The sequence below is a fragment of the Herbaspirillum sp. SJZ107 genome (assembly GCF_006715485.1).
GTDB lineage: Bacteria > Pseudomonadota > Gammaproteobacteria > Burkholderiales > Burkholderiaceae_D > Telluria.
The window spans coordinates 283,866-399,208 of sequence record NZ_VFNH01000003.1 but is presented as its reverse complement, the minus strand read 5'-3'; the positions used below and the strand labels follow the sequence as shown (position 1 = coordinate 399,208).

The 115,343-nt window shown below is 62.5% G+C and carries 97 protein-coding genes, 1 tRNA gene, 1 pseudogene and 1 riboswitch (2 of these 100 cut by a window edge); of the genes and pseudogenes, 63 read left to right on the top strand and 36 right to left on the bottom strand.

Annotated features, from left to right (window positions below; all coding sequences use genetic code 11):
* From FBX97_RS19860 to FBX97_RS19845, 4 genes are all read right to left on the bottom strand, one after another.
* Nucleotides 1–729: the 5' portion of a CsgG/HfaB family protein gene (locus tag FBX97_RS19860; RefSeq protein WP_255517561.1), read on the bottom strand. The gene continues 99 nt to the left of window position 1, outside the view; the window shows 729 of its 828 coding nt (coding positions 1–729); the start codon lies at nucleotides 727–729; its stop codon lies off the left edge, out of view.
* Complete coding sequence (locus FBX97_RS19855; RefSeq protein WP_141835637.1) at nucleotides 729–1,169, bottom strand: curli assembly protein CsgF; 441 nt, start codon at nucleotides 1,167–1,169, stop codon at nucleotides 729–731. Before FBX97_RS19855 ends, FBX97_RS19860 begins: the two co-directional genes overlap by 1 nt.
* 10 nt (nucleotides 1,170–1,179) lie before the next feature.
* On the bottom strand, nucleotides 1,180–1,575 hold the full coding sequence (locus FBX97_RS19850) for a CsgE family curli-type amyloid fiber assembly protein (RefSeq protein ID WP_141835634.1): 396 nt from the start codon (nucleotides 1,573–1,575) through the stop codon (nucleotides 1,180–1,182).
* Between the two features lie 169 nt (nucleotides 1,576–1,744).
* Nucleotides 1,745–2,284 carry a Spy/CpxP family protein refolding chaperone gene (locus FBX97_RS19845; RefSeq protein ID WP_141835631.1) on the bottom strand — a complete coding sequence of 180 codons (540 nt, stop codon included), beginning with the start codon at nucleotides 2,282–2,284 and terminating at the stop codon, nucleotides 1,745–1,747.
* Between the two features lie 211 nt (nucleotides 2,285–2,495).
* Here FBX97_RS19845 and FBX97_RS19840 point away from each other — a divergent pair, with 211 nt between their 5' ends.
* The 5 genes from FBX97_RS19840 (at nucleotide 2,496) to FBX97_RS19820 (ending at nucleotide 10,209) form a co-directional block, all read left to right on the top strand.
* On the top strand, nucleotides 2,496–3,224 hold the full coding sequence (locus FBX97_RS19840; RefSeq protein ID WP_141835628.1) for a response regulator: 729 nt from the start codon (nucleotides 2,496–2,498) through the stop codon (nucleotides 3,222–3,224).
* On the top strand, nucleotides 3,221–4,594 hold the full coding sequence (locus tag FBX97_RS19835) for an ATP-binding protein (RefSeq protein WP_141835626.1): 1,374 nt from the start codon (nucleotides 3,221–3,223) through the stop codon (nucleotides 4,592–4,594). Before FBX97_RS19840 ends, FBX97_RS19835 begins: the two co-directional genes overlap by 4 nt.
* Before the next feature lie 99 nt (nucleotides 4,595–4,693).
* A complete protein-coding gene (locus tag FBX97_RS19830) occupies nucleotides 4,694–5,908 on the top strand; it encodes an efflux RND transporter periplasmic adaptor subunit (RefSeq protein ID WP_141835623.1) in 1,215 nt (404 codons plus the stop codon).
* Nucleotides 5,909–5,913: 5 nt separating this feature from the next.
* On the top strand, nucleotides 5,914–9,036 hold the full coding sequence (locus FBX97_RS19825) for an efflux RND transporter permease subunit (protein WP_141835620.1): 3,123 nt from the start codon (nucleotides 5,914–5,916) through the stop codon (nucleotides 9,034–9,036).
* A gap of 336 nt (nucleotides 9,037–9,372) precedes the next feature.
* Nucleotides 9,373–10,209 carry a hypothetical protein gene (locus FBX97_RS19820; RefSeq protein ID WP_255517560.1) on the top strand — a complete coding sequence of 279 codons (837 nt, stop codon included), beginning with the start codon at nucleotides 9,373–9,375 and terminating at the stop codon, nucleotides 10,207–10,209.
* A 203-nt stretch (nucleotides 10,210–10,412) separates the two neighbouring features.
* Here FBX97_RS19820 and hemB read toward each other — a convergent pair whose 3' ends face one another.
* Both hemB and yihA read right to left on the bottom strand, forming a co-directional pair.
* Nucleotides 10,413–11,426 (bottom strand): porphobilinogen synthase, encoded by a 1,014-nt coding sequence (gene hemB / locus FBX97_RS19815; RefSeq protein ID WP_141835614.1) that lies wholly within the window; start codon nucleotides 11,424–11,426, stop codon nucleotides 10,413–10,415.
* Nucleotides 11,427–11,445: 19 nt separating this feature from the next.
* Nucleotides 11,446–12,201, bottom strand: a complete 756-nt coding sequence (yihA, locus tag FBX97_RS19810) for a ribosome biogenesis GTP-binding protein YihA/YsxC (RefSeq protein ID WP_141835611.1) — start codon at nucleotides 12,199–12,201, stop codon at nucleotides 11,446–11,448.
* Between yihA and FBX97_RS29655 the strand changes: the two genes are divergently transcribed.
* From FBX97_RS29655 to FBX97_RS19780, 7 genes are all read left to right on the top strand, one after another.
* Entirely contained in the window at nucleotides 12,200–12,343 is a 144-nt protein-coding gene (locus FBX97_RS29655) for a hypothetical protein (protein ID WP_185748667.1), read from the top strand. The genes yihA and FBX97_RS29655 overlap by 2 nt on opposite strands.
* 41 nt (nucleotides 12,344–12,384) lie before the next feature.
* Nucleotides 12,385–13,062 (top strand): cytochrome c, encoded by a 678-nt coding sequence (locus FBX97_RS19805; RefSeq protein WP_141835608.1) that lies wholly within the window; start codon nucleotides 12,385–12,387, stop codon nucleotides 13,060–13,062.
* A gap of 108 nt (nucleotides 13,063–13,170) precedes the next feature.
* Nucleotides 13,171–15,258, top strand: coding sequence for a cytochrome c biogenesis protein ResB (locus FBX97_RS19800; RefSeq protein ID WP_141835605.1), 2,088 nt, complete (start codon nucleotides 13,171–13,173; stop codon nucleotides 15,256–15,258).
* Nucleotides 15,259–15,270: 12 nt separating this feature from the next.
* Entirely contained in the window at nucleotides 15,271–16,452 is a 1,182-nt protein-coding gene (ccsB, locus tag FBX97_RS19795) for a c-type cytochrome biogenesis protein CcsB (protein ID WP_141835602.1), read from the top strand.
* Nucleotides 16,453–16,544: 92 nt separating this feature from the next.
* Nucleotides 16,545–17,525, top strand: a complete 981-nt coding sequence (msrP, locus tag FBX97_RS19790) for a protein-methionine-sulfoxide reductase catalytic subunit MsrP (RefSeq protein WP_141835598.1) — start codon at nucleotides 16,545–16,547, stop codon at nucleotides 17,523–17,525.
* Between the two features lie 12 nt (nucleotides 17,526–17,537).
* On the top strand, nucleotides 17,538–18,173 hold the full coding sequence (locus FBX97_RS19785; RefSeq protein ID WP_141835594.1) for a sulfite oxidase heme-binding subunit YedZ: 636 nt from the start codon (nucleotides 17,538–17,540) through the stop codon (nucleotides 18,171–18,173).
* Nucleotides 18,174–18,177: 4 nt separating this feature from the next.
* A complete protein-coding gene (locus FBX97_RS19780) occupies nucleotides 18,178–18,363 on the top strand; it encodes a hypothetical protein (protein ID WP_141835591.1) in 186 nt (61 codons plus the stop codon).
* Here the strand turns inward: FBX97_RS19780 and FBX97_RS19775 are convergent.
* The 3 genes from FBX97_RS19775 to FBX97_RS19765 all read right to left on the bottom strand — a co-directional run bounded on the left by FBX97_RS19775 (nucleotide 18,360) and on the right by FBX97_RS19765 (nucleotide 21,850).
* Nucleotides 18,360–20,228, bottom strand: coding sequence for a DUF4153 domain-containing protein (locus FBX97_RS19775; protein ID WP_141835588.1), 1,869 nt, complete (start codon nucleotides 20,226–20,228; stop codon nucleotides 18,360–18,362). The genes FBX97_RS19780 and FBX97_RS19775 overlap by 4 nt on opposite strands.
* A 71-nt stretch (nucleotides 20,229–20,299) precedes the next feature.
* The gene (lysA, locus tag FBX97_RS19770) at nucleotides 20,300–21,574 is read right to left on the bottom strand and encodes a diaminopimelate decarboxylase (RefSeq protein WP_141835586.1); all 1,275 of its coding nucleotides are present in this window, start codon (nucleotides 21,572–21,574) and stop codon (nucleotides 20,300–20,302) included.
* Nucleotides 21,575–21,586: 12 nt separating this feature from the next.
* Nucleotides 21,587–21,850: a lipoprotein gene (locus FBX97_RS19765; protein ID WP_221631847.1), complete on the bottom strand. Its 264-nt coding sequence runs from the start codon at nucleotides 21,848–21,850 to the stop codon at nucleotides 21,587–21,589.
* Between the two features lie 41 nt (nucleotides 21,851–21,891).
* On the opposite strand from FBX97_RS19765, the gene cyaY reads away from it, so the two are divergent.
* Nucleotides 21,892–22,221 (top strand): iron donor protein CyaY, encoded by a 330-nt coding sequence (gene cyaY, locus FBX97_RS19760; protein WP_141835580.1) that lies wholly within the window; start codon nucleotides 21,892–21,894, stop codon nucleotides 22,219–22,221.
* A gap of 18 nt (nucleotides 22,222–22,239) precedes the next feature.
* Here cyaY and FBX97_RS19755 read toward each other — a convergent pair whose 3' ends face one another.
* The 4 genes from FBX97_RS19755 to FBX97_RS19740 all read right to left on the bottom strand — a co-directional run bounded on the left by FBX97_RS19755 (nucleotide 22,240) and on the right by FBX97_RS19740 (nucleotide 28,318).
* Nucleotides 22,240–23,424 (bottom strand): hypothetical protein, encoded by a 1,185-nt coding sequence (locus FBX97_RS19755; protein WP_141835577.1) that lies wholly within the window; start codon nucleotides 23,422–23,424, stop codon nucleotides 22,240–22,242.
* 1 nt (nucleotide 23,425) lies between these two features.
* On the bottom strand, nucleotides 23,426–24,136 hold the full coding sequence (locus tag FBX97_RS19750; RefSeq protein ID WP_141835574.1) for a hypothetical protein: 711 nt from the start codon (nucleotides 24,134–24,136) through the stop codon (nucleotides 23,426–23,428).
* Between the two features lie 3 nt (nucleotides 24,137–24,139).
* Nucleotides 24,140–25,612, bottom strand: coding sequence for a hypothetical protein (locus FBX97_RS19745; RefSeq protein WP_141835571.1), 1,473 nt, complete (start codon nucleotides 25,610–25,612; stop codon nucleotides 24,140–24,142).
* 345 nt (nucleotides 25,613–25,957) lie between these two features.
* Nucleotides 25,958–28,318: a penicillin-binding protein 1A gene (locus tag FBX97_RS19740; protein WP_141835568.1), complete on the bottom strand. Its 2,361-nt coding sequence runs from the start codon at nucleotides 28,316–28,318 to the stop codon at nucleotides 25,958–25,960.
* A gap of 354 nt (nucleotides 28,319–28,672) precedes the next feature.
* Between FBX97_RS19740 and FBX97_RS19735 the strand changes: the two genes are divergently transcribed.
* The 8 genes from FBX97_RS19735 (at nucleotide 28,673) to FBX97_RS19700 (ending at nucleotide 38,610) form a co-directional block, all read left to right on the top strand.
* Nucleotides 28,673–29,749, top strand: coding sequence for a pilus assembly protein PilM (locus FBX97_RS19735; protein WP_141835565.1), 1,077 nt, complete (start codon nucleotides 28,673–28,675; stop codon nucleotides 29,747–29,749).
* Entirely contained in the window at nucleotides 29,749–30,375 is a 627-nt protein-coding gene (locus FBX97_RS19730; protein ID WP_141835562.1) for a PilN domain-containing protein, read from the top strand. The genes FBX97_RS19735 and FBX97_RS19730 overlap by 1 nt, the downstream gene beginning before the upstream one ends.
* Nucleotides 30,372–31,049, top strand: coding sequence for a type 4a pilus biogenesis protein PilO (locus tag FBX97_RS19725; protein ID WP_141835559.1), 678 nt, complete (start codon nucleotides 30,372–30,374; stop codon nucleotides 31,047–31,049). Before FBX97_RS19730 ends, FBX97_RS19725 begins: the two co-directional genes overlap by 4 nt.
* The gene (locus FBX97_RS19720; RefSeq protein WP_141835555.1) at nucleotides 31,046–31,588 is read left to right on the top strand and encodes a pilus assembly protein PilP; all 543 of its coding nucleotides are present in this window, start codon (nucleotides 31,046–31,048) and stop codon (nucleotides 31,586–31,588) included. Before FBX97_RS19725 ends, FBX97_RS19720 begins: the two co-directional genes overlap by 4 nt.
* Nucleotides 31,585–33,729: a type IV pilus secretin PilQ gene (gene pilQ, locus FBX97_RS19715; RefSeq protein WP_370457296.1), complete on the top strand. Its 2,145-nt coding sequence runs from the start codon at nucleotides 31,585–31,587 to the stop codon at nucleotides 33,727–33,729. The genes FBX97_RS19720 and pilQ overlap by 4 nt, the downstream gene beginning before the upstream one ends.
* 45 nt (nucleotides 33,730–33,774) lie before the next feature.
* Nucleotides 33,775–35,739, top strand: coding sequence for an Ig-like domain-containing protein (locus FBX97_RS19710; protein WP_141835552.1), 1,965 nt, complete (start codon nucleotides 33,775–33,777; stop codon nucleotides 35,737–35,739).
* A gap of 112 nt (nucleotides 35,740–35,851) precedes the next feature.
* Complete coding sequence (aroKB, locus tag FBX97_RS19705; RefSeq protein ID WP_370457323.1) at nucleotides 35,852–37,474, top strand: bifunctional shikimate kinase/3-dehydroquinate synthase AroKB; 1,623 nt, start codon at nucleotides 35,852–35,854, stop codon at nucleotides 37,472–37,474.
* On the top strand, nucleotides 37,471–38,610 hold the full coding sequence (locus FBX97_RS19700) for a deoxyguanosinetriphosphate triphosphohydrolase (RefSeq protein WP_141835547.1): 1,140 nt from the start codon (nucleotides 37,471–37,473) through the stop codon (nucleotides 38,608–38,610). Before aroKB ends, FBX97_RS19700 begins: the two co-directional genes overlap by 4 nt.
* Before the next feature lie 4 nt (nucleotides 38,611–38,614).
* Here the strand turns inward: FBX97_RS19700 and FBX97_RS19695 are convergent, their stop codons facing one another.
* The 5 genes from FBX97_RS19695 to mutM all read right to left on the bottom strand — a co-directional run bounded on the left by FBX97_RS19695 (nucleotide 38,615) and on the right by mutM (nucleotide 43,677).
* On the bottom strand, nucleotides 38,615–38,983 hold the full coding sequence (locus tag FBX97_RS19695; protein WP_141835543.1) for a VOC family protein: 369 nt from the start codon (nucleotides 38,981–38,983) through the stop codon (nucleotides 38,615–38,617).
* 83 nt (nucleotides 38,984–39,066) lie between these two features.
* On the bottom strand, nucleotides 39,067–39,756 hold the full coding sequence (locus FBX97_RS19690; protein ID WP_141835540.1) for a YafY family protein: 690 nt from the start codon (nucleotides 39,754–39,756) through the stop codon (nucleotides 39,067–39,069).
* A gap of 6 nt (nucleotides 39,757–39,762) precedes the next feature.
* Nucleotides 39,763–40,878, bottom strand: a complete 1,116-nt coding sequence (gene mutY / locus FBX97_RS19685) for an A/G-specific adenine glycosylase (RefSeq protein WP_141835537.1) — start codon at nucleotides 40,876–40,878, stop codon at nucleotides 39,763–39,765.
* The gene (locus FBX97_RS19680; protein WP_185748666.1) at nucleotides 40,875–42,809 is read right to left on the bottom strand and encodes a dynamin family protein; all 1,935 of its coding nucleotides are present in this window, start codon (nucleotides 42,807–42,809) and stop codon (nucleotides 40,875–40,877) included. The genes mutY and FBX97_RS19680 overlap by 4 nt, the downstream gene beginning before the upstream one ends.
* 31 nt (nucleotides 42,810–42,840) lie before the next feature.
* Nucleotides 42,841–43,677 (bottom strand): bifunctional DNA-formamidopyrimidine glycosylase/DNA-(apurinic or apyrimidinic site) lyase, encoded by an 837-nt coding sequence (gene mutM / locus FBX97_RS19675; RefSeq protein ID WP_141835534.1) that lies wholly within the window; start codon nucleotides 43,675–43,677, stop codon nucleotides 42,841–42,843.
* Between the two features lie 108 nt (nucleotides 43,678–43,785).
* Here mutM and FBX97_RS19670 point away from each other — a divergent pair, with 108 nt between their 5' ends.
* From FBX97_RS19670 to pth, 7 genes are all read left to right on the top strand, one after another.
* Complete coding sequence (locus tag FBX97_RS19670) at nucleotides 43,786–45,582, top strand: tetratricopeptide repeat protein (protein WP_141835531.1); 1,797 nt, start codon at nucleotides 43,786–43,788, stop codon at nucleotides 45,580–45,582.
* A gap of 76 nt (nucleotides 45,583–45,658) precedes the next feature.
* Nucleotides 45,659–46,282, top strand: coding sequence for an outer membrane lipoprotein LolB (locus tag FBX97_RS19665; protein WP_141835527.1), 624 nt, complete (start codon nucleotides 45,659–45,661; stop codon nucleotides 46,280–46,282).
* Nucleotides 46,283–47,194 carry a 4-(cytidine 5'-diphospho)-2-C-methyl-D-erythritol kinase gene (ispE, locus tag FBX97_RS19660; RefSeq protein ID WP_141835524.1) on the top strand — a complete coding sequence of 304 codons (912 nt, stop codon included), beginning with the start codon at nucleotides 46,283–46,285 and terminating at the stop codon, nucleotides 47,192–47,194.
* A 72-nt stretch (nucleotides 47,195–47,266) separates the two neighbouring features.
* Nucleotides 47,267–47,343 (top strand) — tRNA-Gln (locus FBX97_RS19655).
* 153 nt (nucleotides 47,344–47,496) lie between these two features.
* Complete coding sequence (locus FBX97_RS19650; RefSeq protein ID WP_141835521.1) at nucleotides 47,497–48,447, top strand: ribose-phosphate pyrophosphokinase; 951 nt, start codon at nucleotides 47,497–47,499, stop codon at nucleotides 48,445–48,447.
* A gap of 170 nt (nucleotides 48,448–48,617) precedes the next feature.
* Nucleotides 48,618–49,205, top strand: a complete 588-nt coding sequence (locus FBX97_RS19645; RefSeq protein WP_141835518.1) for a 50S ribosomal protein L25/general stress protein Ctc — start codon at nucleotides 48,618–48,620, stop codon at nucleotides 49,203–49,205.
* 177 nt (nucleotides 49,206–49,382) lie between these two features.
* Nucleotides 49,383–49,967 (top strand): aminoacyl-tRNA hydrolase, encoded by a 585-nt coding sequence (pth, locus tag FBX97_RS19640; RefSeq protein ID WP_141835515.1) that lies wholly within the window; start codon nucleotides 49,383–49,385, stop codon nucleotides 49,965–49,967.
* A 4-nt stretch (nucleotides 49,968–49,971) separates the two neighbouring features.
* On the opposite strand, the gene FBX97_RS19635 is transcribed toward pth, so the two are convergent.
* Both FBX97_RS19635 and FBX97_RS19630 read right to left on the bottom strand, forming a co-directional pair.
* Nucleotides 49,972–51,414, bottom strand: coding sequence for an HD domain-containing phosphohydrolase (locus FBX97_RS19635; RefSeq protein ID WP_141835512.1), 1,443 nt, complete (start codon nucleotides 51,412–51,414; stop codon nucleotides 49,972–49,974).
* 289 nt (nucleotides 51,415–51,703) lie between these two features.
* Nucleotides 51,704–51,913, bottom strand: a complete 210-nt coding sequence (locus FBX97_RS19630) for a cold-shock protein (RefSeq protein ID WP_141835509.1) — start codon at nucleotides 51,911–51,913, stop codon at nucleotides 51,704–51,706.
* Between the two features lie 225 nt (nucleotides 51,914–52,138).
* On the opposite strand from FBX97_RS19630, the gene FBX97_RS19625 reads away from it, so the two are divergent.
* Nucleotides 52,139–52,648: a GNAT family N-acetyltransferase gene (locus tag FBX97_RS19625; protein ID WP_141835506.1), complete on the top strand. Its 510-nt coding sequence runs from the start codon at nucleotides 52,139–52,141 to the stop codon at nucleotides 52,646–52,648.
* On the opposite strand, the gene FBX97_RS19620 is transcribed toward FBX97_RS19625, so the two are convergent.
* From FBX97_RS19620 to FBX97_RS19600, 5 genes are all read right to left on the bottom strand, one after another.
* On the bottom strand, nucleotides 52,635–54,515 hold the full coding sequence (locus FBX97_RS19620; protein ID WP_255517559.1) for a DUF3857 and transglutaminase domain-containing protein: 1,881 nt from the start codon (nucleotides 54,513–54,515) through the stop codon (nucleotides 52,635–52,637). The two genes, FBX97_RS19625 and FBX97_RS19620, sit on opposite strands and share 14 nt — an antisense overlap.
* A gap of 123 nt (nucleotides 54,516–54,638) precedes the next feature.
* Entirely contained in the window at nucleotides 54,639–55,859 is a 1,221-nt protein-coding gene (locus tag FBX97_RS19615; RefSeq protein ID WP_141835498.1) for an ABC transporter permease, read from the bottom strand.
* Entirely contained in the window at nucleotides 55,856–56,584 is a 729-nt protein-coding gene (locus FBX97_RS19610; protein WP_185748665.1) for an ABC transporter ATP-binding protein, read from the bottom strand. Before FBX97_RS19610 ends, FBX97_RS19615 begins: the two co-directional genes overlap by 4 nt.
* A complete protein-coding gene (locus FBX97_RS19605; RefSeq protein ID WP_141835493.1) occupies nucleotides 56,581–57,816 on the bottom strand; it encodes an efflux RND transporter periplasmic adaptor subunit in 1,236 nt (411 codons plus the stop codon). Before FBX97_RS19605 ends, FBX97_RS19610 begins: the two co-directional genes overlap by 4 nt.
* A gap of 3 nt (nucleotides 57,817–57,819) precedes the next feature.
* Nucleotides 57,820–58,506 (bottom strand): YIP1 family protein, encoded by a 687-nt coding sequence (locus FBX97_RS19600; protein WP_141835489.1) that lies wholly within the window; start codon nucleotides 58,504–58,506, stop codon nucleotides 57,820–57,822.
* Between the two features lie 147 nt (nucleotides 58,507–58,653).
* Between FBX97_RS19600 and FBX97_RS19595 the strand changes: the two genes are divergently transcribed.
* The 10 genes from FBX97_RS19595 to FBX97_RS30240 all read left to right on the top strand — a co-directional run bounded on the left by FBX97_RS19595 (nucleotide 58,654) and on the right by FBX97_RS30240 (nucleotide 65,612).
* Nucleotides 58,654–59,751, top strand: a complete 1,098-nt coding sequence (locus tag FBX97_RS19595; RefSeq protein ID WP_141835486.1) for a patatin-like phospholipase family protein — start codon at nucleotides 58,654–58,656, stop codon at nucleotides 59,749–59,751.
* Nucleotides 59,752–59,838: 87 nt separating this feature from the next.
* Complete coding sequence (gene ychF / locus FBX97_RS19590; RefSeq protein WP_141835482.1) at nucleotides 59,839–60,930, top strand: redox-regulated ATPase YchF; 1,092 nt, start codon at nucleotides 59,839–59,841, stop codon at nucleotides 60,928–60,930.
* A gap of 192 nt (nucleotides 60,931–61,122) precedes the next feature.
* The gene (locus tag FBX97_RS19585) at nucleotides 61,123–62,394 is read left to right on the top strand and encodes a tyrosine-type recombinase/integrase (RefSeq protein WP_141835479.1); all 1,272 of its coding nucleotides are present in this window, start codon (nucleotides 61,123–61,125) and stop codon (nucleotides 62,392–62,394) included.
* 10 nt (nucleotides 62,395–62,404) lie between these two features.
* On the top strand, nucleotides 62,405–63,058 hold the full coding sequence (locus FBX97_RS19580; RefSeq protein ID WP_141835475.1) for a hypothetical protein: 654 nt from the start codon (nucleotides 62,405–62,407) through the stop codon (nucleotides 63,056–63,058).
* A gap of 100 nt (nucleotides 63,059–63,158) precedes the next feature.
* On the top strand, nucleotides 63,159–63,368 hold the full coding sequence (locus tag FBX97_RS19575; protein ID WP_141835471.1) for an AlpA family transcriptional regulator: 210 nt from the start codon (nucleotides 63,159–63,161) through the stop codon (nucleotides 63,366–63,368).
* An 11-nt stretch (nucleotides 63,369–63,379) separates the two neighbouring features.
* Entirely contained in the window at nucleotides 63,380–63,535 is a 156-nt protein-coding gene (locus FBX97_RS29650; protein WP_185748664.1) for a hypothetical protein, read from the top strand.
* 2 nt (nucleotides 63,536–63,537) lie between these two features.
* Complete coding sequence (locus FBX97_RS19570; RefSeq protein ID WP_141835465.1) at nucleotides 63,538–64,290, top strand: conserved phage C-terminal domain-containing protein; 753 nt, start codon at nucleotides 63,538–63,540, stop codon at nucleotides 64,288–64,290.
* Nucleotides 64,287–64,736, top strand: a complete 450-nt coding sequence (locus tag FBX97_RS19565) for a hypothetical protein (protein ID WP_141835461.1) — start codon at nucleotides 64,287–64,289, stop codon at nucleotides 64,734–64,736. Before FBX97_RS19570 ends, FBX97_RS19565 begins: the two co-directional genes overlap by 4 nt.
* Nucleotides 64,720–65,046: a hypothetical protein gene (locus FBX97_RS30245; protein ID WP_255517558.1), complete on the top strand. Its 327-nt coding sequence runs from the start codon at nucleotides 64,720–64,722 to the stop codon at nucleotides 65,044–65,046. Before FBX97_RS19565 ends, FBX97_RS30245 begins: the two co-directional genes overlap by 17 nt.
* Nucleotides 65,043–65,612 carry an AAA family ATPase gene (locus FBX97_RS30240; protein ID WP_255517557.1) on the top strand — a complete coding sequence of 190 codons (570 nt, stop codon included), beginning with the start codon at nucleotides 65,043–65,045 and terminating at the stop codon, nucleotides 65,610–65,612. The genes FBX97_RS30245 and FBX97_RS30240 overlap by 4 nt, the downstream gene beginning before the upstream one ends.
* A gap of 235 nt (nucleotides 65,613–65,847) precedes the next feature.
* On the opposite strand, the gene FBX97_RS19555 is transcribed toward FBX97_RS30240, so the two are convergent.
* On the bottom strand, nucleotides 65,848–68,313 hold the full coding sequence (locus tag FBX97_RS19555; protein WP_141835458.1) for a hypothetical protein: 2,466 nt from the start codon (nucleotides 68,311–68,313) through the stop codon (nucleotides 65,848–65,850).
* A gap of 625 nt (nucleotides 68,314–68,938) precedes the next feature.
* Here FBX97_RS19555 and FBX97_RS19550 point away from each other — a divergent pair.
* The 3 genes from FBX97_RS19550 to FBX97_RS19540 are packed head-to-tail and all read left to right on the top strand — an operon-like array spanning nucleotide 68,939 to nucleotide 75,164.
* Complete coding sequence (locus FBX97_RS19550) at nucleotides 68,939–70,180, top strand: DUF6361 family protein (RefSeq protein WP_221631845.1); 1,242 nt, start codon at nucleotides 68,939–68,941, stop codon at nucleotides 70,178–70,180.
* 47 nt (nucleotides 70,181–70,227) lie between these two features.
* Complete coding sequence (locus FBX97_RS19545; protein WP_141835453.1) at nucleotides 70,228–72,018, top strand: hypothetical protein; 1,791 nt, start codon at nucleotides 70,228–70,230, stop codon at nucleotides 72,016–72,018.
* Nucleotides 72,015–75,164: a hypothetical protein gene (locus tag FBX97_RS19540; protein WP_141835450.1), complete on the top strand. Its 3,150-nt coding sequence runs from the start codon at nucleotides 72,015–72,017 to the stop codon at nucleotides 75,162–75,164. The genes FBX97_RS19545 and FBX97_RS19540 overlap by 4 nt, the downstream gene beginning before the upstream one ends.
* An 81-nt stretch (nucleotides 75,165–75,245) precedes the next feature.
* Here FBX97_RS19540 and yaaA read toward each other — a convergent pair whose 3' ends face one another.
* A complete protein-coding gene (yaaA, locus tag FBX97_RS19535) occupies nucleotides 75,246–77,006 on the bottom strand; it encodes a peroxide stress protein YaaA (protein WP_141835447.1) in 1,761 nt (586 codons plus the stop codon).
* Between the two features lie 388 nt (nucleotides 77,007–77,394).
* Here yaaA and FBX97_RS19530 point away from each other — a divergent pair, with 388 nt between their 5' ends.
* From FBX97_RS19530 to FBX97_RS19460, 15 genes are all read left to right on the top strand, one after another.
* A complete protein-coding gene (locus FBX97_RS19530) occupies nucleotides 77,395–77,886 on the top strand; it encodes a hypothetical protein (protein ID WP_141835444.1) in 492 nt (163 codons plus the stop codon).
* A 12-nt stretch (nucleotides 77,887–77,898) separates the two neighbouring features.
* Entirely contained in the window at nucleotides 77,899–78,096 is a 198-nt protein-coding gene (locus FBX97_RS19525) for a helix-turn-helix domain-containing protein (protein ID WP_141835441.1), read from the top strand.
* Nucleotides 78,097–78,142: 46 nt separating this feature from the next.
* On the top strand, nucleotides 78,143–78,640 hold the full coding sequence (locus tag FBX97_RS19520; RefSeq protein ID WP_141835438.1) for a BrxE family protein: 498 nt from the start codon (nucleotides 78,143–78,145) through the stop codon (nucleotides 78,638–78,640).
* 2 nt (nucleotides 78,641–78,642) lie between these two features.
* Complete coding sequence (locus FBX97_RS19515; RefSeq protein WP_141835435.1) at nucleotides 78,643–79,431, top strand: BrxA family protein; 789 nt, start codon at nucleotides 78,643–78,645, stop codon at nucleotides 79,429–79,431.
* On the top strand, nucleotides 79,412–79,987 hold the full coding sequence (locus tag FBX97_RS19510; protein ID WP_141835432.1) for a BREX protein BrxB domain-containing protein: 576 nt from the start codon (nucleotides 79,412–79,414) through the stop codon (nucleotides 79,985–79,987). The genes FBX97_RS19515 and FBX97_RS19510 overlap by 20 nt, the downstream gene beginning before the upstream one ends.
* Before the next feature lie 27 nt (nucleotides 79,988–80,014).
* Nucleotides 80,015–83,644 (top strand): BREX system P-loop protein BrxC, encoded by a 3,630-nt coding sequence (gene brxC, locus FBX97_RS19505; protein ID WP_141835430.1) that lies wholly within the window; start codon nucleotides 80,015–80,017, stop codon nucleotides 83,642–83,644.
* Between the two features lie 17 nt (nucleotides 83,645–83,661).
* On the top strand, nucleotides 83,662–85,752 hold the full coding sequence (locus FBX97_RS19500; protein ID WP_185748663.1) for an ATP-dependent RecD-like DNA helicase: 2,091 nt from the start codon (nucleotides 83,662–83,664) through the stop codon (nucleotides 85,750–85,752).
* Nucleotides 85,749–87,176 carry a hypothetical protein gene (locus FBX97_RS19495; RefSeq protein WP_141835426.1) on the top strand — a complete coding sequence of 476 codons (1,428 nt, stop codon included), beginning with the start codon at nucleotides 85,749–85,751 and terminating at the stop codon, nucleotides 87,174–87,176. The genes FBX97_RS19500 and FBX97_RS19495 overlap by 4 nt, the downstream gene beginning before the upstream one ends.
* A 2-nt stretch (nucleotides 87,177–87,178) precedes the next feature.
* Nucleotides 87,179–89,884 (top strand): ATP-binding domain-containing protein, encoded by a 2,706-nt coding sequence (locus FBX97_RS19490; RefSeq protein ID WP_141835424.1) that lies wholly within the window; start codon nucleotides 87,179–87,181, stop codon nucleotides 89,882–89,884.
* 10 nt (nucleotides 89,885–89,894) lie between these two features.
* Complete coding sequence (locus FBX97_RS19485) at nucleotides 89,895–91,787, top strand: SAM-dependent methyltransferase (RefSeq protein ID WP_141835421.1); 1,893 nt, start codon at nucleotides 89,895–89,897, stop codon at nucleotides 91,785–91,787.
* Complete coding sequence (locus FBX97_RS19480) at nucleotides 91,784–93,685, top strand: type II restriction endonuclease subunit M (RefSeq protein WP_141835418.1); 1,902 nt, start codon at nucleotides 91,784–91,786, stop codon at nucleotides 93,683–93,685. Before FBX97_RS19485 ends, FBX97_RS19480 begins: the two co-directional genes overlap by 4 nt.
* Nucleotides 93,682–95,544: a DUF262 domain-containing protein gene (locus tag FBX97_RS19475; RefSeq protein WP_141835415.1), complete on the top strand. Its 1,863-nt coding sequence runs from the start codon at nucleotides 93,682–93,684 to the stop codon at nucleotides 95,542–95,544. Before FBX97_RS19480 ends, FBX97_RS19475 begins: the two co-directional genes overlap by 4 nt.
* Nucleotides 95,541–98,069 (top strand): PglZ domain-containing protein, encoded by a 2,529-nt coding sequence (locus FBX97_RS19470; protein WP_141835411.1) that lies wholly within the window; start codon nucleotides 95,541–95,543, stop codon nucleotides 98,067–98,069. The genes FBX97_RS19475 and FBX97_RS19470 overlap by 4 nt, the downstream gene beginning before the upstream one ends.
* A gap of 5 nt (nucleotides 98,070–98,074) precedes the next feature.
* Complete coding sequence (brxL, locus tag FBX97_RS19465; RefSeq protein WP_141835406.1) at nucleotides 98,075–100,156, top strand: BREX system Lon protease-like protein BrxL; 2,082 nt, start codon at nucleotides 98,075–98,077, stop codon at nucleotides 100,154–100,156.
* 174 nt (nucleotides 100,157–100,330) lie between these two features.
* Nucleotides 100,331–101,200 (top strand): hypothetical protein, encoded by an 870-nt coding sequence (locus FBX97_RS19460; protein WP_141835401.1) that lies wholly within the window; start codon nucleotides 100,331–100,333, stop codon nucleotides 101,198–101,200.
* A 310-nt stretch (nucleotides 101,201–101,510) separates the two neighbouring features.
* Here FBX97_RS19460 and FBX97_RS19455 read toward each other — a convergent pair whose 3' ends face one another.
* Complete coding sequence (locus FBX97_RS19455; RefSeq protein ID WP_141835399.1) at nucleotides 101,511–102,284, bottom strand: helix-turn-helix domain-containing protein; 774 nt, start codon at nucleotides 102,282–102,284, stop codon at nucleotides 101,511–101,513.
* A 90-nt stretch (nucleotides 102,285–102,374) separates the two neighbouring features.
* Here FBX97_RS19455 and FBX97_RS19450 point away from each other — a divergent pair, with 90 nt between their 5' ends.
* Nucleotides 102,375–103,142, top strand: a complete 768-nt coding sequence (locus tag FBX97_RS19450) for a class I SAM-dependent methyltransferase (protein ID WP_141835396.1) — start codon at nucleotides 102,375–102,377, stop codon at nucleotides 103,140–103,142.
* A gap of 196 nt (nucleotides 103,143–103,338) precedes the next feature.
* Nucleotides 103,339–103,463 (top strand): annotated as a pseudogene (locus FBX97_RS19445) (DUF933 domain-containing protein); the annotation flags it as partial.
* A 78-nt stretch (nucleotides 103,464–103,541) separates the two neighbouring features.
* On the opposite strand, the gene FBX97_RS19440 reads toward FBX97_RS19445, so the two are convergent.
* Both FBX97_RS19440 and FBX97_RS19435 read right to left on the bottom strand, forming a co-directional pair.
* Nucleotides 103,542–103,709 carry a DUF2256 domain-containing protein gene (locus tag FBX97_RS19440; protein ID WP_141837056.1) on the bottom strand — a complete coding sequence of 56 codons (168 nt, stop codon included), beginning with the start codon at nucleotides 103,707–103,709 and terminating at the stop codon, nucleotides 103,542–103,544.
* A 38-nt stretch (nucleotides 103,710–103,747) separates the two neighbouring features.
* The gene (locus tag FBX97_RS19435; protein WP_141835393.1) at nucleotides 103,748–105,409 is read right to left on the bottom strand and encodes a GMC oxidoreductase; all 1,662 of its coding nucleotides are present in this window, start codon (nucleotides 105,407–105,409) and stop codon (nucleotides 103,748–103,750) included.
* A gap of 279 nt (nucleotides 105,410–105,688) precedes the next feature.
* Between FBX97_RS19435 and FBX97_RS19430 the strand changes: the two genes are divergently transcribed.
* Nucleotides 105,689–107,677: a PhoX family phosphatase gene (locus tag FBX97_RS19430; protein WP_141835390.1), complete on the top strand. Its 1,989-nt coding sequence runs from the start codon at nucleotides 105,689–105,691 to the stop codon at nucleotides 107,675–107,677.
* Between the two features lie 132 nt (nucleotides 107,678–107,809).
* On the opposite strand, the gene thiE is transcribed toward FBX97_RS19430, so the two are convergent.
* From thiE to thiC, 5 genes are read right to left on the bottom strand one after another with little or no spacing between them, the layout of a single operon-like run.
* Complete coding sequence (thiE, locus tag FBX97_RS19425; RefSeq protein WP_141835387.1) at nucleotides 107,810–108,418, bottom strand: thiamine phosphate synthase; 609 nt, start codon at nucleotides 108,416–108,418, stop codon at nucleotides 107,810–107,812.
* 10 nt (nucleotides 108,419–108,428) lie between these two features.
* Entirely contained in the window at nucleotides 108,429–109,175 is a 747-nt protein-coding gene (locus FBX97_RS19420; RefSeq protein ID WP_141835385.1) for a hydroxymethylpyrimidine/phosphomethylpyrimidine kinase, read from the bottom strand.
* Nucleotides 109,175–109,969 (bottom strand): thiazole synthase, encoded by a 795-nt coding sequence (locus tag FBX97_RS19415; RefSeq protein WP_141835382.1) that lies wholly within the window; start codon nucleotides 109,967–109,969, stop codon nucleotides 109,175–109,177. The genes FBX97_RS19420 and FBX97_RS19415 overlap by 1 nt, the downstream gene beginning before the upstream one ends.
* 19 nt (nucleotides 109,970–109,988) lie before the next feature.
* Entirely contained in the window at nucleotides 109,989–110,192 is a 204-nt protein-coding gene (gene thiS, locus FBX97_RS19410) for a sulfur carrier protein ThiS (protein ID WP_141835380.1), read from the bottom strand.
* 2 nt (nucleotides 110,193–110,194) lie between these two features.
* On the bottom strand, nucleotides 110,195–112,075 hold the full coding sequence (gene thiC / locus FBX97_RS19405) for a phosphomethylpyrimidine synthase ThiC (protein WP_141835377.1): 1,881 nt from the start codon (nucleotides 112,073–112,075) through the stop codon (nucleotides 110,195–110,197).
* Between the two features lie 79 nt (nucleotides 112,076–112,154).
* A riboswitch (TPP riboswitch) is annotated at nucleotides 112,155–112,255 on the bottom strand.
* 118 nt (nucleotides 112,256–112,373) lie between these two features.
* Here thiC and FBX97_RS19400 point away from each other — a divergent pair.
* The 3 genes from FBX97_RS19400 (at nucleotide 112,374) to FBX97_RS19390 (ending at nucleotide 115,040) form a co-directional block, all read left to right on the top strand.
* The gene (locus FBX97_RS19400; RefSeq protein ID WP_141835374.1) at nucleotides 112,374–113,219 is read left to right on the top strand and encodes an MOSC domain-containing protein; all 846 of its coding nucleotides are present in this window, start codon (nucleotides 112,374–112,376) and stop codon (nucleotides 113,217–113,219) included.
* The gene (locus tag FBX97_RS19395) at nucleotides 113,219–113,827 is read left to right on the top strand and encodes a hypothetical protein (protein ID WP_141835372.1); all 609 of its coding nucleotides are present in this window, start codon (nucleotides 113,219–113,221) and stop codon (nucleotides 113,825–113,827) included. The genes FBX97_RS19400 and FBX97_RS19395 overlap by 1 nt, the downstream gene beginning before the upstream one ends.
* A gap of 97 nt (nucleotides 113,828–113,924) precedes the next feature.
* Nucleotides 113,925–115,040: a diguanylate cyclase gene (locus tag FBX97_RS19390; RefSeq protein ID WP_141835369.1), complete on the top strand. Its 1,116-nt coding sequence runs from the start codon at nucleotides 113,925–113,927 to the stop codon at nucleotides 115,038–115,040.
* A gap of 13 nt (nucleotides 115,041–115,053) precedes the next feature.
* Here FBX97_RS19390 and FBX97_RS19385 read toward each other — a convergent pair whose 3' ends face one another.
* A protein-coding gene (locus FBX97_RS19385; RefSeq protein ID WP_141835365.1) for a cation:proton antiporter crosses the window boundary here: on the bottom strand, nucleotides 115,054–115,343 show its 3' end. Its footprint extends 1,693 nt past the window's final position; only the last 290 of its 1,983 coding nucleotides appear in the window; its start codon lies beyond the right edge, outside the window; it ends in the stop codon at nucleotides 115,054–115,056.

Genomic DNA, 115,343 nt, shown 5'->3' with positions numbered 1-115,343 from the left:
CAGGTGCATGACCGCCGCCTCGATCGCTTCGCGCACGCACAGCTGGGCCGGTTCGTTGCGGGTCATCCCGGCCTCGAACTGCACCAGGTCCTTGAAGTTGACGAACTTGAACACGGTCGGCCGGATTTCGTAGGAATAGATCGCCTTGGTGGTCGAAATGCTGTTCAGCACCTTGCCGCTGCGGATGTCGACGGTGCGCAGGCCGACCGTCACCTGGTCGACGCGGTACTGGGTCGACAGGCCGACGCCCAGGTAATTCGCGCCGAGCCCGCCGGTGCGGACATTGCTCTCGTAGGCAGTGATGCCGCCTTCGACGATCACCGAGGCCGGCAGCAGTTGCGGCACCGATACCGGCGGCTGCGACTTGTCCGGTGCCTCGAGCGCCCGCACGACCTTGCGCTCGGTCAGCAGGTTCTGCAGGTTTTCCCGCTCTACCGGGATGAACCAGCCGGAATCGAGCAGGGCCTTGATCAGGATCGAGGCGGCGCTTTGGGTGACGGCGGTCGAAAACGAACTGTCGGGCGCCGGCTTGTACTGCCCGGTCTGGTCGCGGAAGCCGTACACGGCGACGACGATCTTGCCTTTCGGCTGGGGCAGGCGCGTCAGTTCGCGCGTCAGGTTCGTGGCCGGCGTCAGCTGCGCGCCTGCATTCGCCACCGCAGGCGGATGGCTGATGCTGCACGCCGACAGCAGCAGGGTGCACGCCGCAAGGACACGGGCGCCGATCATCATTGGCTCCCGATCTGGAACGAGGTCGACTGGCCGGTGGTCTTGTCGGTGGTGGTGATCACCAGCACGCCGCCGCCGGCATCGACGATGTCGATCCGGAAGTTGCCGGTTTCGACCGAACCCGGATGCAGCTTGCCGCCCGAGCCCATCACGCCGGCGGTGGCGGCCGCCGACAGCTGGCTCAGCACCGAACGCTCCAGCATGTCGGTAAACTGCTCCAGCCCGCTCTGCTTGCCCGACGCGGCGTCGCTGGCGTCCTTGTGCTTGTTGGTCATCTGCGCCATGCTGAGGAAGCCGCTGGCATTCAGCGGGCTGCCGCCGAAGGCGGGGTTGGTCGGCACGTACACCAGTTCGCTCGCCGGCGCAGGGCCGGACAACGCGATCGTCACTGCCAGCAGCGCGCCTGCAGCCGCCAGCCGGGTGGTTCTGCCTGCTCCCATGGTCGTCTCCTCAGAATTCATCCGGTGCCAGTTCATCCTGGCTGAACAGCAGGCGGCCCACCTCCGCATTCGCCACTGCGTCGTAGGACAGGTCGACTGCCTGCTGGCCCAGCGGCGCCACCTCGGCACGTGCCGGCGGCAGCACGCTGCGGAACACGGTCCGCCCCGCATGCTCGACCACGACCTGGCTGCCGCGCCGTGCCGACGGCAGTTCGCGTACCGCGACCGCGAATATGTCGCTCATCGGCTTGTCGTGCCAGAACATGCAGAAGGCTTGGTAGAACGCATGCCCGGCCACCGTGACCGTCTGGTCCAGCACCACGCCGGCCAGCGGGTCGGCGGCGCGCGCAGGCACGATCGCCACGGCAGCGCAGGCGAAGATCACGGCGGCGGACGAACGGGGCATCAGTTTTCCCAGTAAATTTCTTATGGGAAATAATTATGGTATTGTCTGCATGGGCCGGCCATGCAGTGCGTCAAGTGGAGGCGGGGACTTGGGCATGCTCAAGGACAGGCAGCCGCGCATGAAAAAGGGAGGCCGGAGCCTCCCTCGTCAGGATGTTGCAGAAAGCGGATCAGCCGCGTGCGCTATCGGCGGCGCCAGCGCCGCGATGCTGCCAGCCGCCGCGGCCGCCATGCTTGCCGCCATGGCCCTGCAGGCGCGCCGCCTTGTCGTCGAAGGTCTTCTTCTGCTCCGGCGTCAGCACGGCATAGAAGCTGTTCACGGCGCCCAGGCGCTGCTCCATCATGGCAGTGCGCTGCTTCTGGCGTTCGATGTGCTGCGCCAGGCGCTGCGGGGCGCTGAGGCCGGCCTGCGCAGCGCGGTCCGGACGTGCGCCGCGGGCCTGCGGCTTCATCGAGGCGACGAAGGCGTTCCAGGCGGTTTCCTGCGCCGGCGTGATCTTCAGCTCGTCGTGCAGTTGCGCCACGCGCTTGGCCTGGAACTCGGCCCGCTTGGCCTTGAACGCGGCACGCTGTTCCTGGCTGACGGCATGGCCGTAGCGGCCCTGGTTGGCGCCGTCCGGGGCCTGGGTCTGGGCATGGGCGCCCAGGGCAGCCGCGCCCATCGACAGTGCAGCCAGTGCGCTCAGGAGGTTTTTGCGAAAGGTAGTCATGTTGTATGTCCCTAGTAGGTGAGGGCGGCGGATCAGGCCGCCGCGGCCCGCCGCGAAAAGGCTCGCGGCATGGACATATCATCGGTGGCAGATGTAAGCCGGGCGTGTCCGCTGTCCCACTCTTTGTATCAATTTGTTTCGCCTATGCATCCATATACACGCCGATACAAAGTGGCTGTTCAGGGGTGCGCGAAGTCAGGATAATGACGCCATGGATACGCAATCAACCATTCTGATCGTCGACGATGACCGCGATATCCGGTCGCTGCTGGCCGACTACCTGGAAGCCAACGGCTACCGCGCGCTGGCTGCCGGCGACGGCAATGCCATGTGGAAAATGCTCGACGAGTCGCGCCCCGACCTGATCGTGCTCGACCTGAACCTGCCGGGCGACGACGGCCTGACGCTGTGCCGCAAGCTGCGCGCGAACTCGACCCTGCCGGTGATCATGCTCACCGCGCGCAACGAGCCGCTCGACCGCATCCTCGGCCTCGAGATGGGCGCCGACGACTACCTGCCGAAGCCCTTCGAGCCGCGCGAGCTGCTGGCGCGCATCCGCAGCGTGCTGCGCCGCAGCCACGCGATGCCGCCGAACTCGCAGACGGAAAACGTGCAGCAGATGAAATTCTCGGGCTGGACCCTGGACCTGACCGCGCGCCACCTGGTCAATCCCCAGGGCGTGGTGATCATGCTGTCGGGCGCCGAATTCCGCCTGCTGCGCGTGTTCCTGGAACACCCGAACCGCGTGCTCAACCGCGACCAGCTGCTGAACCTGACCCAGGGCCGCGACGCCGATCCGTTCGACCGCTCGATCGACATCCAGATCAGCCGCCTGCGCCAGAAGCTGGGCGAGGACGCGCGCATGCCGCAGATTATCAAGACCGTGCGCAACGGCGGCTACGTGCTGGCCGGCCAGGTCAGCGTGGAGCCCGCTGCGTGAGAGCCTTCCTCGGCTCGATGACGGGCCGCGTATTCGGCACGCTGTTGCTGGGGATCCTGATTACCGCGGCGCTGACCCAGCTGCTGGCGGACGCCGAGCGCCAGCGCGTGATCGACGAGTACCGCGAACTGCACTGGCTCGACCGCGCCGAACAGCTGATCATGGCCACCGAGATCGTGCCGCAATCGGCGCGCACCGCCTATCTCGAAGTCGCCAACCGTCCCGGCGTGGAACTGACCGAAATCATCGGCGGCGCGCCGCCGCCGGCGCTGGCGCCGTCCCAGACCGAATTCACGCATGCGCTGGCCGCGCGCCTGGGGCCCGCTTACCAGCTGCGCTCGGTGGCCACGCGCCCGAGCGCCTGCGATACCGCGCTCGACCAGCCGGTGGTGTTCGGCCTGCTGCGCATGAAGTGGCACGGCACCTGCGAAAGCGTCGCCGTGCGCCTGCGCGACCGCAGCGAACTGCTGCTGTCGGTGCTGCCGCCGCGCTACGCCACCTCGCCGGAACGTACCGACTACACCTGGACCATCGCGCTGTTCCTGGCCAGCATCGGCGCCCTGGCCTACGTCGTGGCAGGCATGACCACCCGTCCGCTGAAGCAGCTGGCCCAGGCGGCGAAAGACCTCGGCAACGACATCAACCACCCGCCGCTGGACCTGACCGGCGCCGACGAGATCCGCCAGGCCAGCGCCGCCTTCAACGCGATGCAGGCGCGCATCCGCCAGTACATCTTCCAGCGCACCCAGATGCTGGCCGCGATCACCCACGATTTGCAGACGCCCCTGACCAGGATGCGCCTGCGCCTGGAAAAGGTCTCCGAGCCAGAGCTGCAGGAACGCCTGATCGGCGACCTGTCGGCCATGCAGGCGATGGTCAAGGAAGGCCTCGACCTGGCGCGCAGCATGGACACCAGCGAGACCATGCAGATGCTCGACCTCGACTCGCTGCTCGATTCGGTGTGCGCCGACGCCGTCGACGCCCGCCAGCGCGTGGACCTGGTCGGCCATGCCGGCATGGCGCTGCTGGGCCGCCCGCTCGACCTGCGCCGCTGCCTGGTCAACCTGATCGACAACGCCGTCAAATATGGCCATGCGGCCAAGGTGACGGTCGACCGCATCAACGGCGCCGCGCGCATCCGCGTGCGCGACGCCGGCCCCGGCATCCCCGCCACCGAACTGGGACGGGTGTTCGATCCGTTCTACCGCGTCGAGACCTCGCGCTCGCGCGAGTCGGGCGGCACCGGCCTGGGCCTGACGATCGCACGCAACATCGCCGAGCAGCACGGCGGCAGCATCCGCCTGGTCAACCACCCGGAAGGTGGCTTGGAAGCGACACTGATGCTGCCCGAGTACTACCCCGGCAAATGATGACACGCCGCTGTCATGCCGGTGTGCGACAATCGCCGGCTTTGAGCCGCTGAATACCTATAAAAACGAAGCCGCCGGCAAGGCGGCACAGGGAGTGGAATGAAGAACAAGAATCTCGGCGTCATCGCCGCCGTGGTCGTCGCCGCCGGCGCCGGCCTGTGGTACGTCAATCACGGCGACGCCGCCCATGCCGAAGGCGCGGGCAAGGAAGGCGGCCCCGGAGGCAAGGGTGGTGCGCAGCCGCCGGCCGTGGTCAACGTGGTAGCGCCGCAACGCCAGGACGTGCCGGTGCTGCAGGTCGCCAACGGCACCGTCACCCCGATCCGCACCGTCGACCTGCATCCGCAGACCACCGCCACCATCCGCACGGTCCACATCAAGGAAGGCCAGTTCGTGAAGCAGGGCGAGCTGATGTTCTCGCTGGACGACCGCGCCGACCGCGCCAACCAGGACAAGGCGCAAGCCCAGGTCGAGCGCGACCGCGCCTCGCTGGCCGACCTCGAACGCCAATACAAACGCAGCCAGGACCTGCTGGCGCAGAAGTTCTTCTCGCAGAGCGCGGTCGACACGCTGCGCGCCCAGGTCGACGGCGCGCGCGCCACGCTGCAGGCCGACATCGCGGCTGCGCGCGCGGCCGGCGTCAGCACCAGCTATACCGCGATCCGGGCGCCGATGTCGGGCCGCGTCGGCGGCATCGGCGTCTATCCGGGCAGCCTGGTGCAGCCGACGACCTCGCTGACCACGGTCACCCAGCTGGATCCGATCAACGTCGCCTTCACCCTGCCGGAATCGAGTCTGCCGGCGCTGCTGGCGGCGCAGAAGCGCGGCAAGGTCGAGGTGCAGGCCCTGCCGGGCGCTGGCTTGTCTCCGGTGAGCGGCGTGCTGAGCTTCGTTGACAACACGGTCGACCCGACCGCCGGCACCATCAAGGTGAAAGCCGAATTCGACAACCGCGAGACCACGCTGTGGCCGGGCCAGTACGTCAACACCAAGGTCACGGTGCAGACCATCAAGGATGCCGTGGTGGTGCCGCAGAGCGCCATCATCACCAGCGCCCAGGGCACCTTCGTGTACGTGCTGGACAAGGACCGCTCGGCCAGGCAGGTGCCAGTGGAGCGCATCTACGGCTTCGGCGTCGACGCCGCCGTCAGCGGCTTGAGCGGCAGCGAGACCATCATCACCGAGGGCAAGCAGAACGTGCGCCCGGGCGGCAAGGTGCGCCTCGCGTCCGAGATGGACAAGGGCGGTGCCAAAAACAAAGACGGCAAGGAAGGACATACCCTGACCGCCGAAGCCGGCGCACATAAAGGCTGAGCGCGATGAACCTGTCCGAACTGTGCATCCGCCGGCCGATCATGGTGGTGCTGCTGTCGATCAGCCTGATCCTGGTCGGCATCCTGGCCTATTCGCATATCCCGGTCGCCGCACTGCCCAGCTATAACACGCCGGTCATCAACGTCAACGCCAACCTATCCGGCGCCAGCCCGGAGACGATGGCGTCGTCGGTGGCGCTGCCGCTCGAGAAGCAGTTCTCGACCATCCCCGGCATCAACCTGATCACCTCGACCAGCACCCAGGGCAATACCTCGCTGACGCTGGAATTCGACACCACGATCGACATCAACGCCGCCGCGGTCGACGTCCAGGCCGCGCTGCTGGCGGCCCAGCGCCAGCTGCCGCAGGAAATGACCGACCTGCCGTCCTACCGCAAGGTCAATCCGGCCGATGCCCCGGTGCTGTTCATGACCATGAGCTCGCCGTCGATGAACCTGTCGGAACTGAACGACTACGCCGAGAACCTGGTGTCGCCGGCGATTTCGACGTTGCCGGGCGTGGCCCAGGTACAGGTCAACGGCGGCAAGAAATTCGCCGTGCGCGTGCGTGCCAAGACCGACCTGATGAACGCGCGCAACCTAACGATGGACGAGCTGGCGACCGCGCTGCGCTCGGCCAACTCGAATTCGGCGCTCGGCATCCTCGACGGTCCGCAGCAGACGCTGACCATCCAGGGCCCGCCGCAGATGATGAAGGCGGCCGACTTCCGCGAACTGATCGTCGCCACCCGCGACGGCCAGCCGGTGCGCCTGAAGGACGTGGCCGAGGTCGAGGACAGCTACCAGTCGACCAAGGCCTACGGCGCCTACAACGGCGAGCGCGCCATCGTGCTGCTGGTGCAGCGCCAGCCGGACGCCAACACCGTCGCCGTGGTCGACCACGTGCGCCACCTGCTGCCGCGCTTCGAATCGCAGCTCCCCAGCTCGATCAAGATCAACCTGGTCAACGACCGCTCGGTCTCGATCCGCGAAGCGCTGCACGACGTGAATTTCACGCTGGCGCTGACCGTCGGCCTGGTGGTGATGGTGATCTTCCTGTTCCTGCACCGCGCCTCGGCCACCTTCATCCCGGCCGTCACGATGCCGATTTCCCTGCTCGGCGCCTTGTCGCTGCTGTACTGGCTCGGCTACAGCCTGGACAACATCTCGCTGCTCGGCATCACGCTGGCCGTGGGCCTGGTGGTCGACGACGCCATCGTGGTGCTGGAAAACATCGTGCGCCACATCGAGATGGGCAAGAAGCCGATGCGCGCCGCGCTCGAGGGTTCGCGCGAGATGGGTTTCACGATCATCTCGATCTCGATCTCGCTGATCGCCGTGTTCATCCCGATCTTCTTCATGCCGGGCGTGATCGGCCTGCTGTTCCACGAATTCGCGGTGATCGTCGGCCTGGCGATCCTGGTGTCGGCGGTGGTGTCGCTGACGCTGGTGCCGATGCTGGCGTCGCGCCTGCTTCCGGCGCATGGGCATGATCACACCGAAGAGAAAAGCTTCATCGGCCGCCATTTCGAAGCCGCTTTCACCAGCGTGCGCAACGGCTACGAAAAGACGCTCGACATCGCCTTGAAGTACCGCTTCATCGTGCTGATGATCGCACTCGGCACGTTCGCGCTGACGGCCGTGATGTACACCACGATTCCGAAGGGTTTCTTCCCCGAGGAAGACATCGGCCAGCTGCGCGTGAGCACCGAGGCCGCGGAAGACATCTCGTCGTCGGCCATGATGGCGCTGCAGGCACGGGTGGCGGCCACGATCCAGGCCGATCCGGCGGTGCAGGACGTGACCGCGTTCTCCGGTGGCGGCAACGGCGGGCGCATGTTCGTGGTGCTCAAGGCGCGCGAGCAGCGCGACAAGATGCCGCAGGTGCTCGAGCGCCTGCGCAAGTCGACGCGAAAGGTTGCCGGCATCAACGTCTACATGGCGCCGGTGCAGAACCTGCAATTGGGCGGCCGCCAGAGCAAGAGCCGCTACCAGTACACGCTGCAGAGCGTGTCCGGCGGCGACATCAACCAGTACGCCAACGATTTCATGGAGCGCATGCGTAACAATCCGCTGTTCCGCGACGTCACCAGCGACACCCAGGAAAAGGGCCTGCAGGCCACGCTCGACATCGACCGCGACAAGGCCAACTCGCTCGGCGTGTCGCTGGGCGACGTGCGCACCGCGCTGTACGCCGCCTTCGGCGAGCGCCAGGTCTCGACCATTTATTCGAGCGCGGCCAGCTATTACGTGATCCTGGAAACCGCCAACGAAGACCGCCAGTTCGAGGATGCGCTGTCGCGCCTGTCGGTGCGCAGCAAGGATGGCCGCCTGGTGCAGCTGTCCAGCCTGGCGAAGGTCAAGCGCACGGTCGGTCCGATCGCGGTCAACCACCAGGGCCAGCTGCAGGCCATCACGCTGTCCTTCAACCTGGCGCCGGATGCGCCGCTGGGCGAAGCGACCGCGGCCATCGAGCAGATGGGGCGCGACATGAAGCTGCCGGCCTCGATCATCACCAAATACGGCGGCGACGCCGCGGTGTTCCAGGATTCGCAGTCGAGCCAGTTGATCCTGATCATCGCGGCGGTCGGCGTGATCTACGTGCTGCTGGGCGTGCTGTACGAAAGCTTCATCCACCCGCTGACCATCCTGGCCGGCCTGCCGTCGGCGGCGGTGGGTGCGCTGCTGACGCTGCGCCTGTTCAACATGGACCTGACGATGATCGCCATGATCGGCATCCTGATGCTGATCGGTATCGTGAAAAAGAACGCGATCATGATGATCGACTTTGCCCTGGACGCCCAGCGCAACGCCGGCATGACCCCGGAGCAGGCGATCCGCGAAGCGTGCATCCTGCGCTTCCGTCCGATCATGATGACGACGCTGGCCGCGCTGATGGGCGCGCTGCCGATCGCCCTCGGCCTCGGCGCCGGCGCCGAACTGCGCCAGCCGCTGGGGCTGGCGGTGTGCGGCGGCCTGATCTTCTCGCAGGTGATCACGCTGTACATCACCCCGGTGATCTACCTGTATCTGGATCGCTACAGCGGCAACGGGCCGATGACGGGCGCCGTGGTGGACGAAGCGGCGCACCATGTGGCGCCGACGGTGGTGCTGAACAAGGCGGCGTAAGCAGTGCGGGGCGCATCCAGCGCCTTGCATTACATTCCCGCCATGTTGGGTTCTGGCGTTACGGCCGCCATATAATGTACCCATCCGGCGCATGGATCGGGGATCGGGGATCCCTGATACATGTTGTAACAACCATCAATTTCATCAGCTTGTAAGCTGTTGGCAAAGGTCCAACAAGCGTGCGCCGGGAAGTCAAACAGGTTAGACTGCCGCACTGGACTGCCCCATTTTGCCGTTTTTCCTAATATTTCGACGATCTTGCGTGACCATTCCCACAGCCCACTGGACGACAGCGATGTCTGCGCACATTGCGGCCAACCCCTGCCCGGACGGAAGGTGATCGCTTACGGCGAGCAGGACGGCAACCGCCGCTACGGCCTGATCGTCGCCATCGCGGTGCACGTGCTGCTGGTCGCGATCTGGTATTTCCAGCCCAAGGTCAAGCCGCAGCATGCCGCCGCCAGGTCCGGCGAAGCCATCGTCTGGCTGCCGCCGCTGGCGCCCAGCAAACCGACGCCGAAGCCGAAGGCCGAACCGGCCCAGAAGGCGGCGAAGCCGTCCGCACCGAGCAGGGTGACGCCGCCGCGCGTGACCCAGGTCAAACGCCTGCCGAACACGATCACGCTGCCGAAGGAAAAGCCGGTCGAGGACACCCCGCCGCCACCGAAGGAAGTGGCCAAGGTGGAGCCGGAAGTCACCGACATGCAGGCCTACATCGATGCCAAGCGCAAGGCGCGCGGCGCACCGAGCCAGAGCGACTCCACCGAGGAAAGCCAGTCGGCCAAGGGCATGCGCAATGCGCTCGCCAACATCGGCGCCATCAATGGCCGCGGCGGCCAGGACCCGAACGAAACCGGCGGCGTGTTCAGCGTCAGCAACAAGACCTTCAACAGCGCCGACGTCAAGTTCCGCGGCTGGAACCCGAACTTCAAGCGCCGCTGGCTGACCGCCGTGACGGTCGAGCGCGGCGGCGATCCGGACATCGAGACCGCGATCGTCAAGAAGATGATCGAGCTGATCCGCAAGGAAAAGACCGGCGACTTCGAATGGGATTCGCATCGCCTGAACCGGGTGGTGACCTTGTCGGCGCGGCCGCAGGATACCCAGGAATTGATGGATTTCCTGTTCAAGGAGATGTTCCCGGAGTACAAGCCGCCGCGTAGGGGTGGCTAAATAAGGTAGCTGGCCGGCGTGCAACTTGGGCCCCTGCCTTCGCAGGGGCGACGGTCTTGCGGCAAACAGCTAGGTCAAGCCATTGTGGCCAGCTCCCTCAGCACGTCGCCCCTGCGAAGGCAGGGGCCCAAGTTCGCCGCGTACCGATAACGTAAAAAACCGCGCACCCGGCGCGGTTTTTTATTAGCTGAGCAAAACCGGGATCAAGCCCCAGCCTTCAAGCGGCGCGCTACATCCAGCGCAAAATAGGTCAGCACCCCATCCGCCCCAGCCCGCTTGAACGACATCATGGTCTCCATGATGATCTTGTCCTTGTCCAGCCAGCCGTTCTGGAACGCCGCCTGCAGCATCGCATACTCGCCGCTGACCTGGTAGGCAAAGGTCGGCACCTTGAACTCGTCTTTTACACGACGCACCACGTCCAGGTAGGGCATGCCGGGCTTGACCATGACCATGTCGGCGCCTTCGGCGATGTCCAGCGCCACTTCGCGCAGGGCTTCGTCGGTGTTGGCCGGGTCCATCTGGTAGGTGTTCTTGTCGGCCTTGCCCAGGTTGGCGGCGGAGCCGACCGCGTCGCGGAACGGGCCGTAGTAGGCCGATGCGTACTTGGCCGAGTAGGCCATGATACGGGTATGGATCAGGTTCTGTTCTTCCAGCGCCACGCGGATCGCGCCGATGCGGCCGTCCATCATGTCCGACGGCGCCACGATGTCGACCCCGGCTTCGGCCTGGGCCATCGCCTGGCGGATCAGCATCTCGATCGTCTTTTCGTTGACGATGTAGCCGTTCTCGTCCGGCAAGCCGTCCTGGCCGTGGGTGGTGTAGGGGTCGAGCGCGACGTCGGTCATCAGGCCGAGCTGCGGGAATTCGCGCTTGAGCGCCTTGACCGCACGCGGGATCAGGCCTTCCGGGTTGGTGGCTTCGACGCCGTCATAAGTCTTCAGCGCGGCGTCGATGACCGGGAACAGGGCCAGCACCGGGATGCCCAGGCTGACGGCTTCCTCGGCCACTTTCAGCAGCAGATCGACGGAAACACGCTCCACGCCCGGCATCGAGGCGACCTGCTGGCGCTGGTTCTCGCCGTCGAGGATGAAGACCGGGTAGATCAGGTCGGACGCGGTGACGGTGTTTTCGCGCATCAGCGCGCGCGAGAAGGGGTCGCGGCGCATGCGGCGCATGCGGACGGCGGGGTAGGCATTGGGGGTAATGATCGGCATGAGATGTCCTTGTGGATGGTCAATCGGCCTGGCCGGACTGGTCGTCGTCCGGTCCCGGGGCCGCGGTGTCGTCTCCGGTGTGTTCTTCGCCGGCTTCGTCGTCATGCAACGAATCTTGCAAACCCAGCAATTCGATGATCTTGTCGTTCGCTTCCTCGATGCCCACGCGCTTGAGCGCCGAGAACAGCTGCACCGTGAACGGGAAGCCTTCGCCGTCCTCGTCGACGTAGCTGTCGAGGATCTGTTTTGCCTGGCGCAGCACGTTGACCGATTCGTTGCGGTTCAGCTTGTCGACCTTGGTCAGGATGCAGTGGATCGGCTTGCCGGTCGGGGCGAACCATTCCAGCATCTGCACGTCCAGGTCGGTGAACGGGCGGCGCGAGTCCATGATCAGGACCAGCGCGGCCAGCTGGTCGCGCCGCTGCACGTAGTCGCCCAGCAGCTTTTGCCAGTGCAGCTTGGCGTCGCCGGACACTTCGGCATAACCGTAGCCGGGCAGGTCGACCAGCAGTGCACGGATCTCCTCGACCTTGGTCGGGTCCTTGCGGTGCATCGCCACGTGGGCGCCGCCGATCGAGAAGAAGTTGATGTGCTGGGTGCGGCCCGGCGTCTTGGACGCGAAGGCCAGGCCCTTCTGGTTGGTGAGAATGTTGATCGCCGTCGATTTGCCCGCATTGGACCGGCCGGCGAAGGCGATTTCCGGCACCTGCGTCTTGGGAAGATCCCGCAGCTGGTTGACGGTCGTGAAGAAGCGGGCTTGCCAGAGTTTGGACATGGGGGCGATCGAAATGAGCGGAGGAAACGAAAATGAAGCTGAAAAGACAACTAAAAAAGCGGTCTGGAAAGCAAGCTATTGTACAATAGGGAGTTACCTGGCGCTGCGCGCCCGGGGCACGAGCATGGCCGCCGCACTGTAACTGCAAGTTCTTCATAGATTTGACTTTTTCAGGGTGCTTGAATGAATCGTGTGTTCTTACCGGCCGCGCGTGCGGCATTCGTGACCTCCTTGTTGACCCTCTTCGCCGCCAATGCCCTGGCGGCGGACGCAGCCCATGCCCCGGCGGCCGTCCCGAAACTCGATCCGGCCAAGGGCGGTTCCCTCTACGATACGGGCGACAACGCGCGCGGCCTGCCGGCCTGCGTGTCCTGCCACGGCGCCGGCGGCAATTCGACCATCGTCGCCAATCCCAAGCTGTCCGGCCAGAGCGAGAGCTACATCCACAAGCAGCTGGTCGATTTCACCACGCCCAACCGCAACCAGCCGGTGATGACGACCTACGCCAAGATGCTGTCCGAGGACGAAAAGAAGAACATCGCCGCCTGGCTCGCCACCCAGCAGCCGAAGGGCGGTGCGGCGCGCAACAAGGATGCCCTGGACATGGGCCGCAAGATCTACCGCGGCGGCATCGCCGAGCGCGGCGTGGCCGCCTGCTCCAGCTGCCACGGCGCCACCGGATCCGGCATCCCGATCCAGTACCCGCGCCTCGCCGGCCAGCACCAGGACTACACCGTCGCCCAGCTGCAGGCGTTCAAGACCGGCGCGCGCAACAACAGCGTGCAGATGGTCACGCTGTCCAAGCGCATGTCGGACGAGGAAATGAAGGCAGTGGCCGACTATATCGCCGGCTTGAAGTAGACTTCTGCCACGAAAGGCGCCGGCGGAAAGGGCAGCTGCATACTGGCAGGCTGCCCTTTTTACTGTATCCTCGCGCCAGAATGTCGCAACTGAAAGAAGCAGCCATCGATGAGCACCACCGGAATTGAATTGAAAACGCGGCGCCGCGGTTTGGCCGAGGCGGTCGAACTGGTGTCGTCGATGCGTTTTGCCATCGCCTTGCTGATGATGATCGCGATCGCCGCCATCATCGGCACCGTCATGAAGCAGGACCAGCCTACGCCCGACTACATCAACCAGTTCGGTCCGTTCTGGGCCACGGTGTTCGACAGGATCGGCCTGTACAGCGTGTACTCGGCCTGGTGGTTCCTGCTGATCCTGGCGGTATTGATCGTCTCGACCGCGCTGTGCGTGACGCGCAATGCGCCGCGCATGCTGCGCGACATGCGCAGCTGGCGCGACAGCGTGCGCGAAGAATCGTTGCGCAATTTCCACCACAAGACGGAATGGACCTCCGGCCTGGCCGCGGTGCCGCTGGCCACCCAGACCGCCCAGCGCCTCGGCAATGCCGGCTACCGCGTCAAACTGGTAGATAAAGCCGGCGGCGTGCTGGTGGCGGCCAAGAAGGGCGCCGGCAACAAGTTCGGCTACATCTTTGCGCACACGGCGATCATCGTGATCCTGCTCGGCGGCCTGCTCGATTCGAACCTCCCGATCCGTTTCCAGGAATGGTTCATGGGCAAGACGCCCTATACCAGCGGTGAACTGACGACGCGCAACCGGCTCGGTCTAAGCAATCCCAGCTTCCGCGGCACCACCAACATCGCCGAAGGCAAGTCCAGCAATACCGTCGTGATCCCGCGCGCCGACGGCATCCTGCTGCAGGACCTGCCGTTCACGATCACGCTGAACAAGTTCATCATCGACTTTTACTCGACCGGCATGCCCAAGCTGTTCTCGAGCGAAGTCACGATCCGCGACCACGAGACCGGCAAGACCTTCCCGGCCAAGATCCGCGTCAACGAGCCGCTGATCTACCGCGGCGTGGCGGTCTACCAGTCCGGCGTCGACGACGGCGGCAGCAAGCTGAAGCTCACCGGCTACCCGATGACCGGCACCGGCGACGCCACTTTCGCCATCGACGGTGAGGTCAACAGTACGACGACCCTGAAGGGCAGCGGCAACGAATACACGGTCGAGTGGTCCGGCTTCCGTCCGTTCAACGTCGAGAACATGAATACCGAGGGCGACCTGCGCAAGGTCAGCAAGACGCAATCCTTCGATGAACAGTTTGCCCAGGCGCTGTCCCAGCACTCGGGCTCGGCCGCCAAGAATGCCAACAACAAGGACCTGAAAAACGTCGGCCCCAGCGTGCAATACAAGCTGCGCGACAAGACCGGCCAGGCGCGCGAATTCCTGAACTACATGCAGCCGGTGACGCTGGAGGGCGCGCAGGTCTACCTGGCCGGCGTGCGCAACAATCCGTCCGATGCCTTCAGCTACCTGCGCATCCCGGCCGACGACCAGCACGGCGTACGCGAATGGATGCGCCTGCGCGCCGCGCTGGCCGATCCGGCACTGCGCCAGGAAGCGGCGCGCCGCTATGCCGAGCGCGCGCTGCCCCAGCCGAATGCGAATGCCGCCCTGGCGGCCCAGCTGCAGGAGTCGGCGGCCAAGACCCTGGGCCTGTTCGCCGGCGACGAGGGGCAGGGCGAGGGCGGCTTTATGGGCGTATCGAAGTTCCTGGAACGCATCCCCAAGGCCGAGCAGGAAAAGGCCGCCAACGTGTTCATGAAGATGCTCAACGGCGCCCTGTGGGAACTGTGGCAGGCAGCGCGGGCACGTGCCGGCGAGGGACCGGCCGAGCCGACCGAAGCCCACGGCCGCTTCCTGCAGCTGGCGACCAACGCGCTGTCGGACAGCTTTTTCTATGGCGCGCCGGTCTACCTGGCGCTCGACGAATTCACCGAGGTGAAAGCGTCCGGGCTGCAGGTGACGCGCTCGCCGGGCAAGAAAGTCGTCTACCTCGGCTGCCTGCTGCTGGTGCTGGGCATCTTTGCGATGTTCTACATCCGCGAGCGCCGCATCTGGGTCTGGGTGCGCGGCGACGACCAGGGCGGCGCCCATGCCATGATGGCGATGAGCACCCAGCGCAAGACGCTCGATTTCGAGCGCGAGTTCGAAGATTTGAAAACAGTCCTACCGCAATCGGCGTAAGTGGAGAAGAGAATGGATATGTCACCCGCATCGCAAGCAAGCGCGGCCCTCAAGGCGGCGGAAAAATACGCCCGCCCGCAAGGCTTCTTCAGGCGCCTGACGGCGCTCGACTGGCTGTTCGGCGCCGGCTTGCTGGCCGCCAGCCTGTTCGCGCTGCAGCGCTTCGGTCACTTCATGGACGTCTACGAACAGGCGATCCTGGTGCTGGCCGCGCCGACCTTTGCACTGCTGGGCTGGGGCTGGAAGCCGGTGCGCTGGCTGATGCCGCTGATCGCCGTGCTGGCGCTGTGGGCGGTGTCGCTGTACGGCGGGGCGCTGGATGCCGCCAACCAGAAATTCTTCCTCAAGTACATGCTGTCGAGCCAGTCCGCGATCCTGTGGATGAGCGCGCTGTTCGTGTTCTCGACCGTGTTCTACTGGATCGGTTTGGTGGCGCGCTCGCCTTTCGGCGGCAGCGTCGGCTCCAAGCTGTGCTGGGCGGCGGTGGTGCTCGGCTTCACCGGCATGATGGTGCGCTGGTACGAGTCCTACCTGGTCGGCGCCGACGTTGGCCACATCCCGGTGTCGAACCTGTACGAAGTGTTCATCCTGTTCTCGATGATCACCGCGCTGTTCTACCTGTACTACGAGCAGCGCTACGCCACCCGCCAGCTGGGACCCTTCGTGCTGCTGGTGATCTCGGCCGCGGTCGGCTTCCTGCTGTGGTACACGGTGGCGCGCGACGCCGCCGAGATCCAGCCGCTGGTGCCGGCGCTGCAGAGCTGGTGGATGAAGATCCACGTACCGGCCAACTTTATCGGCTACGGCACCTTCGCGCTGGCGGCGATGGTCGGCTCGGCCTATCTGCTGAAGTCGCACGGTATTCTCGCCGACCGCCTGCCGTCGCTGGAGGTGCTGGACGACGTCATGTACAAGTCGATCTCGGTCGGCTTCGCCTTCTTCACGGTGGCCACCATCCTGGGCGCGCTGTGGGCGGCCGAGGCCTGGGGCGGCTACTGGTCGTGGGACCCGAAGGAAACCTGGGCACTCATCGTCTGGCTCAACTACGCGGCCTGGCTGCACATGCGCCTCATGTCCGGCCTGCGCGGGCGCCCGGCGGCATGGTGGGCGCTGGTGGGCCTGGTGGTGACGACCTTCGCTTTCCTGGGCGTGAACATGTTCCTGTCGGGCCTGCATTCCTACGGCAAGCTGTAGGAATGTGTACCGGACCGGCCTAGTCGTGGCGGATAGTGTAAGGTTGACATGTCGGACGCGAAACGCGTCATTTAGCGCAGGCAGGAACCGCCATGTTGATCAAACGTAATCCAAACGGCATCGATTTGCCGTTCTCATCTGAAATCACGCCGCAAGCGGTGTACGAAGAGCGGCGCGCCTTCCTGGCGCGCGTGGCGGCCACCGCCGTGGTCGGCTCTTCGCTGTGGGAAATGGCCAATCGCGAAGCGTTTGCCCAGGGTGCGGCCCTGCCCAAGCTGGCGGCCACGCGCAACGCCGGCTTCTCGACGAACGAAAACCAGACCTCGTTCAACGACGCCACCCACTACAACAATTACTACGAGTTCGGCACCGACAAATCCGATCCGGCCGAGAATGCGCACACGCTGCGCACGCGGCCGTGGACGGTACAGATCGACGGCGAAGTCAAGAAGCCGATGACGATCGACATCGACCGGCTGACCAGGCTGGCGCCGCTGGAAGAGCGCGTGTACCGCCTGCGCTGCGTCGAAGGCTGGTCGATGGTGATCCCCTGGGTCGGCTATTCGCTGTCCAACCTGATCAAACAGGTCGAGCCGACCGGCAACGCCAAGTACGTCGAATTCGTCACCCTGGCCGACCGCGCCCAGATGCCGGGCGTCAAGAGCCGCGTGCTCGACTGGCCCTACGTCGAAGGCTTGCGCATGGACGAAGCCATGCATCCCCTGACCCTGCTCACGGTCGGCATGTACGGCCAGGTGCTGCCCAACCAGAACGGCGCCCCGGTGCGCATCGTCGTGCCTTGGAAGTACGGTTTCAAGTCGGCCAAGTCGATCGTCCGCATCCGTTTCGTGAAAGACCAGCCAAAGACCGCCTGGAACGGCATCGCTGCCAACGAATACGGTTTCTATTCGAACGTCAACCCGAACGTCGACCACCCGCGCTGGTCACAGGCGACCGAGCGCCGCATCGGCGAAGGCGGCCTGTTCACGCCCAAGCGCAAGACCCTGATGTTCAATGGCTACAACGAGGTCGCCTCGCTGTACACTGGCATGGATCTCAAGAAGTTCTATTAAAAGCATTCATTCATGGCGGCTTTCAATCCGACACCCAAGCAACTGAAGGCGATCAAGGCGCTGGTCTTCGTTCTGGCGCTGCTGCCTTTCCTGCGCATCGCCGCGCTGGTTGCCATGCAGGTGCCGGTCGACCCGGTCGAATTCATCACCCACGGCAGCGGCGACTGGGCGCTGTACCTGCTGTGCGCCACGCTCGCCGTGACGCCGCTGCGCCGCTTCACCGGCTGGAACTGGCTGGTGCGCCTGCGGCGCATGCTGGGTTTGTACACCTTCTTCTACGCCTTCCTGCACTTCCTGGCTTTCCTGTGGTTCGACCATTTCTTCGACCTGGCGGCGATGTGGCGCGACGTGCTCAAGCGGCCCTTCATCACGGTCGGCTTCATCGCTTTCGTGCTCCTGATCCCGCTGGCCGCCACCAGCACCCAGGCCATGATCAAGCGTTTGGGGCGCAACTGGGCGCGCCTGCACAAGCTGATCTACGCGATCGCGCCGCTGGCGATCCTGCACTACTGGTGGATGAAGGCGGGCAAGCACAATTTCGAGCAGCCGATCGTCTGGGGCTGCGTGGTGGCCATGCTGCTCGGCCTGCGGGTGTTCTGGAGCTGGAACCGCACCCGCCAGGCCACCACGTCTTCGGCGAGGTCCTGACGTGATGAAGCCGATCGGAGCGATCCTGCTGCTGGTGGTCCTGGTGCTCGTGCTGGTGCTGGCGGGTTCGCGCGGCCGCTATTCCCTGGCGGTCGACCGCTGCCTCGACCTCGACGGCCGCTGGTCCGAGCAGGCCGCGGCCTGCGCGTCGCAGGCCTGGCCGGAAGACCGCTCGCGCGGGCGGGATTAGTCGCCCTGTACGGGATAGGGCGCAGCGCCTGACGGCTTGCAGCCCGCCACCGGTGAGAATGGCGACAGCCGGCCGTGCAAACCGCCGATCTCGATATCGCTGAGGACCGGCGCCACCGCGCGCACCTGGCCGGCGGCCAGGCCCTGCAGCAGGCTGTCGCAGGGCGCCGCGTCGAAGGCGACGGTGGCCAGCGCACTCCATTGTCCCTGCGCATCTTCTCCGATCACGACCGACTCCAGGCCGCGGTTGCCGACCACCAGCACCTCGAGCCTGCCGTCGCCGTTCAGGTCCAGCATGTAGACGTCGCACCGGGTGCCGCGCCTGCGCAGGCAATCCGGATACTGGTGCATCCTCGGCTTGCGGCTCCAGTCGGTGCGCAGGAAGCTGTCGGGCAGCGCGGCCTGCGGGCTGCGCATGCGCAGGTTGGCCGCCAGGTCGAGTGCCGTCGGCGCTGCCTGCTTTGGCGTCTCGCCACGGTAATGCAGTGCGCGCGCCGCGGCAATGCGCGCGCGTACCAGTGCGGCATCGGCACCGGCCGCCTCGCGTTCGAGCCGGTCCAGCGCGGCACGTCCGAAGCGCGCGCCGTCGAAGCGCAGGAAGGCAAAGTCGAACTTGTCGGCCTTGACCTGGCCGGTGCCCAGGCGTGCCACCTGGCTGCCGACCGAGATGCGCGCCGGATCGAGCAGCGGCGAGAACAAGGCCAGCAGCACGCCGATGACCACGAAGGCGGCCGCGATGTTCACCTTCGCCAGCGCTGGCAGCCAGCCGGGCCGCAAACCGGCGCGGAAATAGCCGGCCGCATAGCAGGCGGCCACCAGGATGCAGGCGGCGGCAGCGACACGGTCGCCGGTCCAGCCGTAGTCACGCACGCGCAGCAATAGCGCATAGGCGGCGATCAGCACCAGCGGTGCCAGCAGCAGGGCCGCAATACGCGCCGCCACCCGCACCACGCGCGCGACGTCCTTGCCGTCGCCGCCCTGTTGCCAGGCGGCGTTGATGAGGATCACGAAGGCGGCCGCCGCGCACAGCAGCACTGCCGCCGCATGGCGCGTGCTCCACAGCGGCGCCAAGCCGGTGAAGGGCAGCGCCGCCAGGAAACCGCCGACCAGCAGCACCGTCACCGGCAGCAGCCAGGACAGCAGCACCAGCAGCAGCCCGCGGATGCCGCGCACGATGGCCGGACGCACGTCGGTCAGGTGCATGGCGCAGGCGAATGCGAAGGCAGTGACCGGGATGCCGAACCAGGCTTCGTGCATGATCCGGCTCAGGAAATGCAGCTTCACCAGCTCGAACAGCTGGGCGCCGAGCAGCAGCACCAGCCAGGTGACGCCGGTGAACAGCACGCTGAAGGCGATCTGCACGCCGAGCTTCCAGGCGATGTCGAAGTGGGTGGGATAGGTGGCGATGCGGCGCCCGTCGCGCACGGCGGCCAGGACCAGCGCATGGGCGATGAACAGGCCGGCGGCGCCGTAGAACAGCAGGGCGGCCGAGGGCTCGGCGGAGCGGCGCAGTGGGGACGGCCCCGGCACCGTGTCGCGCCACAGCGGCAGGTCGGCCACGCGCCAGGCGTCGTAGCAGGCCAGGCCGGCCAGCAGCACGGCGGCGCTGCCGACCCACAGCGCAAGGCGGCGCCGGTCCATGTGGCCCAGTCCCGAGATCGCGATCAGCGGCACGTACAGCCCGGCCAGCAGCATCGGCGCGAACGCCAGGGGCGAGGTGGCCGGCCACACCTGTTGCTGGGTGGCGCGGTACAGAATATAGAGAAACAGGCCTTGCAGCAGCCCCAGCGTAATACGGCGGGCACCGGTGCGCGGCGATGCCGGGACGGGCAGGGTGGGGGAATCGGCAGGATAGTGCGCTTGCATGAACAACCTCCGGAGTATCTTTCCGGAAATATTATCATTCACGCAAGCGCGAAGGGGACTTCAGCGGCGTTTTATTTGACCAGCGTTTCCAGCGCAAACAGCTCTGCCGGCGTCTCGCGGCGGCGGATCAGGTGCACCTTGTCGCCGTCGACCAGCAGCTCGGCGGCGCGGCCGCGCGTGTTGTAGTTCGAGGACATGGTGAAGCCGTAGGCGCCGGCCGCCATCATCGCCAGCACGTCGCCCGGCTGCACGGCAAGGGCGCGGTCGCGCGCCAGCCAGTCGCCCGATTCGCATACCGGACCGACCAGGTCGTAGACCGGGGCATCGCCTTCGCGCGGCACGACCGGCTTGACGTCCATCCAGGCCTGGTACATGGCCGGACGCGCCATGTCGTTCATGGCGGCGTCGACCACGCAGAAGTTCTTTTCTTCGCCCGGCTTCAGGAACTCGACCGACATCAAGAGCACGCCGGCATTGCCGACGATCGAACGGCCCGGCTCGAAGATCACCTTGATCGGCTTGCCGTCGTATTTTGCGGCGCGCCAGGCGTCCACGCGCGCGAACACGCGGCTGACGTAATCGCCGATCGGCACCGGCTGGCCATCGGCGCTGCCGTAGTCGATGCCCAGGCCGCCGCCAACGTCGAGGTGGTGCAAATGGATGCCTTCCAGCGCCAGGGTGTCGATCAGCTCGATCAGTTTATCCAGCGCTTCCAGCAGCGGCGCATCGTCCAGCAGTTGCGAGCCGATGTGGCAATCGATGCCGACCACGTCCAGGTGCGGAAGGGCGGCGGCGCTGCGGTAGGTGGCCAGCGCATCCGAGAACGCCACGCCGAACTTGCTGGCCTTCAGGCCGGTCGCGATGTACGGGTGGGTCTTGGCGTCGACGTTCGGATTCACGCGCAGCGATACCGGCGCGCGCTTGCCGAGGCGGCCGGCGACTTCGTTGATGCGGTCCAGCTCGGGGATCGACTCGACGTTGAAGCACAGGATGCCCTCTTCCAGCGCCAGCTCGATTTCCTGCACGGTCTTGCCCACGCCCGAGAAGATCACCTTGCCCGGGTCGCCGCCGGCGGCGATCACGCGCAGCAGTTCGCCGCCCGAGACGATGTCGAAGCCGGCGCCTTCGCGCGCCAGCAGGTCGAGGATGGCCAGGTTCGAATTGGCCTTCATCGCATAGCAGACCAGTGCATCGCGACCCTTGGCCGGGGCGGCATAGCCGGTGAAGTTTTCCAGCAGCTGGGCTTTGGAATAGACGTAGGCCGGGGTGCCGAACCGGGTGGCGATATCGGACAGGGCAACGCTTTCGGCGTGCAGCACGCCGTTCTGGTACGAGAAATGCGACATGGCGATGGGAACTTATTGGGAAGCAGGAACGGAAGACGGCGGCATCGTGGCCTGGGTGTTGTTGGCGTTCGACTCGGCGGCCGGCACGGCGGTGCCCGCGGCCGGTGCTGGCGGCACGGCGATGGTGGCCGGCGCCGGCGCCGGTGCGGCCGGACCGGCGGGCGCGGCACCCTTGTGCTTCGGCGGCTTGGGCATGTACAGCGGACCGGTCTGGCCGCAGGCGGACAGCGTCAGCAGGGTTGCCAGAGCGGCAGGCAGCGCAAATGAGGACTTCACGATTAGAATCACGGTTTGATTAGCAGACCTTGGAGTGTAGCATGACCGAAACCGAATTTTTGGACCTCGCCGAGTCCACCCTGGACCGGATCGAGCAAGCGTTCGACCGCCTGTTCGAGCAGGATGTCGTCGACGTCGAATGCAAGCGGAATGGCAACGTGCTCGAAATCGAGTTCGTCGACAATGGTTCGAAAATCATCGTCAACAGCCAGGCGCCGCTGCAGGAGATGTGGATCGCGGCGCGCGCCGGCGGCTTCCACTACAAGCGCGTCGGCGACGAATGGCGCAACACGCGCGACGACAGCGAATTCTTCACCGCGCTGTCGGACTTCGCCAGCCAGCAGGGCGGGGCGCCGGTCAAGCTGGGCTGATACGGCGCGGCAGGCGCGTCATGGCTTCGCGGCCAGGTCGTCGATGCCCAGTTTTTTGAGGAACATGCGCGTCACCTGGCCGGTTCTTTCGAAGCCGAATTCGCCTTGGCGGCGATCGATCGCACTGCGGGTGGCGGTATCGAAGCCACCCGTTTCCTTGACGCCCAGGGCGCGCTGGAGCACGTCGACGTCGCCGTTCCGGACCAGCTTGTGCTCGATGTAATTCAAGGCTTCGTCGCCGCTGCTGCTGCCCACCGGTGGCGCGGTGGGTGCCGGCACGGCGTCGGGCAACTCCTGCGGCGGTGCCGCACGCGCAGGCACCTTGCCCGCCATCCTGAGCGGCATCAAGGCGGCGAGCAACTGGAACCAGAGCGGCGCGCCGATCAGGCAGGCGCAGGCCATGATGAGAAACCCGAGCGCTGTCCAGACGTACTCCGACAGCGGCACGCCACGCTCTTGTCCTTGCCGTTCCTGGTACCACTTCGCCGGCCAGCCGATCGGCAACTCCATGGCCAGCCCCGCCTGGACCACCCTGTTCGGATCCGCCGCTGGCCCGGCGCCGCCATCCTGCGAGTACGCGAGCAGCGTCCGTTCGCCATTGGCAGCATAAGCCTGTGCCAGGTGGGGATCGTTCCAGAGCGCCCTGGCCAGATGCACGGCATCGATGTTGAATGCGATGGCGCACAGCAGGCCGGCCAGGAAACAGCGCCGCGCACTGCCGCGCTTGTACCAACCGCTGACCCGGTCCATCAACTGGTCGAAATAGGCCGCGACCTGCTGCTGGAACAGCGCCGGGTCGGCACCGGCACGCCGCCACAGGAACCCCAGCACCGCGCCGGCCTGGTCGCTTTCCTGGACCGCCGCCGCGATCGCGTCGCCAAGGCCATGCGGTTCGGAACGGGACTGGGCCGGCATCGCCATCAGCACATCGACCAGCGCGGCCGCAAAAAGCTGCGAAGGCAGGTAGGACGCCAGGTCCTTGTCGCCGCTTGCCATGGCGCACAGCGCCGGATGCCGTTTCAGGTCGTCGACGATCTGGCGCCCGGCGGCGTCGTCTCCCAGCATGCGCGCGACGCCGGCCCACAGGCAGCGGGCGCGCTGGTTGCGCACGGTATGCCATATCTCGGTAAACGTGCTGACCAGCACGGCGAACACGGCGAAGACCAGCACCATGCTGACGATGAAATCCACGGTGCTCGGCATCCTAGGCGACCCTCATCTGTTTCGACAGTGGATCGTCCTGCGTCACCAGTTCGGCCGCGAAGTCGCCGAGGATGGGGCCGAGCGGCGAAAAATAACAATAAGTCTCATCCCGGTCCATGCCGACCAGGATCCCGATCGCCTGGCCGCGTTCGTCGCGCAGCAGGGAACCGCTGTCGCCGCGGACTGCGTTCCGTCTGTCGGTCTGTATCAACCCGTGCAGCATCACATTCACGGTCCTTGCTGGGCGGACTTTTCCCAATTCATAGACGAAGTACCCGAAAGGCGCCTGTGCGTTGGCGTCGTGAAGCACCGTCGTATGCGACGTCCCGCTGGCCGCGCCGGTGAAGAACAGGGGCTCGTCCGCCGTCAGCGGCGTTCTTCGTATGCCGCTGGGCAGGAAATCCTGCTGACGTACCAGTTTCGCGGCTGTATCGCTGTCGATCGTGGCCACCGCCGCATCCGTTGAGCTGTCTCGGGGCATGCCGTTATTGCTGACCGCCAAGTTCCAATTGCCGATCACGCCGATTTCGGACACCGGACTCACGCCGCATTCCACGATGGGACGGGCGGATGGACTGGTGCCGAGGCAGGTGGGCGTCAGCACGTGCGCCACCCCGAGCACCGCGTACTGGTTCCGCCACCTGACCAGACAGCTGACGGTGCCGACCATGTTGGGCACGGCCCGGTTCCAGATCTTGATGGGATTGACCATGGTTCAGTTGCACTTGCCCGGATTGAGCGTGGGACTGGCCTTCAGCTTGCCGATGAAGACGTCGGAGGTCAGCTGCTCGTCGGTCGGTTCGCCCGACGCAGTGTTGCGCCACTGCATTGCCAGCTTTTCCTTGATGTCGTCCGGTTTGTAGGGATCGGGCACCTTCAGTATCCCCATCAAGCAAGCATCGCCTTTCAGGCGGTCGAATTTCTGGTCGCGCGTCGTCACGGCCATTGCCGTCGCCTTGCCGGCATCCGTGGGCGCCGCATCCGGCATGAGTGTGATGGTCAGGGGCAGCACGTTGCCGGCCACGCCGAGCGTGGTCAGGCTCAGCACGACCGTGGTTTCCTTGGACACCGCCTTCGCATAGCTCAGGGTGATTTGCGATTGTGTCGGCGTCAGCGTGACGATCTGCGGGCGGCCCAGTGCGGCCGTCGCGCTGGCGACGTCGCCGCTGAAATCGGCCCAGGGTGTGCCGCTCGGCTTGCTGGTGACGGTGAAGCTGACGGTGGCGCCCGGCGACATCTCGAAGGCGTTGGCGGGCAGCGTGGTCGTCAGCGTCGGCGCCGGCGGCACCGCCGGCGAATAGGTGGTGCAGGCGTCGAACGCGGCCGGCGAGCTTGGCTGCGGCTTGACGCAGGCCTGGGCGAATTCACCGAGACGGTCCACCAGAAGGTTCAGCGCGTCGATGACATCCTTGTCCGGGGTGGTGTCGTCGTCGCCTGTGGGCGAACCGGCCTTGCTCGGATCCAGTTTGCTGCCGGGGTTGATGACGGCCAGCTCGGACTTCAGCAGCGCGGTGGCGGCGCTGGGCGAGAGGCTGGCGGTCTTGATCTGGAAGTTGCTATCGGCAACGATCGTACGCGTCGCCGCCTGCATATGGTCGGCGGCGGCCGAAATCGTCTGGTCGAGTTGCTCGTACTGGGTCAGCGCGCCGTTGGCCCTTGCCAGGTAGGCGTCGCGCTTGACGCTCATTTCCGCTGTCGGCTTGAGTTTCTGGACCGCCTTGATCTGCTCCGCCAGCGCAGTTTGCCGTCCTTCGCAGCCGCCGCTCACCGGCGCCAGGTTATATTTGTAGGCTTCGTCCACCACGCAGGCAAGACGCACCTCGGCCAGCATGTAGACGCCTTCCGGCGAACCCGACAACAGGATATTGCGTGCTTCGTACCCCGAGGCCACGGCCAGCCCCAGCCCGAGAAGGCCCTTGCGCGCGCCCTCGGACGAGCGGGTCGCCCCGCCATACAGCAGCGCGCCGGTCAGCGGCAGGGCGAGTGCCGAGCTCCACGAGTTGATGCGCGCGCGTTCGACATAGCCTGTGCGAGCCCGGTCCTGGGCCGCTTCGGCCGCATTCCGGACCGCGATGAAGCGCTCGCGCGGCGTACAGGTCTGCGTGCTCGCGCAGGCCGGCCTGTTGGCGGCCTGGCCGGTGTCCAGGTAGGGATTCATCACGGTCGAGCAAGCCGATATGGCAAGCATGAGAGGCACCGCAAGCAGCCTGAAGGCATGCTTGTGCAGCAAGACATCGGACATGGACACCCCTTGGCATCTTTATCTGTGCCTAGGATTTTTTCCCATGGCATCAGACGATTCTTATGGTGGTGTCATTTTAACCAAGACAGTATCTGTGTAAATACATGCCGGGCACGATTGTCATAAAAACCACATGCCTGGCCATCAGGGGCATTGCATGACGAAGCCTGCCATTCGGCATGCATGAAAACAGGGGAAAGGTGCATGAAGCGGCGGAACGTGGTGTCGGGCACCGGTGGAGAATAATGCTGGCGGACGGCGCTTGCCATCCGCCCTGTGTGCGCGTGAGGCCTAGAACAGCTCGTTACGCACGGCATCGCGCGTCTTTTGCTCGCCCTGCGGCGACGGCGTACCCACGTCCAGCGACTGCACGCCCGTGCCCGGCGGATTTTCGGCGTAGTAGTACTCGTCGCCGTACTGCACCAGCCCGCCCGGCACGGTGCGCTCCTCGACCGGCACGCCCTTCAACGCCTTCTGCATGAAGCCGATCCAGATCGGCAGCGCCAGGCCGCCGCCGGTTTCCTTGTTGCCGAGGTTGCGCGGCTGGTCGTAGCCCATCCAGGCGATGCCGACCAGGTGCGGCGTGTAGCCGGCGAACCAGGCATCCATCGAATCGTTGGTGGTGCCGGTCTTGCCGCCGATGTCGGGGCGCTTGAGGGTGGCCTGGGCCTTGGCCGCGGTGCCGTAGCGCGCCACGTCGCGCAGCATGCTGTCCATCAGGTAGGCGTTGCGCTCGTCGATCACGCGGTTGGCTTCGACGCCGGCGCGTTCCGGACGCGCTTCCGACAGCACCTTGCCGTCGGCATCGGTCACCTTGGAAATCAGGTAAGGACTGATGCGGTAGCCGCCGTTGGCGAACACGGAATAGGCGCCCGACATCTGCAGCGGCGTGGTCGCGCCCGCGCCCAGCGCCAGCGTCAGGTAGGGCGGGTTCTTGTCGGCGTCGAAGCCGAAGCGGGTCGCATATTCCTGGCCGTAGCGGGCGCCGATCTTGTTCAGGATGCGGATCGAGATCATGTTCTTCGACTTGGTCAGGCCGCGCCGCATCGTCATCGGGCCTTCGTACTTGGCGTCGTAGTTCTTCGGCTCCCAGGCCTGGCCGCCGGTCGAGCCGGCGTCGAAGGAGATCGGGGCGTCGTTGATCAGGGTGGCCGGCGAGAAGCCGCGCTCCAGCGATGCCGAATAAATGAACGGCTTGAACGAGGAACCCGGCTGGCGCCAGGCCTGCGTGACGTGGTTGAACTTGCTGCGGTTGTAGTCGAAGCCGCCCACCAGCGCGCGGATCTGGCCGTCGGACGGATCGACCGCGACGAAGGCCGATTCCACTTCCGGCAACTGCGTGATGTTCCAGGACGAGCCGCCGTCCTGGCTGACGCGGATCACGGCGCCGCGGCGGATGCGGCGGGTCTCGGCCGCTTTCGGCGACAGCCAGCCCTGGGCGAAGGACAGGCCGCTGCCCTGGATCCGGATTTCCTCGCCCGAGGCCAGCACCGCGGTGACGCCGCTCGGCGCCGCCTGCAGCACGATGGCGGCGACGATGTCGTCCGAATCCGGGTGCTCGGCCAGCTCGGCTTCGATGGCTTCGTCGGCGTCGGCCTTCGTTTTAGGGATCTCGATGTATTTTTCCGGGCCGCGGTAGGTGTGGCGGCGCTCGTAGTCCATCACGCCGCGGCGCAGCGCCAGGTAGGCGGCGTCCTGGTCGGCCTTGGTGATGGTGGTGAACACGTTCAGGCCGCGCGTATAGGTGTCTTCCTTGAACTGTTCGTAGACCAGCTGGCGCGCCATTTCGGCCACGTATTCGGCATGCACGCCGAAGGCGGTGCTGTCGGTCTTGATCTTGAGTTGTTCATCCTTGGCTTCGGCGTACTGGGCGTCGGTGATGTAGCGCAGGTCGTGCATGCGCTGCAGGATGTACTGCTGGCGCATGCGCGCGCGCTTCGGATTGACCACCGGGTTGTAGGCCGAGGGCGCTTTCGGCAGGCCGGCCAGCATCGCCGCTTCCGCCACCGTGATGTCCTTCAGGTCCTTGCCAAAATAAATCTGGGCCGCCGACGAGAAGCCGAAGGCGCGCTGGCCCAGGTAGATCTGGTTCATGTAGACCTCGAGGATCTGGTCCTTGGTCAGGTTCTTCTCGATCTTCCAGGCCAGCAGCGCTTCGTAGGCCTTGCGCTTGAGGGTCTGTTCGCTCGACAGGAAGAAGTTGCGCGCCACCTGCTGGGTGATGGTGGAGGCGCCCTGGCGCGCGCCGCCGGTGGCGTTGTGCACGGCCGCGCGCACGATGCCCAGGTAGTCGACGCCGCCGTGCTCGTAGAAGCCGGTGTCTTCGATCGCCAGCACGGCCTTCTTCATGACGTCCGGGATGTCCTTGAAGTGGACCAGGGTACGGCGTTCCTCGCCGAATTCGCCGATCAGGACGTTATCGGCGGTAAAAATGCGCAGCGGCATCTTCGGACGGTAGTCGGTCAGGGTATCGAGTGCGGGCAGGTTCGGATAGGCCATGGCCAGGGCGAACACCACCACCAGCACGCCGCACACGGCGAGGCCGGCCACACCGGCCAGCAGGGTGAAGAGGATGCGCTTGGGCGAGTGTCGTTTGGGCGGGTGCCGATCGTGCGGCGGCGGAGCGGACGCCCCGGTTCGAGAAGCTTTCATGCGGAGGTAGGGTTCGCTGTATGGATCAGATTCATTATAAGTCAGTGCCGGTCTGGAAACACGACTGGACAAGAGCACAACAGGTGTGAAAAGGCTTGCAATATCGATCCATCAAGCTCGAAAACCAAGTGTCGTTTTCATGCTTCGTTGCACTATATTCCCGTGTAGAAATTTCTTGTCTGTAGTCACTAGTATTGCTACGATTTGTGGGCAGTGCCTGACTACCTCATACCAACCATCAGGTTATTCAACGATTTCCCCTTCGCGGGCGTTCAAAAGCAAACCTCGGCAGCCGGGGTTTTCCACAGCCGTTCTACGTTAGAACGCATAGCAGCAGCAAAAGGGAGTACGTTCGTGATCAGTCTAGGTTCCTTGTTCGGACAGTCCAGCCCGCCATTGGTCGGGCTCGACATCAGCACATCCGGCGTGCGCCTGGTGGAGTTGGCCGACGCCGGCAAGGGTGTGCTGCGCCTGGAGCGTTACGCTTCCGAGCCGCTGCCGCGCGGCGCCGTCGTCGACGGTAACATCGAAAACATCGAATCGGTGTCGGATGCGGTCCTGCGCGTCTGGAAGAAAAGCGGGACCAAGGTCCGCCACGTCGCGCTCGGCATGCCGCCGGCCGCCGTCATCACCAAGAAAATCATCCTGCCCGCCGGGCTGCCGGAAGACCAGCTCGAAGTGCAGGTCGAGTCGGAGGCGAGCCAGTATATCCCGTTTGCGCTGGACGAGGTAAGCCTCGACTTCGACGTGATCGGCCCGGCCGCCAACTCGGTCGAGGACATGGAAGTCATGCTGGCCGCGGCGCGCCGCGAAAAGGTCGAGGACCGCGTCGCGATCGCCGAAGCCGCCGGCTTGAGCGCCACCGTGATGGACATCGAGTCGTACGCGGCGCGCGCCGCCGTGCACCGCGCCATCGAAGGCATGGCGGGTAGCGGGCCGGACCAGATCGTGGCCCTGTTCCAGATCGGCGCCCAGTCGACCCACATTTCGGTGCTTCAAAACGGCGACACCGTCTACGAGCGCGAGCAGCCCTTCGGCGGCATCCAGCTGACCCAGGACGTGGTCCGTGCCTACGGCCTGTCGTTCGAGGAGGCGGAAGCGCGCAAGAAGGCCGGCGATTTGCCCGACAATTACGCGGCCGACCTGCTGGCCCCGTTCCTGGAAAATGCGGCCCTCGAAGTCACGCGCGCGATCCAGTTCTTCTTCACCTCGACTCCGTACACCCGCATCGACCAGATCTACCTGGCCGGCGGCTGCGCGCTGGTGCCGGGCCTGCTCGAGATCATCGCCAGCCGCACCCGCATCCCCAGCGCCGTGGTGGCACCGTTCAGGGGCATGCAGCTCGGCCCGTCGGTGCGCGAACAGCAGCTGCGCAACGAGGCGCCGGCCTACCTGGTCGCCTGTGGACTGGCCCTGCGGAGGTTTGGCTGATGATCCGGATTAACCTGCTTCCCCACCGGGAAGCCAAGCGCAAGCAGAAGCAGCAAGCCTTCGTGGCCCTGATGGCGCTCGGCGCGCTGGCCGGCGCCGCGCTGGTGCTGCTGATCGGCGCCTACAACGCCAGCCGCATCGCCACCCAGAACGAACGCAACACCGTGCTGAAGGAAGCGAATGCCGAACTCGACAAGAAGATCAGCAAGATCGCCAGCCTGAAATCCGAGATCGAGGCGCTCAAGGCGCGCCAGCAGGCGGTCGAGGACCTGCAGGGCGACCGCAACCAGCCGGTCTACCTGCTCGACGAACTGGTGCGCCAGATGCCGGACGGCGTCTACCTGAAGAGTTTCAAGCAGGACGGCCAGAAGGTGGTGCTGAACGGCTATGCGCAATCGCAGGAACGGGTGGCCGAACTGCTGCGCAACCTGTCCGGCAATTCGCCCTGGCTGGAGCGCCCCGAGCTGAGCGAAGTGAAGGCGGTGCCGCTGGCCCAGAGCAAGAGCGGACGCCGGGTCGTCGAATTCCTGCTGGGCGTGGCGATCAAGCGTGCGCGCACCACGGACGACGACAAGGCCGGCGCCGCCAGGCCGGGCGCCGCGGCAAGCGCCGGAGCACACTCATGAACATTGACCTGAAACAATCATTCGCCGACCTGTCGGCCCAGTTCGAGGGCTTGCAGGGCCGTCATCCGGGCCTGTGGCCGCTGGCGCCGCGCCTCCTGTGCGCGGCTGGCGTCATGGTGGCCGTGCTCGGCCTCGGCTACTTCTTTTACTGGAGCGGCCAGTTCGAACAGCAGGACAGCCTGGCGGCCGAGGAAACCACGCTGCGCGACGCCTACCGGCTCAAGATGGGGCAGGCGATCAACCTGGACGCGCTGGAAGCCCAGCAGCAGCAGGTCAACCGCTACGTCGAGCGCCTCGAGAAGCAGCTGCCGAGCAAGGCCGACATGGATGCGCTGCTGTCCGACATCAACCAGGCCGGCATCGGCCGCGGCCTGCAGTTCGAGCTGTTCAAGCCGGGCTCGGTGGTGGTCAAGGATTACTATGCCGAGCTGCCGATCGACATCAAGGTCACCGGCGGCTACCACGAGATCGGCGAATTCGCGGCCGACATGGCCAAGATGTCGCGCATCGTCACGCTGAACAACCTGGCGCTCGGCACCGAGAAGGAAGGCACGCTGTCGCTGGAAGCGGTGGCCAAGACCTTCCGCTACCTCGACCAGGAAGAGCTCGACGCCCAGGCCAAGGCGCGCAAGGCGAAAAAGAAGGGCGCAGCCAAGAAGGAAGGCGAAGCATGACCCGGTATTCCCCGATGATCGCCGGCGCCCTGAGCGCCGTGCTGCTGGCCGGCTGCGGCGACAGCGACGTGCGCGAAGTGCGCGACTGGATGGCGCAGGTCCAGCGCGAGACCCATCCGACCGTCAAGCCGCTGGCCGAACCCAAGACCTTCATTCCCTACGCCTACGGCGCCAGGGAGGCGCTCGACCCGTTCAGCCAGACCAAGCTGCTGGGCGAGCTGGCCAAGGCCGCGGCGGTCTCGGACAACCCGAACAAGCCGGATACGGCGCGCCCGCGCGAACTCCTCGAAACATTCCCCCTGGACACCATGGTCATGGTCGGGACGATGGAAAAGGGCGGCGCCCGCTATGCGCTGCTGCAGATCGACCGTTCGTTGTACCAGATCCGGGCCGGCCAGCGCGTCGGCCAGAATTTCGGCGTCGTCACCCGCGTCAGCGATGGCGCCATCGATATCCGTGAAGTCGTGCAGGATGCCGCCGGCGAGTGGGTCGAGCGCATGGCGAAGCTGGAGCTGCAAAGCAAGGAGACAGGAAAATGACCCGTTTTAAAATGATGGTGTGCGCCTTCCTGGGCAGCCTGATGTTCGCCGCCGGTACCGCGTACGCACAGAGCAACGCGATCGAATCGATCAGCGCCAGCCCGCAGGGCAGCAACGTCGTGATCCGGGTGGCGATGAAGGAAGCCCCGACCAGGCTGCCGATCGGCTTTTCGATCACCAATCCGGCGCGCATCGCGCTCGACTTCGGCGCCACCGCGAATGCCACCGGCAAGAGTGTCCAGGACATCAACGTGGGCGACGTGCGCGGCGTGAACGTGGTGCAGGCCGGCGAACGCACGCGCCTGGTGCTGAACCTGAAGCGCGCGCTGAACTACGCCGCCGCGATCGACGGCAAGGCCGTGGTCGTCACCGTCGAAGGTTCGGGCGGGCTGGCACAAGCCACGCCGGTGGCCGCGGCGCCGGCCGGGACCCCGGGCGCACGATCCGCTTCCCCGACCCTGCGCGACCTCGACTTCCGCCGCGGCAGCAACGGCGAAGGCCGCGTCGTGGTCGACCTGCCCAACGGCCAGGTCGCGGTCGACGTGCGCCAGGCCGGCAACCAGATCCTGGTCGACTTCCTGAAGATCGGCGTGCCGGCCACGCTGCGCCGCCGCCTCGACGTCAGCGACTTCGGCACCCCGGTGTCGCGCATCACCACCACGCCGCAGGGCGACAACGTGCGCATGACCATCGACGCCCAGGGCGCCTGGGAGCAGAGCGTCTACCAGAGCGACACCCAGCTCGTGATCGACGTCAAGCCGGTCAAGGAAGACCCGAACCGTCCGGGCGGCAACGGCGCCCAGGGCTACCGCGGCGAAAAGCTGTCGTTCAACTTCCAGAACGTCGAAGTGCGCGCGGCGCTGCAGGCGATCGCCGACATCTCGGGGCTGAACATCATCACCAGCGACTCCGTCAGCGGCAACCTGACGCTGCGCCTGAAGGACGTGCCGTGGGACCAGGCGCTCGACGTGGTGCTGCAGGCAAAGGGCCTGGACATGCGCAAGAACGGCACCGTGCTGTGGATCGCGCCCAAGGAAGAACTGCTGACCAAGGAAAAGATCGAGCTCGAACAGAAGGCCCAGATCTCCGACCTGGAACCGCTGCGCTCCGAGATCTTCCAGCTGAACTACCAGAAGGCCGAAGCCTTCCGCACCGTGTTCGGCCTGGATGCGTCGGGTGCCAGCAGCGGCGGCGGCAACAACCGCGTGCTGTCCAAGCGCGGCAGCGCCATCATCGACCCGCGCACCAACCAGCTGTTCGTGACCGACATCGCGGCGCGCCTGGAAGACATCCGCAAGCTGATCCAGAAGGTCGACGTCGCCACCAAGCAGGTGCTGGTCGAGGCGCGCCTGGTCGAGGCCAACGACGGCTTCTCGCGCAACCTCGGCGCCAAGCTCGGCTTCACCGACCTGCGCGGCGTCCGCGGCGGCGACCCCGGCTACCAGATCAACGGCAACCAGCGCGTGGCGATCGGCGGCAACCTGGCCGGCGTGACCAGCGTCACCGGCCAGACCGCGGCCGCCGACGCCACCACCAACAGCACCCTGGTCAACCTGCCGGCCGCCGGCATCAACGGCGCATCGCCGAGCACGATCGCGTTCTCGCTGTTCTCCTCGGCCGCCAACCGCTTCCTGAACCTGGAGCTGTCGGCGCTGGAAGCCGACGGCAAGGGCAAGATCATTTCCAGCCCGCGCGTGGTCACCGAGGACAACATCCCGGCCGTGATCGAGCAGGGCGTCGAACTGCCGTACCAGCAGGCCACCAGCAGCGGCGCGACCTCGATCGCCTTCCGCAAGGCCAGCCTGCGCCTGGAAGTCACGCCGCAGGTGACGCCGGACGGCAATGTGGTGCTGGACGTTGACGTGGCCAAGGATTCGCGCGGCGAGAACACCACCGCCGGCCCGGCCATCAACACCCAGCACGTGAAGACCAAGGTGATGGTGGAAAACGGCGGCACCGTGGTGCTGGGCGGTATCTACCAGCAGAGCGAAACCAACGACACCACCCAGGTGCCGGTGCTGGGCAATATTCCCGTCGTGGGGAACCTGTTCAAGACGAATTCGCGGGCGACGACCAAGACCGAACTGCTGGTCTTCATCACGCCGCGCATCGTCGCCGAACGGGTGCAGGGCGGGCGCTGATGCCGGGACGGCGTGGCGCTCCATCGTAAGAACAACCAACAACAAATGACTGAGATGAAAAACCACCAGAATGTGAACGCAGGCCGCGGATTCCAAGTTGCCGCCCTGCTGGCCGCCATGCTGCTTTCCGCCTGTGGCGGTGGCGGCGGCAATCCGGGCGCCGTCACCGGCGGCGCCGGCGGCGGCACCGCAACGCCCGGCGGCACCGGCACCACGGTCCCGGCCGCCACCCCGACCGTTGCCGTGGCCTTCACCAGCAGCACCGGTGCCAGCAGTAACAACCTGACCGGCGCCACCCCGCTGACGGTCAAGGCGACCGTGCTGGACAAGGACAAGAAGCCGGTCCAGAACGCGATCGTCACCTTCGCCACCGATAATAAACTGGCCACGTTCTCGCCGAGTGCGGGCACCGCCCTGACCGACGCCAATGGCGTGGCCACCGTGACCATGCGCGCGGCAAGCCTGGCCGCCGGCGGCGCTGCTGCCGTCACTGCCAGCACCACCGTGGCCGACGCCATCGTCACTGGCACCGGCAACTATGCGGTGGGCGCCACCGCGTTGAGCTTCGGTACCTTGAGCGCCAAGGAACCCAAGCTGCAAGCCTACGGTACCACCGTGCTGTCGGTCGACCTGCTTTCCGGTTCGGCCAAGTACACCGACCAGCAAGTCAACGTGAACTTCAGCTCGGCCTGCATCACGGCCGGCAAGGCGACGGTGTCGAGCACAGTCGCCACCAACGGCGGCACCGCTTCGACCGTGTACCGCGACAAGGGTTGCGCCAACACCGACATCGTCACCGCCTCCTCCGACAGCGTCGCCAAGTCGGTCACCACTACCCTGGACATCGCGGCGCCGGCCGCCGCCTCGGTGCAGTTCGTCAGCGCGGCCCCGGTCAACCAGGCGATCGTAATCCGCGGCCAGGGCGGCAACGGCCGCACCGAAACGGCAACGCTGGTCTATAAAGTGGTCGACAACACCGGCGCGCCGCTGGCCGGCAAGCAGGTCAACTTCACGCCGTCGACCAACCTGGTCACGGTCAACAAGGCCAGCGACACCACCGATGCCACCGGCAGCGTGAGCACCACTGTCAACTCGGGTACGACTCCGACCTCGTTCCGCGTGCTGGCGACCCTGCCGGGTACCGCCACCGCCGCCAACCCGACCGACATCTCGACCCTGTCGGACTCGATCGTCGTCACCAATGGCCTGCCGGTGCAGAGCGCGTTCTCGATCGGCACCGACACCTTCAACGTGGAAGGCCTGACCATCAACACCTCGGGCACCACGCCGGCCGCCCACATCACGGTCAGCCTGGGCGACGCCAACGGCAACCTGGTCCCGGATGGCACCCCGATCGTGTTCCAGACCAACGTCGGCGCCGTCGGCACCTCCAGCTCGGGCGGTTGCAACACCGTCAATGGCAGCTGCACGGTCGACTTCCGCGCCCAGGAACCGCGCACGCCGACGCCCGGCCTGCCGAAAACCGCGTGCAACGCCGTCATCCCGGACATCACCCGCGCGGGCATGGCGACCATCTGCGCCAGTACCACCGACGGCAGCCAGACCCTGGCCGCCAGGACCGCAGTGTTCCTGAGCGGCAGCACGGCCGTCTTCTATATGAACGGCAGCAAACTGTCGGGCGCAGAAGTCGACTTGGGTCACGTCGGTTCCGGAGAGACCCGCTCGTTCCAGTTGCAGATCAGCGACGTCAACCAGAACCCGATGCCGGCCGGTTCGCGCGTCGAAATCACGAGCATGCTCAACGGTAATGCGGCGGGGGTATCCCCGGCCACGGTACCGAACATTGCGCCCCACAACGCCAGCGGCGCCGACGACGCCACCGGCGCCACCATCGCCGGCAACCAGGGTTCGATCCACACGTTCCGCATCGCCAGCACCCAGCCAACCGACTGCAAGAACGCGACACAGGCCTCGTTCAACGTGACCGTCACTACGCCATCCGGCGCAGTGACCAGCATTCCGTTTAAACTGTCGTTCACCTGCCCTTAAAATAAGGTTGACTGAATGACACGCGGCGGCCAGGTTATCCTGGCCGTCTGCATTTTGAGCGATCGAAATAGTGCCTGACTGCAAGAACAACAACATCTTCCTCGTCGGTTTGATGGGTGCCGGCAAGACCACCATCGGTCGCCTGCTGGCGCGGCGCCTGAACATGGCCTTCATCGACTCCGACCACGAGATCGAAGCGCGCACCGGCGCCTCGATCCCGTGGATCTTCGAAATCGAGGGCGAGCCCAGCTTCCGCCGGCGCGAAGCCGACGTGATCCGCGACCTGACCGCGCAGCGCGGCATCGTGCTGGCCACCGGCGGCGGCGCCGTGCTGAACCCTTCCAGCCGCGCGCTGCTGGCCGAGCGCGGCACCGTGGTCTACCTGCGCGCCAGCGTGAGCAGCATCCTGCAGCGCACTTCGCACGACAAGAACCGGCCGCTGCTGCAGACCGCCGACCCGCGCAAGAAACTGGAAGACCTGACGGCCCAGCGCGAGCCGCTCTACCGCGAGATTGCCGACCTGATCATCGATACCGGCCGCCCTAACGTACAATCGATGGTCCAGACCATCATCGACCAGATTGCGCAGCTGGAAACGGCACGCGCGCGCAAGGCAAGAACCAACATGAATGAACAGGCATGCATTTCACTTGACGTCGAACTGGGCGAGCGCAGCTATCCGATCGTGATCGGCCGCGGCTTGCTCGACGACGGCGCGCTGCTGACGCGCCATATCAGCGGCAGCGGCAAGGTGGCGATCGTCACCAACACGACGGTGGCGCCGCTCTACCTCGACAAAGTCGCGGCACCGCTGCGCGCCGCCGGGCGCGAGGTGGTGACGATCATCCTGCCGGACGGCGAAGAATACAAAAACTGGGAGAGCCTGAACCTGGTGTTCGACGCGCTGCTGGCCAACAAGTGCGACCGCAAGACCACGCTGGTGGCGCTCGGCGGCGGCGTGATCGGCGACCTGACCGGCTATGCGGCGGCCAGCTACATGCGCGGCGTGCCCTTCGTGCAGATCCCGACCACGCTGCTGGCGCAGGTGGATTCCTCGGTGGGCGGCAAGACCGGCATCAACCATCCCCTCGGTAAAAACATGATCGGCGCCTTTTATCAGCCGCGCGCCGTGATCGCCGATACCGCGACGCTCGACACCTTGCCCGACCGCGAACTGTCGGCCGGCCTGGCCGAGGTCATCAAGCACGGCGCCATCCTCGACGCCGGCTTCTTCGACTGGATCGAGCAGAACATCGGCAAGCTGGTCGCGCGCGACCACGACGCGCTGGCGCACGCGATCCTGCGCTCGTGCGAGATCAAGGCCGACGTGGTCAAACGCGACGAGCGCGAAGGCGGCCTGCGCGCGGTACTGAACTTCGGCCACACCTTCGGCCACGCGATCGAGAACGGCCTCGGCTACGGCGCCTGGCTGCACGGCGAAGCGGTCGGCTGCGGCATGGTGATGGCGGCCGACCTGTCGCACCGCATGGGCCTGATCGACAGCGCCAGCGTCGAGCGCCTGCGCGCGCTGGCCCGGGCGGCGCGCCTGCCGACGGTGGCGCCGGACCTCGGCCTGGAACGCTGGATCGAGCTGATGGAAGTCGACAAGAAGAACGAGGGCGGGGCGATCAAGTTCATCCTGCTGAAACCCCTGGGCAGCCCGAGCATCACCGGCGCCCCGCGCGAGCAGCTGGAAGCGACGCTCGCCGCCACCGTGGAAAGGCCGGCAGCATGATCGACTTCGACGCCCACCTGGCGCCCTATGCGGCGCACTCCTCCAAGAGCCGCGGGCGTCGCCATCCGGAGCCGGCCGCCGGTTCGCGCAGCGAATTCCAGCGCGACCGCGACCGGATCATCCACTCGACCGCCTTCCGCCGGCTGGAATACAAGACCCAGGTCTTCCTCAACCACGAGGGCGACCTGTTCCGCACCCGCCTGACCCACTCGATCGAAGTGGCCCAGATCGCGCGCACGCTGGCGCGCAGCCTGCGCCTGAACGAAGACCTGGTCGAAGCCACCGCGCTGTCGCACGACCTCGGCCACACGCCGTTCGGCCACGTCGGCCAGGACGTGCTGAACGAATGCATGAAGGAGTACGGCGGCTTCGAGCACAACCTGCAAAGCCTGCGCGTGGTCGATCACCTGGAAGAGCACTACGGCGCTTTCGACGGCCTGAACCTGACATTCGAGACGCGCGAGGGCATCCTGAAGCATTGCTCGCTGACGAATGCGCGCCAGCTGGGCGAGCTCGGCCTGCGCTTCATCGACAAGACGCAACCCAGCCTGGAAGCCCAGCTGACCAACCTGGCCGACGAAATCGCCTACAACAACCACGACATCGACGACGGCCTGCGCTCCGGCCTGCTCACCATGAAGCAGATGGAAGAGGTCGAGCTGTTCGCGCGCCTGCACCGCCAGGTGGTGCAGCAGTACCCGGGCCTGCCGGGCCGGCGCGAGCTGTACGAGACGATCCGCCTGATGATCACGGCAATGACGGCCGACCTGGTGGATGAGTCGTGCCGCCTGATCAAGGAAGCCAATCCGCAAAGCATCGACGATGTACGCAACAGCCCGCCGCTGATCCGCTTCTCGGCGACCATGCGCGCCGAGACCACGGCCCTGAAGCGCTTCCTGTACGCCAACCTGTACCGCCACTACAAGGTGAACCGCATGCGGGTCAAGGCGAGCCGCATCGTGCGCGAGCTGTTCGAGGCCTTCATGACGGATCCGGTGCTTTTACCTTTCGATTACCAGGTGGCCGGCGGCGACAAGCACAAGCAGGCGCGCAAGATCGCCGATTACATCGCGGGGATGACGGACCGCTATGCGATCCGCGAGCACAAGCGGATCTTCTCGCTCGACGAGCTGTAATCGCTCATTCGCTGCGCGCAAACACGCGCAGTCGATGCCCGTCCGGATCGGCTGCGGTGAAGGTATAGCCGAAGTCCAGCGTGACCGGCGCCTGCAGGATCGCAAGACCGCGTGCGCGCCAGTCGGCGTGCAGGGCGTCAACCTGCGCCGTATCCGTCACGCGGAAGGCGAGTTCGTTGGCGCTGCCTTCAAGGTCGCCGTCCGGCCGGACGCTGTCGCGCGCCCACAGGCCGAGCATGCGGCCATTTTCCAGGGCGAACAGGGAAAAGGTCGGCATGACTTCCATCGCTTCGGCCCCGAGCAGGCCGGCATACAGGCGCGCGCTGGCGGCGGGATCGGCGACGTAGAGGATGGTGTATTGCGGGCTTAACATGGCGTGCTCCTTCAGTGGTTGACAGAGCGGCCAGTGTAGGGGCGGGGACTGTCAGTTTCTGTCAGCAGCCTGCGTCGGCCACGTCACTGTTCGGGAATGCCTTCGCTGGCATGCCATGCCTGCAGCAGGGCCTGGCGATGGCGCGGGTAGCGTGCGGCGCTGACTTCCAGCGCCGCAATGCGGTCGAGGCGGAAATGACGGAAAGCCTGGCGCAGCTCGCACCAGGCGACCAGGATGCGAGTCTGTTCGAAGAAGCCGATCGCGACGGGCCAGACCGTGCGTTGCGAGGTGGCACCGCCGGCGTCGCGGTAGTCCAGCACCAGCTTGCATTCGTCGCGCATGGCGACGCGGATCGGCCCCATGTCCGGCGCCGCGGGCGCATCCGCACTTGGGCGGGCCACCAGCAGGCCGGTGCCGTCGAGATTGCGCCGCAGCGCTTCCGGCAGGACGGCGGCGATCTTATCGACGGCCTCACGCGCAGCGGCGCCGAGCACCGCATCGCCGTGCTGCGCAACCCAGCGCCCGCCCAGCACCAGCGCCTCGATCTCCTCCTGTGTGAACATCAATGGCGGCAGCAAAAAGCCCGGCTTGAGCACATAACCCAGTCCGGCTTCCCCTTCGATATGGGCACCTTGCCCACGCAGGGTGGCGATGTCGCGGTACAGCGTGCGCAGGCTGACCGACAGCTGGGCGGCGAGCGCCTCGCCGGTGACCGGATAGCGGTGCCGGCGCAGCGCCTGCAGCAGCGCGAGCAAGCGGTCGGCGCGTGCCATCGCCGCTCAGCCGAACAAGGTCGGCGCCGCCAGCTGCCCCAGCAGCTTCTTTACCGGCGCCGGCAAGGGCGCCTCGCCGATCGCCGCCAGGTCCCACCACACATGCCCGGCCGGCGTCTCCGCGCGCTTGGCCAAGCCGACCCGGAACGGCTGGATATGCAGCTTGTAATGGGTAAAACCATGCACCAGCGGCAGCAGCGGTTCCACCTCGTCGACCGTCCCGAACTCGCCGGCGGCATTCGCCAGCACCGCCACGTCGGCATCCTCGGCCTCGTCGACGCCGACGTGGCCGTCGAATTCCGGCAGCGACAGCAGGCCGCCCCAGATGCCGGATTCCGGCCGCTGCTGCAACAGCACCTGGCCACCCTCGACCACGGCCAGCATCAGCGCGCGCTTTTCCGGTGTTTCCTTTTTCGGTTTGCGCACTGGCAGTTCGGCAGTGCGGCCGGTGGCATAGGCCACGCAACGCGCCTGCAGCGGGCAACGCTCGCAGTCGGGACGCGAACGCGTGCACAGCGTAGCGCCCAGGTCCATCAAGCCTTGCGTATAGGCTTCGATGCCGCCATCCGCCGGGGTCAGCGCTTCGGCGCGGCGCCACAGCGCGTCTTCGACCGGTTTCAGGCCCGGATACTGGTCGACGCCGAACACGCGCGCAAACACGCGCTTGACGTTACCGTCCAGGATCGCGGCGCGGGTGCCGCTGGAGAAGGCGGAGATGGCGGCGGCGGTCGAGCGGCCGATGCCGGGCAGTTCGGCCAGCAGTGCCGGGTCGGACGGGAACACGCCGCCGTACTGCTCGACCACGCGCCTGGCGCAGGCGTGCAGGTTGCGCGCGCGGGTGTAGTAACCGAGGCCGCTCCAGTGCGCCATCACGTCTTCCAGCGGCGCCTCGGCCAGCGCGGCGACGGTCGGGAAGCGCTCCAGGAAGCGCGCGTAATAGCCGAGCACCGCCGTCACTTGCGTTTGCTGCAGCATGATCTCGGACAGCCAGATGCGGTAGGCGTCGCGCGTGTTCTGCCAGGGCAGGGCGTGGCGGCCGTGCTGCTTTTGCCATTCGATGACGGCGCGCGAAAAGCTGGGGTCTTCCAGTTCTGAAATATCGAATTCGGTGAGGCGTTTCATGCAGCTTCCAGTTGGGGGAGGTCGGCGTCCAGCGCGCGCGTGACGGCGCCGGACAGCCCGCTCAGGCGGCCCTTGACCTTCTCCAGGTCTTGCTGGGCGGCTTCGAAGGCGGCGATCTTCTGTTCCAGGGTGTCGGTGGCCTCGAGGATGCGCTGGATCGAGGTCTGGCGCCCGCGCAGCTGCTCGCGGTGCTGGCGGATCTGCGCTTCCAGCGGTGCCATGATCACCTTCAGCCAGGCTTCGATGTCGGCATTCGCCGCGCGGAAGCTCTGGCGCACGCGCGAGGCGATCGAGTCGAAGAAGCGCTCGAGCAGCGTGCCGCGGCTGGTGATCAAGAGCGTCGCGGTGCCGAACTGTTTCATGTAGATGGCTTCGATGGCGTCGATCTCTTCGCGATAACGCTGCAGCGACAGCCGCATCGGCACCGCCATGCTCAGGCCGTGCTCGGCCGAGAATTTGCGGTACATCGAATCCATCATGGCGTTGATCTCACCGATCTTGGCGCTCGACGCGTCCAGGTTGGCGCGCACCGCCTCGAAGAAGGCGCGCACCGGCGGCCGCGTGCCGGTGCCGAAGCGCGCGGCCTGCATCGCCGCGCGCACGGCGTCGACCTGGCCCTGCACCACGTCCATGCCGATGCTGCTGTACAGCTCCGTCGACAGGGTCGTGAACACGGCGCGCGTGCCCTGCAGCTTGAACAGGCTGGCGTCGAATTCCTTCTTTTCCATCTCGACGCGGCGCATCATGTGGGTGATCACGCCCTGGTTCTTGCCGCGCAGGCTTTGCAACTCTTGCTGTTGCTCGACCAGGTCGCGGATGCGGGTGCCGAGCAGCGCCTGCTGGCCGGCCAGCAGCAGGTCCATGTCCTGGCGCAGCTGGCTGCGCAGGATGTCCTGGCGTGCCGGCACCAGTTCGTCGAACAGCGCGGTCTCGAGCCGGCCGAGGCGGCTCTTCCCGAACAGCGCCAGGTCGCCGTTGATCTTGCCGACCAGGGCTTTCTGGGCCGAGACCGGGAACACCTGGGTGTCCGCCACGCCCAGCAGCTGGGCCACGCTGGCCTGCTGGTGCGCGATCGCGGCGTCGTTCTCCTGCGGCGATTTGAGCTCGTCCCACATGGCGTCGATCTTGTTCAGCACCACGAGCCGTCCCGCGTTGTTTCCCGATTCTGCGCCGATGTGGGTGCGCCAGACCTCGATATCGCTTTTGGTCACGCCGGTCTCGGCGCCCAGCACGAACAGCACCGCGTGCGCATTCGGGATCAGGTTCAGCGTCAGTTCCGGCTCGGTGCCGATGGCGTTCAGGCCGGGCGTGTCGAGGATCACCAGGCCCTGCTTCAGCAGCGGGTGCGGGAAGTTGATCAGCGCGTGGCGCCACTGCGGGATCTCGACCAGGCCGTCGTCGCCCACGGTCGCCGCCAGGTCGGGATCGCCGGCGTCGTACAGGCCGAAGCCGGACGCCTCGTCCTTGCTCACGCGGCGCGTCAAGCTGACCTGCTTGAAAGTGTCGATCATGCGCTCGGGCGCATCGAGGTCGAGCGGCAGCACGGTCCAGGCGGCCGGGTCGTCGCGGTAGTCGCTCGTCGCCAGGTGCGCGGCGCGGGTCTCGATCGGCAGCAGGCGGATGCACGGCGGCAGGGCAGGGTCCCAGGCCAGCTCGGTCGGACACATGGTGGTGCGGCCCGGACTGGACGGCACGATGCGCTGGCCGTAGTCGGCAAAGAAGATCGCGTTGATCAGCTCGGATTTACCGCGCGAGAACTCGGCCACGAAGGCGACCGACAGGCGGTCGTCGCGCACCCGCGCCAGCGCGCGCGCCAGGCGCTGGCCGGCCTCGGCATCCAGCAGCTCGGCCGCCTGCACCCAGCTGCGGTACTGTTCCAGCGCCGTGGCGACGCGTTCGCGCCACGCACTATATTGTTGTAGATCTTGCATGATCGTTGACCGTGGTGTTGTCTCGGCGAGCTTAGCGCTGGCAAACGGCGCAGTAGAAGGTGGAGCGCTGGCCCTGCTTGATCTGGCGTACCGGCGTACTGCAGTTGCGGCAAGGCACTCCTGCACGATCATAGACGAAATATGTCTGCTGGAAATATCCAGATTGACCATTTACCGCAATAAAGTCACGCAATGTGCTGCCGCCCTGCACGATGGCGGCGGCAAGGATGTCGCGGATCGCCTCGGCCAGCTTGTCGTAGCGCGCACGGCTGATGCGCGAGGCCGCCGTTTTCGGACTGATGCCGGCGCGGAACAGGCTTTCGCAGGCGTAGATGTTGCCGACGCCGACCACGATGTCGCCGCTTAATAACACTTGCTTGATCGGGGCGTTGCGCTTGCGCGTCTCGCGGTACAGCAGGGCACCGTCGAAACCGTCGAGCAAGGGTTCGACGCCGAGCCCGCGCAGCAGGATGTGCTGCTCGAGTTCGCCATCGTCGTGGGCATGCCACAGCACGGCGCCGAAACGGCGCGGGTCGTGCAGGCGCAGCACGCGCCGGCCTTCCGGGCCGCCGCTTACGATCAGGTCGAAATGGTCGTGCTTCTTCAGCTCGATGCCCTCGGGCAGCACGCGCAGGTGGCCGGACATGCCGAGGTGGACGATCAGCACGCCATGCTCGAAATTGATCAAAAGATATTTGCCGCGCCGGCCAGTGGACAGGATGCGCCGTCCTTTCAGCAAGGCGGGCAGGTCGGGCGGGAAGGGCCAGCGCAAGCCGTCGCGGCGCAGGATGACGTCTTCGACGATACGGTCTTCCAGGTGCGGCGCGACGCCGCGCCGGGTGACTTCGACTTCCGGGAGTTCAGGCATGAGCGATGGGAAGAAAAGATGACAGGAATGTAAAAACGTGTTGCGGTCTCGTACGCGCGGCAGGCGTTCGGCGTAGAATCGGACAATCTTTTTGACGTGGGATTTGCCTTGAAAAACGCTTTCGCCATTGTAACTCTCTCCGCATTGTTGTCGGCCTGTGCTGTAGCGCCCAAGCAGCCGGCGCAGGACACGTCGGACCAGCCGCTGGCCGCCGCCGAGGCCAAGGCCGGCACGCCTGCGGCCGGCGCTCCGGTGCCGCCGGCCGAGCAGAGCGAGGACAAGCTGCCGAACGTGCAAATGACCAGCGCCATGATGCAGCAGTTGCTGAAAGCCGAAATGGCCTTCAAGAACGGCGACTGGCAGGGCCCCTACCTCACCATGATGAGCCTGGCGCAGCAGACCAGGGACCCGCGCCTGGCCAAGCGGGCCGCCGAGATGGCGCTGTCGGCCAAGCAGCCCGACGACGCCCTCGCCGCGGTGCGCCTGTGGCGCGACTACGCACCCGGCTCCGATGAGGCCAACCAGTACTATCTGGGGCTGGTGATCCTGTCCGACAACCTGGCCGAAGCAGAAAAACTCCTGACCCAGCGCCTGGCCGAGGCCACGCCCGGCGCCCGCGGCCTGGTGATGTTCCAGATGCAGCAGCTGGTGCTGCGCGCGCGCGACAAGGATGCCGCCATCGCCATGCTGCAGCGCCTGGTCGCACCCTACGGCAACATGATGGAAACCCACGTGGTGCTGGCCCAGGCCGCACTGGCCAAGGGCAACAAGCAGGATGCCGTGCGCGAAGCGCAGACCGCGCTCCAGATCAAACCAGATTCCGAAATCGCGGTCCTGACCCTGGCCCAGGTCACCGAAGACGAAGCCCGCACCACGAAGATCCTGCAGGACTTCCTGGCGACCCACCCGGAGGCACGCGAAGTGCGCACCGCCCATGCGCGCCTGCTGGTCAACAACAAGCAGTTCGACGCCGCGCGCAAGGAATTCCTGGTGCTCGACAAGTCGCGGCCGAACGACCCCGCCACCCTGTATGCGCTGGGCGTGCTGTCGATGCAGATGAACGATGCGCGCGGCGCCGAGGGTTACTTCGCGCGCTTCGTCGACATCACCGACAAGACGCCGGACCAGGAGAACGATCCGACCAAGGCGCTGCTGATCCTGTCGCAGCTGGCCGAGGAACGCGGCGACATCAAGGCCGCCACCGATTGGCTCGACCGCATGGACAGCGACGATCCGAAAGTCCAGCTCAGCGTTGCCCTGCGCCGCGCCCAGCTGCTGGCCAAGGGCGGCGACCTGGCCGGGGCGCGTAAGCAGCTGGCCACGCTGCAGCCGAGCGACAAGGCCGAGCAGGCGCAGGTGGTGCTGGTCGAGTCCCAGATCCTGCGCGACGCCGGCAAGAACCAGGAAGCCTTCAAGCTGATGCAGGATGGCGTCAAGCGCTTCCCGGACAACATGGATTTCCTGTACGACTACGCGCTGATGGCCGAAAAGCTCGGCAAGGTCGACGTGATGGAAAAATCGCTGCGCCAGGTGATCGCCAAGGTGCCCGACAACCAGCACGCCTACAACGCCCTCGGCTATTCGCTGGCGGAGCGCAACGTGCGTCTCAAGGAAGCCCATGAATTGATCCAGAAAGCGCTCGGCATGGCGCCCAACGATCCCTTCATCATGGACAGCATGGGCTGGGTGCAATATCGGATGGGTAACCTGACCGAAGCCGCCGCCCATCTGCGCAAGGCGTATTCGCTGCGCAACGATCCGGAAATCGCCGTCCACCTCGGCGAGGTGCTGTGGAAGATGGGCCAGCAGGAAGATGCCCGCAAGCTGTGGCGCGAAGCCAAGGCCAAGGACCCGCGCAACGATGCCCTGAAGAGCACGCTGACCCGCCTGCGCGTATCGATCTGAAATAATATTAAATTAAACCGAACGGACCGGCAGCCTTGTCCGCCGGTTCTCATTTTTGAGAACCCCTCATATCAAGATGCAGATTCATTCCTCCCTTCGTTTGCTGCCTGTCCTGGCGCTCAGCGCCGTCCTGGCCGGCTGCGCCACGTCCGGCCCCAGCCTGCCGGTGCCCAACGTCCCGGTGGCCGCCTACCGCGACACCATCGACCTCAGCGGCAAACTGGCAGTGACTTACCAGAAGGACGGGCAACCGCAACGCCTGAACGGTGCCTATACCTGGACCCAGCGTCCGGGCAGCATCGACGTGGAAATCTTCGGACCGCTGCGCCAGACCCAGGCAGTGCTCCATGTCACGCCCCAGGCCGCCACGCTGACGCTGAACGACGGCAAGACGCGCAGCGCCGCCGACATCGACACGCTGACCGCCCAGACGCTGGGCTGGACGCTGCCGGTGAGCGGCTTGCGCGACTGGCTGCAGGGCCACGCCACCGATGCCCAGGGCAAGCCGTTCTCGGCGTCGCCGGCCAACGACAACGTCGTCACCAGGGATGGCTGGCGTCTGCGCTTTGCCGAGTGGCAGGGCGGCAAGGCGCCGGATGGCACGCCGGTGCCGATGCCGCGCCGCATCAATGCCGAGCGCAGCGCGAGCGCCACCAGCGACGAGCTGGCGCTCACCATCGTCATCGATCCGGCGGCTTGAATGGCACAGGTTTCATTGCTCACCCGGTTGCACGACTGCCCGGCCCCGGCCAAGCTGAACCTGTTCCTGCACGTGACCGGCCGCCGGCCCGACGGCTACCACCTGCTGCAATCGGTATTCCAGCTGATCGACCACGGCGACACGCTGCACTTCGACCTGCGCGGCGACGACCGTATCGTCCGCACCACCAACGTGCCAGGCGTGCTGGAAGAGCAGGACCTGATCGTGCGCGCGCTGCGTGCGTTGCAGGCCGAATATCGGCGCCGCCACGGCAGCCTGCCGCCCGGCATCGACGTCGCCATCGAGAAACGCCTGCCCATGGGCGGCGGCCTCGGCGGCGGCTCGTCGGATGCGGCCACTGCGCTGATGGCGGCCAACCATTTATGGAAGGCAGGCTTGTCGACCCCGGAACTGATGGCGCTGGGCTTGCCGCTGGGCGCGGACATTCCCTTCTTCCTGTTCGGCGAAACCGCGTTTGCGGAAGGGGTAGGGGAGGCGCTGCAGGCAGTGCCAGGCCCGGATTGCTGGTATGTCGTGGTCGAGCCTGGCGTATCGGTCCCGACTGCCGCAATTTTTACGGCGCCAGATTTGACAAGAAATACGAAGCCCATCATAATAGCGGACTTTTCCAGGCGACATGATGATCTACACGATCAGATTGGCTTCGGGAAAAATGATTTGCAGGACGTGGCAGCGAGATTGTTCCCGCCGGTAGCACAGGCGATCGAATGGTTGAGCGGTTACGGAGCGGCCAGGATGACTGGTTCCGGAGCGTGCGTGTTCAGCGCGTTTTCCAGTGAGCAAGAAGCTGAAGCAGTACTTGAGAAAGTGCCGCCCCAGTGGAAAGCATGGAAAGCAAAGTCGCTAACGAAACATCCGATAAAATCGCTCTTGCAAATCAACGAGTTGTAGAATAAAATCTTGCCTGTCGATGCAGCAGCGATATAAAGTTGCGGTAGCGATAAGGAAGTAAAGTTTCAGCGTAGGGGAATCGCCAAGCTGGTTAAGGCACCGGATTTTGATTCCGGCATACCAAGGTTCGAATCCTTGTTCCCCTGCCAAAGTTTCTTTGCCTGGGCTGTCGATGACTCGTGCTCCAGCAGGCAATCTAAAGTGGAGCCGCCTCGAGCGGCCCATTTTTTTTGTAGTGTCGCTTTATCCCTCTCGGTGAGCGGCCCAAGGTTTCTTTCAACGCTTACATCTCTGGGACTCCCATGGCTTACGAAAACCTGATGGTTTTTACCGGCAATGCCAATCCGGCGCTAGCAGAAGGGGTCGCAAAAAGCCTCGGTATTCCTCTCGGCAAAGCTGTCGTCTCGAAATTCTCCGACGGCGAAGTCATGGTCGAGATCAACGAGAACGTCCGTGGCAAGGACGTCTTCGTCCTCCAATCGACCTGCGCGCCTACCAATGACAACCTGATGGAAATCATCCTGATGGTCGACGCTCTCAAGCGCGCATCGGCTGGCCGTATCACCGCGGCGATTCCATACTATGGTTATGCGCGCCAGGACCGCCGCCCGCGTTCGGCGCGTGTCGCGATCTCGGCCAAGGTCGTCGCCAACATGCTGGAAGAAGCCGGCGTCGAGCGCGTCCTGATCATGGACGTGCACGCCGACCAGATCCAGGGTTTCTTCGATATTCCGGTCGACAACATCTACGCATCGCCGCTGCTGTTGGGCGACCTGCAGCGCAAGAACTACGACGACCTGCTGGTCGTGTCGCCGGACGTCGGCGGCGTGGTGCGCGCCCGTGCGCTGGCCAAGCGCCTCGGCTGCGACCTGGCGATCATCGACAAGCGCCGTCCGAAGGCGAACGTGTCGGAAGTCATGAACATCATCGGTGAAGTCGAAGGCCGCAACTGCGTGATCATGGACGACATGGTCGACACCGCAGGCACGCTGACCAAGGCCGCCGAAGTCCTGAAAGAACGTGGCGCCAAGAAAGTCGTGGCCTACTGCACGCACCCGGTCCTGTCCGGCCCGGCGATCGACCGCATTTCGAATTCGCCGCTGGACGAGCTGGTCGTGACCGACACGATCCCGCTGAGCCCGGCTGCCCAGGCTTGCGGCAAGATCCGCCAACTGACCTGCGCACCGCTGCTGGCCGAGACCTTCAAGCGTATCGTCAAGGGCGATTCGGTTATTTCGCTGTTCGTCGATTAAAGAATAGATTGAGTACGTCGCCCCTGCCTCCGCAGGGGCGACGTTTAGGTTTTTCTTGAGCGCGTCATTGCGTGCTCATTCCACGGAAGCCCCTGGTCGCGGGGGCTTCCACAACCGGGTTACGGGCTGGACGCATCCAGCATTCGGACCCTTCATCATTGGAGTTTCACATGAAAGTAGTCGCATTTACCCGCGAACAGCAGGGGACCGGAGCGAGCCGCCGCCTGCGTAACGCTGGCCAGACCCCGGGCATCATCTACGGTGGCGCCGCTGCCCCGGCACTGATCGCCGTCGACGGCAACGCCCTCTGGCACGCGCTCAAGAAAGAAGCATTCCACGGTTCCGTGCTGGACCTGGAAATCGAAGGTCAGACCCAGCAAGTCCTGCTGCGTGACTTCCAGATGCACGCATACAAGCAACTGGTCCTGCACGTGGACTTCCAGCGCGTCGATGCATCGCAGCCGATCCACACCAAGGTCGCCCTGCACTTCGTCAACGCCGACGTCTCGCCGGCTGTCAAGCTGGGCGGCGCGATCATCTCGCACGTGCTGAACGAACTGGAAGTGTCCTGCCTGCCGGGCCAACTGCCGGAATTCATCACCGTCGACCTGAGCAAGCTGGAAGCCGGTGCATCGATCCACGTGTCCGAGCTGGCCCTGCCGGAAGGCGTCACCATCGTCGCCCACGGCGACGACCAGACCGTTGCCACCTCGTCGATCCCGCGCGGTGCTGCTTCGACTGACGCTGCTGCCGAGTAATTCTCGCATCGACGGCTGCCCGCTTCGGCGGGCAGTCATCAGAAAAACCCGCCGCGACGCAAGTTGCGGCGGGTTTTTTTCTTATCCTTCCTCTATTTTTTTCATCGTCCTTGTCTGTCGCCTGCCGGCTCCGTTTTCCGCGATAATCGAGCCTCACGATTCCATTGACGCTTATCTATGCATATCCGCCTGATCGTCGGCCTCGGCAACCCCGGCCCCGAATACGAACAAACCCGCCACAACGCCGGCTTCTGGCTGGTCGATAATCTCGCCAATTCGCTGCCCGGCTGCCACCTGCAGCGCGAATCGCGCTTCAACGCCATGGTCGCCAAGACCTCGATCGGCGGCAAGGATGTCTGGCTGCTCGAGCCGCTGACCTACATGAACCGCTCCGGCCAGTCGGTCGGCGCGCTGGCGCGTTTCTTCAAGGTGGCGCCGGAAGAAATCCTGGTCGTGCATGACGAACTCGACCTGCCGCCGGGCGCGGCCAAGCTCAAGCGCGGCGGCTCGTCGGGCGGGCACAACGGCCTGAAGGACATCACGTCGGCGCTCGGCACCCAGGATTACTGGCGCCTGCGCCTGGGCATCGGCCATCCGCGCACGCTGGGCTTGCAGCAGGCCGTCGCCGACTTCGTGCTGCACCGGCCGCGGCGCGAAGAACAGACGCTGATCGAAGAAGCGATCGACAAGGCCTTGCGCATCATTCCGATGGTGTGCGAAGGCAAGATGAATGCAGCCACCATGCAGCTGCATACGGATTGACGTATCAGATCAAGCCGCGTGCCAGGGCTTTCAGCGTCATTGCCGGCCGCGAGTGCGATTCGAGTTTCTGAAAAATGGTGTCGACATGCGCGCGCACGCTCGCCGGGCTGATCTTCATGGCGCGCGCCGCTTCGCGGCTGCTTTCGCCGAGGCTGACGTGGCGCAAGACCTCGATCTCGCGCTCCGACAGCAGCCCATCCCGTAGCGGCCGTGCCCCGCCGTTCTTCGGCGCCGGCGCGCGCGCCGCTTCGATCACGGCCGCCACGGCATGGCGGTCGAAGCGTCCGGCCGCCGCCTGCGCCGTCATCAGCGTCGCCGCCGCCGGCAAGCCGTGCGCATGGCGCCAGGGCCGCGCCGAGCACAGGGCGGTGACGGCGGCGGCCGCCGCCAGCAGTCGCTCCTGCATGCCGAGGCTGTCGCCGCGCAGCTTGCGGTAGTAGCCGCTGCCGTCCAGCCGCTCGTAGATGAGCGAACCGAGCGTGGCGTCCGACGCGATCGCCGCGACCTGGGTGCCGGCGCGTGCGGTCCAGAACGGTACTTTTCTCACCTTGTCCCAGTCGGCCGCTTCCAGTTTGGTGCTGCGCATCCATACCGCGTTCGGCACGGTCACGCGGCCGATGCCATGCAGCAGGGCGGCGCGTTGCAAGGGTTTTTCTTCGAGCGCCAGCATGCCGGCCAGTGCCGCGCTGCGGCGCGCCAGTTCGGCCACGCGGCGCGAGTAACCGGCCAGCCAGGGCAGCTTGAGCTCGATCACGTCGGCGATGATGCTCAGCGGGACCAGGCGGTCGTGGCCCGCGTAATTGGCGGCGCACGAAGGTTCTTCGAGGGCGTCCAGCCAGGCCTGCGCATGCGGCAGCAGCTTACTTACCAGCGTCGCCGGATACTTGACGCCGGCGCGCTCCTGGACCAGGCGCAGCGCGCCTTCGGTGCCGTGGGCCGGCGCCAGCATTTCCAGGTCGCCGGCCAGGCGCACGTAGAACACCGAGCGCGGCAAGTTAGGCGCGAACATCACGTCCTGCATGTCGCCGCGCTGCGGGCTGCCGAACAGGTGGCGCAGGCTGTCCTCGACATCGGCGGACAGGCCGAGCAGGACCGCGATGTCGCCCGCCACCTCGCACTGCATCTGGGCGAGGGGCAGCACGTTGGGCAGCGTCAGGTTGGGATTGCCGGGCAGGGTGCGCGTGATCATCGCATGGCGCCCGGCGACGTCGTCCCCGAGCAGGCTGGCGAAACCGCCGGCGGTGGCGGTGCTGCCCGACCAGCGCAGCAGCGCCACCAGGCGCGTGCTGGTGCAGGCATCGGCTTCGTCGCCGTTTTCCTCGGCCAGCTTGGATGCCAGGCGCGCGGTGCGGATCGAATGGTCGGACGGCAGCCCCATGCTCAGGTCGCCGACCATGGCCAGCACCTGCACGGCGTCTTCCACGATGATGGTTTCGTCGGCTCCCATGGCCGTAATGTAACGGTCAATGGACAAGTGAACAAGGAGCACGATTCGTTGTGTGCCTGATCACGTCCAGGAATACGGCGCGCCAACGACAAAAAACCCGCCGCAGCGGGTTTTTCGAGGGTCTGCCTGTCAGTGCGGAGCGCCCATGCTATCTGCGTGGTGCGGCCGCCCGTCAGGCAAGCCTGTTAAAGCGCCTAACAAGAACCTCCATGGCTGCGTTGCATCGTCTCGCTGTACTAGCGTACTGTCTTCGACGTTGCGCCTTGCCCTGAAGGTTTTGTTAGACGCTTTAGATTGCGCGAATGTTGCTCGCCTTTTCGCCCTTCGGGCTCGGCGAGCGTTCGAACGAGACGCGCTGGTTTTCGGCCAGGCTCTTGAAGCCGTCCGACTGGATGTCCTTGAAGTGCGCGAACAGGTCGTCGCCGCCTGCATCAGGCGCGATGAAGCCGAAGCCCTTGGAATCGTTGAACCATTTCACGGTGCCGGTTTGAGTAGCCATTTGATACCTCTTATATGAGTGTGTTGAAAGCACGGACAGCAAAGCGATGCCCGGGAACGCACATGCGACCAAGATAGAAACAGCGGAGAATCGAACAGGAATGCCGTGAAGGCGAAACAGGAAGGAGACCAACGGTAACGACGACTTGATGTAGTGCGAGATGGAATATACAGGTCTTGCACCGATTCACCTAATGATTTCTGATTTATTTTTCCTTGTAAAAACATGAAGATACGTATCAGGCGCTACCGCCCGGACGACCGCAAGTCGGTCCTCGCCGCCTTCCGCACCAACGTGCCCGACCACTTCCCAGCATCCGAAGAAGCCTGGTTGCGCTCGGCCCTCGACGAGCCGGACGGGCCGCTGTTCGTGGCCGTCGAAGGCGACCAGGTGATCGCGTTCGGCGGCTACGAGCTCTCCGATTTCTATAACCTCGGCACCCTGGTGTTCGGCCTGGTGCGCGCGGACCGCCACGGCACCGGCATCGGCCGCGCGCTCCTGCACTACCGGCTGCTGCACATGGCCGGCCGCAAAGGCCGGCCACGCTACGTGACGGTGGACACCCACCCTCACACGGCCGGCTTCTTCCAGCGTTGCGGCTTCGTCGAGATCGCGCGCTGGCCGGGCGGCTACCGTTCCGGGCGCGACCGCGTCGACCTGCGCTTCGAGCTGAGCGACGAGGCGGTAGACCGGTTGCGCGCAGAAAGCAGGACTGAGACGATCAGCGCCCGCTGACCACGACCTGGCTGCGCAGATCGCGCATGATGCGTTCCAGCGCCGGCTGCATGGCGCGGTAGTCGTCCGGCGTGCAGGTGGCGCGGCCGTGGCGGAAGGTGAAGCGGCGCTTGACCACGATCGCGCTGCCCCGGCGCGCATAGCTTGACTGGTAATGGATGCCGCCGTGCATCAGGCTGGTCGGTTTCGGCAGCGCCAGCACGCGCACACCCTTCGGCAGGCGAAAGCCGGTTTCGTCCTCGGCATCGACGGCGGGGCAGACGAAGGCCTGGTGGCGCTCCTTTTCCTGGCCGAGCGTGAACACGGCTTCGCCCAGGCCACCCCAGACATCGTAGGTGGTGGCCAGCGCGCTCGGTCCGGGCAGGTCGAGGAAATGCTCGCTGCTTCCTGAAACCGACAGGCTGTATTCGTCGCTCCCGTCCTTGCCTGGACTATCCACCTTGCCGGCGTCGAACACGCCCTGTCCCTTCTGGCCGAGGCCCTGCAGCATGCGCCGCACGAACTGGTCGCGCTCGGCCAGGCGGGTCTCGCGCACCGTCTTGCGCCAGGGCTCGGCGCTGGCGCCGCTGGCGGTCTTGCTGACCTTGAAGCGGCTGCGGCCGTCGCGCCCGATGTCGAACCAGGTGGTGGTGCGGCTGCGCTCCGGCTGCAGGATCGGCGTCATGGCGAAGCTGCCGCTCGCCAGCAGCAGCGCCGGCTTGCCGAGGATGCCTGCGGGCAGGTAGCCGGCCATCGTCGATTCCGCGGTCGGATCGAGGTAGAGGTCGAGGCTGGGCACGTAGGTGATCATGTGGTTGAACACGCCCAGCGTCGGCGTGTCCGGCAGCTGGTAGGCGTTGCCGCTGTTGACCAGCGCACCGGTGCTGCCGATGCCGACCGCCGCCAGCATCGCTTCGAGCAGGGCGGCGTGGTCCTTGCAGTCGCCGTAGCGGTTGTCGAGCACGGTGGCGGCCGGGTGCGCGACCACGCCGCCGGGGCCGATGTAGACGCCGACGTAGCGGATGTTGCGGCGTACCCAGTCGGACAGCGCCAGTGTCCGGGCGCGCGCATCCGACAGGCCGGCCGTGAGCTGGCGCGCCAGCGCGGCGATGGCGGGGGAGGGTACCGCGGCGCTGCCGGTCGCGGGAAGGGTATTGGCACGGAAGGCACGCGCAAAGTCGGCATAGTCCGCAAACGTCGACACTGCCAGCCGCTTGCCGTAGTCGAGATAGCTGACCGCATCGGCTTCCAGGCGCTGGTTGCCGCCGCCGGCGTAGCGCCACTGGTAGCGCCTGTGCCCCGCCGGGACGACGTCGCGCGGCGACAGCGGCACCGGCACGAAGCCGACCGCATCCGCGTGCAGCGGCATCGATGCCGGCATGTCGTAGACCAGCACGAAGTTTTTATTCAGGTAGAACGGCGATGACGACAGGTCTTCGAAATGGCCGGGAAACAGCGGCGTGCCGCGCCGGACCGTGTACCTGACCACCAGCTGGTCGCCCGCCGCCACCTCGGGAAAGACGATGATCTTCAGACGCGTGTCCTGGAACATCGGGGCGTCGGTGGACGCGGCTTCCTGCTGGTCCTTGATCTGGTCCGGCCGCAGCGCTACCCGCCGCCCGTCGGGCTTCAGCGTATAGGCGTCGATGGCGACGACCTCGTCGAGCGTCTTGTTGTAGCTGATGTAGTACTGGCCATGCTCCTGCACGGCACGCTGCTCGACGATGGTTTTTGCGGCATCGACGGTGAGCAGGTAAGCGCCGCTGGGCTCGACCACGTAATGCTGGATATGGCGGTCGATCACGATCGCGGGATCGGTGCCGGTGTCTTGGTCGGCCTCATGCGCCAGCGCCGGCCCGCAGAAGAGCAGGACACTCAACAATAGCATTGCGCAATATCTATAAAGCATGCAGGCTCCGGACGCGTCAGGACAAGCGACCGGATCATGTTACGTTGGCTCAAGTCCCCACCCTTGAGCCAGCGCAAGCGTGCCCTGCTGGACAAACATGCCCTATTCGTACCGCAAGGCCTCGATCGGATCCAGCCGTGCGGCCTGGCTGGCAGGCACCACCCCGAAAACCACACCCACCGAACCCGAAAACAGCACCGACAAGGCCACCGCCCACCACGGCACCACGGCCGGCGGGAAGTCCGGGATCATGGCCGCGATCGCCACGCCGAGCCCGTAGCCGATCACCAGCCCGATCAGCCCGCCCAGCAGCGACAGCGTCACCGCCTCGATCAGGAACTGCAGCAGGATGTCGCGGCTGCGCGCGCCGATCGCCTTGCAGATGCCGATCTCGCGCGTGCGCTCCTTCACCGATACCAGCATGATGTTCATGATGCCGATGCCGCCCACCAGCAGCGCGATGCTGACCACGCCGCCCATCACCAGCGTTACCGTGCTGCTGATCTTGTCGAAGGTTTTTGCGACCTGGTCGGCCGATTCGATCTCGAAATCGTCGCGCTCGTCGGGTTTCAGGCGGTGCGCCTGGCGCATCACCGCGCGCATGCGGCTGCGCGTGGCGTCGAGCCGGGACAGGTCGCGTACCGCCACCGTGATGCGCAATTGCGGGCGCGTGTTGTTGCCGATGATGCTTTGGCCGGTCTTGTAAGGAATGATCAGCACGCTGTCCTGCGACATGCCGAAGACCTCGCCGCGCTTTTCCATCACCCCGACGATCTTGAACCACTCGTTGGCGTACAGGATGAATTGCCCGACCGGGTTGGCCGGCAGGTGCAGGTCCTCGATCAGCTTTTCGCCGATCACGGCCACGCGGCGCGCACCGGCATCGTCGGAATGGCTGATGAAGCGGCCCAGGCGCGCATAGCGCTGGTTGACTTCCTGGTAGCTGGCGGTGGTGGCGGTCACCTGCGCCACGGTGGACTGGCCGGTGAAGCGCACTTCGGACATGCCGGGGACGAAGACCGGGCTGAGGTCGCGGATCTCGTCGACGCGCAGGCGCAGCTGCTCGACGTCCTCGAAGCGCAGGAAATTGATCTTGCCGCGCATGACTTCCTTGAACTCGTTGTGCGGCTGGACCGTCAGGCCGTTGCCGCCGAGCCCCATGAACTGGTCGCTGACGCTCTTGGACAAGCCTTGGATCAGCGAGATCACCGTGATCACCGAAGCCACCCCGATGATGATGCCGAGCGAGGTGAGAAAACTGCGCAGGCGGTGCGCGCGGATCGAGGCCAGCGCCGAGCGCACGCTTTCCAGGAACAGGTTCATGCCGCGCTCCCCGGCGCCGAGGGCGACGCCGCGCCGGTGCCCGCGCCGCTGCGCACGCCGGTATCCGACATGATCACGCCGTCGCGCAGGCGCACGATGCGCTGGCACTGCTCGGCGATCTCGGGTTCGTGGGTTACCATCACGACGGTCTGTCCGCCCCCATGCACTTCCTTGATCAGCTCCAGGATTTCGAGGCTGGTGGTCGAATCGAGGTTGCCGGTCGGTTCGTCGGCCAGCAGGATCGACGGCTTGCCGACCAGCGCGCGCGCGATCGCCACCCGCTGGCGCTGGCCGCCCGAGAGTTCGTTGGGGCGGTGGTGCAGGCGCGTGCCGAGGCCGACCTTCGTGAGCGCTTGTTCGGCCAGCGCCAGGCGCTCGCGCAGCTTGATGCCGCGGTAGATCAGCGGCTGCGCCACGTTGTCGAGCGCACTGGCGCGCGGCAGCAAATGAAAACTCTGGAAGATGAAGCCGATCTCCTGGTTGCGCACCAGGGCCAGCTCGTCGCTGCTCATGGTCGCCACTTCGCGGCCGTTGAGCCAGTATTCGCCGCTGCTGGGGCGGTCGAGGCAGCCGACGATGTTCATCATGGTCGACTTGCCGGACCCCGAGGCGCCGATGAAGGCGACCAGCTCGTTGCGCCGGATGTGCAGGTCGACGCCCTGCAGCGCGTGGACGGTCTGGTCGCCCATCTGGTACTGCTTCCGGACGGCTTGCAGGCGGATCACCGCGACGCCTCCGCGGTCTTGACGTCGGCCGCCTTCCTGGCGGTCACCAGGTCGCCGTCGTGCAGTTCGCGCAGCAGCCGCGCCGGCCCCACCGCGATGGTCTGGCCGGGCGCCAGTCCCTTGGTCACTTCCTGGTTGGCGTCGTCGGACAGGCCCAGCTCCACGGTCGTCTTCTTGACCTTGCCGTCCTGGACCACGTACACATAACTGACGTTTTTCACGTGCTCCTTGTCCTTGCCGCCGCTGTTGCCCTCGGAACTGGCGATTTCCTCGTTCAGCACCGCCTGGATCGGCACCGCCGGCCTGGGCGCGCTGTTGCCGACCACGATCTCGACGCGGCAGGTCATGCCCGAACGCAGCGCCAGTTTCGGATCGTCGAGGCGCAGCTTGACCACGTAGCTGCGGCCCTGGCTCTGGGCGCCCGGCAGCGCGCTTTTCGGCGCCATGGCGACGCTCTCGACGTGGCCGCTCACCGGCTGGTCGGGAAAGGCCGCCGGGAACACCTTGGCCTGCTGGCCGACCGCGACCCGGGCGACGTCGGCTTCGTCGACGTTGACCTCGGCCATGATGGAGCCGACGTCGGCGATCGTCATCAGCGACGAGCCGGCGATGCCGGTGGCGCTGGCGACTGCCGTCTCGCCGATCTTGATCGGCACCGCGGTCACGGTACCGTCGATCGGCGCCCGCACCTCGGTCTTGGCCAGGTGCTCGCGCGACTGCGACAGCAGCGCCGCCGCCTGCTCCAGCGTCTCGCGGCTGGCGCGCAGCTCGACCTTGGCCAGGTCGACCTGGTGCACGGCGTCGTCGTACTTCGAGATGTCGATGTACTTGGCCTTGTACAGCTGGCCGGTGCGCTCCAGGCCGCGCTCCTGGTTGGCCAGGTTGATCTGGGCCCGTTCGATCGCGATCGCGGCGTTGCGGCGGTTGGCTTCCTGCTGCGCCACCTCGGCCACGTACACGGTCGGATCGAGCCGCAGCAGGGTCTGGCCGCGCGCCACCTTGTCGCCTTCCTTGACCAGCACCGCGGCCACCTTGCCGATGACCTCTGCCGACAGCTGCACCTCCTGGCGGAACACCAGGTTGCCGGTGGCGAGGATCGACGGGTGGATCTCGAGCTTTTGAACCTGCGCCAGCTCGGCTTCGTGCTGCGCCGTCTTGCCCGAAAACTTGATCGCCACCGGGATCGCCAGGAAAGCCACCACGACGGCGGCGCCCATCAGTTTCTTCTTCATTGCTTATCCCAGCAGGGCGATCTTGGCAGCCCACAGGCCGTAGATGAGCACGTAAGGCAGCAGGGCGACCGCCACGCAGGTGCCGGTCGAACGGCCGGTCCAGGCTTTCAGGCCGATCACCGCCAGGAAAATGCACCACAGGCTGGTCAGGTTGACGCCGTTGGCAAAGCCCGCCCACGGATGCGAGGCCGGCAGGTGCAGCAGCAAGTAATTCAGCGACACCATGTTCAAGTCCTCGGCCACGACGTGACCGCGCGAACTGATGATCTGGACCGCCGTCAGCGGCACGCTGAGCAGGCTCGGCACGCTGGTCCAGACCGAGAAGCCGAACCATTTGCCGTAGCCGATGCTGCTGCCGAGCACCTTGCCCGCGATCAGGTAATACAAGCCGCTGAAGGCATACACGATCAGCGAACCGATGACGCCGCCGATCACCGTGGTCAGCATCATCGATTGTTGCGTCATGTGGCGCATCGCCGCCTGCACTTCCGGCTTGGTCTGCGCCGACGCCATGCGCTCGACCAGCCACGGGAAATCGACGGTCGTGATCCACCAGTACATGACACCCACGCTCAGCACGATCAGGAGCAGCAGCGGCAGCCAGGCATGCGTCTTGGCCTTCAGGCGGGCGAATGTGGAAGAGGGTTCCAGAAAGACATTACCGATATCGAACAGCGCTTGCGTGGCCATGGGCACTCCTTTGCGATTGATAATCGAGTCTATGCGATTCCGATACTATAAATACTCACTTATTGTCACAATGTAACTTTGCTGCGCCACTTGGTCAACATATGCATGTGACCGGTGTGGTGATCGCCTTCCTGCGATAATTTCCGGATGAGTGCATTGACCTTCCACGCCGGGCCGCTGGCCCTGGCCCAGATCCGCGCGCACGGCCTGCGCCCCCAGGACATCGCCGTGGTGCCGGCCGCGGCCGGCGGTCCCAAGGGCCTGATCTTCCGCGCGCTCGACCAGTGGCTTTTTGGCGACTGGTTCCCGCGCGCGCCGCGCGAACGCATTTTGATCGGTTCCTCGATCGGCGCCTGGCGCATGGCGGCCGCCTGCCAGCGCGATCCGGTGCGCGCCTTCGAGCGCCTGGGCAATCTGTACAGCGGCCAGCGTTACACCAGCACCAAGCCCTCGCAGGCGCAGATCGACGAGGTGGTGCAGGGTCTATTGGGCGAATTCGTGCGCGGCCACGAGGAAGACATCGTCAGCCATCCCGATTACCGCCTGCACCTGATCACGGTGCGCGGCAAGCGCGGCCTGGCCGCGCCCGGTCACAAATACGCCGAGATGCGCGGCTTTGCGGCAGCAGCGTTGCACAACCTGGCATCGCGCGACCGGCTGGCGCAGCTGATGGACCGGGTGGTGATCGGCGACCGCCGCGCCGATGCGCCCTGGCTGCGCGAGCGTTTCGACACGTTTTCGACGCAGTTTGCCCCGCTGACGGCCGAGAATCTTGCTGCCGGGCTGCTGGCGTCCGGCACACTGCCGATGCTCATGAAACCGGTACGCGACATCGCCGGCGCGCCGCCCGGCCATTACTGGGACGGCGGCATCATCGACTACAACCTGGCGCTGCCGTACGCGCGCCTGGCCCGGCAGGAACCGGGATCGATCGTGCTGTATCCGCATTTCAGCGAGCACATCGTGCCGGGGTGGCTCGACAAGGCGTTGCCGTGGCGCCGTGCGGCGCGCGGCCCCAACCGTGGCTGGCTGGACAACGTGCTGATCGTGGCGCCCAGCCGGGAATTTTTGGGTGGTCTGCCGCGCGGGAAATTGATCGACCGTAGCGATTTCAAATTTTACGGCTTGAACCACGATGCGCGCATCCTGGCCTGGCGCCAGGCGATGGAAGAAGGGGAGCGCTTGCGTGACGCCTTCGCTGCCTTCGTTGAAAAGCCGGATATTGCGCAGATTCGTCCTCTATAAACGACGCAAGCTGGCAAAAGCGGGCGCTTTGGCAGCGAGCAGAGGTAAAATACGAGGTTTAGTAAATTCGACCCTGAAAGTTTCCCCATGAGCCTCAAATGCGGCATCGTCGGCCTGCCCAACGTCGGCAAGTCCACCCTGTTCAACGCCCTGACCAAGGCCGGCATCCCGGCTGAAAACTACCCGTTCTGCACCATCGAGCCGAACGTCGGCGTGGTCGAGGTGCCGGATCCGCGCATCGACCAATTGGCCGAGATCGTCAAGCCCGAGCGCATCGTGAAAGCGATCGTCGAGTTCGTCGACATCGCGGGCCTGGTGGCCGGCGCCTCGAAAGGCGAGGGCCTGGGCAACCAGTTCCTGTCGCACATCCGCGAGACCGACGCCATCGTCAACGTGGTGCGCTGCTTCGAAGACCCGAACGTGATCCACGTCGCGGGTAAAGTCAGCCCGATCGACGACATCATCGTGATCCAGACCGAACTGGCGCTGGCCGACCTCGGCACCGTCGAAAAGGCGATCCACCGCGAGAACAAGAAAGCGCGTTCGGGCGACAAGGACGCCGCCAAGCTGGTCGCGCTGCTGGAAAAAGTGCTGCCGCACCTGAACGAAGGCCTGCCGGTCCGCACCCTGGGCCTGGACGCCGAGCAGATGGCGCTGATCTACCCGCTGCACCTGATCACGGCCAAGCCGGCCATGTACGTGGCCAACGTGTCGGAAAGCGGCTTCACCGACAACCCGCTGCTGGACCAGCTGACCGAGTTCGCCAACAAGCAGAACGCCCCGATCGTCGCCATCTCGGCCGCCATCGAAGCCGAAATCGCCAACCTGGACGACGCCGACAAGCTCGAATTCCTGGCCGACCTCGGCATGGAAGAGCCGGGCCTGGACCGCCTGATCCGCGCGGCGTTCAAGCTGCTGGGCCTGCAGACCTATTTCACTGCCGGCGTGAAGGAAGTGCGCGCCTGGACCGTGGCCATTGGTGCGACTGCGCCGCAGGCGGCTGGTGTGATCCACACCGACTTCGAGCGTGGTTTCATTCGTGCGCAGACCATTTCGTTTGATGACTACATCGCTTACAAGGGTGAGTCGGGCGCGAAAGAGGCTGGCAAGATGCGGGCCGAGGGCAAGGAATACATCGTCAAGGATGGGGATGTGTTGAACTTCCTGTTCAACGTCTAAGCATGAGGTCGGAATCCGGCGGATTCCGGCGGACAACTAAAGCCCCGACGCCCCTGTGGTGCCGGGGCTTTTTTTCGCCATACTTGTCCGGCCGAGGCCGTTGCCATCCTCTTAATCGCCGGGTACGATACCGGGTACGGAGTCATGGACCCGGAATCAAAAACCGGGTATGGCTCGACCTCGGAGGTGGCCATGCTGACCGATACCCAATGCCGCAACGCGAAGCCCAAGGAAAAGCCCTATAGGCTGCCAGACGGGAAGGGGCTATATCTAGAGGTGAAGCCGAATGGCGTGAAGGCCTGGCGTTATCGCTTCGAGCTGCGAGAGGGCGAGACCGTCAAGGAAAGCCTGTTCGCGGTAGGCGACTACGTAGTCGCTCCCCGCGGCGAAACGCAGGAGGAAGCCCAGGCACGACGCGCCGGCGGTAGCTTTACCCTAGCCGAGGCGCGGGACGAGCGTGCCAAGGCGCGGGCGCTGGTCAAGCAGGGCATCAACCCGGCCCACAGGCGGCAACTGGATCGCATTAAGCGGGAACAGGAGAGCGCCACCACGTTCGAGGCCGTCGCGAAAGAGTGGCTGGCCATGAAGGACTGGATGGCCACGACCAAGGCCCGTCGCCTCGATATGCTTGCGCGTGTCGTATTCCCGAAAATCGGCGCCTTGCCGGTCAAGAGCATCACTCCTACGCATATCCTCGACGTGCTGAACAACGCGGCCAAGAAGAACGGTCTAACCGTCGCGGCCGAGGCCAAGCGGACCATGTCCGGGGTGTTCGAGCTCGCAGTGTCGACCCTGCGTGCTGATACCGATCCGGTGTACCCGGTGAGGAAGGCACTGCCCGCGAACAAGACCCAGCACAAGCGACCGCTCGACCAAGACGAAATTGGCCAGCTTCTGCGTGACGTCGAGGGGCATGGCGGGCGCCACGAGACTATCGTGGCATTTCGGCTCATGTGGTTGACCTTGTGCAGGCCAAGTGAGGCAGTCGAAGCCAAATGGGCAGAGTTCGACCTCGACGCGGCGATCTGGCGGATACCGGCCGAACGCATGAAAAAGCGGAAGGTGCATGTGGTGCCGCTGCCCCGGCAAGCCGTCGTCATGCTGCGCGCGCTCCACGGCATCACGGGGCACCGTGAACATCTGTTCCCTCACCGAGACGACAGGTCAAAACCGATGGTGACGGCATCGTTCAGGCAGATGTTGAATGTGCTGGGTTGGGGCGGCAAGTACAGCCCGCACGCGACCAGGACGACCGGCAGCACACGGCTGAACGAGATGGGCTTTGCGTCGGATTGGATCGAGCGGCAGTTAGCGCATGCAGAGCCGAACGCAGTACGGCGCACGTACAACCATGCGGAACACATGACTGACCGAGTAAAGATGATGCAGGCATGGGCGGACATGTTGGACTCATGGAAAAACAGTCAAGAAAAAGCAGTTTCCATTAACCATACGACAGTTTAAAGGTACGGCAATGTCGACCGCAAAAGCGAAGTATATGGGTGACGGGAGCGGCAAGCGCATCCCGGATTTCAGCGATAACCTGCGACAGAAACTGCGAGCTTTTTATCCAGACCAAAATGTAGAAGCGGACCCAGTGTGGGGGCATCCTGCTGACGCATTCGTTGAAGCGGTTCTGAGTGAGGCATGGTGGGCAAAGTCCGCTCTGCATGCGCAAGAATTCGAGAGCACGAAGGCCGAGGTTCGTGTCGAGCATGCAGACATGTTGAAGAGCTTGCTTGCGACGGAACGCAAGCTCCGCAATTTGTCACCAGATCTGGACCGTCTGCTGGGTGTCGATGCCGATCCGCTTGGCTGTGCCGACCAAATTGCCTTGATGGCTAAGCACGTAGAAGCTGTTTCCGACCTTGTGGAACAGATGAGTAAGGCAAAAAAACCTATGGACAAGCAACATGCCGTTGCTGTCGAGTTGGCACTTCGAGTGCTACGAGTCCTGCAGGAGCAAGGAATCCCAGCTGCAGCGACTGGGGACTCATTCTTTGGATACACATCGAACGCGATCAGAATTCTTAAGCTGATAGGTGATGATCTTCGACTGGTACGCGACGAGCTGACTTGGCGCGACATCATCATCAAAGCGAAGCAGCAAGCTCCCGACCTCCAGTAGTGCCATGCGCCCGAATTTGCGGGCGTATGGCACTAGCGGATTTATGTTGTCCGCGTTCATATGATGTAGACCGTTCCCAACCATATAAGGACGGCTGCAAATGAACCAACTCCCTGAAACCGGCTTCCTCCGACTCCCCCAGATCATCGGCGACACCAAGGCGGTGCCGCCGATCCCCCCGATCATCCCCGTCAAGAAGTCCTGCTGGTGGGATGGCGTCCGCACGGGACGCTTCCCGAAACCGGTCAAGCTAGGCCGCTGCACGATGTGGCGCGTCGAAGATATCCGCGCCCTGATCAAGTCGGTCTAACGGAGGGGCACATGTTCGAACAATATCAATGCAAAGACGAGGTGCAGGAGCCCGACTTCGCAATGTATGAAGCGAAAAAGGCTGCTTGGGTGAAGGCCAATCCGGGGGCCAAGCCGACGGAATACGAGGCTGCGATGCGTGCTATCGCACGCGAGTGCGGGTTCTAGTCATGGCCCGTATTCGCACGATCAAACCCGAGTTCTGGACTTCGGAGCAAGTCGCCGACTGCTCGGTGTTCGCGCGTCTCCTGTTCATCGGGATCTGGACCTTTTGCGACGACCACGGGGTGCACCCGGCTTCCACCAAGCGCTTGAAGATGGAAGTGTTCCCGTCCGACCAGATCGGCGATGGCACGATCCAGGCCATGATCGACGAATTGGTGGTGGCGGGGCTGCTGTATCCCTATCAAGTCGACGGGAAGGGCTACTGGCAGGTCACCGGCTGGGCGAGGCACCAGAAAATCGAGAAGCCTACTTATCGCCATCCAGTCCCGGAAGCGCAAGTACAAGTCGATTACTCGCCGAGTACTCGCGGAGTAGTCGACGACAAATCGCCGACTACTCGCCGAATTATCGACGCGCAGTCGACGAGTACTCGCCCACGGAATGGAAAGGAGTCTAAAGGAAGTAAAACATTGTCCGGCACCCCGGACGTCATCGCCATCCTCGATTACCTGAACGAGAAGACCGGCAGGCGCTACAGGCCGCTCAAGGCGACTGTTTCCCTGATCGCGGCTCGCCTGCGCGAGTCGTCGATCGAAGAATGCCGTGCGGTCATCGACGCCAAGGTCGCGGCCTGGAAGCACGACGACAAAATGCGCGAGTACCTGCGTCCGGTCACATTGTTTAACGCGACGAAATTCGCGAATTACGTGGGTGAGCTCGACTTCTCCAGCAAGGGTAACGGGAGGGACTGGGAATGACGCTGCCACTTCCGCAGAACGCAGCACCGATCGTGCACGCTCGCATGAAGGGCTTGCGCCCGGCCGGTCTGGTTATCGTTTCCCTGCGTGGTCGAGTACTGACGCAGCAGCCGCTCGTGCTGGCAGAGCCGGGCATGGCGTACGACTGGCGCTGGGTACGCGGGCTCGACGTATGCGTGTATGTGCATGACCTGGACAACTGGGCGTTGACCTTAAGGGCTATCGCACTGGCAGAGCCCACGAACCTAGACGTGTGGAACCCGGACGGCAACTGGGGCGCGCATGTCTACTTGGTGCCGACCGCAGAGGATGTGGACAAGCCGGTGTCGATGTGGATCCGCGAGCTGGACTTCCTAGAGTGGATGGACTTTCAAAACAACGATTTTTTGACCGGCCGCACCTATGCGCGTGGCCCCGGAGGTGTGCCTTATGCAGTTGATCCCTGACGATATCGATTTCGCTGCCTACATGGAGGAACAGGAGGCGCATGCTGTACGCCCTGCATCGGACTGGCTGCAGGACACCATTGACGCCTTCTACGCCCCTCCCGATACCAGTGCTGTGCCGACCATGCTGTGGCAAAAAACGCGCTCGAAAGTGGCGTTTCGCCGCGGCGAGGTTTCCGTGTGGGCGGGCATCAACGGTCACGGCAAGAGTATGTTTCTGTCACAGGTAGAACTGGACCTGTGCTATCAGGGCGAACGAGTGATGGTCGCTTCGTTCGAGATGAAGCCGGTCAAGCAGTGCAGCGCATGAGCCGCCAAGCGTATGCCGGTCGCGATCCGACGCGCCAGTTCTTATGTGATTTTCATCGCTGGACCGATGGACGCCTGTGGATGTATGACCACGTGGGGTCCGTGGAATGGCGAAAGTTGATTGCTGTGATGCGCTATGCGGTCCGCACGTTCGGCATCACGCACTTCGTGATCGACAGCCTGATGAAGTGTGTCCGCGGCGAGGATGATTACAACGCGCAGAAGGATTTTGTGAACGAGCTGTGCGCATTCGCCCAAACGCACCAGGTGCATATCCACCTGGTCCACCACGTCCGCAAGGGCGAGAGCGAAATGAGCGCACCCGGGAAGTTCGACATCAAGGGCGCTGGTGCGATCACGGATATGGTAGACAACGTGTTTATCGTTTGGCGCAACAAGAAAGCGGAGCGGGATGGCAAAGGCGAGCCAACGTGCATCGTCGCTTGCGAAAAGCAACGCAACGGTGAATACGAGGGCAAGTTCGGATTTTGGTTCGAGCTTGAGTCGCAACAGTACCTCGAGGCCCCGGGGGCGGTGGCGAATCGCTATGGTCTCGGCAACGCGTAACGAAGAGCGGGATCCTAGGCGCAATGTGGACGGTTGGGCTGCCTTGGAAGCCAACACGGTTACATTGAAGAAGTTACATTTGAAGTTACACCATAGGACGGATACCAAGAATTCACATTTCCCCAAGTAGAAAACTTGTTTACACCTCGGTATGAGCTTGGTAAGCGAGTGGTGGTTAACAGCCAAGTTAGCGCCGAAATCCAAGAGGCCGCGTCGGTTAAGCAGGCGCCTATTTTCATGCGGCCAGCTTCTCGCAGGCGTCTACAATGTGCTCGGCGTCGTAGTCGAAGGCTGGGCGTTGCTTGACCACGCCGACCACCAGCGGCTTGATGATGGCGTTGGCCATCGCGCGCCGGTTAGGCGCGGCATGCAGCACTTCCAGACTCTTCGGCGTCACGGCTTGATCGAGATTGGCGCTGAGGTTGTTCATTTCGAGTTCTGTCAGCACGAAGTTACGCGCCAGATATTCGGTCTGGGAACGGATGATGCGCAGCATGCGCTGTCGATCATCTTCCATCAATTTGCCGGTAATATGATTGGTGATGGTCCCTGCGACTGCGCCACCAATAGCGCCGCCGACGAACCGGCCTACCCACATGCCTGCGGGACCAAACGGACTGCCGGCGGCAGCGCCGATCAGCGATCCAGCGATACCGCCGGCTACACTGGACGAAGCGACCGCCACATTTTTCAGGAATTGTGCTTTGGAGATAGACCCCCTGATCAGCTTGATCAGATCTGGCCCTGTCGTCACCGCAATCAATACGACCGAGGTAACGATAGTGCCACGCAATGCGTTGGACACGCCATTGCGGCTGACGCCAAATCCCTGCTCCAGGAATTGGCGTACGCCAGGCGATAACTTCTCCGCATCCACCACCTTCAACAATAACTGCACGCTTTCCAGCCGGTGTAGCTGCTGCGTGCCCACATAGACGGCCAAGGATTTGCCGAAGGTTTTTCCGCCTTGGACTACAGCCACGCGCAGGGCGATTTCCCTGTCCCCCGTCTGCAGGTAGAACAGACAGGCGGTGATGCCGAAGCTGATGCCACCTGCTGTCAGTCCAACGATCGTGCCTTCGGCCAGATCGTAAGTCAGCGATTCGACGGTGCCGAACTTGGTGATGTTCCTAGCTTGTTCATAGGTTAGATGGCCTTTGCGTACGAGTTTGCTGGCCTCTGCGGGATCGCTCACGCCGTCTACTTTGCCGGCCTTGATCTTATTGGCCATGGTCTCGACCGCTTTGTCATACTGGTCCTTGGGCACTTCGAGCTGCATCGGCTGGCCATTCGGATCAACGTAGCGGTACTGCCCTTCGTCGCCGTTGAAGGCAGCATTCACGCTGCGTTGCGCCGTGCTGCAATACTTCGTCTGGATATGCTGACCGCCGACGATGCGGTCCGCGCCATCCTTCGCGTTATTATCGCCGGCCAGAATGGCGTTTTTACCGCTCAGTGTGTCCAGGCGATGGTTGGCCCGCTCGGCAGCAAAGCCATGCCCCTGGCCGTTGGCAGCAAAGATCTTATGGTTGTCGCGCCAGGCGCTGGCGCCTTCCATGATGATTAGGCCGGAGGTGGTCGCGTCGGCCAAGAATTTGCCATATTCGGTTTCGCGGATTTCCTCGCAGGCGCTCTCAGTCTGGCGGCACAAGTCCGAGCAGTACCAGTCGCTATGCTGGCTATCCTCTTCCTGCGGCTTTTCGTCTGCGACGCCACATGCGGTGCACTTGTGATACAGATGCGCGTGCTTGTAGTGGATGTAGTAATTCTGCTCGCTGAACTCATAGCGCTCGCCGTGCGCAAAATGCCGCTCCGCATAATCGCTGCTGTTCTCGTCGGATAAATTCAGCAGGGCTTTAATCAATGCGATAAAGTGCTGCTCCTCCATGCGCGGCTGGCTTTCTACGGCGGCGTACAGCTTAGTGCACTGTGCTTCATACCACGCGCGATTGAACAACCAGACACTGTCACCCAGTTCCAACTCCTGCACGTGCTGCTGTTCCAGCATCAGCATGAGTACGCCGTGGTACAGCGGTTCAGTCTTTTTGGCAGACAGGTCGTCGCTTTTCAACAGCTCACCCAGATAAGCTGTGGAGTTCAATGTCTGGGCCGACAGCATTTTCTGATGCACAGCTTCCAACAATTTGCGGCAATTGACTTCCTGCTGCAATAAGTAGCCGACAGCGCCCACGCAGATGACCCAGTACACGGTGCTGAGAAGCCAGTCGCTCCAGGCGTTGACGCCTTCACTAGCGCAGGCAGTAGCGAAAATGAGGCAGGACGCAAAGAACAGACGGAAGAAGTCACGGTCGGCAATCGAGAAAAATTCGATAGCCACACTCAGGTTCTGGGCTCCGACACGTTTACGATGGTGCAGCAGAGACAAACCCAGCAACAGCAGCGGTAAGGAGTATTTCAACGAGGCCCAGCCGATCGGCGCCACAGCAGGATGTAGCCCGGCCAGCAATGAAGCGAACATGGCTGCGCACCCGGCAAACAGCAGCACTGCAAAAAACAGTCGCAGACGCAACAGGCGGAATATCCGTTCGAAAGCAAGAGCAATCACGCCCTGCACGCCACACAGTATAGTGAGGGCGACAACTAGCGCGATGCCGATCAAACCGAGCGCAAGCCGGAACAGAAAACCTATCAACGCCAGGGCAAGCACCAGTGCAATTATTCCGCCTATGAGCTGCAGCACGTAATACTCCGTTGGTTTTAATGAACCAATAATTACACAATTTAATGTGATTTGGAAATATTTTTACTGCAGCCGACGGCTGAGAAACCTGTCGGCGATGGGTCCGTTTTAGGTGAGACCCGAAAGAGCCCTAAGGCTGGTATCACGGGCCAGGGGCAGCACGCGTGTTGCTACTTCGACCGGCACACCCCTGGCGGCTAGGGTACATGAGGTCGAAAGCCACTCGACCTTAGACAGTAGCAGGAGCGCCAAGTCAACCTGAACAGCGGCGAAGAGGTCAGTGCTCGGCATTAACGAGTGCGTGGCATCATTTACACTCAACATCGACATGCGCCGCAGCTTGCCTCTTCGACCGCAATGTCGTTACCGCGCACTCGCGCACGCCTAAAACATCCACGCGGCGGAACAGTTGGACATTGCCATCGCCATAGGCGCAAAAGACCGAGCTCTCGCCTATACCTCCTGATTACCGTGTGGCTGATTTTTGCCCAGCGTGAACTTTGGAGAGATTTGCTTCAAGCATTTCCGATTAGTATCTTTACAGATACCTACAAAACGACCCGCCGTAACAATGTATGTCTGAACCAAATTGTCATTATTGCCGTTCACTTCTAGGTAGGTCCCGATGATTGGTTGGGTTCAAATTTCACGTCGCGAGGTCGCACGCGCTGAACAGGCGCTACTTGGCGAAGGTAAGGGTGTGCGAGATGAGATTGGCTTGCTGTCAATCCATCAGGCGATTTCCGACCGACTTTTCCCCGGAACATCGGTTCTGCACACAAGATTGCGTTATGCGCTGTTTGTGCCGTGGCTTATCCGACGCGCTGCCGCTCAGCATCCAAGGTCGCACACAACGGTGCTACGTGACATGGAACTTCGCCTGACGGGCCAGCTGGTAGGAGCAGTCACTGAAGCGGATGCCGGACTGAGAGGCATCATCGGCGGACGCGTCTACAAGCGTAGTGGTGCGCCTGCTGCCCAGCCTCCATCCTTCGCATACTGGACTGCACTGTCAACCTGGCACATCCTGGGTGCTGTCGATACGCGGCGTGGGATCTCTCGCGACCATGCCATGCGCATTTTGCATGAGGCCACACGGGATCAGCGTCATTTAGCCAAAGATGAGCTTGGTAACCCGATCTATGCAGCCCCGCCGCTGTTTGCAGGCCTCCCCGATGAGCCTCCAGGTCTCCTTGAGCAAGGCACTCCGATGACTTTTGTATTGACGTCGAAGGAGCATACATTTCTGCGCAACCGCCTGTTATCCGTGATGCGTCCCGGCGATGAGCGGCCTTCGTTGCTGGCGTTGCTGGCTAACAAAAGGGTCGGTCTCGAGGCAGACATGCCGTGGCAGGATGCACGCGTGCTTGCGCTCGTCGACGATTCCGACCGGAAGCTGCTGCGTTTCGCGGAGGGCATTTCGGCGCTGGCGGGCATTGCGCGAGGCGTTTATCTCGCGATGCTGGAGGAGGCGTGCCGCAAACAGGGCTTGCCGATGACCCGGATTCACCGCGGCCGGCTGGAATGGCTGGTGGCCGAATATGGCAACGCTGCCATGAGGCTCGATCTCGATGACCGCCCGCAAGGAGAGGTGGGCCTTGACGACACTCATGTGGTTGCCCTACTGCGCGCGACCCAGGCTTGGATACCAAAAGCGGGTAGTGTCGCCGGCCTGAAGTCGCTATACCTGCATTGCGAAAAAAAACGGAAGAATGAACGGGCACGGTTGCCCGATACGCAAGCCGCGGACGTACGTAGGCGCGACTGGGTGCGCTACGAAGGAACGGCGCTGGCGGACCGGTTGCATTTTCGCTGGCCGAACGTTAAGCGCCTGTTGAACGACCTTCATTTGGGGAACATGCGTTGAGCTCCGCGAACGAAACTTCCGAGCCCGGAGAGGGGAAACATTTCCCGATGACGGCCCTACTGGACTTCCTGTCGCCTCCGGCAGGCTGGCATGTCGAACGTGCCTTGTGTGCCTCCTACTCGGCGCAGTCTTCCGTACTTGCGGCAATGCTGATGGCGATGAACGGCAACGTCAACGCGCACGGCAGCGGCTCGCGTGTCCTGTTGGCGCGCGCGATGCGTAACTTGAAGGGCAAGGTCCAGTTCCTGATCCAGCACGGCCGCCTCGCCGCACCGCGAGCGCGCCGCGCAGTGCTTGGTATGCTCGATCGCTTCATCGTCCCGATAAACTTCGACGAGCGCACACGCGAAGGGGCCTCGTGGCATCCCAAAATCTGCCTGATTGAGTACTCACCTGATGCCAAGGCAGTAAAGGGGCAACAATCGTTCTGGAAGCTATGGATCGGCAGCCGCAATTTCACCCGCGACGGATCCTGGGACATTGGCTTCTCGTTGAGCAGCGACCCTGCGCAAAACGGGGGACAGTTGATTATTGGCGTCGATACGCTGGCCGGTAAACTCGCAGGCCAGGCCCGCAAGCAAGCCGAGTGGGCCAAGGCGCTCAGCCAACTGAAGTCAGTGCGCTGGCAGGTCCCGAAGGGGATGAAAGTACGCGCTGTTCACCTGTTGTTGCCGAAAGAAGAGCGGCATGCCCTACCGGAGGTGCCGACGGACGTACACAGCGTACTCGCAGTCGCCCCATTCATCGAAGCAGGCGAATTACGTCGGCTGGCTATGGCCACGCCCGGTGCTTCCCGCACCCTCGTCTCGTTGGAAGAGTCTATTGCCGTGGAGGCAAGGCAAGCCGGCTGGGCTGATATGTTCGCACTGCACTATCTGCCGCCAGGTTCTCAGGACGTACTCGCCGACGACAAGGAGGCCAGCGGTGACGATGAAGAACCCGAAATGGGTGGACTGCACGCGAAGTTTCTCTGGTTCGAGCACCGCGACGGTGCGACTCTGCATCTTGGCAGCCCAAACCTGACCGAGCGCGGCTGGCGCCGAAGCGCGGAGGCTTATGTCACGCTTGATATTGCTAGACCAGGTTCGTCAGCAGCGGCGAAAAACGTCTACGAGGGCATGGCCCGGTTTCGTGCCAGCTGCGCACGCGTGGACGTGTCGACGCTGCCGCAGCCTGTCGACAACGCAGTCGAGCAATTGCTGGAGCAGCAACGCAAAATGCTAGCTGCCTCGCTCGGGGCAACCCAGCGTCTGGAACCGGATCAGACTGTGACCATCACATCGGCCGGCTCCCCGGCGCTGGGAACCGGCGTCAGCCTATCGATCTCGAGGATTGGTGACATCGCCGTGCCGTGGCCGTCTACCTCGACGCCGTTGGTGCTTCCAGCAGCGCCACGTTACGAAAACAGTGACTTCTTGCACCTCGTAATCAGTGCTGGTGGACAGGAGGTCGCGTGGCTGCAGCATGCTCCTTTCGTGCCGCCATTAGGCGAGGCGGAACGGGACTTGCCTTTGCTGCAATCGTTCCTTGGTCTGAACGGACTGCTCGACTGGCTGGCTGAAGTGCTTGCGGGAGCAGGGGATGGGAGCGGCAAAGGACGCGACTGGGATGACAATGATACTAAGAAGCCGCAAACGAAACGCGCCGAGTCACTGCCGTTTTCAGTTGAGGCAGTGCTCGCCGCTTGGGTGCGCGATCCTGCGACGCTGAAAGAGGCGCGAGCGGTCATGGAAATGGCACGCGGCTATGCCGGCAACGATCAGGACGACCATGAGGCGCGAGCGCGATTGCGGTCGTTTCTTAAGAGCTGGGCCGTATTGGAGGCGCACCTGCGATGAGTGGACAGTCTGCATTCCCCCCTAAAGAATTTCAGTCAGCCACGATCCGCGCAGTTTTGCGCAGTTTCGACGACCCTAACGGCCCGCGCCGTTTCATGGTTGCAGATGAAGCCGGACTCGGCAAAACCGTCGTGGCGCGCGGCGTGATTAAGGAGATGGTAGAACGGCCATCACGGCATCCGCTGGTGGTGTTTTACATGTGTAACAATCAAGCGATTGCATCGCAAAACATGCAACAGCTCGTAGCGTTTCTTGACGAGGAAACCCGCTCTGGCGCGATGACCAAGGCTGACCGCCCGGGGCTGATCCCATTGTTCCCGGCGCCCGTACATCGGAAGCTAAACCTGTACCCGATTACCCCAGGAACGCTTTCGTCGAGCGTAAAGCGCAATCTAGGGCAGGGCAAAGTGCAGGAACGTGCCCTAGCTTACGCCCTGTTCGAACTGAACGGCGGTCGGTCCATTCCATGGTTACGCGACCTGTTGTCCTGGAATACCGCCAGCTTTGACCGCCACGTTGCTGATTGCCTGGCACGCTTGCGGCCCCTGATCAAGGTGGGGGACACCAGGGCGTTCGGGGTACTCAATCAGTTCCATACGGCACTGAATGATGCGTTTCAACTAGAGGATACTCCGGCGACGCTGGCCCATTTAAGGCAGATCGAACGCAAGGGCTTGCTGACCGCAATTTGTCGTAACGCGCTAGCCGCGGCCGCGTTGGCGGGCTTGGCGCCAAAACTGGTGATCTTCGACGAGTTCCAGCGCTTTCGTAACGTTATGCGCGAGTCATCGGAAGCCCACGACGACTCGCCACTCTCGCGGCTGAACGCGCGCATCCTGCGGATCGTAACAGGCGGGATCGGCGATGCGAAGCTACTGTTGCTTTCCGCCACCCCATATGAAGCATTGCAAGTGCAGGCTCCTGCAAAAAACGGACCCGAGCAGAATGACTTCTTTGCGGTATTGGATTTCTTACATCACCACTTGTTGAATGGTCAGAAGCGTGGCGCGGAGGTGCGCCACTGCTTTAACGTGATCGGTGAGCAGATGCGGCAGGGCCGCCCACTGTCTCCGGCGGCCGTGACGGCGCGCGCAAAATTAACGGAGCTATTGAGCGTAGTTATGTGTCGGACCGAGCGCGAGCGGTATCGCGCGGACAACTCGAGCGGCAATGTGTGCGAAGTGGTCGAGGTGCCGCTGCAAGCGTCAGACATGAAGGTGTTTCGAACATTTGCGCAGTCGCTACTGCCGAAAGATGGTTATTGGGCCGTACCGCTGTGGACCTCTGTTCCGTTGCCTGGACAAACCTTGGGCGAGAAATACTTGTGCTGGAAAAATGCCCCGAAGCCGCGTAAGTGCGCCGAAGCCCTAAGCGCCTCGGGCATCAAGGAGTGGAGAAAGCCTGTTACTTGGCCCAGCGTCAAGGCACGTGCACTGCTCAAAACCCTCCCCACCGCGCTGCTCTCGATGCCATGGGTGCGACCATCGCGCACATGGTGGCAGCTTGGCGGCGGCTGGGCGGGCCAATCCGCACGCGAGCACGCCGATGGCAAAGTGCTCGTGTTCAGCCGTTTTGCTGCGGTACCTGGCTCGGTCGCGGCTTTGACGAGTTTTAATTTGGAATGCGAACTGCGCGAAGGAAAAGGAAAAAAGTTGCGCTCCGGTAGTTACGGAGCATGGTCGAAACACAAGTACAGCAAACCCCAGGCCAGCCCAGAGGCTTTTCAGCTTTTTTTTATTTCGACGCTTCTCGTCGGAATCGACCCGCTGGTTGATGGTAACCCAGCCACTCGCCGGACAGCACGGCGCGTCATCGCACATGGTCTCAAAGACGCCTTGCGTAAGCACGACGTCTTAATCGATAAGGACACGCGGCGCCGGCCTCGACCGCTGCATCTCTTACTGATTGCTTTGTCCCGACAGTGCGGTTTCTGGAGGGAGGAAAGGGCTGCCTGGTGCGCTGCGCTGGCTGGGGCGACCCAAGGGACGGCAGAAAACTCGGTGGACACAGTGTTAGGTTTATGGGAAGCGGCGGCGCCGGACTGGTTACCGGCGCTGTCGTCACAAGAATTTGACGCGCTGGCCGCGCTCGCGTTGGACTCGCCCGCTATCGTGCTGGCTCGGGCACTACAGCGACATTGGCCGCAAGCCTTGTCGAGTGAAGCTGAGGTTAGGTCATCTTCGCCTCGGCATGTCGTCCAGGCGCTTGCCGCCAACAGCTTGCGCGAATATATCGATCGGCCTTGGTTCGCCGCAGCGCTTGGCGAGACAGCAAAGGATGACTATGCGACGGTTCTGCGCCGCGCGGTCATCGATGGCAATTTCGAGTCAGTTCTTGATGAGCATTTCTGGCTTGTCTCCATGACGAGCAATGAGTCCTGGCCAAAGCGCATTAGCCAATTGGCCGGATCTCTTGAGCTGAACGGGGGCCGAACTTTAATTCACAAGCCAACCGAGAACGCGACCGATGCACGCATCCGCTGTCATGTGGCATTACCGCTTCATCAGGCGAAAACTGTGGAGGCGGACTTTGCTAAAGATAAGAAGACGGGTGCAGAGGATGAGGGGAGTGAAACAGCGCCACGTCCTGACCAGGTCCGGCATGCATTCAATACACCATTCTGGCCGAACGTGCTAGTGACAACTTCGGTTGGTCAGGAGGGACTGGACTTTCACCCATGGTGCCGCAGCATTGCGCACTGGGATCCTGCACGCGGGCCGGTCGAGTTGGAGCAGCGGGAAGGGCGCGTCGACCGCTACGCGGGTCTGTCCATTCGACGCGCGCTCGCCGTGAACCCAGTGTGCGCTGAGGTGCCAAGTGGTGGGAGCGTATGGTCGGCGATTGGGCAGCTTGCTGAGGGGTTAAAAAATGCGAACGAGATGTCGCCGTGGTGGCAAGTGGATGGTGCTAGAACGGTCCAGTTTTACTTAACTACCCCAGGCAGCCGGGAGGCAGAAGTGTTACGGAAGCTGGAAAGCGGTCGAGCCTTGTACCGGATGCTTATCGGCGTCTCAGATCCAGAGCAACTGCTCGCGCTGATGGAGTCGCAGGGAAAAGTTAGCGCTGCCGATGCGATAAAGGCTACCTTACGCTTGGGGGCGTGGGAGCTGGAACAAGAGAGCGTCGCGCAAGTGCGGCGCGCATGAGTGCATGGCAAGCTTGCTGCCACAGCAAAGTGACTATGGCGCCGCACGTACCTAGGTTTTGTGTGGCTAATTCATCTCAGCCTACGACGCCAGGGTACGTGCCACTGAGCGCTCGAGCACCGCAAGAAAGTCAGGGTTGTAATCGTCGTCTACGTAATTAAGGTTCCACAAGCGGCTCTCACGAATTTCGCGGCGGGGGCTGTGTTCGCCGAGCCATCCATTGGCAGGCATCACACTTCGTTGTGCGTCCTGTGAGAGCAGGGCGATGGCATTACGCTCAATGATACTGCGCTCGCTCGCAGGCGACGCTTCATCTGGTACCGCCACCCACAGCACCGGAAGTTGGCCGATATAGTTCGAGACCTGCTGTTCATGCCGGGCTTCCGCTTCGCGTAAGACCTCGCTCGTGCGCAGCGCAGGCGGCGCGACTGAGCCAATACCCCAGGTAGCAATCTCGCGCTGGTCGCGTCGTAAAAGGGCGTTGCCGACGTGGAGACGGAAGATGGAGCCGCGGTGGTTCCCGCTGCCGCTGCGCGTGCCGAGGTGCGCGCGTAAACGCGCTCGTAAGGTCGACTTCGACCCAAGGCTGACTGCGTGCGTGCCAACGCGGCAAATACGCCATTGGTCCTGTTCATTCGACGTTGTCGGATCGAGGAAAAAATACACTCCGCGTTCGGGTAAACGGCCGCCCTCGAGCAACCGGGCGAGTGGAAGGCCCTGATCGGCCCCTGTCATCAGGCGGCGCATGAGCTCGCCAAAACGGGTCCGATGCGCGCTTCTACCCGCGATGCTCAGCGCCTGTATCGGTGCCAGTATTCTGGCCGGCTGTGAAGGCGTGGCAGTTGTCATCGCTGGATGAGGGATTGTCGGAGGCGATGACCCAACTCGCGGTTGCGCGATAGGCCCCTGAGCCGATACAGCATTGGTCACGGTGAGCATATTGCGCGCTGCGACGCGGGCGACTTCAGTAGCGCTGGCGTTGGGTGGTGGAGCGCGCCGCATGCGTGGCGAGGCCTCCGTTGCTGGTGCGTTGCGCGGCGACGCGGCATTGGGCACAGGCGTGGGAACGTTAATGGTAACCGTCAGCGATCGATACGGTACAGCACGCTGCACGCCGTCGATGCTTCGGCGTTCGATTCTTGTCGAGCTCGGTTGGCGGCCGCTTAGCAGATCAAGGAGGATGCGGCCGTGTTCGACCGGGGTGGCGCGAGTGTTACCGTCGAGGATGTGATATTGGCTCGCTTCCATGATGCGGCTGCGGCGTAGCAGGTCGGACGCCGCCCGGCTTGCTACCCGATAGTATGCCGTCTCTGAGCCGACGAGTAAGACGATGGATCGGATGCCCTGCGTGCTGACATACTGGTCCAGCATGGGCAGGAAAGCTGTCCGCCAAATGCGGGCCGGCGCTTGGTCCATCCGCAGGTTGTAATCTTGGATCGGGCTAAGCGGGTGTAAGGGGCCATACAAGGCCGACAGGATTAACACGCGCGGCGCATTGCGGTCAGCGACGCTGGCGTAGAGCTTCGCTCGCAGGCCAGGTACGGCGTACAGGTTGCCGGTGTAGCGTTCGAGGGCAGGCAGATAGCGACCAGAACTGGCAAGGCCGCCGAGGTCCGGGCCATCGGATAGCGCGCGATTCTTGGTGAAAGCATCACTTTGCAAGATAGGGTCGTTCTGTATCCCGGTCAGCACAGCGCGGCGGGCCCGACATAGCTGAGCGTACGCGGTATCAGGTAGGCTTGTAATCAACGGGTCCTGCATCGCAACAATGGTGCCACCGCTAGCCTTGGCGGCACAGCAGGGAAACACGATGAGAGTACTGGAGTTGACTGTCGGGGGCATGGCGGCGTCCAGAAGTGTTGTTGATACCTGGATTTCCTCTAGTGTCGGGGCGGCTCGAGACAACAGCTCCAATCTAGCCTTTCCTAACAGACATCTTAACTTTCTGCTACTGCGAACTCAAGCTCTGTCTGGTGAAGGTGGATGAGCTGACTCGTCTGGAGACACGGCTAAGCAGAAAACTGGAGAAAGAACACTCGCCGACTAACTCACCCATCAATCCACCTTCATCATGCGCGGTCGTTCAGATTACCGCCCGACTGTTTGTGATCCTCGGACTGAATTGGCCGGGACTGGGCGGAGTGCGGTTGGGCTGAAGCTGCGAAAGTAACGCTAGGAGTGCATGTGTCGACTGCGCTTTCGTCGCTCGACACCAGCGTAGACTGCCGCCATGGACGATTCGCTATTTCAGGCGCTTACCCAACTCTCCGACACCCTCACCATTCTGGCTCGCGAGCGCGACACGCTAGCCGCTGCTCTGACCCGGCTGGATACAGACGTCGAACACTTTCGGGATGAAGTGTCCATGTTACGTGGCCAGCTTGCTGTGCAAGTGGCTCCGCCATGCGCGCCTTATTCTTTGCTGGCCAGCCAAAGCCGTGAACATGTCGATACGGCCTGTGTGGCTTATCACCTCGGACGTAAGGTACACGGTCGAGTGTCCCGAACCTGTTTGATCACTGGCGCAGCTTCGGCAATGCTGAGTTTTAAAGCGGCATTGCGCAGGTATTTGCTTAAGCTTTGCTGTGCAACCGGTCGTTACCTGAGTATCGTGTCTTGTTGTGTTTTTGCAAAATGTTTGCCGTTCGTAATCCCATCTAATCCGGTCAAATCCCATTTACATTGGGCAATCTTCGTGAGATCATGGCTGAATTCCTATTGATGAGGCAACGCTATGTCAGACCGTTGGTTGTCAGTTGAGGAGATTGCTGAATATCTCGGAGTTAGCAAGGATAGTGTCTACGCATGGATCTCAAAAAAAGAGATGCCGGCTCATCGAGTAGGGCGTTTCTGGAAGTTCCAGCGTCTGGACGTTGATGCATGGGTGAAGTCTGGTGCAGCTGACGAAAGCAAATCCACAGACGAAAGTTGACCGTGTGCGGATTGTCGATGAAGCAATAGTTACTGGATAAGACGAGATGACGGAATCATATCTTTCAAAACTTCTGCAATTGCGCGTCCTGATTGGATATCTCGGCGAGCGCGCGAACTTTGCTTGGTGGCCAACGGCTTTTTATGAGGCGTCGAGTCGCCTCTTCTTGGAGCCGGTTTTTTCCAAGACCACTGCCTTGGCTCAGTACCACGGTGTGCTAGAGGCTGCACGTCGCCTTCACGATGAGCACTTAAATGTCGGTAGCTACCATTTGTTCCGCCTGCCGGAAGAGGTCGAACAGGATCTTCATCTGCTTGTGCAACATAGCACTGGTGAGTTTGCTAGCCCGACGCCAAAAAATAGAGACGAGGCACTCGGCGCTTTGGATAAGCTTGCGGTCACTGGCATGACGTTTAACGTAGGCCCAACGGCTATTGGCAGTATTAAAGATATTCAATCTGCTGATATTTTGCGCGCCATAGCTGGTGCTTATTCCTCAGGTTTCTCGCAAAACTTTCAAACTTATCCTTATCTTGTTGGATAGCTGTGGCTGATAAGAAGTTCTACACAACCCAATTGCAGGCAGGCCTCGGACTCGTCAACGAGACTAAGACACTGCTTGACCTGTGGTTGCCCGGCATATCAGCGAACCAATTGCACCAGGTCGCGTTGGGATCAGGTCGATTTCCGACTGTCACTGCACGCCGACTCCGTAATATCGTTGTTGAGTGCTTCGCCCCGCGATATCTCATAGGGGGGGGCGCACCGGCAACGCACCTTAAGCAGCTATCCGGGACGATCTCAACGGCTGACCTCACGCAGCTCATGCTTGTGTTCACAAGTCGAGCAAACCCAATCCTCGGTGACTTTGTTCGCCAGGTTTATTGGGCTCGGTACGCAGGCGGTTATACCCAGCTTATTAATGCTGATGCTCGAACTTTTGTTGAGCGTAGTATTGACGACGGCAAGACCGCTAAACGCTGGTCTGAAACCACAGTGCGGCGCGTCTCCGGTTATCTGACCGGATGCTGCGCCGACTATGGAATGCTTGAGCGGGGACTACGTTCGAGCCGACGCATACTGCCGTTCCGTATTTCACCATCAGTCGCCGCTTATCTAGCCTACGAACTGCATTTTTCTGGTGTTGGCGACAATGCTCTGCTGACACACGAAGACTGGCAGCTGTTTGGTCTGGCACGTGAAGACGTGCTGGAAGAGATCAAGCGGCTTTCGCTGAAAGGGTTACTCATCGTCCAAGCGGCGGGTGATGTGATTCGAATTAGCTGGAAACTACAAAACATGGAGACGCTTTGCGATGTCCTCACTCAAGGCTGATTTTGACGAACTGCGCGAACGCATCCGGCATGGGCGTGAGCTTGGCCATGCGAGCTTCGAGCCGATTTACTACCTGATCTTCCCGCCTGAGCAGATCCTCGAGGTCAAACGACAGACGCCTGCCTGGGTGGCTAAGCTGCACCAGGAAGGATGGGATGTGCATACGTTTTCCATTACAGAGCAAATCTGGGCGCTGCTCAAGGACGATCCGTTTTGGGCGCTCTGCGTGATGGAAGACAAATCAGCCCCGTTGGATTGGCCGCGAACTAACAAAGCATTGGCTGATATCTTGACGGCAGATAACGGACTGTTGAAGCGCTTGGAGGATGTTCTGCAACCACTCGAAGGGCAACGGAATACGCTGCTCTTGGTAACTGATCTCGAGGCGCTGCATCCATTTATGCGCATTGGCGCGATCGAAAGTCAGCTCCAGGGCAAATTTCACGTACCGACGATTTTTCTGTACCCCGGTGTGCGGACAGGAAAAACGCGCTTGAAGTTTCTCGGCTTTTACCCGGAAGACGGTAATTACCGGTCCGTCCACGTCGGCGGCTGACACAGACAAAGGAACCTGGGACAAATTATGACCATTCGCTCGCTTTTCGATCCAAGCAAGGACATCCACCGGACCATCGAGAAGGTCATCACTTACGGCGCTTCGCAGGAAGGCCGCCTGAAGGCTGAGATCTCGGAATACGTGGTCACCGAGAGCATTGAAGAGCAGTTCCGCAGGCTCCTCGATAACATGCAACTGGCGATGGAGGCCGGCGGGGAGAACGAGATCGGTGTGTGGGTCTCGGGCTTCTACGGCTCCGGTAAGAGTTCGTTTACTAAGTACCTTGGGTTGGCATTTGATGATCAACGCATTATCGACGGCACGCCGTTCATCAAGTACCTGCAGGATCGTCTGCACAGGCCACAGACTAGAGCTCTTCTGAGCACAGTGACGCAGCGCTTCCCGGCTGCTGTGGTCATGCTGGATCTCGCCAGTGAAATGCTTGCTGGCGCCACGATGGAGGACGTTTCCACTGTCCTCTATTTCAAAGTGCTCCAGTGGGCCGGTTATTCGCGCAACCTCAAGGTTGCTGCTTTTGAACGTATGGTTGAGAAAGATGGCCGCACGCCGGAGCTGCATGAGCGCATTGCCAAGGCGTTGCCGGGTGCAACCTGGGTGCGCGTGCAAAACAATCCGTTAGCCATCGATGGGTTGATCCCGAAGATCGCCCACGAAATGTACCCCGCGCTCTTCCCGGAGACTAAGTCCTTTTCGTCCAGCACTGAGGGATTCTTCCAGTTCGAAGACCAGCGCGTCCAAGAGATGATTGACATTGTCCGCGAGAAAAGCGGTAAGCAGAACATCGTCTTCATCGTGGACGAGGTGGGACAGTACGTTGCTTCGCGCGACAACCTGATCCTTAACCTTGATGGTCTCGCCAAAAACCTCAAGCGGTTGGGGGATGGTAAGGTCTGGATCATCTCCACCGCGCAGCAAACACTTACCGAAGACGATCCGCGCGCAGCGCTGAATTCGGACAAGCTCTACAAGCTCAAGGATCGATTCCCGATCCAGATTGACCTCGAATCAAGCGACATCAAGGAAATTTGCTACCGTCGTTTGCTCGGCAAATCGCCGGGAGGCGAGGCCGAGCTCGGTAAACTGTTCGATTCCCACGGCCAGGCATTGCGGCATAACACCAAGCTGCAAAACGCCAAGTATTACGACGCTGACTTCAGCAAAGAGAGTTTCACCAACCTCTATCCATTCCTGCCGGCTCACTTCGACATCCTGCTTCACCTGCTGGGCGCTCTGGCCAAATCCACCGGCGGCATCGGGCTTCGCTCTGCCATCAAAGTGATCCAAGACGTTCTGAAAGGTGAAGGGGGCTCCAAAGCCATGGCCGATCAGCCAGTCGGCTGGCTTGCCACCACTGTCACGCTTTACGACGAACTGGAGAAAGATATCCGCCGTGCCTTCACGTCCATTCATCAGGCAGTTGGCAAGGTCCAGATTCGCTTCCCGGACTCGCAGCTTCATAAGGACATCGCCAAATCTGTGGCCGTTCTGCAGATCCTGGGTAACCTCCCGGTTTCGGTCCAGAACGTTGCGAGCCTGATGCACCCATCTGTCACTGCCCCATCGCAGCTCGACACCGTGAAGAAGGCTGTGGAAGAAATGCTGGGCGATGTGTATGTGCCGCTCGGAGAGAAGGATGGTAACCTCGTCTTTCTTAGCGAGAAGCTGCGGGATATCGAGCAGGAGCGTGGTGCCCTTGCATTGCGCACGGTGGATGTAAAGCGCATCTTCAACGATGCGCTGCGTGAGTCCTTCGATCCGCTGCCTCGCGTGAGCCTCCACGGCACGATGGCTGTCGCAACGGGCCTGAAGGTGCAGACTGGTAGCGCCATCGCCAGCCTCGCCGGTGATCAGAGCACTATCCAAACCGTCGTTGAACTGGTGTCCGCCAGCGATTACGAGACCGCCAAGAACCGGACGTTGGATGATTCCCGCAGTCGAGCGGGACGGAATGTTATTGGATTGTTGGCACGGTCCAACTCTGACCTCGACGATTTTGCAAACGAGATCTATCGCTGTGAACGCATCGCTGAACTGCATCGAAACGATACTGACCAAGAGGTCAAGGACTACTGCACCATCCAGCTTGAGCGTGCCACCAAGCTCGCCACCCAACTACAGAGCAAGATCAAGCAAACCCTGCAGACCGGTTCATTTGTCTTCCGTGGCCAAGCTACTGCGGTATCTGCTCTGGATGCCGACCTGCTGGAAGCAGCCAAAAAGCTGCTTTCCGATGTGGCTGACCAAGTGTTCGACCGCTATGCCGAAGCTCCCGTGCGGGTGGCAACAGATACTGCCGAGAAGTTTTTGAAGGTGGCCAATCCTGCAGCCATCGGAAGTAGCCTGGACCCACTCGGTCTGGTGCAAACCGTGGCGGGTCGTGCATCCTTCAAGACCGATCATAAGGCGATGATCAGCATTCGTGACTACATCGACAAACGCGGTACGGTTGACGGGAAGCGTCTGCTTGACGATTTCAGCAGTGACCCGTTCGGCTGGTCGCCCGACACTACGCGTTACATTGTCGCCGCCATGCTTATAGCCGGTGAGATCAAGCTCAAGGTGTCGGGGCGCGAGGTCACTGCCGCTGGCCTGCAGGCGATCGATGCGCTGAAGACCAACAACTCATTCAAGCAGACTGGCGTCGCTTTGCGAGATGAACGTCCGTCCATCGAGATGCTCGGACGGGCGGCAGAGAGACTCTCTGAACTGGTCGGCGACATGGTCATTCCGCTAGAGCAAGAGATTAGTAAAGCAGCAGCGAAGTACTTTCCCCGCTTCCAGCACGACTACGGGTCTTTAGCTGAAAAACTCAATGGTCTCGGGCTCGCGGGCGGCGACCTGGTCCGAACCTTGAATCAGGACATTGCCGACGTCTTGTTCACTGATGCCTCCGATGCCCCTCAACGTCTGGGCGCCGAGACCTCTGCCCTTTACGACAATCTCAAGTGGGCGCTTGAGGCAAAGCGCGTGCTCGACAACGGTCTTGACGCGACCCTGCGAGAGCTACAAGCCCATCGCCGCGATATCGAGGCTTTGCCCAATACTGGCGTACCGGGTGAGCTACGCAAGGAGGTCGCTGAAGACTTGGATAGCCTGGCGCAGCGCTTGTCCAAAGAGGACTTCTACAAACATACTGCCGACTTCAATTCGCAGCTCACCCACCTAAAGGGACGCGTGCGCGATGCTGTTATCAGCTTGGCTGAGCAGCAGAAGCTGCGCTTGAAGGAAGGTGTTGAGGACCTGCAGCGCATCCCCGAGTGGGAAGAGCTCACGCAGGAAGAGCGCGGCAACGCCGTCAGTAGCTTGGACAGTCTCTCTCTGGCTGCCACTCAGGACTTGGTCGGCCTCAAAAAATTGTTGGCCCGCGACTACGACATCAATAGCACCCTGGAAGAGCTGAAACGCTCGATACAGCGTCAAGGTCAGGAACGTCTGCGTCAGCGTATCGAAGAGGCGCGCAATATGGTCGGCGAACAAGGTCCAGCTAAGTTCACGAAGTCGATCACGGTACCGGTAAAGTTGACATCGGCTGCGGAGATCGACGCCTTAATCCAGCAGCTCAATGAGATCAAGGCGCAGCTTAGTCTGTATGCGGAAAACGAAATCACGATTGTCCTGAACGACGGTGCGCGGTGACTGCGGGGGATATTCGATTGACTCCAGAGCAGTCCACCGCGCTGGATGCCATTACGAATTTTTTGCGTGACGACGCGCAGGATGCCTTCGTGCTGCGCGGTAGTGCCGGCACAGGGAAAACTACGCTCGTCGCCAAACTGGTCACTACGTTGGAAGAGATGAATCTTTCGTGTGCCCTGTTGGCGCCAACGGGGCGAGCCGCCCGGATTCTTGGGAATAAGATTCATCAGATCACCGGTACGAATCAATATGAAAGCTCGACTATCCATCGAGCGATCTATACGTTGACTCAGGTCGAGGTGAACGAAGAAGCGGAAACTGCCAATGATCCCGGAGTGCGGATGATCTTCCCGCTGAAGGAGGAGGAAGCTTCAGTGTCGCTCTTTGTCATCGATGAGTCGTCAATGGTCGGCGACAAGGAGAGCCAGGGTGACTTCATACAATTCGGCTCTGGGCGACTGCTGAAGGACATCGTGACCTTCGCACGGATGAGACGGCCGGGCCGTACGTCGGACCATCTCACGAAGCTGCTCTTTGTTGGCGACCCGGCTCAGCTTCCCCCAGTCGGCGAGAACTCATCACCAGCCTTATCCAGTGACTATCTTAGGGAGGAATATAAGCTTCGGGTTGGCTCGTTCGACCTGAAAACAGTGATGCGTCAGGCACAGGGCAGCGCCATTCTAGATCGCGCATCGGAGCTGCGCGATGCATTGCTTGCTAATCGGTTCAATACCTTCTCCCTACGGCCTAATACGCAAGATATCGAGCAGATCGATGCAAGCAACGCAACTAACTTGATCGTTCAAGGATTGCAGAGCAGGGACTCGAATGTTGTGGTCGTGCATTCCAACGCAACGGCGCTCGATTACAACCGCAGCATCCGTGAGCGCTTGTGGGGTGATGCAAACCGGCCTATACAGGTAGGTGACACGTTGCTGGTCAACAGAAACTCGACCATGCATTTGTTGAGTAATGGTGATCTGGTCAAGGCCGTTCAGGTCGACCCGGAAGCAAGTAGAGTTCCGGTGAGCCTTAAGGGCGGACACCAAGTCGAACTCTGTTTCCGTGGTGTCGTTGTGGCCTACCGTGCCGGTGATGGAACTGCCATCCAGACCTCCTGCCTTATGTTGGAAAATCTGCTCGATTCTCCACATCGTGAGCTCTCTCCGCTAGAGCAGCGGGCATTGTTAGTCGACTTCCGCAGGCGTCATCCCAACTTGCACCCCAAGTCGAGTGAGTTCCGAAAGGCTATTCGGCAGGATCCCTACTTTAACGCCCTTCAAGTCAAGTATGGCTACGCGATGACTTGTCATAAGGCGCAGGGCGGCGAATGGAACACGGCAATTGTTGATTTCGCAGGCCAGGTGGGTGTTCGCAACGCATCGTTTTTCCGCTGGGCCTACACGGCAATTACCCGTGCAGCAAAGAAGCTCATAGTGGTTAATCCGCCCGATTTCACCGCGTTCAACGGGATAGATTGGACGCAGTCGACAGTGGCCGTCGCCACCGCAAATCAGCCGCGCCAGGAGGACTTGAGTGCAGATCCAGACTGGCACCGCTTGTCGTTTTCGGCCGCAACCGCACAGCTGATACTAACGCATCGTCAGCTGCGCTCGGCGTGGCAGGTTCAAGGAATTGCCATCGAGCAGCTCCAGCATTTGCAATATTGTGAACGTTATACTTTGGTACGGGGCGGCAGACACGCCACTGTGCAGTATTACTATGACAAGAAATATCGCATAGGCCGCGCAGACACCGCTCCTGGTGCGCTATCTGATAGCCAGTTAGCTAATGACGCGCTGACTTCTCTTCATGCGCTTTCAAATCAGCAATATTCGGGGCAGCCTGAGCAGTTTATTCAGGAGTTTCTTGAACGTTTGGATGTGGCCTTGAGCAGCTCGGCCATACGGCGTGCTGGGCATAAATCCATGCCTTATCGCTTACGGGTAAGTTTTGCCGATGCTTACCGCAGGGGCGATATCGATTTCACCTACGACGGCTCTTCTACCTGGACGGCTGCTCAGGAAGTTGGTGGCCCTGGCAATAGCCACGGTTTATACGATGAAGTGCAGCGCCTGATGCTTGCCCATCAGGAGAAGCAGCAATGAGCACAAGTGAAATATTTGCTCTGCGCAAGCAGAGGCGCGCTGCCGATGCCCTAAAAATGGCGCGCGCCGAGTACCCACAGAACAGCGATGACGTCTGGTTTCTGCGCGCCTATGCCTGGGCATTGTATGACCACGCAAAAATCCTCATCGACCGTTACGAGGCAAAGCAACTTTCACACACTGCATTATCGGGCCAGCTATCGCCCTACATGCGTGAGTTTGCGCGGGTGGGTAACTTACTGCGAGGCGATAGCACTTTCTCGCAAATGCTTCGTCTTGCATGCGTAGCATCCAAGGATTGGCGCGAATTTCTTGGCTTTGCACGATGGGCTGGTGTCGACGACTTTTCCGACGACGATAAAAAGCCGTTCGTCAATGATCAGGGAAAATCCATCGACAGTCTAAAGAAGCGCTTCATACGTGCCATCTGCCGGGAAGCCGCGGCAGGTGCAAATGAGGCTCAGGCGAACCCGGGTTGGGTAGAGTGGGGTAAAGGCATTCTTGCCCAGGCACTGCAGACCGAGCCTAACGATCAATGGCTCAACTACTATCAAAGCAAATTGCATCTCGCCTATGGCGAAGCAGAACAGGCGACCAAGCGCTTGGTACCAGTGCTGCATCGACAATCCAAAGCTGCTTGGCCTTGGGCGCTACTGGGAGAAATCCTAGAGGCGTCACGACCTGAAGATGCACTGACGTGCTACGCGTATGCAACACAACTCGCGCGTGAAGAACAAGAAGTAGCAAAGGTCCGTATTCACTTGGCGCAACGACTTTCCCTCGCTGAGCGTTACAACGAAGCCGCACAACAAACTCAGCAGGCAGCTTACTTTCGAGAACAGCATGGCTACAGAATCCCTCAGGAATTGGCACAGCTGCTCAGTAGTGGCTGGTACCAGCAGGCGGTAACCAACAACAGCATGCAGCGCTTGCCCGATGTGGCGGACGACGCAAGGGCCATGCTAAGAAAATTGGATCGCCAAAGCCTTACTTATGTTCAGGGTGTCATCGACCACATCAATGCTGAAAAAGCGCTTAGTTACGTTGTAACCGCACACGATACCGGTTTCGGGCTTTCCCATCGCAAATTCCCTAAGGTGGCGTCCCTAACGCCGGGCACGATTGTAGAAGTTGGATGCACCGAGCAGCAGGGACTGCCCGCAGACTGGCGGCTGACGGAAATAAAGTCACTGCCAGGCTTGTGTGAAACACTGCTTGGCAGTTTGCGGCGATCCGAGGGGAAAGACTTCGCTTTCATCCGGGCCGTTCCAGAAGACGTTTTTGTGCCTACGGAGTTAGCTAAGACATTCGCTCCGGGGCAGCAATACGACGTGACTTGCTTAGCCATTAAACGAACCAACAAGCAGGGCAAAACTGGGTGGCGCGCGGTAAAAATTATCGAAAAAGAGCAAAAAGGGGGATGACAATGGAATTGACCGCCGAGTCTAACCAACACTTGAGACTGGTCGCAGATGAAGCATTAGCTCAACTCAACAGCATTGCTTCTGCGGCCAAGAGTGAACTTCGCGATGGGCGCGCTCTCGGCGCTGATTCGTTGGCGAGCATTAACACGATGGCGTCCAGAGCCGCGATTCATAAACTGGATCAAATTAATCTGGAAAACCGCGAAAGCTACCAAATACTGGCAGGCGAGCCGGCGATTGCTCGTGTTGTCGTATTGGACGAGGAAGGTGAAAATCGCACCTATTACATCTGCCGTACCACGCCGGTCTCGGGTTTCCCAAATCTCGCCAGCTATCGCGCACCAGTCGGCCGCTTGGCCTCCTTAGCAATCGGGGCCGAATTTACATTGCCTAACGGCTCAGTTGTCGAGGTTTTGGAGCGCACCCAACTTAGGCCTGCCGCACTCGTCAACGGTTGGGATTCCATCGGTACGGTGGTTGAGGCTGAGCATTTCGGCCCACTAACCATCGAGTCGCTGCGTGAGCTGTTGACGAAGGTCGCCGTCGACGAACTCACTGAAGACATCCTTGGCCAGTTGCTGGCCGAGGAGACTGTTAAATCCAATATCATTGACGGCGTGCGCCGTAGCGTCATCACTAAGATGGGACTGCGGGATCAGCCCGTTCTAGATCAGTACCAGGACGAGATTTTCCGCCTTCCTCTCGACAAACGTCTGTTGATCCTTGGCCCTCCGGGTACGGGCAAGACCACGACCTTGATTCGCCGCTTAGGCCAAAAGCTCGACAGCGCTTTTCTAGATGAAGACGAACAGCGCGTGGTTGAGATGTTGGGCACGGCGCAAGGCGTCACACACGCGAACAGCTGGCTGATGTTCACGCCTACTGAGTTGCTCAAGCAATATCTCAAGGAGGCTTTTGCCCGCGAAGGCGTTCCTGCCTCCGATCAGCGAATTAAAACTTGGCATGAATACCGGCGAGAGTTGGCCAGGAAGGCATTCGGTGTGCTGAGAACAACCACGGGCGGCGGTACCTTTGTTCTAAAGGACAATCTGCCAAGCTTGCGTGCAGAGGCGCAAGATCGTCCCATTCATTGGTTTGATGACTTCAACATGTGGCAGCGCGGTTTCTATGCGAAAGAACTGCATGAAGCCGCCACTATGCTCCGCGAGGCCACGGCGCCGGCAGTACAAAGTCTGGGGGAACGATTCCAAAGCATCGTGGGGCAAACGGCAGACGGCTCGTTGGCTTCTACGTTCGCATCACTGGCAGCAGAGCTTCCTAAGGTGCAAGCACTCGCCGCCAGTTTGAAGGAAGCATCCGACAACAAAATCAAGGCCTCGCTAAACCTGCAACTCAATCGCAACCGATCATTCGTCGATGAGTTGGCACATTTCATCGATGGCTTGCAACATGCACAAGCACCGGACACCGACGAGCAAGACGACCTCGATGTGGATGAAGACGACGACTCCGCAGCACCGCGCACTGGTCGCGCCGCAGCAGCCAACGCTTACATGCAAGCTATGCGCGCGCAAGCTCGAGCAGTTGTATCCAAGCGGGCAGTCAGTAAGTCGTCCCGTAATGGCAAGATCATCGAGTGGCTTCGCGATCGTGGCCTAACAGAGATGGACTACGCAGAAGTAGGTCCTAGCCTGCTGGTGCAGGCAAACCTCCGCCGCTTTGCGAACCCTGTCAAACGATACCTTGATGGTGTTCCCAAGCGCTACCGGGCATTCCGACGCGAACGCCAACAAACTGGAGCTTGGTACCAAAGCGATGGCTTCGAGGCCCGGGATATTCATCCCCTCGAGCTCGACATTGTGCTGCTCGCAATTTTGCGCGCGGCGGGCGATCTAATCAGTCGTGCCAATGTTCTGCGTGACATCGATAACCCCGCTTGGTCCTCGCTTCAGCCGTTCCTTGGCCACTACCGAAATCAGATTCTAGTGGATGAAGCGACGGACTTTTCCCCCGTTCAACTTGCCTGTATGGCCGCGCTATCCCATCCACGGTTGCGCTCGTTCTTTGCCTGTGGCGATTTCAACCAGCGCCTCACGACCTGGGGCACGCGCTCGGCTACCGATTTGAAATGGGTTTTTGCGGACTTCGATATCAAGGAGATCACGGTCTCTTATCGACAGAGCAAGCAACTGAACGATTTGGCTCGCGCCATGATTCAAGTGGTGGGCGGCACTGAGCAGAATATCAGCCTACCTGCCCACGTGGACAGTGCCGGCGTAGCGCCAGCACTGAAGGAACATGCCGCAAGCACTGATGTCGTGGTTGGTTGGTTGGCAGATCGCATTCGAGAAATCGAGCGTTTTGTCGGTCAGTTGCCGTCTACCGCTATCTTCGTGCACAGCGAAGACGATGTCGCGCCCCTAGCTGATGCACTGAATGCAGCACTGGTCGAGCACAACATCCAGGTCGTTGCTTGTCGCGAGGGACAGGTCGTTGGCCAGGAGAGCAATGTGCGCGTGTTTGATATTCAACACATCAAGGGGCTGGAGTTCGAAGCGGTTTTCTTCATCGGTATTGACCAACTCGCGGCAAAGCACCCGGCGCTGTTCGACAAATATTTGTACGTCGGCACTACCAGGGCGGCGACCTACCTTGGCGTGGCCTGTGAGGGCACCTTACCGACAGTGATCGAGAGCTTGCGCACTCACTTTGGCCAGGACTGGCAAGCGCCGGTCACAGAACAATAGGAATTGACTAATGGCTTTCGACCAACCTACAAGAAACCGCCTGCAACGCTTTGTCAATGACGCCCGCCGTGTGCTGGAAGAGGAATTTACCCGGCAGCTCCAGAACGACTGCGGCATGGACCCGAATTCGGGCAATGTCGCTGAACTCACCAGTCTACGCCATATCAATGATGCTCAGCACGAGACTGCCCGCATCCTGCGCGCCACCTTGGCGCACTATACAGCCAGTGGCGACCTAAATGCTGCACAGGGTCTCGATCGCATTGTGCGCGAGCAAGCGTTTACCGTGCTCAATCGCTTGGCCGCGCTCCGCATGGCGGAGGCGCGTGGCCTGTTAGTTGAATCGGTGGGAAATGGATTCCAGGCCAAGGGATTTCAACTCTACGCGCGCCTGGTCGGCACTGCCTTAGGCGAAACGGGGGATGCCTACCGAGTGTACCTGTTCAGCGTGTTCGATGAACTTGCGCAAGACCTGCCGGGCCTTTTTGACCGCTACTCGCCGCAAGGACGGCTCTTTCCGCGTGAGGTCGCCCTGTTGCAGGTGCTGAACCTGATCAACGACGCCGACATCGCCCTACTATGGAGCGAGGACGAAACCATTGGCTGGATCTACCAGTATTTCAATTCGAAAGAGGAACGAAAGGCTATGCGGGATGCCTCGCAAGCGCCGCGTAACAGCCGCGAGCTAGCGGTGCGCAACCAGTTCTTTACTCCGCGCTACGTGGTCGAGTTCCTGGTTGACAACACCTTAGGGCGTCTATGGTTTGACGCGTGTGGCGGCGAGACTCATCTGCGGGAGCGCTGCCAGTATCTGCTGGTCAAGCCCGATGAAACGCCTCAGGCAGCTACCAGGCTGCGCGATCCGCGCACGCTCAAACTTCTAGACCCGGCCTGCGGATCCATGCACTTCGGCCTTTATGCATTTGATTTGTTCGTCGAAATCTACCGCGAGGCCTGGGCCTGGGAGGACCAACATGGGCCTGGCTCGTTGGATGTCTCCACCCATCCTCAGGCGGTGCTCAAGCCGCTGCGTCAGACCTACGGAAGTGAGGCAGAATTCCTGCGCGACCTGCCACGCCTGATCATCGAGCACAACATCTACGGTGTTGACATCGACCCGCGTGCCGCTCAGATCGCCGCGTTGGCGCTATGGCTGCGGGCACAACGTGCTTGGCACGACGCTGGCGTCAGAGCTAAAGACCGTCCGCTGCTCGGAAGGGGGCATGTGGTTGCGGCCATTGCGCCACCGGCAGAGCGCGAATTACGCCAACAGTTCGCGGCGAACCTGGACCGGAGCGATGCGGAGCTGTTTGAGAAGACTCTGCAATTGCTCAAGGGGCTGCCGGAACTGGGCGTGCTGCTTCAGGTTGAACAGGACCTGCCGCACTTGATTCGCCAGGTCTATGTGGGCAAGGGGACTGACTTATTTGCGCAACAGGAGCGAGACAACTGGCAGCAGGCCGAGGCGCGCCTGCGCGAAGCTCTTACCGACTTTGCCCAGGCTGCGAAATCCACCTATCAGGGGCGGTTGTTTGCTCAGGATGCGTTGCAGGGCCTCCGACTCATTGATTTGTGTCGTGAGGTGTTCGACGTCGTGGTGATGAATCCGCCTTTCGGGGCACTTGCAGCAGGCACGAAAGCACAACTCACCAAGGCTTTCCCGCGTAGCAAAAATGATTTACTTGCCATTTTTGTTGAGCGGGGCTTGGGTCTGCTTCGCGGGGGAGGAAGGCTTGGTGCAATTACATCGCGTGCCTGCTTCTATTTGTCCGATTATCGTAAGTGGAGGGAAGAGGTTGTGCTTGGTCTCTCTGAGCCAAAAGCTGTCGCGGATCTCGGCTTAGGAGTAATGGATGACGCAATGGTTGAAGCTGCAGCATACGTGTTGGAGAAACGAGCATGACTGATTTTTTGCGGTTGTTGACGGAAGCGGATAAAGCTGGGGCACTTGCAACAGCCTGCTCGCGCCTGCGTAAGGGCGACCCAGACCCTCGACATTTTGATATTCCAGCAGAATCGTTTGACGCTGTTCCCGGTAAACCATTTGCATATTGGGTCAGTGACGCCGTTCGTAATGTATTTGTAACACTTCGTCCATTAGAGGACATTGAACGAACCGCACGGCAAGGTTTGACAACGGCTGAGGACTTTCGATTTGTTCGCGCCTGGTGGGAGTCAAAAAGCTCTCACTGGGTCGCTTTCGCCAAAGGCGGAGCTTTCTCTCGCTTTTATGCCGATGTCTATTTGCTCACTAATTGGGGGGCTAATGGGGCGGAAATAAAAGCGGGCATCTGTCAGCGCTACCCATACCTTAATGGAAACGCCGAGTTTGTTGCGAAGAATCCCCAGTACTACATGCGCCCAGGCCTCACTTGGCCGCGCCGTACCCAAGGAGGGTTGAGCATGCGTGCAATGCCAGCCAGATGTATTTTCGCCGATAAAGGGCCGGCTGCATTCCTAGACAGAAATGACCCTGAAGAATTGCTGGCATTGTTAGCGGTATTAAACAGCAGTTCATTCGCATTACTGGTGTCTCTCCAGGTTGCCTTTGGTTCTTATGAAGTCGGAGTCATGCAGAGAACCCCTATTCCGGCTTTGAGTAGCGCTACACGTTACACATTAGCCTCGCTTGCAAGACGTGCTTGGTCTCTAAAAAGAACACTCGACACTGTTGAAGAGACATCCCACGCCTTCTTGCTGCCGATTGTTCTGCGCTCGCGTACAGATACTTATGATCGCCGGGCAATTGAGACTGAACTTCTCCAGATACAACGCGAAATTAATGACATTGCCTTTGATCTCTACGACTTTACTGAAGCGGACCGTCATGCAGCATTGGGGCAAAGTGCTGGAGAACAAGCACCTGCAGACGACGCAGAGGATGATGAAACTGAGATCGTCGAAGCTGAAGCACCTCCGGCGGATGCACTGCTTTCTTGGGCTGGGGGCGTGGTTTTTGGTCGCTTCGATTGGCGTCTGGCTACTGGAGAACGCAAGGCTCCACCGGAGCCAGACCCCTTCTCTGCTCTGCCGGCAAAGAGTCCTGGAATGTTGCCGGATGAATCCAGCCCATTTCTTGCACATTCTGGCATCCTGGTGGATGATCAGGGACACCCTTGCGACCTCGTGCGTTTGATTGAGGAAGTTCTTGCCCGGGTAGATGTCACTGTTCCCGACGACGTCCGTCGCTGGCTGCAGCGGGACTTCTTTGCTTTTCATCTACAGCGCTATTCTAAGAGCCGCCGTAAGGCGCCCATTTACTGGCCGCTGAGCACGACGTCCGGGAACTACACGCTGTGGATCTACTACCCCAGCCTTACGAGCCAGACGCTGTACACCGCCATCAACGACTTCGTCGAGCCCAAGCTTAAGCAGGTCAGCGGCGATGTAGCGACGCTGCGCAATAAGGGATCGGGGCGCGCCCGAGATGACGAGAAGCAGTTCGAAACTCTGCAAGCTTTCGAGTTGGAGTTGATCGAACTGCGCGACACCCTGCTCAGGCTCGCGCCTACCTACAAGCCCAATCACGACGATGGCGTGCAGATTAGTGCAGCACCGTTGTGGCCGCTGTTTCGCCACAAGCCATGGCAGAAGGTACTCAAGGATACATGGGCCAAGCTGGAAAAAGGCGACTACCACTGGGCGCACCTAGCCATGAACTACTGGCCGGAAAGCGTGCGGGAGAAGTGTAAGACTGACAGGTCACTGGCTATCGCACATGGTCTGGAGGAGTTGTACATCGAGCCGGAGGTTCAACCCAAGAAGGCGCGCGGTAAGAAGAAAGCGGGGGGCGGTGAATGAGCATCATGCAGCAGTCGAGCAAGGCGCAGGACAGAACCCTGGGCGTCTGGTTCCAACATATCCAACAGGGCATGGTTAAGCTCCCGCGTTTTCAGCGCTTCGAGGCGTGGGATCGGGGACGAATTAGTAGCTTCCTGAACACTATTATCAATAACCTCCCGGTAGGCGTAACGTTGGCGCTGGAGGTGGCTGGACAGGAGAAATTCGAGTCCCGCTATATCTCCACTGCTGAACCCGTGTTCGCAGGCACAGTGACACAACATTTGCTCGATGGTCAGCAACGATTGACAGCGTTTTGGCGCTCGATGCAAAACAACTACGAATGGGAAACATTCTTTGTCTATTTGCCGCAATTTGATCGGAGCGAGAGCAAGTCTGGTGCCGAAGTGGAAATCCGTTGCATCCCCCGCTGGGTTAACAACCACGAGCTACGTATGCCCCGCTGGGCTGAAGAACCGGCGAAGTGCCTCGAGCGGGGATTGATCCCGGTATCGCTATTGAAACCCGGCGATCTTTCGGCGCAGATCGATTTTTGGTTGAGTGACGCAACCAAGTCGCTGGAGCCCACTGATCATGATCCGCAAGCGCTCGCCAAATACAGGGCATACATGGAGATGCGTGCCACGATAAAGGCTGAGATCACGGTGCTACGCGAACGCGTAACCCATTTCAACCTACCATACTTATCGCTCCCGGCTAATACCAGCAAGGATGTAGCTTTGCAGGTCTTCATCAACATGAACACCAACAGCAAGCCATTGTCACTCTATGACATCATCGTGGCGGAAGTAGAAAGCGTGGCTGAGAAGTCCCTTCACGCGCTCGAAGCCAGTCTAACCGATAAATGCCCGAAAGCTGGGCGCTACGGCGATGTATCTGACCTCATCCTGTCCACGTCGGCACTGCTGCAGGAAAAGCTGCCCAATACGAGGGGCATGATCGAGATGGATAAAAAACAGCTTCTGGTCAATTGGCCAAAGCTCGAGCGTGGCGTTGAACGTATGGCGTCGCTTTTAGAGAGCCAGGGTGTATTTGATCAAGCTCGACTACCGACTAATGCCGTACTCGCTGTGATAGCTGCAGCGTACGAGCTGATCCCGGAAGACGGCGACTTTCTAGCCAAAGCAGAAAAGCTGCTTCGTCGCTACCTGTGGTCCGCATTCTTCACCGACCGGTACGAAAATACAGCGGCATCAAGGGCATTTTCTGACTTTAAAGCACTCAAGGCGCTGTTGAGGAACCCAGTGTTTACCGATGCGGATCTGCCCACGGTGCCTGTGCTTAATCGTTTGGAATACCCGCTGGCGGATGTCGATTCGTTGATGGCAGCTGGATGGCCAAAGGGGGCTGGGATTGAGGCACGTGCAATTTTGGCGGTGACCACGTACTTTGGTGCAATCGACTTTGCAGACCACAAGTCGGCAACCTACGACAGTATTCAGAACCGTGAGTACCACCATGTGTTTCCAGACGCCCTGCTTGCAGAGGCTGAAATACCTAGCTACTTGGCACTGAACTGTGCCTTGATCACATGGAAGACCAATCGAATGCTGGGGCGAAAAGATCCGCTAGAGTATCTGCAGGAACGTATCGACTGGGCCGATGAGAGTGTCGTGCGGGAGAGATTGAAGTCTCATCTTATTTCGTTCGATCTACTTTCGAAAGCACACTATGCAGGCGTGGAAGGTGCAGCGTTCAAGCAGAAGCTGGCGACTAATTTCAACGAATTCTTGCGGGATCGAGCTAACTTGGTAGTTAGGGCGATGACATCGCTTACTGATGGAAATAACCCGACACTCGAAACGTTGTGGCAAACGCACCAGATCAAAAGCACAGCAAATGCGGAGGCAGTAGTATGAGCATTGCAGAATTCATCCGAGAGAGTGTATTGCGGCCGCGTCTGAAGCAAGCCGGCTGCTTAGTGGTGTACGACGCCGATAGGCGCTACCGTGAGCAATGCTTCGACTTGGCGGCAGACAAGGTGTGCGTCATCGACGCGTCGGAAAGCAGCATAGAAAGTCGCGAGGCAGCCCTGCTGGCACTCCGCGAGGTCGGGCAGCCTAAGGCTCTCCTCGAAGGAGTGTTGGTCTATGTACCGACCCAGCGGCCTGAAACCGATGAGCAGAAGCAGGCTGACCCGTTTGCCCTGTACGGGGAATGTGGCGCGGTGTTCCCACAAGACGATGGCGACGAATACCTGAGCCTTTGCTTGCGCGCCAGGCCGGATCACGCTACCGAGATTCGGCAAGTGTTCGCCGGATCTCCCTCTGGGCCAACCTTCGCAGTAATTGACGCTATCGGTGGAGGCGTGAACTGGCCCCAGTTGCGAGCAACCCTGCATGTGGAATCGGGACGCGAAATTCTCGCCGCGCTTCTAGCACCGACTCCTAACCAAACCGAAGCTCTCAACAGACAAGAAGGCTGGGCCCAAGAGGCGCGTGACTTCCTGCGCGCCACTTTAGGCCTTAGCGTCAAAACGCGCAGTACTGCTTGGTCTGCGCTGGCAGATGAGCTATGGCGTTATGTGCTGTTTAGTGAGTTCGTCTTTGACTTACCGGTGGCGCTGCCAGACACCCTGAAGGGTGTGCCGCACGCACCGATGGAAGCCAGACCTATCGTTGAGGATGTGTGTGACCGTCTGCGCAGCGATCCCAAGGCACTTGCTGCTTATATTGAGCGGGCTGAAGCTATTGAAGCGAATCTCAATTTGACCGACCTGTGCGGCGCAATTGACGATCTCGGCGAACGCGATACGTTCCCCTTTGAGGAGCGGACTTTTCTGCGCACGGCGATCAAGGCCATCGTTACCGGCGAAACGGATGCCGCACGTCAGGTGCTGACCCGGCATAGGAGCTCCGTGTGGCTGGGTAAGGGCGAAAGTCAGGCTCAGTGGGAGTTGGTGCGGTCAAGTCTGAGTCTGGTTGAAGCCTGCGAGGATTTTGAGCGGCAGTTGCCAGACCACGCTCGCTCGCAAGCAGATTTAATTGACTTCTACCTGAGCAGCCTGCGTGAAGCAGACCGCTTGCAGCGTGAGTTCGAGCAGGCTGCAGGTGACTTCTTGGACCAGCACGGTTTAATGCACGATGTGATCAGCCAAGCGCGCGCACGTTATCGACGCTTGGTTGAAAAGGTCCAGAGCGTGTTTATGAAACACGTCGAGTCCGGGGGATGGCCGCCGGCCGGGCGGTTTGCGAATGCCGACGCTTTTGATCGCCTTGTGACTGATCGCCTTAAAGAAAATGGCCGTAAGGTGGCTTACCTCATGGTGGACGCCCTGCGGTATGAGTTGGGCGTGGCTCTTGAAAAATTGCTGGCGGAAGACGGGCCAGTCGAGCTACAAGCAGCGTATGCGCAGCTGCCCACCATCACTCTGGTGGGTATGGCCAGCTTGCTACCTGGCGCGCGCACAGGGTTGACCCTGTCGCTGGAGAACGATTCACTTGTACCGAAGCTCGACGGGGCGACTGTCAGCAACGTCGTGCAGCGTATGAGCGTCCTGACCAAACGTTATGGAGACCGCTTTACGGAAATGCCGCTCAACGATTTCGTACGCGGAAAACCAAAAATTGCGGAGACCGTCGACCTGCTGGTGCTGCGCTCCACAGAGATCGATAGCCAGCTTGAGAGCAATCCCGAAACGACCCTGGGGCTGATCCCTGGCACGCTGAAGCTGATCCGAGTCGCCCTACACAAGCTGCGTGGTATGGGCTTCAAGGAGGCAGTTATCGTGACCGACCACGGCTTCTTCCTCAATGCTCAAGCCGAGGCCGGAGATGTGTGTGTTAAGCCGCAGGGCAAATGGCCTGTGACGGCACATGATCGCATGATGTTGGGTGATGGCACAGCAGACAGCCATAACTTGGTCATTAGTGCAGAGAAGGTTGGTATCCACGGCAATTTCAACCAAGTGGCCTTACCACGCAGCATGGCACCCTATCGCTCGGGGCATCTGTACTTCCACGGCGGAGCCTCCTTGGCCGAGGCAGTCGTCCCTGTGCTGGTTGCACGCTTGGATACCGCCACCAATGCGGAAATACGCAAGGTGGTGGTGGAGTTGAGCTATAAAAATGGCGCCAAACGAATAACTACACGATTGCCAGTCATCGAAGTGACACTAGTTGCCGACGATATGTTTTCCCAAGGCACAAGCGTGGAGATTCTGCTCGAAGCGCAGGATAGCAAAGGTAATGTGGTGGGTGAGCCGCGCCCAAGTGGGGACGTAAATCCAGCGACGCGGACCGTGACCCTGATGCCTGGTCAGCGCAAGCAGATTGCCCTAAGGATGGATGATGAGTTCCGGGGTAAGTTCTCGATCAAGGCGCTTAACCCAACAACCTTGGCTGCCTACAACAATTTGGCGCTTGAAACCGATTATACGGAATAAACTATATGGATGAACTCGACCAAAAGCTAAACGCTGCTTTCGACGGCAAGGTTCTCCGTAAGGACTTGCTGCATCGGATCAAGAAAGGTACCAACGTTCCAACGTTCGTCTTAGAGTTTTTACTCGCCAAGTATTGCGCTAGCAACGATCAGGCAGAGATGGACGCCGGCATGGAGGCCGTACTTTCGTCGCTGCAGGAAAACTATGTTAGGCCAGACGAGGCTAATGCAGCTCAATCTAAAGTGGCCACCAAGGGCAAGCATCGCTTTATCGACAAGGTCCATGTCCGGTATGTCGAGAAAGAGAAGCGCCACTGGGCATCATTGGAGAACTTCAACTCACAACGCATCGCGATTGGGGAAAAGTTCTATCGCGATAACGACAGGCTGCTCGAAGGTGGCATCTGGGCAGAAGTTACATTAGCTCATAACGACATCGACGAAGACGATTACGCTTTTTCTATCGAGGACCTACGCCCAATTCAATTAACACGTTTCGACTTTGGTCGCTATACAGAAGGCCGGTCATCTTTCACCCGTGATGAGTGGCTTGCGGCGGTTCTACGTTCAGTGGGTCTGGAGCCCAGCAAGCTCTCAAAGCGCGTCCAAATGCATTTCATCGCCAGGTTGGCCGCTCTGGTCGAGCCTAATTACAACTACATCGAGTTGGGGCCGCGCGGCACTGGTAAGTCTTACTTCTTCAGTGAGTTTTCTCCCTACGCTACTTTGATTTCGGGCGGTCAAGCGACCAAGGCCACGCTGTTCTACAACAATGCGCGGCGCAAGGTGGGGTTGGTCGGCTTTTGGGACACGGTCGCCTTTGACGAAGTTGGCGGCATTAAGGTGCGCGATCCAGACACCATCCAGATTATGAAAGACTTCATGGCTAACGGACGTTTTTCGCGTGGAGCCGAAGTCATTGCTGATGCAAGTTTGAGCTTCGTTGGGAATATTGATGTCTCGGTGCAGCAGGTTGTGAACTCTAACGAGCATGACCTTTTCCAACCGCTTCCGCCTGAGCTGGACTTGGCAGTCATGGACCGCTTTGCAGCGTATATTCCAGGCTGGGAAATGCCGAAGAATAGTAGCGAGTTCCTGACCAATAACTACGGATTTATCACCGATTACTTGGCAGAGGCCTTCCACTATCAGTTCAAGCACACGAATCGCTATGAGGAGGTTAATAAGCGCATTCGACTTGGACAGAATATCGAAGGGCGTGACGAAAAGGGCATTAAAAAGACTGTCTGCGCCTTCTTGAAGATACTTCATCCACATGGGCCGCCCTCGGACGAGGAATTCGAGGAATACGTTGCCTACGCAACGGAGTGTCGTCGTCGGGTCAAGGAGCAGATGAACAAGCGCAAGCCGGATGACGAATTTGCGAAGATTAATCTTTCCTACTTCAAAGCCAGCGGTGAAGAGGTGGTGGTTTTTTGCCCCGAGTCTAAGGACGCGTCTGCGACGCAAGAGCCGGCTCGTCGTCGCCTGAATAGGGCGGATGGCCAACTCAGTGGTGCAGCCGAAACGCTGCTGGAGTCGCCTGCAGCGAAACCTACAAGCGCGCAGCCACCTGTTGCTACGCCTGCTGCAGAGGTTGCGTTGTCATCGTTAGAGCTCAAGGAGCAGCACTTCACTATCCTCTATGGCGATACCGGATACAGCTATGAGTCCATCCTCGGCCCCTACTTGCGCGGGGCGAAGTCAGTTGTGATCGAAGACCCGTACATCCGGTTACAACATCAAATTCAGAACTTCGTTCGCTTCTGCGAAACGATTTTGAAGGCAGGATCGGTAAAGAAAATCAGTCTGATCACTGGATACGACGACAAGACCCAGTTGGTTGACATTGCCGAAAAGCTCGACGAGCTCAAGCAGAGTCTCTTGGAGTTGGATGTCGAGCTAGACGTGAAGCTAAACCCAAACATTCATGACCGTGAAATCCGGCTCGACAATGGGTGGGTCATCAAGATTGGTCGCGGTCTGGATTTCTATCAGAAGCCTAGTGGTTGGTTTGAAGTGGGGGCAAACGATCTTTCCCTTCGTAAGTGTCTCGAAACGAAAGTTGACATCTTCCGTGCCGAATAGCTTGCTCGACTATATTCCTGACACACTATGTCAGCGAGCTAGATTGCTTTTTGCTGGGGCGCTTTTGGTAGCCGAGATGAAAACGAACCATCGGCACAAGAACCCCATCCATGCGTTGTATGATGAGCAAGAAAAGGGAGTGTTTCATGTCTAACTTGGCGATGAGAAGAACAAATGAGTGACGTTGTTTTGCGTGAGAAGGATCTGTCTGCATTCGAACGCGCCCTCGGTCAATGCCGAGCGTGGACTGCTGAGCACCAAGTTGAAGTAGGCGCAATGGAGATGGCACTTGGAGCAGCAGTGCTCTCTTGGGGAGTCATGAGCGGGCAAGTTGTACTAGGGCACGACTTGGAAGCGAGCAGGCTTGCTGACATTGGTGGCATGGTAGGGATTGGGGGCGGGGCGGCCGGAGCAACCGCGCTGGCGGCAACGCTGCTCAAGGGGGTTTTCGTTGGCGGAGTCGGGTTGGTTGCGGGCGTTACGTGCATTCCAGCGATTGCATTGATTGGCGGCGGGGCGACAATCCTTGGCAGCTTTGGTTACGTTATCGGGGATATGATCGGCAGAGTGCTCCACCCGCCCAAAGGATTCGCTGAGTTGTTGTCTGGCGGGGCGATTGTCGCAGTCGGTGTGGCCCTTATGATTGATGGTGCTCGGCGCATCGTGCGAGACGAACGAGTTCTGGCCACAGCATCAAAATTTGGAGACGGTGTTATCAAATTAGCTCCGCAGGCGTCGGAGGTGGTGATCGCAACCTGGGATGACCTGCAACGCTTGCTACAGGAATTCGCTGAAAGTCCATCAGCATATGGAACGGGAGGCGCCACCGCTATCGGAGGCGCTGCTATTGGAAGTGCTATCGCCGCAAGCTCCGTAACCGTATTCGGGTCGAGCACTCTTGGTGCTACAGCACTTTCACTTGGTCTTGTTTCTGCACCGGTCTGGCCCGTTGTAGTGGGCGGGGCCGCTGGACTGGCCCTCGGTTTGGCCGCATGGAAAAGTATCAGGCGCATCCAGGGCCGAGGAAAGAATGCCAGAAATTGAGTCTTGTTTGCTGGACTACGCTGACTTTTATTAGCGATGAAGAAATCGTTTGCAATGAGAGCTGACGAATCAGCCATGAGGTGCCAGCTGTTGTTTGCGATTTTCGCCACTGCCAAGGATTCGGGAGCATGACAGCGTTCGAGAGTGTTAAACCGGGTACAACACCGGGTATGAAATGGGTCGGTAAGCGGCTGACGTCTTAAAAATCAAAGGCTAAAGCTGCTACTTGCCGTTCAACGTCTAAGCAACACCGATTGCCGGCAAATGCCGGCAGACAAAAGCCCGGTCTTCCCGCGAAGCCGGGCTTTTTTCATGCCGCCGGCGCCAGGCACACCAGCTTGATCTCCCGCTGCGCAGCCACCAGCAGCGTCGTCTGCACGAACGTCAAGGTTCCCCGCACCGGGTGCCGGAACTGCCGCTCTCCGCCTTCCCGTCCCAGCACGTCCTGCCTGTGCCAGCACTGCGCAAACAATGCGCTGTCCCGGCACAACGCATCCACCAGCGCCTTCATCTCCACATCCCCCGGCCGCCGATGAAAATCCGCCCGGAACTCGGCCGCCAGCCGCGCCGCACGGGTCTCCCAATCCGCGATGAGGGCCCGCGCCACCGGCGACAGGAACACGTAGCGCAGCAGGTTCCGGTCCTGCGCCTGCTCATCCAGCCAGCCGGCGAACAGCTCAGACGCGGCATCGTTCCAGGCGCGCGCCGTCCACGCATGGTCGAGCAGGTAAGAAGGCACGGACATCAACTCCGGCAGCGCCAGCAGGGCCGGGGACAGTCCGTCGACCGCTTCGTCGGCAGCGCTGGGATCCTTCTTGCCCGCCAGGTCGAACAGCGATGCCCGTTCGGCCGCGGACAGTTGCAGCGCCTCGGCCAGGCGCGCCAGCGCGGCGCTTGATGCGCGCACCTCGCGGCCCTGTTCCAGCCAGGTGATCCAGGTGACGCCCAGCCCGGCCGCGTCGGCCAGTTCCTCGCGCCGCAATCCGGGCGTGCGGCGGCGGCCGCCCGTCCTGGCCGGCGTCAGGCGTTCGCGATGGGCGCGGATGAAGGCACCGAGCATCTGCCGTTGTTCTGCATCGTTCATGGCGTTATTTATACCAGGATAACCAGGCTCCTTGTAACAGTTAAACAGCCGGCCGACAATCGGTTTCCACCCTTCTTTTCCGGAGACCTCATGACAAGCGATACGCACAACGCCGCAGTGCTCGAACAATACGATTCCCGGGCCCAGGCCTACCTGTCCAGTGCCGTGCACGCGCAGGGCGAGGACCTGGCCTTGATGGCAAGCCTGGTCGGGCAACGTCCGGATGCGGTGGCGCTGGACATGGGATGTGGCGGCGGCCACGTCGCGTTCCGGCTGGCGCCGCTGGTGAGCAAGGTCGTCGCCTGTGACTTGTCGGCGGCGATGCTGGATACCGTCGCCGCGGAGGCGCGCAAGCGCGGCCTGGACAATATCGTCACGGAGCAGAGCGCGGCCGAGGCGCTGCCCTGCCCATCGGCCTCGTTCGACGTGGTCGCCACCCGCTACAGCGCGCATCACTGGGGCGATGTCGCTGCGGGCTTGGCGCAGATGGCGCGTACCGTGAAGCCCGGCGGCATCGGGATCTTCATGGATGTCGTGTCGCCCGGCCAGCCCTTGTTGGATACCTGGCTGCAGGCCATCGAGCTGCTGCGCGACCCTTCGCATGTGCGCAATGCCTCGCTGGCGGAGTGGCAGGCGGCGCTGGCGGCTGCCGGCTTCGCGGTGGAGCAGGTGGCGACCTATAAACTGCGGCTGGCGTTCGGACCGTGGATCAAGCGCATGCGCACGCCCGAGGTCCACGTCGCGGCGATCCGTTCGCTGCAGCAGCGAGCGTCAAACGAGGTGCGCGACCATTTCCGGATCGAGGCGGACGGCAGCTTTACCGTCGATACGGTCCTGATCCAGGCGCGCAAGGCCTGATCAGGCCAGCCGGTCCGCCAAGTCCTGCGCCAGTCCGCACACGGCGAGGGTCGAATCCCACGACCCCACTGTCGGGAACAGCGCCGCGCCGGTCACGTACATCGCCAACGCGGATCGGGCCGCAGCCGGTTTCCAGCGTCGTCACGCGGCCTTCGCAGTCGTGCAGCAGCTGCCGAGCAGATGGCGCTGATCTACCTCGTTTCATGACTACATCGCGTACAAGGGTGAGTCGGGCGCGAAAGGGGCTGGCAAGATGCGGGCTGAGGGCAAGAATGCATCGTCAAGGATGGGGATGTGTTGAACTTCCTGTTCAACGTGTAAGCCGGCACCTGGCATCTGGTTCGCCTGCGGAAACGACCCCCTTTTCCTGAGGGCAGAACCGGCTTTGCGTCTCGAACATCAATCCTCGTCCTGCACGGCCCTGGCGCTTGCCGGCCCGGTAGCACGACGGCACCGTTCCGAGCAGTACTTGACGTTCTCCCAGTCGCGCGCCCATTTCTTGCGCCATGAGAACGGCAGGGCGCAGTGCGCGCACGTCTTGCACGGCAGCTCGGATTTTTTGCGCATCTTCATACAAACATTGTATAGCCATCGTGCGGCACAGTTCAGGCAATCCGGTCCGCCAGGTCCTGCGCCAGCCCGCACACGGCCAGGGTCGGATTCCACGCCCCGGCCGTCGGGAACAGCGCCGCGCCGGTGACATGCACGTTGGCTACCCCGTGCGGCCGGTAATCCAGTCCCACCACCGAGCCTGACGGGTCCTCGCCGATCCACAGCGGCGATGCCTCGTCCACGACCAGGTGCGAGCGTACCTGGCGGCGTGGCGGCCGCACATCATGCCAGCAACCCGACTGGCCTTCGTCGATCCAGTATTCGACAGCGCTAGGCGCCGCCGCATCGCGGCTGGCCAGTGCGGCGATCGTCTGGCATACCGCGTCGTCCATCACATCCCATAAGGCCGCTTCCATCGGCCCCGCCTGCAGCTGTACCGTCATATTCGTGGTCGGATCGGTGCCGCCATCCAGCCGCATCCAGTTGTCGCCATGCGCCTCGCCGATTTCCCCCAGCGCCGTGCACGCGAACAGCACCCAGTCCTCCGATCCCTGAAATTGGGCCAGCGACGGCACGGCATCCGGCGCCTCGGCCGCAATCGTGGCCGCGTCACGCGCCGGATCCGAAGAAGCAAAGGCACTCACCTGCACCTGATACTGCAAGCCATTCTCCGCCCGCCCAAGCAGCACATGCGCTCCCAGTTCCAGCGCCCCGGCCTGGCGAAACGCCGAGCGCGGCACCCGCGCCGTGAAGCGCGACATCAGGTGGCCGGTATAGCGCTTGCCGGCGTTCGGCAGCAGGGCGCCGAAGGAATTCATCAGCAGCGTCGCCGACGGGATCGCGCCCATCGCCAGCACGATCTTCGCATCACCGATGCGGATCGGGCCGCAGCCGGTTTCCAGCGTCGTCACGCGGCCGTCGCCGTCGTGCAGCAGCAGTTCGACCGTGCAGCGGTCGACGATCGCCAGCTCGCGGCCCTGTCCGCAGGCTGCCAATGCTTTCTGGCGCTGCTGCAGGCCGAGCAGGGTGCCGACGGTGGAGAATTTGTGGAAGCCGGCGCCCGGGCGCTCGTCGTGCTGCACCGCCAGCGGCGCCGCGCCGGCGTCCAGCGCCGAGGGCACGCAGCGTTTGAAATTTTCGCGCAGGCGGGTGTCGAGCTGGCGCTGCAGGCTGCCGTAGACGCTGTCGTCGATGCAGTCGGCGCCGGTCACGTGCAGGAAAGCGCGCGCATCGTCCCAGAAGCCGGGTTTTACGGTGCGCTCGACCAGGGCTTGCGGCCAGCCGCGCAACTGGTCCGGCTGCGGCGCCGTGCACCAGCCGTGCCAGCAGGTGGAGCGGCCACCCAGCATCGGGATCATCCCGTCCTGGGTCAGGTGGGCGTCGGTTGCCATCGCCGCGCTGCGGGTCCAGGGGTAGGTGGTGGCGTCGCCGGCGATGGCGCGCAAGGCGGCGGGCAGCGTCTGCACGTGGGCCGGCAGCCAGTAGCCGCCGCGTTCCAGCACCAGGATCGCGGCGTGCGGGTTGCGTGCCAGCGTGCGTTCGATGAAGGCGACGCCGGCGGGGCCGGTGCCGATCACGATGACATCGTAGTGCGCGGCCTGCACCTGTTGCCAGCCGGTGCAGTAGGCGTTGCCGATGAGCTGGCCGGCGCCCGGCGATTGCGGGCCGGGGGCAGGGTAGCCGCGGGATGGAGTGGGGTGGGGACGGGTGGACATATGCAGCCTCCTCGGGTGAGCGCGCCAGTCGGGCAATGCAGTGGGAGTACCCCTGAAAAATAATCCAAGGGAAATGTCACAGTTCCGTCTCAGCTAAAACAGTTGCGATGCATCAAGGCCAGCAGGCGGCGAGACTGAGGTATTTACAACACTTCAAATTTTTCGATGTCACACAGCGGTTAAATTCGTGTCATGAAGGTGACATACGCGGCCACTAAGCTCTCCCGGATTCCGTGCCCCATTGCGCGGCCCTCCCATTGAATCCAGGAGCTTTGAAGAATGAACGCGAATACCGATCTGTCCCGCCGCCGCCTGCTGCGTCTCCTCGGCGCCACGCCGATGCTGCCGATCGGCGCCGGCAGCGTGGCTGCCATGCTGTCCGCCTGCGGCGGCGGTGACGACAGCCCGGCAAGCACCACGCCGCCGACCCAGACCACGCCGACGGTGACCCTGGCCGGCGTGTCATTCAGCGCGATGGCGGCGCCGTCGCTGGCGGATGCCGCCGCGATGGCCACGACCACGGTCGGCTCGACCATGACGGTCAATTTCAGCGACAGCAGCAAGCTCGATTTCAAGCTGTCCTACAAACCCTTCTTCATCACCGGCGACGCGGTCCCGAACGGCAGCGGCGGCACCATCGTCGCCGGCGGCTACTACGACATCAACAACAAGCCGATCATCGACACCACCGTGGCCGGCAGCGAACGCCAGTTCTTCTCGGATTCGCCGGACGGCACCTCGCTGCTGACCGTCCCGAACGCCAGCGTGGCCGGCATCAAGGGCAACCCGGTGTTCGCCGTGGTGCAGTTCGAGTACACCAGCTTCGCCCAGGACGCCAAGACCGACATGTACGGCCGCCTGCCGTCGCCGATCGCCGTGCTGACCCTGGACCAGGACAAGAGCAGCGGCAAGCTGTCGCTGGTGAAGTACCACAACGTCGACACCTCCGGCGTGAACGGCCTGTGGATCACCTGCGGCGCCAGCCTGTCGCCGTGGGGCACCCACCTGTCGAGCGAGGAATACGAGCCGAACGCCTTTACGGCCGCCAGCGACGCCCAGTTCAAGGCCTACAGCAAGAACCTGTACGGCGACGAGACCAAGGCCAATCCGTACAACTACGGCCACCTCCCGGAAATCACCGTCAACCCGGACGGCACCGGCAGCATCAAGAAGCACTACTGCATGGGCCGCATCTCGCACGAGCTGGTGCAGGTGATGGGCGACAACCGCACCGTGCTGATGGGCGACGACGCCACCAACAGCGGCTACTTCGTGTTCGTGGCCGACAAGGAAAAAGACCTGTCCTCGGGTTCGCTGTACGTGGCCAAGGTCGGTGCCGGCTTCTCGCTGGACCCGGCCGCCGCCGCCGCGCCGCTCACCTGGATCAAGCTCGGCTCGGCCACCAGCGACGAGATCCGCGCGCTGGCCGCATCGACCAAGCCGACCGACATCATGGACGTCAGGACCGCCGACCCGCAGGACGCGACCTATTCCAAGGTCACTTCCAACGGCCGTGTCGAGTGGCTCAAGCTGAAGCAGGGCATGGAGAAGGCCGCCGCCTTCCTGGAAACCCACCGCTACGCCGCGCTGGTCGGCGCGTCGATGGGCTTCACCAAGATGGAAGGCACGACCGTCAACCTGAAGGACAAGGTGGCCTACTCGGCGCTGGCCAACTGCAACGGCTCGATGGTGGCCGGCAGCTCGACCAACGTGCCAGGCAACGGCATCTCGATCCCGAAGGCGCTGACCGCCGGTGCGGTGATGATGCTGAACCTGAAGGGCGGCCAGAAGGACATCGCGGGCGGCACCATCAACAGCGAGTGGATGCCGGTCGATACCAAGGCGCTGCTGGTCGGCGAAGACATCGCCGCCGACGCCCTCGGCAACACCGCCAACCCGGACAAGATCGCCAGCCCGGACAACCTGAAGTTCTCGGAAAAGATGCGCACCCTGTTCATCGGCGAGGACAGCGGCAACCACGTCAACAACTTCCTGTGGGCCTACAACGTCGACACCAAGGCGCTGACCCGCATCCTGTCGACGCCGTCGGGCGCCGAATCGACCGGCCTGCATGCGGTCGACGACATCAACGGCTGGACCTACATCATGAGCAACTTCCAGCACCCGGGCGACTGGAGCAGCAGCCTGCACGCCAAGGTGAAGGACACGCTGGATCCGCTGGTGAAGGCCAACTACAAGAACAAGTTCGGCGCGGCGGTCGGGTATCTGACTGCGGATCTGAGCCAGTTCAAGTTGGCCAAGGCGTGATCGAAGTCGTCGGCCGATAAGCCGTCGCTCCCGTCGATACGACGTCATCCCCGCGTAGGCGGGGATCCAAGTTCTGCCTGCAATTCGACGGCTCGAAAAACTTGGGTTCCCGCCTTCGCGGGAACGACGTTTTCAGGTAAACAATCCAGCAAACTTCCGCGCAGCTTCGTACGGCTCCTCCGCGCCATACACACTGCTGATCGCCGCCACCATATCCGCCCCGCGCTCCACCAGCGGCCGCGCATTCTCCACCGTCATCCCGCCGATCACCACCACCGGCACCTGCAACGCTTCCTTCGCCCGCGCCACGATATCGGGCGGCGTACTGACCTCATACACCTTCACGCGCGACGGATAGAACCCGCCGAACGCCACATAGCTCGCCCCCGCCGCCTGCGCCGCCAAGGCCAGCTCGAACTGCCCGTAGCACGACGCCCCGACGATCTTGTCCGGCCCCAGCGCCGCCCGCACCTGCGCCACCGACGCATCGGTTCCGCCCACGTGTACCCCGTCCGCATCCAGCCGCAGGCACAGGTCCAGGTGGTCGTTGATCACCAGCGGCCGCTCGTGGCGGCGGCACAGCGCGAGCAGGGCGCCCGCCTGTTCCGCGCGCAGCGGTTCGGATGCCGTCTTGTGGCGGTACTGGACCAGCGCCGCGCCGCCCTCCAGTGCGCGCCGTGTCGCCTCCAGCAGGCGGTCGGTGTCGTCCCAGTCGGGCGTGACTAGATAGAGTCCTCGCATTGTCATCTCCTCAAGCGTGGAGCCGGCGCGGGATGCGCTGGCCCGGTGCGATCATGTAAGAAGTGGCCAGCGCCTGGTGGCAGTAGCGCTGGGCGTTTTCCAGCGCGACTGCCATGGCCTCGCCCAGCGCCAGCCGGGCCGCGATGGCGGATGCCAGCGTGCAGCCGCTGCCATGGAATTCGCCGGGCAGGCGTGGCCAGCGCCACGCGCGACCATTCCCGGCGCCGGTCCAGCGGTTGACGACCTCGTCGCCATCGCCATGGCCGCCGGTCACCAGCACGTGCGGACAATCGACCGCGCCGATTGCCGCCGCTTCCGGCCCGTTCGGCACCAGCACCGTGGCCAGCGCCAGCAGCGGCGCCAATGCCGCCAGCGCATTGCCGCGCGCCAGTGGGTCGCCGTGGCCGCTGGCCAGCACCGGGTCGAGCACCAGCGGCAGCACCGGGTCGCGCTCGCGCAGGCGCGCGACGATGGCGGCGATGGCCTCGGCATTCGCCCGGTTGCCCGGAATGCCGGCCTTGACCGCGCAGATCGGCATGCTCGCGGCCAGCAGGGTGGCCTGGCGCGTCAGCAGGCCGGCATCGACCGGCACCACCTCGTGCACGCGGTTGTTGTCCTGCACGGTGAGCGCGGTGACGATGGCCAGCGCATGCACACCCTGCGCCGAAATCGCCTCGATGTCGGCCTGGATGCCGGCCCCGCCCGACGGGTCGAGGCCGGCGAACACCAGCACGCAGGGCCGGGCCGCTTCAGCCATCACACCCGTCCCGCCATCGGCGACGAGGGCGAGGCCGCGAAGCGCCGTGCCATGCGGCCGGCCAGATACGCTTCGCGCCCGGCTTCGACCGCCAGGCACATCGCGCGCGCCATCCGCACCGGGTCCTGCGCCAGCGCGATGGCGCTGTTCATCAGCACGCCATCGCAGCCCAGTTCCATCGCCACCGCCGCGTCGGACGCGGTGCCGACGCCGGCGTCGACCAGTACCGGCACCCTGGCCTGGTCGATGATCAGCGACAGGTTCCACGGGTTGAGGATGCCCATCCCGGAGCCGATCAGCGAGGCCAGCGGCATCACCGCCACGCAGCCGATCTCCTCCAGCATCCTGGCCTGGATCGGGTCGTCGCTGCAGTAGACCATCACGTCGAAGCCGTCGCGCACCAGGGTCTCGGCAGCGCGCAGGGTTTCCGGCATGTTCGGGAACAGGGTCTTGTCGTCGCCCAGCACTTCGAGCTTGACCAGCTTGTGCCCGCCGAGCAGTTCGCGCGCCAGCTGCAGCGTGTAGACCGCATCCTTGGCGGTGTAGCAGCCCGCCGTGTTGGGCAGGATGGTGTAGCGCGACGGCGGAACCACGTCGAGCAGGTTCGGCGCATTCGGGTCCTGGCCGATGTTCACGCGGCGGATCGCCACGGTGATGATCTCCGCTTCGGCCGCATCAAGGGCAGCGCGCGTCTGCTCGAGGTCGCGGTATTTGCCGCTGCCAACCAGCAGGCGGGAACGGTACTGCTTGCCGGCGATGGTCAAGGGCCGGTCTTCACGCATGTTGTCATTCATAATAGTCTCCGTACAGGATTCAGCCGCCGCCGATGGCACGCACCACGTCGACCTTGTCGTGCGCCGCCAGCGGTGTCGCGGCCCAGCGCTCGCGCGGCACCACGCTGCGGTTCACGGCCAGCGCCAATGCTTGCCCGGCCAGCCCGAGCGAGGCGACCAGGTCGTGCAGGCTGCCGCCTGCGGGCACCGCGTGGACGGCGCCGTTCAATTCGATTTCCAGCATGCTCACGCCTTCTGGTACAGCTCTGCGCCGTTGCGCATGAACTCGACCGCCTTCACCTGCATGCCCTGCGCCGCGTAGTCGCGCACTTCCTGCGTGATCTTCATCGAGCAGAAGTGCGGGCCGCACATCGAGCAGAAGTGGGCCACCTTGCTGGATTCCTTGGGCAGGGTCTCGTCGTGGAAGGCTTTCGCCTTGTCCGGGTCGAGGCCGATGTTGAACTGGTCTTCCCAGCGGAATTCGAAGCGCGCTTTCGACAGCGCGTTGTCGCGGATCTGGGCGCCCGGATGGCCCTTGCCCAGGTCGGCCGCGTGCGCCGCGATCTTGTACGTGATGATGCCGTCCTTGACGTCGTCCTTGTCGGGCAGGCCGAGGTGCTCCTTGGGCGTCACGTAGCACAGCATGGCGGTGCCGTACCAGCCGATGTTGGCGGCGCCGATGCCGGAGGTGATGTGGTCGTAGCCGGGGGCGATGTCGGTGGTCAGCGGGCCCAGGGTGTAGAAGGGCGCTTCGTGGCACTGCTCCAGCTGCAGGTCCATGTTCTCCTTGATCAGGTGCAGCGGCACGTGGCCCGGACCCTCGATCATGGTCTGCACGTCGTGCTTCCAGGCGATCTGCGTGAGTTCGCCGAGGGTGCGCAGTTCTGCCAGCTGGGCGTCGTCGTTGGCGTCGTAGATCGAGCCCGGGCGCAGGCCATCGCCCAGGCTGAAGGCGACGTCGTAGGCCTTCATGATTTCGCAGATCTCTTCGAAGTGCGTGTACAGGAAGGATTCCTTGTGATGCGCCAGGCACCACTTGGCCATGATCGAGCCGCCGCGCGAGACGATGCCGGTCAGGCGGTTCGCCGTCATCGGCACGAAGGGCAGGCGCACGCCGGCGTGGATGGTGAAGTAGTCGACGCCTTGCTCGGCCTGTTCGATCAGGGTGTCGCGGTACATCTCCCAGGTCAGGTCCTCGGCCTTGCCGTTCACCTTTTCCAGCGCCTGGTACAGCGGTACGGTGCCGATCGGGACCGGGCTGTTACGCAGGATCCACTCGCGCGTCTCGTGGATATGCTTGCCGGTGGAGAGGTCCATCACGGTGTCGCCGCCCCAGCGGATGGCCCAGGTCATCTTTTCGACTTCCTCGCCGATCGAGGAGGTGACCGCCGAGTTGCCGATATTGGCGTTGATTTTCACCAGGAAGTTGCGGCCGATGATCATCGGCTCCGATTCCGGGTGGTTGATGTTGTTCGGCAGGATGGCACGGCCGCGGGCGATCTCGTCGCGCACGAATTCGGGGGTGATCTCGCGCGGGATCGCTGCGCCGAACGACTGGCCCGCATGCTGGCGCCCGATCATCTGGGCCATGCGCTTGCCGGTGGGGCCGGCCGCTTCCAGCGTGGCGAGGTATTCCTGGCGCCGCAGGTTTTCGCGCACGGCGACAAATTCCATCTCGGGCGTGACGATCCCCTGGCGCGCGTAATGCATCTGGGTGACGTTGCGGCCGGGGAGGGCGCGGCGCGGCTTGCGCTGCAGGTGGAAGCGCAGCTCGGCCAGCTTGGGGTCGTTCAGGCGCGCGTTGCCGTAGTCAGAAGTGGGGCCGGGCAGTTCGACGGTGTCGCCGCGCTCGCCGATCCAGCCGGCGCGCAGCGGGGCCAGGCCGGAGCGGATGTCGATGCGCGCCTCGGGGTCGGTGTAGGGACCGGAGGTGTCGTACACCCACAGCGGCGGATTCGGTTCATGGCCGAACGACGCCGGCGTGTCGGCCTGGCGGATTTCGCGCATCGGCACGCGGATGTCGGGACGGCTGCCCGTGACATACACCTTGCGCGAGTTCGGCAACGGGTTGATGGCAGCGGCATCGACGGTGGCGCTGGCGGAGAGGAATTTCGGATCGGCGTTCAAGTGCACTCCTTTGGTCACTGAGGATCGGCGATCCAGCGTGAGGAGTGCGGAGCAGGCTTGCCGGCCGGGAGGCGCGTGCATGCAGACTCTGTAGCTTCCCTTCGCTGGCATTATCCAGATCAGGTTCGAAGGGTATGTCTCACCCGCGCGGTTGATGGCGCAGGACCCCTAGCGTTGTTGTCGCTTCATGCAAATCGAAGGCGACGAGCGGAGTGTACGTCGGTTTTTAAAAGATGGCAATCCATCGTATGCGATACTATCCGCCTGCCTGTTTGTCCTGCCATCCGCCCGCACCACCATGCCCACGCTTACCCAACTCATCCTCTACCCGATCAAATCCTGCGCCGGCATGCCGGTCCCTGCCGCCACGCTGCTCGATGCCGGCCTGTCCGCGCAGGGCGTGCACGACCGCGAATGGATGGTGGTGCTGGAAGACGGCCAGTTCCTCACCCAGCGCGAATACCCGCGCATGGCGCTGATCAGGCCTCGTCCGGACGGCGACTCTCTGCACGTGAGCATGCCCGGCCAGCCCGACATCAAACTGCCGCTGGCCTGGAGCGGCACCGAAACGCCGCGCCGGGTCCGCGTCTGGGACGACCTGGTCGACGCCGCCGATTGCGGCGAGGCCGCGGCCGCCTGGTTCAGTGCGGCGCTCGGCACCGCCTGCCGCCTGGTGCGCTTCCGCCGCGACATCCACCGGCCGACCAGCGTCAAGTGGACCGGCGGCGTCGCCTCGCAGACCCGCTTCGCCGACGGCTATCCGCTGCTGCTGATCGGCCAGGCCTCGCTCGACGACCTGAATGTGCGTCTGCGTGGCGCCGGACGGGCGCCGCTGCCGATGGACCGCTTCCGCCCCAACCTGGTGGTCGACGGCCTGGAAGCCTTCGAAGAGGATTACCTGGAAGCGCTGCACGACGCGGACCTCGCGATCCGGCCGGTAAAGCCCTGCGCGCGCTGCCCGATCCCGTCGATCGACCAGGCCACCGCCATCCCCGGCCCCGACCCGCTCGACATCCTGCAGACCTACCGCGCCAACGCCCGCATGGAAGGCGCGGTGTGCATCGGCATGAACTGCATCGTGGTGCGTGGGGCCGGCACCGAATTGCGCGTGGGGCAGGTGCTGGACGCGGAGCTTGCCTTTTGATGGCGGCACGTCCGCTAGTGATTCTGCTGCACGGCGTCGGCAGCACCCCTGCCGCGATGGCGCCGCTGGCCGACCGGATCGCATTGGCGCTGCCCGGGGCCGTGATCGCCGCACCGCCAGCCGCCTTGCCCTACGACCTGGGCGAACAGGGTCATCAATGGTTCTCGGTCGACGGCATCACCGAGGACAATCGCCCGGCGCGCATCCAGGCTGCGTTACCCGCTTTCGTCGACACCATCCGCGGCCTGCAGCGCGCGCACGGCGCGGCGCCCGAGAACACCGTGCTGGCCGGATTCTCGCAGGGCGCAATCATGGCGCTGGCGGCATGCACGGATACCTGGCTGGCGCGCCACGTGGTCGCCATCGCCGGCCGCTTCGCACCGCTGCCCGACGCATGGGAAGGGCGCACGGCAGTCAGCCTGGTCCACGGCACGATGGATGGCACCGTGCCGGCCGATCACAGCCGCCGCGCGGCCGCGCGCCTGGCCGAACTCGGGGCCGACGTGCACCTCGACCTGGTGCCGCGTGCGGTGCACATGCTGGCGCCGCCAATCGTGGAAGCCGCAATCAATGCCCTGGCACGGCCGCCGCGATTGGCGCCGATCTGACGTTCCGGCAACGCTTGCCTCATCTTTACGCCTTTTCGGTTTCCAAGGCGGCCGAGTTAGCGTAATGTTTGAGGTTATTGCTGAGAGGGAACGAACAATGCATGAGCGTGGCGCCAGTGTGCGCGAGTTAATCGCCGAGAACGAGGCTTTGCGGCGCCAGCTTTCCAGCCTGATCGACCAGGCCGAGAGCAACCACGCCATCATGATGCGGCACCAGGCCTTCGACCTCGAACTGGTCGGCGCCGGCAGCTTCCGCGAGCTGGTCGAGACCATCTTCCGCGAGTTGCCGATCGTTTCCAGCCTCGACATCGTGACCCTGTCGCTGGTCGACACCGGCGCCGACATCTATACCGTGATGCACAAGCTGGGCATGGATTTCGAGACCCTGCCTGACCTGCTGTTCTGCGAATACCAGGACGCGCTCGGCTACGACCTGGCGGGCGCCACCCCCAAGCCGGTCCTGGGCCTGTACAACCCGGCGCTGCACAACATGGCGTTTCCGCAGCCTCCGGCAGGACTGGCCAGCGTCGCGCTGGTGCCGCTGCTGCGCAACAAGCGCCTGCTGGGCAGCCTGAACCTCGGCAGCCGCGACCCGGGCCGCTTCACGCCCATCCTCGGCACCGATTTCGTCGAGCACATGGGGTCGATCATCGCAATCTGCCTGGAAAACGTGATCAGCAACGAGATGCTGAAGTACATCGGCCTGACCGATGCGCTGACCGGCGTCTACAACCGGCGCTACATGGACCGGCGCCTGGGCGAGGAGATCGCGCGTGCGCGGCGCCAGGCCTACCGGCTCTCGTGCATGTACATCGACGTCGATCATTTCAAGCAGGTCAATGACACCTGGGGCCACCAGTCCGGCGACGACGTGCTGCGCGAAGTCGCGGCCCGGATCAAGGCCGAGCTGCGCATGTCGGATGCGCTCGGCCGCTTCGGCGGCGAGGAATTCGTGGTGGTGCTGATCGACGCCGACCTGGACAGCGCCAGCCTGGTCGCCCAGCGCATCCGCGCCAGCGTCGCCGACCAGCCGTTCGTGGTGGGGGAGGGGCAGATGCTGTCGGTATCGGTCTCGATCGGCGTGGCGACGCTGGACGATTTCGAGCGCGACCATCCGATCGAGGGCGTGGCGCAGCAGCTGGTGGCGCAGGCCGACCAGGCGCTGTACGCCGCCAAGGTCAACGGCCGCAACCGCGTCGTCGCCTACGGCTGACGCTACCCTGGTGCTACCTTAATAAGCGGCCTTCGGCCCGCGTGACGGCCGACCCGGTCCCGCGCAGCACCACCACATCCCCGGCCCGCAACTCGGTATCCCGCCCCGGCTCGATCCGCTCCTGCCCGCGCCGCACCGCCGTCACCTCGGCCCCGACTTCGTCCAATTGCAGCTCGGCGATGCAGCGCCCGACCGCGCCGGCATCGTCCTTCAGCGTCACCGAATGCAGCCTGACCCAGCTGTGCTCGGGATCGTCCGAGACGTCGCCGGCGCCGTGGAAGAAGCCGCGCAGCGAGGCATAGC

Coding starts and splice junctions, on each gene's coding strand:
- FBX97_RS19855 (WP_141835637.1), bottom strand. CDS start 1,169: ATGGGAGCAGGCAGAACCACCCGGCTGGCGGCTGCAGGCGCGCTGCTG.
- FBX97_RS19850 (WP_141835634.1), bottom strand. CDS start 1,575: ATGCCCCGTTCGTCCGCCGCCGTGATCTTCGCCTGCGCTGCCGTGGCG.
- FBX97_RS19845 (WP_141835631.1), bottom strand. CDS start 2,284: ATGACTACCTTTCGCAAAAACCTCCTGAGCGCACTGGCTGCACTGTCG.
- FBX97_RS19840 (WP_141835628.1), top strand. CDS start 2,496: ATGGATACGCAATCAACCATTCTGATCGTCGACGATGACCGCGATATC.
- FBX97_RS19830 (WP_141835623.1), top strand. CDS start 4,694: ATGAAGAACAAGAATCTCGGCGTCATCGCCGCCGTGGTCGTCGCCGCC.
- FBX97_RS19825 (WP_141835620.1), top strand. CDS start 5,914: ATGAACCTGTCCGAACTGTGCATCCGCCGGCCGATCATGGTGGTGCTG.
- hemB (WP_141835614.1), bottom strand. CDS start 11,426: ATGCCGATCATTACCCCCAATGCCTACCCCGCCGTCCGCATGCGCCGC.
- FBX97_RS29655 (WP_185748667.1), top strand. CDS start 12,200: ATGGGGGCGATCGAAATGAGCGGAGGAAACGAAAATGAAGCTGAAAAG.
- yihA (WP_141835611.1), bottom strand. CDS start 12,201: ATGTCCAAACTCTGGCAAGCCCGCTTCTTCACGACCGTCAACCAGCTG.
- FBX97_RS19805 (WP_141835608.1), top strand. CDS start 12,385: ATGAATCGTGTGTTCTTACCGGCCGCGCGTGCGGCATTCGTGACCTCC.
- FBX97_RS19800 (WP_141835605.1), top strand. CDS start 13,171: ATGAGCACCACCGGAATTGAATTGAAAACGCGGCGCCGCGGTTTGGCC.
- ccsB (WP_141835602.1), top strand. CDS start 15,271: ATGGATATGTCACCCGCATCGCAAGCAAGCGCGGCCCTCAAGGCGGCG.
- msrP (WP_141835598.1), top strand. CDS start 16,545: ATGTTGATCAAACGTAATCCAAACGGCATCGATTTGCCGTTCTCATCT.
- FBX97_RS19785 (WP_141835594.1), top strand. CDS start 17,538: ATGGCGGCTTTCAATCCGACACCCAAGCAACTGAAGGCGATCAAGGCG.
- FBX97_RS19780 (WP_141835591.1), top strand. CDS start 18,178: ATGAAGCCGATCGGAGCGATCCTGCTGCTGGTGGTCCTGGTGCTCGTG.
- FBX97_RS19775 (WP_141835588.1), bottom strand. CDS start 20,228: ATGCAAGCGCACTATCCTGCCGATTCCCCCACCCTGCCCGTCCCGGCA.
- lysA (WP_141835586.1), bottom strand. CDS start 21,574: ATGTCGCATTTCTCGTACCAGAACGGCGTGCTGCACGCCGAAAGCGTT.
- cyaY (WP_141835580.1), top strand. CDS start 21,892: ATGACCGAAACCGAATTTTTGGACCTCGCCGAGTCCACCCTGGACCGG.
- FBX97_RS19755 (WP_141835577.1), bottom strand. CDS start 23,424: ATGCCGAGCACCGTGGATTTCATCGTCAGCATGGTGCTGGTCTTCGCC.
- FBX97_RS19750 (WP_141835574.1), bottom strand. CDS start 24,136: ATGGTCAATCCCATCAAGATCTGGAACCGGGCCGTGCCCAACATGGTC.
- FBX97_RS19745 (WP_141835571.1), bottom strand. CDS start 25,612: ATGCTTGCCATATCGGCTTGCTCGACCGTGATGAATCCCTACCTGGAC.
- FBX97_RS19740 (WP_141835568.1), bottom strand. CDS start 28,318: ATGAAAGCTTCTCGAACCGGGGCGTCCGCTCCGCCGCCGCACGATCGG.
- FBX97_RS19730 (WP_141835562.1), top strand. CDS start 29,749: ATGATCCGGATTAACCTGCTTCCCCACCGGGAAGCCAAGCGCAAGCAG.
- FBX97_RS19725 (WP_141835559.1), top strand. CDS start 30,372: ATGAACATTGACCTGAAACAATCATTCGCCGACCTGTCGGCCCAGTTC.
- FBX97_RS19720 (WP_141835555.1), top strand. CDS start 31,046: ATGACCCGGTATTCCCCGATGATCGCCGGCGCCCTGAGCGCCGTGCTG.
- pilQ (WP_370457296.1), top strand. CDS start 31,585: ATGACCCGTTTTAAAATGATGGTGTGCGCCTTCCTGGGCAGCCTGATG.
- FBX97_RS19710 (WP_141835552.1), top strand. CDS start 33,775: ATGACTGAGATGAAAAACCACCAGAATGTGAACGCAGGCCGCGGATTC.
- aroKB (WP_370457323.1), top strand. CDS start 35,852: ATGGGTGCCGGCAAGACCACCATCGGTCGCCTGCTGGCGCGGCGCCTG.
- FBX97_RS19700 (WP_141835547.1), top strand. CDS start 37,471: ATGATCGACTTCGACGCCCACCTGGCGCCCTATGCGGCGCACTCCTCC.
- FBX97_RS19695 (WP_141835543.1), bottom strand. CDS start 38,983: ATGTTAAGCCCGCAATACACCATCCTCTACGTCGCCGATCCCGCCGCC.
- FBX97_RS19690 (WP_141835540.1), bottom strand. CDS start 39,756: ATGGCACGCGCCGACCGCTTGCTCGCGCTGCTGCAGGCGCTGCGCCGG.
- mutY (WP_141835537.1), bottom strand. CDS start 40,878: ATGAAACGCCTCACCGAATTCGATATTTCAGAACTGGAAGACCCCAGC.
- FBX97_RS19680 (WP_185748666.1), bottom strand. CDS start 42,809: ATGCAAGATCTACAACAATATAGTGCGTGGCGCGAACGCGTCGCCACG.
- mutM (WP_141835534.1), bottom strand. CDS start 43,677: ATGCCTGAACTCCCGGAAGTCGAAGTCACCCGGCGCGGCGTCGCGCCG.
- FBX97_RS19665 (WP_141835527.1), top strand. CDS start 45,659: ATGCAGATTCATTCCTCCCTTCGTTTGCTGCCTGTCCTGGCGCTCAGC.
- ispE (WP_141835524.1), top strand. CDS start 46,283: ATGGCACAGGTTTCATTGCTCACCCGGTTGCACGACTGCCCGGCCCCG.
- FBX97_RS19650 (WP_141835521.1), top strand. CDS start 47,497: ATGGCTTACGAAAACCTGATGGTTTTTACCGGCAATGCCAATCCGGCG.
- FBX97_RS19645 (WP_141835518.1), top strand. CDS start 48,618: ATGAAAGTAGTCGCATTTACCCGCGAACAGCAGGGGACCGGAGCGAGC.
- pth (WP_141835515.1), top strand. CDS start 49,383: ATGCATATCCGCCTGATCGTCGGCCTCGGCAACCCCGGCCCCGAATAC.
- FBX97_RS19635 (WP_141835512.1), bottom strand. CDS start 51,414: ATGGGAGCCGACGAAACCATCATCGTGGAAGACGCCGTGCAGGTGCTG.
- FBX97_RS19630 (WP_141835509.1), bottom strand. CDS start 51,913: ATGGCTACTCAAACCGGCACCGTGAAATGGTTCAACGATTCCAAGGGC.
- FBX97_RS19625 (WP_141835506.1), top strand. CDS start 52,139: ATGAAGATACGTATCAGGCGCTACCGCCCGGACGACCGCAAGTCGGTC.
- FBX97_RS19620 (WP_255517559.1), bottom strand. CDS start 54,515: ATGCTATTGTTGAGTGTCCTGCTCTTCTGCGGGCCGGCGCTGGCGCAT.
- FBX97_RS19615 (WP_141835498.1), bottom strand. CDS start 55,859: ATGAACCTGTTCCTGGAAAGCGTGCGCTCGGCGCTGGCCTCGATCCGC.
- FBX97_RS19605 (WP_141835493.1), bottom strand. CDS start 57,816: ATGAAGAAGAAACTGATGGGCGCCGCCGTCGTGGTGGCTTTCCTGGCG.
- FBX97_RS19600 (WP_141835489.1), bottom strand. CDS start 58,506: ATGGCCACGCAAGCGCTGTTCGATATCGGTAATGTCTTTCTGGAACCC.
- FBX97_RS19595 (WP_141835486.1), top strand. CDS start 58,654: ATGAGTGCATTGACCTTCCACGCCGGGCCGCTGGCCCTGGCCCAGATC.
- ychF (WP_141835482.1), top strand. CDS start 59,839: ATGAGCCTCAAATGCGGCATCGTCGGCCTGCCCAACGTCGGCAAGTCC.
- FBX97_RS19585 (WP_141835479.1), top strand. CDS start 61,123: ATGCTGACCGATACCCAATGCCGCAACGCGAAGCCCAAGGAAAAGCCC.
- FBX97_RS19580 (WP_141835475.1), top strand. CDS start 62,405: ATGTCGACCGCAAAAGCGAAGTATATGGGTGACGGGAGCGGCAAGCGC.
- FBX97_RS19575 (WP_141835471.1), top strand. CDS start 63,159: ATGAACCAACTCCCTGAAACCGGCTTCCTCCGACTCCCCCAGATCATC.
- FBX97_RS29650 (WP_185748664.1), top strand. CDS start 63,380: ATGTTCGAACAATATCAATGCAAAGACGAGGTGCAGGAGCCCGACTTC.
- FBX97_RS19570 (WP_141835465.1), top strand. CDS start 63,538: ATGGCCCGTATTCGCACGATCAAACCCGAGTTCTGGACTTCGGAGCAA.
- FBX97_RS19565 (WP_141835461.1), top strand. CDS start 64,287: ATGACGCTGCCACTTCCGCAGAACGCAGCACCGATCGTGCACGCTCGC.
- FBX97_RS30245 (WP_255517558.1), top strand. CDS start 64,720: ATGCAGTTGATCCCTGACGATATCGATTTCGCTGCCTACATGGAGGAA.
- FBX97_RS30240 (WP_255517557.1), top strand. CDS start 65,043: ATGAGCCGCCAAGCGTATGCCGGTCGCGATCCGACGCGCCAGTTCTTA.
- FBX97_RS19550 (WP_221631845.1), top strand. CDS start 68,939: ATGATTGGTTGGGTTCAAATTTCACGTCGCGAGGTCGCACGCGCTGAA.
- FBX97_RS19545 (WP_141835453.1), top strand. CDS start 70,228: ATGACGGCCCTACTGGACTTCCTGTCGCCTCCGGCAGGCTGGCATGTC.
- FBX97_RS19540 (WP_141835450.1), top strand. CDS start 72,015: ATGAGTGGACAGTCTGCATTCCCCCCTAAAGAATTTCAGTCAGCCACG.
- yaaA (WP_141835447.1), bottom strand. CDS start 77,006: ATGCCCCCGACAGTCAACTCCAGTACTCTCATCGTGTTTCCCTGCTGT.
- FBX97_RS19530 (WP_141835444.1), top strand. CDS start 77,395: ATGGACGATTCGCTATTTCAGGCGCTTACCCAACTCTCCGACACCCTC.
- FBX97_RS19525 (WP_141835441.1), top strand. CDS start 77,899: ATGTCAGACCGTTGGTTGTCAGTTGAGGAGATTGCTGAATATCTCGGA.
- FBX97_RS19520 (WP_141835438.1), top strand. CDS start 78,143: ATGACGGAATCATATCTTTCAAAACTTCTGCAATTGCGCGTCCTGATT.
- FBX97_RS19510 (WP_141835432.1), top strand. CDS start 79,412: ATGTCCTCACTCAAGGCTGATTTTGACGAACTGCGCGAACGCATCCGG.
- brxC (WP_141835430.1), top strand. CDS start 80,015: ATGACCATTCGCTCGCTTTTCGATCCAAGCAAGGACATCCACCGGACC.
- FBX97_RS19495 (WP_141835426.1), top strand. CDS start 85,749: ATGAGCACAAGTGAAATATTTGCTCTGCGCAAGCAGAGGCGCGCTGCC.
- FBX97_RS19490 (WP_141835424.1), top strand. CDS start 87,179: ATGGAATTGACCGCCGAGTCTAACCAACACTTGAGACTGGTCGCAGAT.
- FBX97_RS19485 (WP_141835421.1), top strand. CDS start 89,895: ATGGCTTTCGACCAACCTACAAGAAACCGCCTGCAACGCTTTGTCAAT.
- FBX97_RS19480 (WP_141835418.1), top strand. CDS start 91,784: ATGACTGATTTTTTGCGGTTGTTGACGGAAGCGGATAAAGCTGGGGCA.
- FBX97_RS19475 (WP_141835415.1), top strand. CDS start 93,682: ATGAGCATCATGCAGCAGTCGAGCAAGGCGCAGGACAGAACCCTGGGC.
- FBX97_RS19470 (WP_141835411.1), top strand. CDS start 95,541: ATGAGCATTGCAGAATTCATCCGAGAGAGTGTATTGCGGCCGCGTCTG.
- brxL (WP_141835406.1), top strand. CDS start 98,075: ATGGATGAACTCGACCAAAAGCTAAACGCTGCTTTCGACGGCAAGGTT.
- FBX97_RS19460 (WP_141835401.1), top strand. CDS start 100,331: ATGAGTGACGTTGTTTTGCGTGAGAAGGATCTGTCTGCATTCGAACGC.
- FBX97_RS19455 (WP_141835399.1), bottom strand. CDS start 102,284: ATGAACGATGCAGAACAACGGCAGATGCTCGGTGCCTTCATCCGCGCC.
- FBX97_RS19450 (WP_141835396.1), top strand. CDS start 102,375: ATGACAAGCGATACGCACAACGCCGCAGTGCTCGAACAATACGATTCC.
- FBX97_RS19440 (WP_141837056.1), bottom strand. CDS start 103,709: ATGCGCAAAAAATCCGAGCTGCCGTGCAAGACGTGCGCGCACTGCGCC.
- FBX97_RS19435 (WP_141835393.1), bottom strand. CDS start 105,409: ATGTCCACCCGTCCCCACCCCACTCCATCCCGCGGCTACCCTGCCCCC.
- FBX97_RS19430 (WP_141835390.1), top strand. CDS start 105,689: ATGAACGCGAATACCGATCTGTCCCGCCGCCGCCTGCTGCGTCTCCTC.
- thiE (WP_141835387.1), bottom strand. CDS start 108,418: ATGCGAGGACTCTATCTAGTCACGCCCGACTGGGACGACACCGACCGC.
- FBX97_RS19420 (WP_141835385.1), bottom strand. CDS start 109,175: ATGGCTGAAGCGGCCCGGCCCTGCGTGCTGGTGTTCGCCGGCCTCGAC.
- FBX97_RS19415 (WP_141835382.1), bottom strand. CDS start 109,969: ATGAATGACAACATGCGTGAAGACCGGCCCTTGACCATCGCCGGCAAG.
- thiS (WP_141835380.1), bottom strand. CDS start 110,192: ATGCTGGAAATCGAATTGAACGGCGCCGTCCACGCGGTGCCCGCAGGC.
- FBX97_RS19400 (WP_141835374.1), top strand. CDS start 112,374: ATGCCCACGCTTACCCAACTCATCCTCTACCCGATCAAATCCTGCGCC.
- FBX97_RS19395 (WP_141835372.1), top strand. CDS start 113,219: ATGGCGGCACGTCCGCTAGTGATTCTGCTGCACGGCGTCGGCAGCACC.
- FBX97_RS19390 (WP_141835369.1), top strand. CDS start 113,925: ATGCATGAGCGTGGCGCCAGTGTGCGCGAGTTAATCGCCGAGAACGAG.